This window comes from Pelorhabdus rhamnosifermentans, from assembly GCF_018835585.1.
In the GTDB taxonomy this organism is placed as follows: Bacteria; Bacillota; Negativicutes; order UMGS1260; family UMGS1260; genus Pelorhabdus; species Pelorhabdus rhamnosifermentans.
Genome location: NZ_JAHGVE010000002.1, coordinates 1 through 99564 on the forward strand (window position 1 = coordinate 1; position 99564 = coordinate 99564).

The following is a 99564-nucleotide window of genomic DNA, read 5'->3' on the forward strand; positions in this document are numbered from 1 at the left end:
CGAATACCGTGATGGCACCATCATTGATGTTATTCGTAAGCCCCTGTAAAAAAAGGAGGAAAAAACATGTCGAATCAGCCCATTAAAATTACCGAGACCGTTCTGCGTGACGGTCATCAGTCGCTGCTTGCGACAAGAATGCGCATTAGTCAGATGATTCCCATGCTAGAGCAGTTAGATGCCGTCGGCTATCACTCCATAGAAGCCTGGGGAGGTGCAACTTTTGACAGTTGCCTGCGTTTTCTTGATGAAGATCCCTGGGAAAGATTGCGTACACTCAAAAGCTATTTAAAAAAGACGCCCATTCAAATGCTGCTCAGAGGCCAGAATGTTTTGGGCTACAGCCATTATGCCGATGACTTTGTCAAAGAATTCGTCCACCGTTCCGTAGATAACGGAGTAGGAATCATTCGGATATTTGACGCCTTGAATGATGTGGCCAACATGGAAGTGGCCATGAAAGCCGCCAAACAAGCAGGAGCCCATGTACAAGGCACCATTGTGTACACAATCAGTCCGTATCATAGTCGCGAAACCTTTGTCAAAACAGCCAAAGAACTCGTAGAACTTGGTGCAGACTCCATCTGCATCAAAGACATGGCAGGCCTTCTTGTACCTTACGAAGCAAGTGAACTCGTGAAAATCATGAAAGAACAGATATCCGTGCCGCTAGCTATTCATACCCATTATACAAGTGGTATGGCATCCATGATGTATTTAAAAGCAATAGAGGCAGGCGTAGATATTATTGATTGCGCGTTATCGCCTTTCTCCATGGCTTCCTCTCAGCCTGCAACAGAGGCGATGATTGCCGCCATGGAAGGCCAGGCAAGAGAATGCAAAATCAAGAAAGAGCAGCTTTATCCGATAGCTGATTATTTCAGGCAAGTCAAAAAGGATATTATGGAAGAATTCCATTTGAATCCCAATATCGACATAGATACGAAAGTGCTGTCCTTCCAGATTCCAGGCGGAATGTTGTCGAACCTGATGAATCAGATGAAAGAACAGGGAATGGCCGATAAATTCCCAGAACTGATAAAAGAAATGCCAAAAGTACGTGCTGAGCTGGGTTATCCGCCGCTCGTGACACCGACGAGCCAGATAGTGGGTTCCATGGCTGCGTTTAATGTACTTTTAGGCCGCTATAAGATGGTTCCGAAAGAGGTACGGGACTTGGCCCGAGGAAAATACGGACGGACCCCGGCGCCGGTTGATCCGGAGCTACTGTCAGTGTTAACAGGGGGAGAACCCTTGATTGACCATCGTCCGGCCGATGATATCGCACCGCAGCTGGAAAACTTCCGGAGGGAACTGGCTGAAAAGGGCTATCAGAATGCACCGATGGAAGATGTTTTGTCTTATGGACTGTTTCCTGAAGTGGCGCTAAAATATTTTGAGGCCAAAGGTTTGCTCTAAAAAGTAATTGAATTGGGCTAGGCATTTGAACTCTAGAAATCTTACAATAATTTTTTGTGGACATAGTTATTCAAAGGGCTGTACTTTTTCTGAGCGTTGTCTAAGAGACTTTGCACTTATAGAAAATACAGCCTTTTTTTATCTTATTTATTGTTTAATGGATACTAATAATATGGGAAAGAGAAAATTAGAATGTACTAAAGAATCATGGGTGTCAATTTACATGAAAATGTTCTTAATTATAGATTCTTGTGAAAATATTATGAAAGTTGGGTTGCGTTTATGAAGATTACTAGCGTTCGTACTCGGTTGCTGGTTTTGTTGCTACCTTTTTTCATACTGTTTTTTGCCATATTGTCAGGTGTCAGTTATTATTTTTCCACAGCAGCACTAACTAAAAATGTTAATAAAGCAGCTATAGCCATCAATTCGGATTACTCTCATCAAATTCGTGGAATTATTAATGAACGGGTTATCGAACTTGAAGCTTTGGCTAACAATGGGATTATTCGCAGTAATTCAGATGTTCCGCAAATTGTTAAGCTGTTAGCTGAAACTCATAAACAGACAGGTGCTTTTGACAATATAAACTGCTTAAAGCCCAGCGGGACAGGTGTACGGTTTGACGGTTCTACCACTAATGTTTCAGATCGTGAATATGTAAAAGAAGTGGTCAGTACCAAAAAGATATACATATCTAATCCTGGGCTGACAAGGGGTACTAACAAGCTGGGGATTATTATTGCTGTGCCTGTATTGGACAATGGCCAACTGACGGGTATTATTACTGGGAATGTTTCTTTAGACCGTGTAACCAGCTTGATTAATGATAGTAAGTTTATGGAAAGTGGTTTTGCCTCTATAATTCATAATTCCGGTATCGTGTTGGCTAATCCTAAACAGCCAGAATTAAACGGCAAGCTGAATATTTCGCAAAAGAAAATTGATGCTGAATTAAACACAAAACTTACTGAGGTCGATGAGAATTTTAGCAAGCTGTTTGAACAAGCTAAGGGTGGGAAACAAGTTATTGGGCAATATAAAAATTTTGATGGTGTAAAACATGTTGGCGTTTTGGCCCCAATTGAGTTGCCGGGCGGTCAGCAATGGATTGCCGTGGTTTCAGCTCCGGAAACTGAAGTAACTGCCGAAACAGGCAAGTTGGCCAAGACGATGATCATTATATCCTTACTGTTTATTATTATTGCCGTAGTATTTATTGCATATATTAGTAAAAGTTTTGCCAAACCAATACAGCTTATTCGCGATGAATGTATACTGCTGGCTAATGGTGATTTGCGCGACCAAGCGGCAGAGATACATTCTGACGATGAAATAGGCCAGCTTGCTAAAGGGTTTTGTGATATGAGAGTAAACTTGCGGAATTTGGTCCGGCAAGTACAAGCTCAGTCCGAAAATGTTAGTGCTTCAAGTGAGGAATTGACTGCAGGTGCCCAGCAGTCGGCTGAAGCTTCTAGCCAGGTAGCGTGTTCTATTACACAAATTGCAAATGGTACAGCAGCTACTGCAAGTTCAGCAGCTAAAATTGCAGTGATTGCTGAACGAATGTCAGATAGTACCGAACAGGTGTCGTTTGCCGCTCATCAAGTATCTGAGATTGCCCAAAGTGCCTCGCGACAGGCGGAAGAAGGCCGTAAATCCGTAGAACATGCAGTTGCGCAAATGCAGCAAATTGGTCAAGGTTCGCAGGCGGTGGAAACTGCCATTAATGACTTGGCAAAAGGTTCGCAGGAAATTACTGAAATTGTAAATCTTATTTAGCAAATTGCCGGACAGACCAATCTCTTGGCACTTAATGCGGCAATTGAAGCAGCTCGTGCCGGGGAACACGGCCGTGGTTTTGCCGTAGTAGCGGAAGAAGTAAGAAAATTGGCGGAACAGTCTAATCAAGCGACGCAACAAATTGGGACACTGATTCAAAGAAATCAATTCAATATGGATCACGCGATTGCAGCTACTCAGGATGGTGCCGAAGGTGTTATAACGGGTATTACTGTAGTTAATTCCACAGGTGAAACTTTCAGGAAGATTGTCAACTCTATTGTGCAGCTGTCCCAACAAATTAACGATATTTCCAGTTCTATAAATCAAATGGTTGAAAATAGCAACGTGCTTGTAACATCTATGAAGGAGGTAGAAAAAATCAGCAAAGAAAATGCAGGTGAAACCGAAACTGTTTCAGCTGCTACTCAGGAACAATCAGCATCTATGGAAGAAATTGCTTCTGCAAGCCAAACTTTGGCCAATATGGCTGTGGAATTAAAAGCATCTGTTGAAAAATTTATGGTTTAACCTTAAAATAATTATTTGAGGAGTTCTCCAACATTTGAATGCTGTTGTAATTGATTATAAATTGCGTTAGCCTGACGAGTTGCTCGTCGGGCTTTTGTAATATAAGGAATCTTTGCTATGAATAAAACAAGGCCACCTGCGCTGCTGTAGGTGGTCTTGTTTTATTTTGGTAAACATAAAAGCCAGCAAAAGTATATCAATTTATACGATAAAATGATATACTTTTGCTGACTGATTAGTCACTAGAGGGGATGAGTTACGGTGATATTAAAAAACAAGAAAAGCCTGTCGCTTGTACTCGCCATAGTACTTTTGTTGACAGGGATTATTAGCTATCGAGTTTATGCTAATATAGCAGGGAATAAAAGCCGTGGTGCGGCTCAAGTGAAAAGTGTGGCAGTAGAGGTTTCGAACGTAAGTCGCCATGATATTGCACCACAGATGGAGTTCTCCGCAAGTCTGGAACCCGCTTGGACAGCTGATGTATCAGCTAAGGTGGACGGGCGTATCAATGACCTTCCGGTAAATGAAGGAGATATTGTTAAAGCAGGTAGTGTGCTTGCTTCACTTGATACAAGTGAACTCAATGCTCAGGTCATTCAAGCGCAGGGTAATTTGGTTGCGGCGGAATCATCTTTAGAACAGGCTGATTCCGATTATCAGCGTTATGGCACACTTGCGGCCGCAGGAGCTGTTTCGGCTCAAATGATGGATAGTGCTCGTACGAAGCGCTCACTGGCTCAAGGCCAAGTGCAGGCGGCGCAGGGAGCACTCAATCTTGTTCAAGAAAAACTTAATGCAGGCGCCGTTGTGGCTCCACGCGATGGTGTGATAACGAAACGCTATGTGCAGGCTGGTACTTATACCCACGCCGGTTCAGCCATTGTAACGCTATCTGATGTATCCAGTTTGTTGGCTAAGGCAACAGTTGGCGAAGCTCAGGTATCAAGTTTGTCAGTGGGAGCGCCGGTTAAAGTAAAAGTCGATGCGCTAAATGGTCAGCTATTTGATGGTACTGTAAGTCGGATTTCACCTGCGGCTGCTCTGCCATCGAGAACATTTACTGCTGAAGTCACGATACCAAATACGAATGGTGTACTCAAATCCGGTATGTTTGCGAAGGTGGAAATCCCGACTCAAATTCATCAAGCGGCACTAGCTATTCCGGCAAGTGCACTTGTTATGCGTGACGACCAAAAAACGGTATTTGTTGTTGGTTCAGATAACAAAGTGCAGCAAAAGGTTCTTACGTTGGGCTATGTTGGCAATGGATGGGCTGAAGTTCTTGATGGACTCACAGAAGACGATACAATTGTAGTAGCCGGACAGAATAAAATCAAGGATGGAGTAGTGGTCGAGCCGACTAAGGATGGTGCTAATTAATGGGAGCTATTGCTACGTTTATTAAGCGTCCGATTTTTACGGTTATGCTTGTGCTGCTGCTAGTCGTTTTTGGTTTGCAGTCCTACCCATCTTTGGGGATCGACTTAAATCCGGATGTCGACTTTCCACTTGTTAGCGTCAATGTCACATACACGGGTACTTCACCGGAAGAAATGGAAAGTTTGGTTACTAAGCCCATTGAAGATGCCGTAAGTTCAGTTTCAGGTATCAAAAATTTATCTTCAGTGACTCGAGAAGGCGTATCTCAGACAACGATTGAGTTTGTTTTTGGTACAGATGCCAAACTGGCTGCCAATGAAGTGCGTGAAAAAGTAGCTGCCGTACGCAAACGTTTGCCTGATGGCATTGATGAACCTGTTGTACAGCGCTTTGATGCTAACGCGGCACCGATTATCTATTTCAGTTTATCTTCGGATACTCGCAGTCCAGGCGAAATTCGAAAATTAGCCACGGACGTAGTGCAAGACGCGTTACAGCGTCTGGATGGAGTTGGCGCTGTTTCTGTTTCCGGCGCTTCTGACCGGGAAATTCAAGTACAGATAGATAGTAAGCGCCTTGCAGCGGATAAGTTGTCAATGGCTCAAATATTAGATGCCATTAACAGTCAGAATTTGAATTCTCCTGGTGGACATGTTACTGATCAAGGTATGGATCTTACTGTTCGTACCATTGGAAAATACAAGAGTATAAATGATATTAAAAATGTTATTGTTGCTAATGTAGATGGTCATTTAGTTAAATTGGGTGATGTGGCTAATGTACAGGATACTTGGGCGGAGCAAACGGTTATTGCTCGGACTAACGGTGCTCCGAGTGTGATGCTTTCCGTACAGAAGCAATCTGGCACAAATACCGTGGATGTAGCTGACCGGGTTAAGAAGGCCGTGGAAGATATTAAACCCTTATTGCCGCCTGATGTGAAATTGTCAACAACTCGTGACAGTTCCACTTATATTCGCAGCAGTGTGGATGACGTTATGACCTCGCTGATTTTCGGCGGGCTACTAGCGATCATCATTACCTTCCTATTTCTACAAAACACGCGCGCGACGATGATTGCTGCCATTGCCATTCCAACTTCCGTTATTTCTACTTTCTTTTTAATGAAAGTGATGCATTTTACGCTAAACAATATGTCGCTCATGGGTTTAAGTTTATCTGTGGGTATCCTAATCGATGATGCCATTGTTATCATCGAGAATATTTACCGGCATATACAACAGGGGAAATCAGCTATGGATGCCGCCCGGGATGGTACTTCTGAGATTGCTCTGGCGGTCATGGCTACAACCATGTCGCTCTTAGCGGTGTTTGTACCTGTTGGTAATATGGGTGAGATTATCGGCCAGTACTTTAAGCAATTAGGACTTACGGTGGCATTTGCTGTGGCTTTTTCACTGTTCGTGGCTTTTACCTTGACACCGACACTTTCCGCGTACTGGCTGAAGGTACAGGAAAATGAACCCAAACAGCTGAAAGGGATTCGTTTAGTGCTGCAAAAGGGGCTTGATAAATGGGAACAGGGATTTTTGAATATCCAAAAAAACTATATCTCATTATTAAGCTGGGCGTTAAGCCATCCGAAAAAAATGATTACCATGGCCGTTCTATCTTTAATGTTAAATGGCTTGCTGCTTCCTTTTATCGGTACTGAGTTTCAGCCGACATATGATTCTGGTGAATTCAACGTCGTGATGACGGCTCCATCGGGCACCTCACTTGAAAAAATGGATCAATTGGTCAAACCTATTGAACAGCAGGTCCTGGCGATCCCGGAACGGGACACTTCTTTTGTTAATATTGGCTCAGGTAGTCAGGCTAATAAGGCAACAATTGGTGTGAAACTGACAGATGTCAGCCAGCGTTCGCGTTCATTAAATCAGATAATGGATGCACTTCGTGCAAGTTTTCGTAATGTTGGTGGGCTGAAAATTACAGTACAGAGCAATCAAGGCGTTGGTAAAGGAGATTCTCGTCCAGTTCAGCTTGGACTTCGCGGTCCGGACCTTAATGTCTTGATAAAAACCGCTCAGGATATTGCGGAAAAAATAAAACAAATGCCTGGTACAGCGGATGTGGACATTTCTAGTGAGCAGGCTTCTCCGGAAGTCCAAGTTACGCTTGATTCGGCCCGAATGAGCGATGCTGGACTCGATGCAGCGACGGCTGCGTCAACAGTACAAATGGCTTTTCTTGGTGGTACAACACGCAATATGTACAATGTGGGTGATAACGACTATAATATTCGTTTGCAATTAGAAGCGCAGAGTCGGACAAGTGTCGACGATGTGGCTAACTTACTTGTCGCTACAAAAACGGGCACTTTTGTGCGTTTAGGCGATGTGGCTGAGGTCAAACTGTCATCAGGCCCGGCCGAGATCGACAGGGAAGGCCGCCAACGGGAAGTGATTGTATATTCTAATGCTGTCGGCGTTTCTTCCGGAGAGATTATCAGCAAGGTGCAAGCTTTGGTGGCAGGAATGAATTTACCAACCGGTTATTCTTACAAATTTGTAGGACAAGCCCAGACCATGCAAGATTCCTTTAAAGAAATTGGTTCTGCTTTGGTACTGGCCATTGTTCTGATCTATATGGTACTTGCGGCGGAATTTGAAAGCTTTGTTCATCCGCTTACAATTATGCTGTCATTGCCATTTGCGATTACTGGGGCCGTTATTGGCTTAATGGTTGCCGGTCAGACGTTAAATATTATGTCGCTGATTGGTGTTATCATGTTAATGGGGCTGGTAACTAAAAATGCCATCCTGCTTATTGATTACACCAACCAATTGCGGGCTAAAGGAATGACAGTGACTGAGGCTTTGCTTGAAGCTGGAAGTGTACGGCTTCGCCCGATACTCATGACGACAGCTGCCATGATTTTTGGTATGCTGCCTGTAGCTCTTGGGATTGGTTCTGGTGCCGAACTTAGGCAGTCTATGGGCGTTGTGCTTGTCGGCGGTCTGATTACTTCGACGCTTTTAACGCTCATGATTATTCCGATTGTCTATCTTTTTATTGATAAAGTATGTGTGAATTTCCAGAACCGGAAAAGTCATTAACTGTGTGTGAACACAATAGCCATGTTCTTAGCTATTTCCTTTGACAAAAGCTGTAGTTTAGGATGTTATCCTGGACTATGGCTTTTGTTTAGGTATAAAAATATATTTTTACTTTTATTTCCATGTGACTTAATTTTGAAGGAAATTTATTCGATAATATAATCGGGAGGTGAGAAAAATGAGTGGTTTAATGTCTGATTTGCTTATGGCAAATGCTTTTCACTCACAGGCACAAATGCTTCGAAATGTGCAAACAAATTTTCATAATTCGGAAGGTATCTTGAAAATAGAAATGCAATTAGACGCGGGACGGGGACAATCTATAGTAAAAAAACAAGAACAGTTAAAGGGCATGGGGAAGCAAGAAGGTGTAGCAAACCAATATTTGTCTGACACGACGAGTAAAGAGCAAAAAGAGCTTAGTAAGGCGTCGAAAGACAAGGATGATACGACAGTTAAGAAGGTTATTGTCAATTCTAAGGAGCTTACCGTTTTACAGCAACAGAAACAAACCGTTTCGTCGCAAATTGTCCAGCTTCAAACAGCTGATGCTACAGCAAACAGTCAGCAGATTCAGCAACTTCAACAACAGTTGCAAACAATTCAAGGTACCATTCAACAAGTACAGGCCAGTGCGTCTTCTGGGACTAGCAATAATCAAGATGTTGTGACTGCGTCAAGTGTTCCAGACGTGGGGCCGGCCTATACTTTAGAAGTTTCTCAACAGCCAACAGCTGAGGCGGGTACACCTGTAGCGTAGTAGCTTACTTCAGTTTCTTGGCTAACACAAAAGCCGTTATTATCCTAAACAGGAAATAACGGCTTTTGTGTGTTTTTTTTACAGAAAATGAACAAAAAGATATAGATTAAGAAATAGTCATTGACAAATTGTACAAATTGTATAATAATTAAAGTATACTAATAAATTGGACTAATGGATTAATCCAATTTATTAGTCTTTGGGAGTGGTGATATGATTGTTCAGCGTCTGGGTGTGCCTATTTATCTACAAGTAAAAAATTATATTTTGGACAAATTAAAATCGGGAGATTTCCGGCCTGGTGATAAGTTGCCTACGGAACGAGATTTTGCTAAAACACTGAATATTAGTCGTAACACAGTAAGCGCGGCTTACAAAGAACTTTTACTTGAAGGGGTTTTGGAGGCACGTCAGGGCCGCGGTACTTTTGTGAAAGAACAGACAGATGAGTATCTTGAAGAACAACTTCCAGGCAGTCGTTTGGAAAGAATGATTCGTGTCATGGATAACGCTTTGGAAAAAGCTGTAGAACTGGGGTTTACTGTAGATCAATTTGTTGCTATTGCCAATGTCAGGGCGCATGAAAAAGAGGCGGCTATTGGAACACTTCGTGTTGCTGTTGTAGATGCTACACAAGAATATCTCACACGCTTTCTTCAGCAGATTAGTCAAATCACAACCGCTGTGCTTGAAGGGGTACTTATTTCAGATTTGGCAGATGGTACAACGCGGCATGAACTGCTCGATTCTTGCGATTATGTTGTAACGACTGTGGCGCATCAAGCAGAAGTTCATCGGATCATGGGGACGACAGATAAGCTGATTACGCTTGCTGTGACCCCGAAATTTGAGGCGACATTGAAGTTGGCTCGTATCCCGGCTAAATCAAGTGTAGGTATTGTGGCTAACAGTTCGGGATTTGCGAAGTCTGTACAAGAACTGTTGCGTACCGTCACTATTGGCGGTATTGATGTTTCTGTGGCACTTAATTTTACCGATCAGGCGCTGAAAGAATTTTGCCCAAAACAAGATGTGCTGATTATTGCCGAAGAAGAACAAATGCGACTGGCTGCGTTTACTACTGCTGGACAGCAAATCATTCCGTTTTATTACGAAATTGATCAAGGTTCTTTACATCAGTTAAAGGCGCGCTTAGTAAGTCAACCAAGGTAATTCATTTATTTATATAATGACTAATTAAGAAAAAAGTGAGGTAGTAGTATGCAAAAGGAAAAAATCAAAGTTGTATTAGGCGTTATTGGCGCCGATTGCCATGCTGTTGGTAATAAGATTATTGATTATGCTTTGACTGAAGCGGGATATGAAGTAGTCAATCTTGGCGTACTTGTTAGCCAGGAGGAGTTTGTCAATGCAGCAATTGAAACAAATGCTCAAGCCATTTTAGTTGCTTCTCTGTATGGCCACGGCGAAATTGATTGTCGGGGACTTCGTGAACGTTGTGAAGAAAGTGGAATCGGGAATATTTTACTTTATGTTGGCGGCAATCTTGTTGTGGGGAAGACTGATTTTTCCGGTGTGGAGAAAAAGTTTTTGGCTATGGGATATAATCGAATTTATCAGCCGAGCACACTGCCTGAAGCCATTATTGCTGATTTGAAAACGGATTTTGCATAAAGGAGACGAGTAAGTTGAACGTGTTGCTCATCGATTTTGGCAGTACTTACACAAAAATTACAGCTGTTGATCTTGCGCGAGAAGCGGTTATTGGCACAGCCAAGGGTTTTACAACGGTGGAAACAGATATTACAGAAGGGTTACAACGCGCGCTTGATGATCTTTATACAAGGACGGGAAAACTGGAGTTCTCAAAAGTACTCGGTTGTTCAAGTGCGGCTGGCGGTCTCAAAATGGTTGCCATTGGCTTAGTTCCTGAGCTGACTGCTGAAGCGGCGAAACGGGCCGCACTGGGGGCCGGGGCAAAAGTATTAGGCGTTTTCTGTCATGAATTGAGCGATTATGAGCTAAGTGAAATTAATGCGTTGGAACCTGACATTATCTTGTTAGCGGGTGGTACAGATGGCGGTAATCGGCAGGTGATTCTCCGTAATGCTAGTATGTTGACGAAACTGCAGAAAAATGTACCTGTTGTTGTTGCTGGCAATAAATCAGTGGCACCGGAAGTCGTCCAACTTTTAAAGCAAACTTTATCTGATATTGTTCACACGGAAAATGTGATGCCGAAGCTAGATAAGTTGAATATCGATCCGGCTCGCCAGGTCATCCGACGGATCTTTTTTGATCGGATCGTCAAGGCCAAAGGACTGGATAAAGCCAATCGGATGGTGAATAAACTTGTTATGCCGACTCCGGCTGCCGTACTAAAGGCAGCGGAAATTTTAGGGATGGGTACAGAAAATGAACCCGGTTTGGGCGATATCATGGTTCTCGATATCGGCGGGGCTACAACAGATGTCTATTCTATCGCTAAAGGTGAGCCTACAAAAAGTACAGTACAGCTTAAAGGGTTGGAAGAACCCTTTGCCAAACGTACAGTAGAAGGCGATCTTGGTATGCGTTACAGTGCTACGGCTTTGTTAAAAGCGGCTGGGGCCAAGAAAATAGCTGGTTATGCAGGGCAGTCAGAAGAGGACATTATCCGTTATGTAGAAAAAATTGATAGCGATAAGGATTATTTACCGCAAACAGTTCAGGAGCAACAAATTGAAACAGCCATGGGAAAAGCTTGTACAGCTTTGGCTGCTGGCAGACATGTGGGGCAAATCGAAACGTTTTACTCACCTTGTGGATCGGCTTATGTACAGACTGGCAAGGATTTAATGAATGTCACTACTGTAATTGGCACAGGCGGCGTTATTGTCAATCATACTCAGCCGGAACAAGTAATGGAAGGTATTTTATTTGACAAAAAGGCACCTTATATCTTAAAGCCGCAAGCTCCTGATTACTATGTAGATGGCCAATACATTTTGTCGGCCATGGGGCTGCTTGCTGAAGAATATCCCGATATGGCTGTTCGCATGATGAAAAAATATCTGACTAAAACACTTGGAGGGAAGCATAGTGGAATTAAAAAATAAAAAGTGGTCGCGTGATGAATTCTTTACCATGCGTGAGGAAGTTCTGAAGCAATGGGTTACAGGGAGTGAAGTGGATTTTGAAGAGGCTGTCAAATATCATCACGCTATTCCTATAAAACGTCAATTTGCAAAGCAAATGGTCAAAGCTAAAAAGAATGGGGTCACTCTGACCCAACCACGGGCTGGTGTTGCTTTGCTTGATGAACATATTCAACTGCTCAATTTCCTGAAAGATGAAGGTCTGGCAGATTTACTTCCTACGACAATTGACAGTTATACGCGTCAAAATCAATATAAGGAAGCCCAAAATGGTATTGAGGAAAGTAAGCGGGCAGGACGTTCCCTGTTGAATGGATTTCCTGCTGTCAACCATGGCGTTGTAGGGGTACGCAAACTTGTGGAAAGTGTGGATGCACCTCTTCAAGTACGTCATGGTACGCCTGATGCCAGACTACTTACTGAAATTTGTCTGGCTGGTGGATTTACGTCCTATGAAGGCGGCGGAATTTCTTATAATATTCCTTATGCTAAAAGTGTATCTTTAGAGCAGACCATTTTGGATTGGCAGTATGCCGACCGTCTTGTTGGACTGTATGCGGAACAAGGCGTTGAAATTAATCGTGAGCCTTTTGGACCGCTAACAGGAACACTTGTTCCGCCAAGTGTCTCCCATGCTGTTGCCATTATTGAAGGCATACTAGCTGCTGAACAAGGCGTTAAGAACTTGACACTGGGTTATGGACAATGCGGGAATTTGATCCAGGACGTTGCTGCAATTAAAGCTTTGGAACAGCTTGCTGACGAATATTTCAATAAACATGGTTATAATGATTGTGTTTTAACGACTGTCTTTCATCAATGGATGGGCGGATTCCCACAAGATGAAGCCAAAGCCTTTGGCGTTATTTCCTGGGGTGCTGCTGCTGCTGTACTTTCTGGGGCGACGAAAGTTATTGTCAAGACGCCGCATGAAGCACTGGGTATTCCGACGAAGGAAGCCAATGCCCAAGGACTGAGAACAACAAAACAGGTTGTGAATATGCTGCGTGATCAAGTATTTCCGATTACAGCAGAAGTTGCTGCTGAAATTGATATTATCAAGGCTGAAACACGTTGTATTTTAGACAAGGTATTTGAATTAGGTCAGGGTGATTATGCGATTGGTGCTGTTCGTGCTTTTGCAGCAGGCGTGATTGATGTACCTTTTGCTCCTAGCAGGTATAATCTTAACAAAATTTTGCCTGCGCGAGATAACAAAGGAGCCGTGCGACTATTCGATGTGGGAAATCTCCCCTTTACGCCTGAATTAATTGCTTTCCATCGCGACAAAATGGAGGAACGCGGTAAGTTCGAAGATCGTACACCGAGCTTCCAAATGGTTATTGATGATATTTACGCGATTTCCAGTGGCCGCCTTGTTGGTAGACCACGCTGATTATAATTTACGTGAATGAGAAATAGGACGATAGTGGGTGAGTTTCCTGCGATGATAAGCAGGAAACATCCCTTGAAATTAAGGAGATGTAACAGATGAAAATTATCGATGTTGTTTGTTCAAAAAGTTTAACAGGTTTTTATTTTGATGATCAGCGTGCAATTAAAAATAATGCCGGTCATGATGGATTCACTTATGTTGGCGATCCCATTACACCAGGATTTAAAGCTATTCGTCAGGCTGGCGAAGCGGTGTCTGTGACGATTTTGCTTGAAGATGGTCAAATTGCCTATGGCGATTGTGCTGCTGTGCAGTATAGCGGTGCAGGCGGGCGTGATGCAGTATTTTTAGCGGATGATTTTATTCCCGTTATTGAGCAGCAAATGAAGCCGCTTCTTGTTGGCCGTGAACTGAATTCATTTAAAGAACTTGCCGAAGAAATGGATCATTTAGTTGACAAAAATACAGGAAAACGTATTCATACGGCGCTGCGCTATGGTATTACGCAGGCTCTACTTGATGCTGTTGCCAAAGCCAAACATCAAATGATGTGTGAAGTGATTGCTCATGAATACGGCACGAATGTGAGCGATAAGGAAATTCCGATTTTTACTCAGTCTGGTGATGACCGCTATGATAACGCCGATAAAATGATTATTAAGCAGGCTCAGGTTTTGCCTCATGCTTTAATTAATAATGTAAAAGCAAAATTGGGCGAACATGGTGAATTATTGCTAGAATATGTAACATGGCTGAAAAATCGTGTATTGAAATTGCGTACAAGTGAAAACTATCAACCTGTTCTCCATATTGATGTTTATGGTACCATTGGTTTGGCCTTTAAAGGAAATATTGACCGGATGGTAGAATATTTCAAAAAGTTAGAACAAGCCGCAGCTCCTCTTAAGCTTCGTATTGAAGGACCGATGGATGTAGAAGAAAGAGAAGCGCAAATGAAGGCCCTTACGGAACTTACTGCCAAACTTCATGAACAAAAAATACAGGTTGAAGTTGTTGCTGATGAATGGTGCAACACGTATGATGACATTAAAGATTTTGCTGATAGAAAAGCAGGGGATATGCTGCAAATTAAGACGCCTGATCTTGGCGGTATTAATAATATTATTGAAGCAGTTCTTTATTGCAAGAAAAAAGGTGTGGGAGCTTATCAAGGCGGTACTTGTAATGAAACAGATCGTAGTGCTCAAGTCTGCGTCCATGTCGCAATGGCGACACAGCCCACGCAGATGTTAGCCAAACCGGGCATGGGTGTTGATGAAGGGTTGATGATTGTTTATAATGAAATGCAACGGATTTTGGCTGTGCGTAAAGCTCGCCAAAAGTAAAATCAGGAGGGAATATCCATGAGAAGTTTGATGCTTGGCGACCATTTAATGTATGCCAGTTATTTTGCACCACGCGGCCGTAATCGGCTGTTTGCCCTAGGACAACAGCTGAGTGAAAGATATCTTTCGCCGACAGACGGCTTGATTGGTATCATTGGTGGGCCAGGTGCTGGAAAATCATCCCTTGTGAAGGGGATGTTTCCCGGGCTAGAACTGACAAATGATGATGACGGTGTGAATATTCGGCCGTTACCATTATTAAAAAATATTGATAAGGGATTTTTCAATAGTCATACCTATCATGTCGATATTCGCTTTGAAATGGCATTTACCCAGCTTCATGTATTAGCTGAAGCAGTTTCAAGGGCTTTGGAACATGACAAACGGGTTATTGTTGAACATTTTGATTTGCTTTATCCAGCGTTGAAAACGAATGCAGATGTGCTGTTTGGTGTGGGCGGCGAGGTTATTGCCGTCCGCCCGACTGTTTTTGGTCCTTTTCCTCAAGAATTGCTTGATGTTGTTACTTATACCCTACGGTATCGGAAGATGGCTCACACAGCAGAGGATTTAACAGCCCTCGTTTTGCAACAGGAATATAATACAATTTTAGATTTTAGTCACCGCGATGTGCATCATGGTTTTGTTCTTGATTATCCATTAGATATTGATGCTGATTTGAAACTTGTCGAAAAAAGAGTTCAGCAGATGATTGATGATGGAGTAAAAGTTTGTTACAAAGATGAGGGACATATTAAAATTGGATCCACTGTATGGGCCTGCTCAGGGCCGCGTACACATGTGAAAAACAGCGACGAAATTGAAAATTTCCGTTTAGTTGATCATCTTACTTATGATCCCAAGACAAAAAGTTTTTTAATTATCGGCTTAGTTGGGCCGCAAGACACGGATCTTGATGGCTTTGCAGCCTTAAATTATTCTGTTCGATCTTAAGTTTCGTATATTTTAAGCGAGGTGAAGGAAGATGAGCAATCTTCAAATTGCCCAAGCAGGAACATTAGAATCCAATGATATTCAAATTACTTTATCGCCAGCACCTGCGGGCTCTGGAATTGAGATAGAACTGACAAGTAGTGTGCTTGTTCAATATGGTGAGCAAATTCGCGCGACCATCCATCAAACGATTTTGCAGCACAAAGTAACAGATATAGTAGTAAAAGCGCATGATCGCGGTGCTCTTGACTGTACAGTTCGTGCCAGAACTCTAGCTGCTCTGGGGCGTGCCGGAGTATGTTTGCAGGAGGCGGGAATATGATTGTTTTACGCAGAAGTTTGCTGTTTTTACCAGGCAATAATCCGGGCATGTTACAAAACGGCGGTGTCTTTGGCGCCGATGGTGTTATCCTTGATTTAGAAGATGCCGTTGCACCGACTCAAAAAGATGCAGCGCGTCTACTTGTCACACAAGCACTTCAAACAGTGGATTATGAAAACGTAGAAAAGATTGTTCGCGTCAATCCTTTGGATACGTTTGGTACCGTAGATATTCCGGTTATTGTAGCCTGTCAGCCTGATGCACTTTTGATTCCAAAGGTGGAAAGCGCGGATGATGTGCTAGCTGTTGTAAAACTCATTGAAAAGTCAGAAAAGATACCAGACAGTGTAAAAATCATTGCTCTCTTGGAAACACCGAAAGGCATAGCAGAGGCTTATTCCATAGCTAAGGCGCATCCAAGGTTGGTGGCACTTGCCTTAGGTGCTGAAGATTATACAGCCGGACTGGGATCGAAGCGGACAAAAGAAGGCGGAGAAATCTATTCCGCTCGTATGCAAGTGATTAATTCGGCAGCGGCAGCAGGCATTCAATCTATTGATACACCTTTTACGGATGCCAATGATCCAGTAGGCCTCATGGCGGATACGGAACTTGCCAAAAGTCTGGGATTCAAGGGTAAATTGAGTATCAATCCCCGCCAAATTGATGTGATTCATTCGGTCTTTAATCCGACGGCAACGGATATTGAGTGGGCTACAAGAGTAGTGGCTGCCATTGAAAAGGCGAAAGCCGAAGGTTCTGGTGTGGTTTCCATGAACGGAAAGATGATTGATGCACCGATCGTTAGTCGGGCAGAAACGATTTTGTTACTAGCAGAGCGACTGGGACTTGTTAGGAGGGAAGTACGGTGAGAAATAGTATTGGCAGAGAAGTTCCGGAAAGTGCCCGAGGTTATGGCAAGATTGACTCCTTCAAAGGTGCCTTTGCTACTCCTCCTGATATGAAGCGTTATGCGCCAAAGGTAAAAACGATTTTGCCTTCCGACAATAAATTGTTTGATTGTTTAGAAGCCGTATTTAAAGCTATTCCTGTTACAGATGGCATGACACTCGGCTTTCATCATCATTTGCGCAATGGCGATGGTGTTGTGAATCAAGTGCTTGCTGTTGCTGCTAAACTTGGATTGAAAAATTTAACAGTGGCTTTAAGCTCTGTTTTTCCTGTGCATGAACCGTTGATTGATTATGTGAAACAAGGTGTTGTGAGTCATTTAGATACGAATTATCTGTCTGGCCCTGTAGCACGTGCCGTTTCAGAAGGTTTATTTCCCAATCCTGTTGTTATGCGTACTCATGGCGGGCGGGCACGGGCCATTGAGTGTGGGCAGCTGCATATTGATGTAGCTTTTGTCGCTGCCCCGGCAGCCGATGAATATGGCAATGTCAATGGTGTTTGCGGTCCGGCTGCTTGCGGTTCACTAGGCTATGCTATGCCTGACGGCGAATATGCCGATATCGTAGTGGCTGTTACGGATCATTTAGAACCCTATCCCTTGTCACCTGTGTCCATTTCTCAAACCCGTGTTGATTATGTCGTGAAGATAGAAAGTATTGGTGATCCCAAAGGCATTGTCTCAGGTACAACGAAAGTGACAAAGGACCCTGTAGCACTTAAAATTGCTGAATCAGCAGCCAAGGTTATTGAAGCGCTGGATTTTATTAAAGACGGTTTTTCTTTTCAGACGGGTGCGGGTGGCGCTTCTCTTGCTGCTGCAGCTTTTGTTAAGCAAATGATGGAAGATAAAGGTGTCAAAGGAAGCTTTGCATTAGGTGGCATTACGGGCTTTATGGTCAAGATGCTTGAAGAAGGCTTGTTCCAGAAAATTATTGACGTACAAGGATTTGATTTAGAAGCCGTTCACTCCATTGCAACGAATCCCAATCACCTCGAAATCAGCGCAGGCGGTTATGCCAGTTCTTTTAACAAAGGCTGTGCTGTCAATAAATTGGATGTTGTTATTCTAGGTGCTACGGAAATTGATACAGATTTCAATGTGAATGTTGTCACAGGATCAGATGGAGTAATTATGGGCGGATCAGGCGGGCATAGTGACGCCGCTGCCGGAGCAAAGGTTACAATTATTGTGGCTAATCTTGTACGCGGACGTCTGCCCATTATTGTGGACAAGGTTCTAACAGTCACGACGCCTGGTGAAACGATTGATGTTTTAGTGACAGAACGGGGCCTGGCCGTTAATCCATGTCGTTCGGATTTAAAAGAAATTTTAGTTGCCAAGGGTTTGCCTGTGAAGGAGATTGGAGAACTAAAAGCCAAAGCCGAACAAATCGCAGGCATACCGAAGAAAATCACAACAAATGACAAAATTGTGGCTCTTGTTGAATATCGTGATGGTACGATTATCGATGTCGTCCGTAAAGTTGAGGGGTAACTTATGTGGGATGAGTTTGTTGAACAAACTGTTAATTTAAATCATGCAAAGGAAGTTCAAGCAATACGTACATTTTTACTTCCCTTTGATTTGTCTTTTGATGATAGTAAGGTGGATTATACAGTTGCCTTATATCACAAGGATAATCTTGTAGCGACAGGTTCATTGAGTGGTTGTGTTTTGCGTAATATAGCCATTAATGAATCTTTGCAAGGGGAAGGGTTGACAGGAAAAATTGTCACTCATCTCTTGAATGTTGCGGCTCAGCGGGGTTACTATCATACCTTTTTATTTACGAAGCCGAAGAATGTTCAGTTTTTTACTCAGTTAGGATTTGTGCTTTTGAGTCAAGTGAAGCATGCGGCACTGCTTGAAACAGGTTTGCCATCCATTTCTCATTACCAGCAGGAACTTCGTAATCAAACGGCTTCTTTGCCATCAGGGCAAAGGGCCGTCCTGGTTATGAATTGCAATCCGTTTACAAAAGGTCATCAGGCATTGATTGAAAAGGCGGCACGGGAAAATGATGCTGCTGTTGTCCTTGTTGTCAGTGAAGATCAATCTGCTTTTCCTTTTGCTGTTCGCTATCGTCTGGTGCAACTAGGTACAAAGCACCTTGCCAATGTAAAAGTGCTGCCAAGCGGTTCCTATACGGTATCACAGGCTACTTTTCCCGGATATTTTACTCACGGAATGGATACAATTATTGCACAGACAGAGTTAGATGCTACGCTTTTTGCGCAGCATATTGCATCTGTTTTGGGAGCTTCTGTGCGTTATCTTGGGGAAGAACCTTATAGTCCGACGACACAGGCATATAATGAAGCGCTTCTTCGTATTTTGCCGAAGTATGGTGTGAAAGTGAAAATTATTCCGCGTGTAGCCGTGCAAGAAGAAGTGATTAGCGCTTCGAAAGTTCGCGATTTACTGAGTTCACAATCAATTGAATCTGTTGAACCCTTTGTGCCTGTAGCGACGTATGAATTTTTGCAATCCACCGAGGCACAGCCAATCATCGAGAATATTAAAAAAAATCAAGCAAAATAATTTGCGGTGGGTTGATAGTTGTCCCTGTTTCTACTACAATGTAATAGAGAGTGGTTGATTTTTTAACTACCAATATAATATTCGAGGGGGATATATGATGGATTTAAATGAAGAATCTGTCCAGTTGCACAAAGATCACCAGGGGAAGTTGGCTGTTATTAGTAAAGTGCCTGTTAAGAACCGCCATGACCTTAGTATTGCCTATACACCCGGCGTAGCTGAACCCTGTCGCCGCATTAAAGAAAATAAAGACTTATCTTTTGCTTATACTTGTCGGGGAAATATGGTTGCCGTCATTTCTGATGGTACTCGCGTGCTTGGTTTAGGGGATATTGGTCCGGAAGCAGCACTACCTGTTATGGAAGGAAAATCAGTGCTGTTTAAAACATTTGCTGATATCGATGCAGTGCCTATTTGTCTGGATACAAAAGATCCTGCTAAATTTATTGAAACAGTCAGGTTATTACAGCCGAATTTTTCCGGCATTAATTTAGAAGATATTTCGTCACCAAAGTGTTATGACATTGAAGATGAATTGAAAAAGATTATGGATATTCCTGTTTTCCATGATGATCAGCATGGGACGGCCATTGCTGCTTTGTCTGCACTTATTGGAGCCTTGCGTTTTGTTAAAAAAGATATTAAAAAGGCAAAGATTATTGTCAATGGTGCAGGGGCAGCGGGTTCCGCCATTGCCAGGCTGATTGTTAATGCCGGTGCAGAAAATATGATTGTTGTAGATCGTTTTGGTGCTCTTTATGATGGCATGGAAGGTCTCAACCGTATTCAACAGGGATTGGCAGAAACAACGAACAAGAATAAAGTTCAGGGTTCTTTAGCTGATGTTGCTAAAGGAGCAGACGTACTTATTGGCGTTTCAGCGCCGAATGCTTTTACCAAAGAAATTATTGGAGCCATGAATAAAGGTTCTGTCGTCATTGCCATGGCTAATCCAATTCCGGAAATTAGCTATGATGATGCCAAAGCAGCTGGAGCTACTGTTGCTGGAACGGGTCGTTCCGATGCGCCGAATCAGGTAAATAATGTTACTGTTTTCCCAGGCGTTTTCCGGGGTGCTCTGGATGTTCGTGCACGCCAAATCAACGAGGAAATGAAAGTGGCTGCAGCTTATGCCATTGCCGGACTTGTTGCTGATAGCGAGCTTAAAGAAGATTATGTTTTACCTGACGCTTTTGATCCCCGTGTGGCTCCTGCTGTTGCTGCGGCTGTTGCGAAGGCCGCTATGGAAACTGGTGTAGCAAGAATTTCGGTGGACCCAGAAGTTGTGAGAGCCAATACGGCCAAACGGTTACAACGATAAATTGTTCCAAGGGAGGGGCTTTATGCGTACTGTTGATGTAGCTGATATTACAGCAGCTGTTGCGAAAATGTCGATGGATGCGAACTATTATTTATCTGAAGACATTTTGGTAGCGCTGAAGGCTAGTGAAAAGAAGGAAAGTTCATCACTTGGCAAGGATATATTAGGCAAGCTCATTCAAAATGCAGGCATTGCACGTGATGAACAAATGCCAATCTGTCAGGATACAGGGATGGCTGTTTTTATTGTTGAATTAGGCCAGGATGTTCATATTACGGGTGGTAGTTTTGTCGATGCCATCAACGCAGGAGTAGCTAAGGGGTATACAGAAGGTTATTTGCGTAAATCTGTTGCAAGTGATCCGTTGTTTGAGCGCAAAAACACGCAAGATAATACGCCTGCCATTATACATATTGAACTTGTTCCTGGGGATCAGCTGAAAATTATGTTGTCACCCAAGGGATTTGGCAGTGAAAATAAAAGTGCCCTTAAAATGCTTGTTCCTGCCGATGGTGTTGCGGGAGTAAAAAAGTTCATTCTTGAAACGGTAAAAAAGGCCGGTTCCAATCCGTGTCCGCCCATGGTTGTTGGCGTTGGCATTGGCGGTACTATGGAAAAAGCCGCTTATTTATCCAAGAAGGCCTTGTTCCGCCCTATTACGAGGCATAACAGCGATGAACGTTATGCTAAGCTGGAAGCAGAACTCATGGAGCTTATTCATCAGCTTGGTTTAGGACCGCAAGGACTTGGCGGAGATACGACGGCATTGGCAGTAAACGTCGAGTATTTCCCAACACATATTGCTGGATTGCCTGTGGCTGTCAATATTAGCTGCCATGCTACAAGGCATGCTGAAGTGGTATTATAAGGAGGGCATTATGGCTGAACCCATTCGGATTGTTACACCCTTAACGAAAGAAAAAGCACTGTCCCTGAAAGCAGGGGATAGTGTGCTTATTACAGGAACGATTTTAGCCGCGCGTGATGCGGCACATAAGATTATGATTGAAACACTTGAACGCGGTGAAAAACTACCTGTTGATTTTACGGATCAAATTGTTTATTATGTAGGCCCTTCACCAGCAAAGCCCGGTCACCCCATTGGTTCGGCTGGCCCGACTACAAGTGGTCGTATGGATGCTTATACACCGCAAATGATTGAACAAGGTTTGCGTGGTATGATTGGTAAAGGCTATCGGTCTGATGCAGTTGTGGATGCAATGAAAAAACATGGTGTTGTTTATTTTGCGGCTATTGGCGGTGCGGCAGCACTTGTTGCAAAAACAGTAAAAAAGTATGAAGTCTTAGCTTATGAAGATTTAGGCCCCGAAGCACTAGCGGCCCTTACAGTAGAAGATTTTCCGGCCATTGTTGTTGTGGATAGTCAGGGAAATAACTTCTATGAAATTGGTCAAAAGCCTTATCAAAAACTTGAAATTTAATAGAAAATCTTAAAATAGAGGCATATAGCTTGACAGCTATATGTCTCTGTGCTATAATTTATTTTTGTCAGGACAATTTATCTAGTTAACAATGCAGATTGTTATGTAAAAAGGAATAAAAAAGATCTTGACAAGAACAACTGACTTTGTTATAATTAACAAGTCGTTAAACGGGGCGTGGCTCAGTTTGGTAGAGTACCTGGCTTGGGACCAGGGGGTCGCAGGTTCGAATCCTGCCGCTCCGACCAATAAAAAATTGTGAATAAACCTTTCACAGTCATGTGATGGGTTTATTTTTTACCAGATCCTATTTTTTCTTATAATGTTTTATAAAATACTAGTTGACATTTTAATATTATGAGGTATAATATTATTTGTCGGTGAAATGCAGTGTTCGTTTTAAATGATCAAGATGTGATTTAGTGACTAGTTTAGTTAGTAAGAATTAAATATTTCGTGCGGGTGTAGCTCAATGGTAGAGCGTTAGCCTTCCAAGCTAATCACGAGGGTTCGATTCCCTTCACCCGCTCCATTTGTGTGTTTAGAGCATGTGCTTGTAGCTCAGCTGGATAGAGCAACGGCCTTCTAAGCCGTGGGTCGCTGGTTCGAATCCAGCCAGGCACACCAATAAAAACTCAGTCATAGCAAGGCTTCCGAGGTTTCGGGGTCTTGCTATTTTTATTATATATTGGAATTTGTTGCGCACGGCGAGAAGTGGCATCGTGAACCATGTGGCTGAGGATAGAAAGAGGACTGCTGCTTTGCTAATCAACGGTATTTCGGCAAGAACAACAGGAAAATTCGCATAAAATGTGGGACTATGTTGACTGATCAAGAGAAAGTGGCGGCGGTACTTTGGTACTAATACCCTTTTATTGCGGATAAGCTAAAAGATACTGGAGGTATGAAAATGAGTAATTTTATTAAAATTGGAATAATTGGAGATTTTGATTCGGAACGTCCATCTCATAAGGCGACAAACGAAGCATTAAATCACTGTGCGAATTATTTAGGAATTAATATAGATTTAGAATGGCTACCTACTGAATCATTAGAAATTGATACAAATAAAAGCATCACAAAATTTGATGGACTTTGGTGTGCACCAGGAAGTCCTTATAAGAGCATGAAGGGAGCAATAAATGCAATTCGATTTGCAAGGGAAAAGGACTATCCTTTCATTGGAACGTGTGGCGGTTTTCAACATGCAGTAATAGAGTATGCTCAGAATAAACTAGAATTAAATAATGTACAACATGCAGAGTATAATCCAGATGCTTCAAATTTATTTATTACTGCTTTATCATGTTCTTTGGTTGGAGAAACACGTAAAATTTTTATCAATAAAAACTCTATGATTTTTAAGTTTTATAATAAAACAGAAGTGGAAGAACGCTATAATTGCAATTTTGGAATTAACCCTGATTATCAAAAATTGATAGATGAAAATGGTTTTAAAGTGGTTGGTACAGATGAAAAGGGTGAAGCAAGAATACTTGAATTACCACAAAATAAATTTTTTATAGCTACATTATTCCAACCTCAACTAAGTTCATTACCTACAAATCCTCATAAACTTATTTTGGCATATTTAACTTGCTCGAAAGAATTTCATTTAAAGCGTTAGTATAAAAGATTTTAGACAGAATGATGGCATTTTCTTAATTTGGTCCAGAAAGTTTGCAGTCAAAGATTGAAAAACCTTTATAAGACTTGGAGGAAATAGAGAAAAAGAAATCAGTCATAGCAAGGCTTCCAAGGTTTTGGAAGCCTTGCTTTTTTGCATTATATGGAATTCAGTGTGTTATTGTTGTGTTAATTTATAAATTTAAAGGCTTCTCCTGTACTTTTAAGGAGAAGCCTTTGTTTTATTTTATTTTAAGAATTAATTTTATCAGCAATTAATTTTTTTCGGGTATCGCATGACCATATCACCCTCCTAAATGTCCTAGTTTAACTGTATGGTAATTTATTTTTATATTGGACTGCAAACTTGCTCTTTTTATTTGAATTTACGAAATTTATTGTATTTTATCAAAAAATAAAAAAATTATTTAAAATAAAAAAACTGAAAAATAAAAAAAAGATTGATTAACATACCTGAGTATGCTAATATAAAAAGCAACGATACAGAATTATTACATAATTATGTGATTTATGAATTCTACGGTATGTTATTTTAAAAATGAGGAGGGGAAGGAAACTGACTGATTACTTTTTTTTATTGGTTTCAAAGGGGAGAAAGTTAGCAATTTTGGATGTAAAAGCAAAAGCCAAATGAAGTCTAAATGAAGGGAAGGGAAAGGAAAGATGAAAAAAACGGTATTTTTGCTAATCATTGCTCTAGTTCTGGGAGTTTTGGGAACTGCATTTGCTGCGGAAGCCCCTTTCTCCGATGTACCTGCCAATCATTGGTCCTATAATGCTATTACAAATTTGTCTAAGGCCGGTCTAATAGAGGGGTATAGCGACGGTACTTTTGGCGGTCATAAGATTGTTTCCCGTTACGAAATGGCCATTATCATAGCTAGGATTATGACAAAACTGGATAAAGCAGATGATGATCAAAAAGCTATTGTTGGAAAACTGTCAAAAGAGTTTGCGAATGAATTGAAAAGCCTTAATGTTAACACTAGCTCAATAGAGCCGAGAGTAGCTGCATTAGAGCAAAAGGCCCATGTGTGGTTTGGCGGTGAATCCCGCTTCCGTTTTTTTGGAGATCATCCGGGTCAACCCGGTTATAAGAGTTTAAGAGGGTCAGATCAATATGATTTTCGTCAACGATTTAAATTCTACGGGGATATTAATGAGAATATTACTTGGAATGCTTATCTAGAAACAAATCCAGTAAAATTCGGAAATAAAGAGACCTTAACGGTGGATGTAGCAAATGTTACGATGAAGAACTATTGGGGTTTGGATTCTATTCGATTCGGACGTTCTCCCGTGGATGCCTTTGGGTCCGGATTGTTTGGCAAGCCAACCAATAGTGATGGCGTTATGATTAAAAAGAAAATCGGTACCGCTGATTTTAAAGGTTATGTAGGCAATGTAAAGACAGGAAATAATGCTGATGGATCGACTACAGCAATTTCTACTGCCAATACGGTTACTTCGGGTGAATTGGGCTTTAAGATAGATGACTCACTGACAGTTAAAACTTCGTACTATTGGTCCGACATTTATACGGATCAAGGTGCCATGAATATTGCATCCGGTTCATTTAACCAATCAAATGGGTATGATTTGGCATTTCTCAAAAAAACCGGTAAACTCTTCGTGCTTGGCGAGTACATGGGTACCCAGCTTTCGGGGGCAAAAGGAATACCAAGTAATCCTAAAGGATGGTATTTGCAGATCAGTAATGGGGTTCCAACGTTTTTACTTTATCCTATTGCTAACATAGTAGATGTTAAAAAACCAGGTACTGACGCTTGGGTAGTTTCTTATCGCAGCATTGATCCTGGTACTTTGCCTGCAGGAATAGGTGGTTTTAGTATGATGACATCCCAGTCTTATACTAGTGCAATTTCTGGTAGCGGTTGGGGAAACTACAATATTTATACAAAAGCAACAGATAATGTAAATGCTTGGTATTTTGCTTATCAAAAGGTTTTAGCAAAAAACTTTCTAATCTCCTTTGATTATCAAATAATTAACATTAAAAATAAAGCGGTAACAAGTGGTTTGATTGGAAATGCGTTGGATAAATGTTATCTTATGAAACTGGAATATTTTTATTAATTTAAGCAACCGTTAAAAGCTTGATAGGAAAGGGATCTGTTTGTACCAATTTAAATAATGATGCAAGCAGATCCTAAGTCCTTTGCAGGAACTTTGAAAATGGGGAGAGTGATGGAATTGGATAATCTTACGACGCAGGCGAATGAAGCCACGAAGGCAGACCCCTGGGAAACAATAAGTTATCATCGGGCAATATTTGCATTCGCTTGTATTCTGTTGAGTTATTCAATTTTTTACGTTGACCGGGCACTTGTAACAAATATTATGCCTCGTGTTGCTGGGCAACTTAATGGAATAAATCTTTATTCCTGGGTATTTACTGTTAATATGCTAATTGCAACCTGCATGGCACCAATATGGGGTAAACTTTCCGATACTTACGGGCGCAGAAATATTTTTCTGACAATGTTGGGAATTATTGTTGTTGGGCTAATCCTATGTGCTGCAAGCCCTTCGTTTATTGTGCTTATTGCAGCAAGAGGAATAGTAGGTATTGGTACTGGAGGTTTACAGGCAGTAACTTTTGCAATAATTGCCGACTTATTTGCACCTGCTAAAAGAGGGAAATACAGTGGATTTACTGTTGTAATGACGGCAATTGCTAGTACCTTTATACCGGTTTTGGCTGGTTGGATTACGGATGTATTCGGTTGGCGCTGGAGCTTTATTTTGCCAATACCCTTGGCCCTTTTAGCATTAATTTTGGTTTATGTTGTTGTGCCTAATATATGTAGTGAGAAAAAAGCCAAAATGGACTATTTAGGCTCTTTGCTTCTAGCGGCGGCATCAGTTCCTTTATTATTAGCTTTTTCATGGGCTGGATCATTGTACAAATGGGGTACTCCTGTCAATATTGGCCTGATTGGTTTTTCACTTGTCATGTTTGTAGTTTTTTATCGTCACGAATGCCAGATCCCTTATGCACTTGTTTCCCCACGTTTACTGAAAAACAGGAATTTTATGACAGCGTCAATGGTTTCAACTTTTATGGCATTTGGTCTTATGGCCGGAATTATTTACATTCCCCTATTTACGCAGGCTGTTTTAGGACTCAGCGCTACGATGCATGGCGTGGTAGCAGGGCCGGCGGCTGCAATTCCTGCAGTATCCGGTATTATCGGTGGTTGGTTAATGAGTAAAACCAAACATTATAAATGGCTTTTAATTTTGGGTCCTGCTTCCAGTGTAGTGGCATTACTTATCGTAAGTCAGCTTCAACCGGGAATTAATTTGTTTTTGCTTGCGGCAATTCTGTGTATTCAATGGATATTTGGGGGGTATATGCCGGCAGTAAATCCTATCGCTGCGCTTAATGGCCTTAAACCAGAGGAATCCGGACAAGCAGCCGGAACCTTATATTATTTTGCTTCGTTAGGATTTGCACTTGCCCCTTCTTTACTTGGTTCTGTCATGAACAGTACGTTCACTTCCACTTTCAATGCTAAGCTTACTCCTGTATTGGCGTCGTCTTTGACAGCCACACAGCTTGCAACTCTTCATAATCCCAGAATTTTAGTTGATGCGGCTGCTATGAAGACGTTGGAAAATTCTTTTGCTGCGACTGGTCCACAAGGTCCCGAACTTTTCAAACAAGCAGTTGAGATTGTTCACTCAAGCATGCAGCAAGGACTTCAAAGCGTATTTATTACTGCAGCACTTTTGGTGTGTATTTCTGTTGTTTGTGCTCTTAGTATTAAAGAATTGCCTATGCCGGATAAAATTCCGGGACGAAATCGGTAAAAAGCGATAGGTGTACGGTTATGGACATTATGTAAGAAGAGAGGTTTGTGAAAGGAAGTGATTGAATATGGCAGATTTGGCATCGATCGTTGCTTCAGCGGAAACCTATGCTAAATTGAATATTAATGATTGTAATGTCATAGTTACTGATGCGGAAGCAAGAATTCTCCAATTTATTCCAGCTAAGACATTTGGCTCGAATTTCAAAATAGGTACCATTCTTACCGGGGGAGTAGTTGTCGAATGTCTTGCTACAAAACAACGTGTTTTACGAGTGATTCCAGAGCACGTGTTTGGTATAAAACTTAAAGTAATTGCTGATCCAATTTTTTCGGAAGATAGACAGGTAGTTGGGGCTATTAGTGTTGGTACATCAATGAAATTGCAGGATACGTTACATGGCGTTGCTCAGTCAATTGCTGCAACATCTCAGCAAATTTGTGCGACTATTTCAGGGTTGGATAGGGATGCCAATTCATTGGCGGATAATTTGAATAAGGTAAACAAGGGCGGGGCAACCGTTCTTTCAGAAGTAAAAAAAACAGATGAGATATTAAAATTTGTTAGTGAAGTAGCTGATAATTCAAATCTGTTAGGTCTAAATGCGGCTATTGAGGCTGCTCGTGCAGGAGAAGTTGGTCGGGGATTTGCTGTTGTAGCAGAAGAAATTCGTAAGATGGCAATCAATAGTTCAGAATCTGTTAGGAATATAAAGACTATCATGCAAACAATCCAGAAGGAATCACAGGAAGTTGTTAGAACAATTGTTACTACTGCTGAATTTAGTGAGCAACAGGCAAAGGCTACGGGAGAGATTTCAGCAGTTATGCAACAATTAACTTCAAATGCTGCGGAGTTGGAGAAGATTGCGACTGTTTCATAAATGTTAATCAGATAGTAGAATGGTAACTTGTGCTATTTGTAGGCCTCTCATTTAAGAAAGGGCTGCCTTGAAAGCCAAAAATCAAACCGATGTAATTTAGACATAACTAATAGCCTCGCATATTTTTGCGGGGCTGTCTTTTTTTGTATAGGAAATTTATAGATATTTCAACGGTGTCAAAGAAGCTTCATATCGGTAGAGTGTTTTCGCTTATCCGCAATAAGTAGCGTATTTATTAGGGCATCATAATCTCTTTGGCCTAGTGTAGTGATATCCATATTACCGTCTTTAATACACCATTCAATATATAATCCGAATTTATACCTGATTATGATGTCTGCTAACAGTTCAGCTGGCATATCATTTCTAATATCGCCGGTTGATTGGCCTTCCTCGATTATTTTTATAAGAATATTTTTCTGAACAGCGCTGTCGCCGCCGACGAATTCCTGGTAATGAGAATCAATTTGTACTTTAAATGAGCTTTTCATTTCTTCAAGCGAAGTAATTTTTGGATAATCCAAAAATCTTTTTATAATTTTTTCTAATTTTTGTAAAGGTTTGTCGGCAGAAATTGAATGGTAATATTTTAGTAAAGAATTTTCATTGAATTTGTATTTCATAATTAGAATATCTGATTTTGAATTAAAGTGATGATAAAAGGCCCCTTTAGTAAGACCTATTTGATGACAAATATCGTTTATTGTTACATTATCATACCCTTTTGCATCAAAGAGTGCTAAGGCAGTGGAGAAGATTTTTTGTTCTGTTTCCAAGGATTGGATTTCTCGAAGGTTCATAGAATCACTCACTTTTTCTTTATTATTTTACTATTTTATCACGATCTGAAAATTTTTCCCATTTAAAAATGCGTAAATAGAAAAATATTGACTTACATACTCGGGTATGTTAACATTTAGATACCGGGGTATGTAAGTCAAAAAGCAATCTATTTTTGGAGATATGAATTAAATTAAAGGAGGAGAAAAAATGATTTTAGAACCGGCACAAAATCTTAATGTAGTGGATGAGGCAGATGTAGTAGTAGTAGGCGGTGGACCTGCGGGGGTATCCGCAGCGATTAGCGCAAAACGCAACGGCGCTAAAAAGGTTATCTTATTAGAAAGATATGGCTACTTGGGTGGTATGGCTACCGGTGGTATAGTAGTTTTAATTCCGCATCTAAGTACGGGCCCACAGATTGAACAGGCTGGAATGGTAATGGAATGGCTGGACCGCCTTGCTAAAAAACCCGGTGGTGTTATAGGCACTAATAAGCGGGATGTCGGCAGTAACAACCCAGAACTGATTGAGTCGTGGCGTAACTATTTCTCGTTAGTTTGGGCAAATGTAATTTGTTATGGAGCTTATGCTGATCCGGAAATGCTAAAGATTGTTTTAAACGAGATGGTGGAAGAAGCCGGAGTGGATGTGTATCTGCACAGCTGGGGCTGCCGGGCGCTGGTAGAAGAGGGTACCGTTAAGGGAGTTGTCTTTGAAAGTAAAGAGGGAAGACAAGTCATATTGGGAAAAATTGTTATTGATTGTACCGGTGATGGAGATATTTTTGCTTCAGCAGGGGCGGATTTTGATTTGGATCCCGATAAGTCAATCCGAAATGGTATGATGGCGCTTGTTTATCGGATAGGGAATGTAGATTTTGAAACATTCGCAAAATACAAGGCAGAAAACCCAAAAGAATGGGGTAAAAATGTTGAAAAGCTTCAGGAGATTGCAGGATTTAAATCATTACCGTTTCCGACGCCGAGGAATGATGTTATGTGGGTAAACAATTGGATACCTAATAGAGACTGTTTGAAAGTGAAAGATCTGACTAAAGTAGAGTTTGAGGTTAGAAGAACTGTTTTAGACGTAATTGAGTATTTGAAAAAGGAAGTACCCGGGTTTAATAAAGACAGCTTTTTGCATGATACGGCACCACAGGTTGGCACGCGTGGCAGCCGTAGGGTAAAGGGTATGTACAAAGTTCTGTATGACGATATCAAGCAGTTAAAGAAACATAGTGATGTTATTTCCGCAGTACCGGCTATTGATTTGTCAGTTTCAAAAGCTGCGGCACATATACCCTATCGGGCCTTGGTGCCTAAAAAAATTAATAACTTGTTAGTTGCGGGCAGAAGCTTTTCTTCTGATGTGGAAGCGAATAACTGGACGAACCTTATTCCTCATTGTATAACAATGGGTGAGGCAGCCGGAGCGGCAGCCGTACTAGCTTTGGATTCTAATGTACAGCCAAGGGACATAGATGTGAAGGTTTTGCAAGGAATGTTGAAGAAGCAAGGCGTTTATTTGCCTTAATTAGTCTAACCTGAAGATAAAAAGATACCAAAAAGGGATTAGAGCAAACCGTACATGCAAGTTTGTTTAATTGATAAGCTTGCATGATACACGGTTTCGAATTTATTGGAAGTTATTTGAAGAAGGGAGGGGGATTTATGTATAGAGTACTCGCCGTTAATCCGGGAGCGACATCGACAAAGCTAGCGGTATATGAAGATCAAGAGTCCTTATTTAAAATGACAGTAGAACATCAAGATAAAGAGCTTGAATCGTTTCAATCTATTTTTGATCAATATCCGTATCGATTGGGTCTAATTCGAGACGCCTTACACAACAGAGGAATTGGACTCGACACAATACATGCTATAGTGGGACGGGGCGGACTTTTAAAACCCTTAACGGGTGGTACGTATTTGGTTAATAATTTAATGATAGAAGATCTTAAAAAGGCCGCACGAAGTGAACATGCTTCCAATTTAGGAGCTATTCTGGCATTTAATTTGGCTCAGAATTATAAGGTGCCGGCATATATTGTTGATCCGGTGTGCGTAGACGAAATGGATCCGGTAGCAAAGATATCCGGTTCGCCTGAGTTTGAACGTATTAGTATGTCGCATGCGCTTAACATGAAAGCGGTTTCTCGTAAAGTAGCCCTTGATATGGGAAAAAAATATGAGGACCTTAGATTAGTAGTAGCACATTTAGGTACTGGAGTTACCCTTTCGGTTCATTCTACAGGAAAAATGATTGATATTTGCGATGGTCGTGAAGAGGGTGCCTTTTCACTTGATCGTTGCGGGGGATTGCCAATTAATCAATTAGTGAAACTATGTTATTCTGGAAAATACACCTTCAATGAAATTAAGGAGAGATTGTTTACTTCCGGCGGTGTTTATGCTTATTTAGGTACAAAAGATGTTCGTCAGGTAGAGAAGATGGCTGCTGATGGTAATAAAAAAGCAGACTTACTGCTGGCGGCATTTTCTTATCAGGTTGCAAAAGAAATCGGTGCTTTAGCTACTGTATTAGAGGGAAATGTTGATCGTATTATTTTAACTGGCGGAATTGCTAATTCGGCTAAAATTGTCGGTGAGATTACTAGAAGAGTCGAATTCATAAGCCCTGTTATTGTGATTCCCGGGGAAGAGGAATTAGAATCCCTTGCCAATGGTGCTTTAAGAGTTTTGCGGGGGGAAGAACTCCCCCTGGTATATCAGTAAAAGAGAGGCGAGTAGGGCATGCTTCAAAATTTTAGGGAAGTACTGGAAAAAGCCAGGCAAAAAGGAAGTGTAACTGTAAGCGTAGCAGTTGCACAAGATTTGGAAGTTTTAGCGGCAGTCAAGGCAGCACAGGATGCAGGGCTTATTCGTTCCATCTTGGTGGGAAATGTTGATTTAATAAAGCCAATGTTATCGAAAGTAGGATTACCACTTGACACACCTTTAGTTCATGAAGAGGATGACAGTCAGGCCGCATTGATAGCAGTTTCACTTGTTAAAGAAGGAAAAGCAGATATTTTAATGAAGGGCATGGTAAACAGCGGCACTTTTTTAAAGGCCGTATTGAATAGTGAAGTGGGGCTAAGAACTGGAAGACTGCTTAGTCATCTGGCTGTGTTCGAAATTCCAGGGGAACAAAAATTAGCCTTTCATACTGATGGAGGAATGAATATTGCTCCTACATTGGAAGAAAAAAAGGACATATTGATTAATGCTCTAATTGCGCTAAAGGCGCTCGGAATTGACCATCCTAATGTCGCAATCTTGACGGCAAATGAGATGGTTAATTCTAAAATGCCTGCTACAGTGGATGCTCAAACACTTGTCACATTAAATGAAAAAGAGCATTTTACAGCCGGGATTATTGAAGGACCTATCGCTATGGATGTAGCAGCAAGTAAACAAGCTGCGGAACATAAAGGAATTAAGAGCCAAATTGCTGGCGCAGTCGACCTTTTTGTCGTGCCCAATATTGAGGCGGGAAATCTTGTTGGTAAAACACTCGTTTATTATGCTAAAGCTAAAAATGTGGGTATTGTTGTGGGGGCAACCCATCCTATTGTTATGGCATCGCGATCCGCTACAGCAGAGGAAAAATTAAACGCTATTGCATTAGCTTGTTTGGCGGTACCGCGTTAAATACTGATGTGAAAATGATAAGAACGGGGGAGTGAATATGAAACAATTATTAACAGGAAACGAAGCGGTTGTGCAGGGCGCATATGAAGCAGGTGTAACATACGCTTGTGCTTATCCGGGAACACCCAGTACTGAAATACTGGAAAATATCGCTGCTTATAAAGAGGAAATTACAGCGGAGTGGGCACCAAATGAGAAGACGGCATTAGAAAGTTCTATAGGTGCCTGTTATGCGGGGGCCAGATCCTTGGCAGCGATGAAGATGGTTGGTGTAAATGTCGCGGCAGATCCGTTATTCAGTTTTTCTTATTCGGGTGTAAACGGCGGATTGGTTTTAGTTAGTGCCGATGACCCTGGTATGCATTCGTCACAAAATGAGCAGGATAATCGCTATTATGCTAAGTTTGCCAAATTGGCTATGCTAGAGCCTAGTAATAGCCAGGAATGCCGGGATATGATAAAAGCGGCGTATGAGATTAGTGAAAAATTTAATACACCCATTTTGTTTCGTATGACCACACGGGTATCCCATAGTAAGAGTTTGGTAGAAGCCGGAGAAAGAACCCCAATAGAAAAGAAACCGTATGTAAAGAATTTGCAAAAATATGATTTAGTGCCTGCTGTTTCGCGTGTCCTTCATAGGAAAGTGGAAGAAAGGCTTAAAGATTTAGAACAGTTTTCCAACGAAACCGATATAAATTTTATTGAGTGGAATGATAAAGCTATCGGAATTATTTCCTCCGGTGTGGCCTATGAGTATGCTAGAGAAGTATTTGGCAACAGTGCATCTTATCTTAAGCTGGGCTTTACTTATCCGTTGCCTATGGAAAAAATCCAACAGTTTGCAGCTCAAGTTAAAACTTTGTATGTTATAGAAGAACTGGAACCTTATCTGGAAGAGCAAATAAAAGCTGCCGGGATTGCTTGTATCGGCAAAGAGAAAATTCCGGTATTAGGGGAATTGACTCCTGATATTATTGCAAAGGTATTATTAAATAAAGAAAATTCATTAATTGCTTACGATGACTCTAGCGTTGCCAATAGACCGCCTTCACTTTGTGCCGGATGTCCGCATAGAGGCTTCTTTTATGCACTTGCTAAACGAAAAAATATCATGATAAGCGGCGATATCGGATGCTATGGTTTAGGCGGTGCCGAGCCTTTGTTGGCTAAAGACATGAGCGTATGTATGGGAGCTAGCATCAGTGTCGGGCATGGTGCACAGCAAACATTTACTAAGTTCCAGGATAAATACCGTGTGGTTGCTACGATAGGTGATTCAACCTTTTTCCATACCGGTGTCAATAGTTTGATGCATATAGCATACAATCAGAGCAAAACCGTCACATGTATTTTAGATAACCGTATTACAGGTATGACAGGCCATCAGGAGAATCCTGGGACAGGTTATACATTACAAGGAAAACCAACCAAAATTGTAGACATACCTGAACTTTGCAAAGCCATTGGTATTGAACATATAAGGATAATAAATCCTAATGACTTAACAGAAGTCAATGACGCATTAGATTGGGCATTATCTCTTGATGAGCCATCCGTTATTATTACCAGATGGCCATGCGTTCTGAAAAAGCATTCGACAGAAGATAAGAGTGAATTTGGTGACTACAGGACAAATTGTGACGTAGATCTCAATAAGTGTATTGGATGTAAAGCCTGTATTAAAACAGGCTGTCCTGCACTAAGGTTTGATAAACCAATTAAAAAGGTTAAAATTGATTCAGCTCAATGTATCGGCTGCGGAGTTTGTCAACAAGTGTGCCCTGTAAAGGCAATAGCGAAGGTGGCGAAATAAAATGGCACAAACAAAAAATGTTTTATTAGTTGGTGTTGGTGGACAAGGAACCATTCTTGTCGGAAAAATTCTTTCCTCAGGATTGGTGAATGCCGGATTTGATGTGAAAATGTCCGAAGTCCACGGTATGGCGCAACGCGGAGGTAGCGTAAGTAATCAGGTGCGATATGGGGAAAAAGTATATTCCCCTATTATCTCTAAAGGACAGGCTGATATTCTTGTTGCTTTTGAATCTATGGAGGCTTTAAGATGGTTGGAATACTTAAATCCTAAGGGAAAGGTAGTTGTAAATGACTATCAAATCCCATCTGCTCCGATTCTAATGGGAAAACAGGATTATCCTGAAGGGGTTTTGGACATTTTAAAAGAAAAAGCGGATACTTCGGTAGTTAAAGCTGCTAAACTAGCTCAAGAGTTAGGAAATATAAAATCTATGAATATTGTATTATTTGGAGCTTTGGTCAAAGGAATGCAGCTTACGAATATCAATTGGGAGCAAGTTATCAAAAACAATGTAAAACCAAAGACAGTGGAAGTAAATATAAAGGCATTTAGAGCAGGACTTAATGCAGTTAGCTAATAAAATGACGATTCAGCACACAAGTACGATTGTGTGCTGAAAGCGCCTTTCGGGGATTTTTTTATCACATAATTGGGGAGGGGATAGTATTGGGAAGAAAGTATGGGAATTTATTTGAACCTATGAAAATTGCTCGGTGTGAAATTAAAAACCGTTTTGCTATGGCTCCCATGGGACCAGGAGGGCTTTGCGACGCTCAGGGAGGTTGGACTCAACGAGGAATCCAGTATTACACCGAACGAGCCAAGGGTGGAACTGGATTGATTATTACAGGGGTTACTTTCGTGGAAAACAAAGTGGAACTTCATCCAATGCCGGCTATGTGTTGCCCGACTTATAATCCTGTTCATTTTGCCAGAACATCTAAAGAAATGACGGAAAGAGTCCATGCTTACCATGCCAAGATTTTTCTCCAGCTTTCGGGTGGTTTTGGCCGGGTGACAATTCCGACTAATTTGGGCGATGTTCCGCCGGTAGCGCCGTCTGCTATTCCGCACCGGTGGTTGGATAGTATAATCTGCCGCGAATTAACTGTTGATGAAATCAAATATATTGTAAAGAAATTTGGCGAATCTGCTGCTATTGCTAAACGGGCCGGTTTTGACGGCATTGAAATTCATGCAGTGCACGAAGGGTATCTTATTGATCAGTTTGCTATTTCTCTTTTTAATCACAGAACGGATGAGTATGGTGGCAGTCTTGAAAACCGGCTGCGTTTTGCAATTGAAATATTACAGGAAATAAAAAGAACTTGCGGTCCTGAATACCCGGTAATTTTACGGTATTCTCCCAAAAGCTTCATTAAAGATTTACGAGTTGGAGGATTGCCTGGTGAGACTTTTGTAGAAAAAGGCCGTGATATAGAAGAAGGCATGGAAGCAATAAAAATATTAGAAAAGGCTGGATATGACGCTTTTGATGTAGACGTTGGATCGTATGACGCGTGGTATTGGAGTCATCCTCCAATGTACCAGGATAAAGGTTTGTATCTGAAATACGCCGAAATGTGCAAAAACGCCGTTAGTAAGCCGATTATTACTGCCGGACGAATGGATAACCCAGACTTAGCAAGCAACGCGGTGGCAATGGGCATGACCGATATGGTCAGTTTAGGACGGCCTCTTTTAGCGGATCCTTTTATAGTAGAAAAAATAGCAAAAAACCAAATACAAAAAATTCGTCCATGCCTTTCTTGTCAGGAAGGCTGCATGGGTAGGTTGCAGGAATATTGTTCTTTGAGTTGTGCCGTCAATCCGGCTTGTGGGCGGGAAAATGAAATGCTCGTTGCGTCGGCATCTACTAAAAAGAGGATAGTTGTAGTTGGCGGCGGTATTGCAGGTTGTGAAGCTGCCCGCGTTTTAGCATTGAGAGGGCATGAGGTTTCTCTGTTTGAAAAAAGCCAAGAACTTGGCGGCAATTTAATTCCAGGTGGAGCGCCTGATTTTAAAGAGGACGACCATGCATTAGTAGCTTGGTACAAACAAGAGCTTGAAACGCTGAAGGTTAATATCCAATATAATATAGAAGTTACACCGGAAATGTTAAAGGGTGTTCAAACCGATGCTGTTATTATTGCAACAGGATCGGTACCTAAAGTAATTGATTTAGGTAATCGAAATATTGTGTACACAGCGGAAGAGGTATTACTGGGCAAAAAGGATGCAGGAGAAAAAACGGTTATAATCGGCGGGGGATTAGTAGGCTGTGAACTCGCATTAATGCTTTCACGACGAGGTAAAAAGGTTACGATTATTGAAAGTATGCCTGAAATTCTAAATGCCGGGGCTCCTCTTTGTCATGCAAATAGTAGCATGCTGAAAGACCTTATGCCATTTAATCATATCGAAGTATGCACTATGACAAAAGTTTTAAAAGTAATAGATAAAAAAATCGTCATAACAAAAGAAGGTGTAGAAGAAGAATTGTCGGTTGATTCAGTTATTCTTGCAGTTGGATATAATTCAAACGATTCCTTATATGAACAGATTAAAGACAGTGTCGATAATGTTTATTTATTAGGTGATGCACGGCAAGTTTCCAATATTATGTATGCAATATGGGATGCTTTTGAACTGAGTAGGACACTTTAAAATAAATGGAGTTTAAGAGTAATGTAATCATTAACTATTTTTGTTCTGGCTTTAATAATTAGGGCGAATTTAGCAAAATCTGTTAGCTGAATATAACTACTACTTATTGACTATGTACTAAAAAAATATAGAAACGATTGATAGGGGCTGCATAGTAGCCTCTATGTACTTTAGAAAATAGTATTCAAACACTCATCATAGAATGAGTGGAATAGATACATTGCATGTGAATTATAAGTTTGTAGAACCATTGATTTTACTGGCTCCAGACTTAGATTGGTTGAAAATGTCTGGAGCGAATTTCTAAAGCCGTGGGTCGTGTATTGACGATAATGCTTAGGCTGGAAATCTGCTAGTGAAGTCTTTCTAAACGAAGTGTCGCACTTGACTTGACAATCTACCGCAAACTAAAACAAACTAAAACTAATTAAAATGAAATTACTATTGATTTATGTTGATTTTAGTTAAGTGTAGATTGCTGATCTTTAAAAAATATATTGACTATGGTGTTGTTTTGGTATATATTGTGTGTAAATAGTAATTTACGTAGATACAACGGGGTATCAATTAGCCGTACGTGCGGTTAATTGATTTTTTTTATTTTCTTTTAAATATTCAGTAAAAAAAGCTTGATAGATACCACAAATATCTATCAAGCTTAGTAACGAAAAAATATTTTTCTTCCGGTGGCGCTAGGTTTATTTAGTTTATCCATTTACGGCTTATCGGGGACTGAAAAATTTGGCATATGCCGATATTTTAAGGAGGTGATTCTATCGAGTGGTTTAAGCATAACATGATAAAACTTCATGGGTACCACAAATACCCATGAAGTAGAGGCAAATTTTTATTCCCAGTGGCACTAGGTCTATTCAATTTACCCAATTTATATTATAACAAGTTGGTTGTCTTTTTTCAAGAAAAAAACAGGGAGGAAAATAGTCTTATGGAAGAAGAGGCCTTGCCAGTAGGCAGCCCGGATATGATGAATGGTTACGGATCTGTCGGACATGACGTTATTGCAACTAACAAGGTTATGGCTCCTAAATTAAGCAGTGTTTGTAAAGCGGATTTAATTTCCTTGTCAAATGAAAAAGAAATCAAGAAATCAGAAGCCTTAATTGATGGTTTTCTAAAAGGCGAAATGACGGTGAGTTACTCTCAATGTATGGATTAGCCAGCTGGTGATTGCAGGATTCTCATTGGATAGGTGCTGTTATGTTTATAACAAAAATAAAGGAGTAGATTATGATGATATTGGTTAAAGCCATTGTTCGACCTGAAAAAAAGGATGAACTTCTTGCGGGATTGTCGAATGCTGGATTTCACGCTGCTACTGTCCTTGATGTCGTAGGGCGCGGGAAACAAATGGGAATTAAAGTTGGCGGTGTTGTGTACGATGAAATTCCAAAGTCTTTGATTATGATGGTAGCTTCGGCTGACGATAAAGACAATATTGTGAAAGTCATTCTTAAACATGCCAAAAGCGGTGATACCGGTGCCTTTGGTGATGGAAAGATTTTTATCAGTCCGGTTGAAGCAGTATACACTATTTCTAGTGGCGCTACAGGTTTGTGAGGGGGAAGCGACTATGAAAGAAATCATTGCCGTAGTCAGGATGAATAAAGTGAGCGATACAAAGCGGGCTTTGGTGGAAAGCGGAGTGGCTGGATTTACCGCCACTAAAGTAATGGGACGCGGTAGGCTGGTTCAGGATTTGTCGCTTATTGCCGAACGTCGGAAAACTTTATTGGCCATGACGAACGAGAACGATGCTAAGACTGAAAAATTGGTTACTCAATTTTTGGATGGTACACGATTTTTCCCTCGCCGTATGTTCAATATTTTGGCACATGATGATGAAGTGCCTAAAATTATCGAATCCATTATCAACGCAAACCGGACAGATAATCATGTCGGTGACGGCAAAATATTTGTCTTGCCGGTTTCGGATGCGATTCGTGTCAGAACAGGTGAAACAGGCGACGCGGCCATATGATCGGCAGAATGAATGCGATATAAAGATACCGTTATATGATCTAAATGATCGTAATGATTTAATGTATTTTTGGATGCGATGTAAAAAGAAAGTTATTTTACGTAAAAAGTTATTCACTGTAAATAATTTACGGCCGTAGCGCCGACTGTAAAAAATCTATCAATCAAAGGGGAAAACAGAAATGACAAGAAAAATTGCGATTTATGGAAAAGGCGGAATTGGTAAATCCACTACTCAACAAAATACTGCCGCGGCAATGGTACATTTTTACGATCAAAAAGTATTTATCCACGGCTGTGATCCTAAAGCAGATTCCACTCGCCTTATTCTGGGCGGAATGAATCAAAAGACATTAATGGATATGCTCCGCGATGAGGGCGAAGAAAAAATTACCGTTGAGAAAATTGTAAAATCAGGGTATGGTGGAATTCGCTGCGTGGAGTCCGGCGGTCCGGAACCAGGCGTTGGCTGTGCAGGTCGTGGTGTTATCACAGCCATTGATATGATGGAGAAAAATGGAGCTTATACGGATGATTTGAATTTTGTATTTTTTGATGTACTCGGTGATGTTGTATGCGGCGGATTCGCCATGCCCCTTCGCGACGGTAAAGCCCAAGAAGTGTATATCGTTGCTTCTGGTGAAATGATGGCTATTTATGCAGCAAATAATATTTGCAAGGGCTTGTTGAAATATGCCAAACAAAGTGGTGTGCGTCTCGGTGGGGTCATTTGCAATAGTCGCAAAGTGGACCGTGAACAAGAATTTTTGGAAGAATTTACGGCTGCAATTGGTACTCAAATGATTCATTTTGTACCTCGTGATAATATTGTTCAAAAAGCGGAATTTAACAAAAAAACAGTTGTTGAATATGATGCGGATTGTAATCAGGCGAAAGAATATGGTGAACTGGCTCGCAAAATTATTGAGAATAAGAATTTCGTTATTCCGAAACCGCTTAAGATGGATGAGTTAGAAGCGATGGTTGTTAAATATGGTATTTCCGATTGAAAATCACACCGTCGTCCGATAGGTGAAGGATCATGCTGTTCATTAAAGGAGGAACGAATAAATTATGCCATATCATGAATTTGACTGCAGTAAGTGTATTCCTGAAAGGAAACAGCACGCTGTTGATAAAGAACCCAGCGAAGATTTGACGTCAGCCCTGCCCCTTGGATACCTTAATACTATTCCAGGGTCCATATCGGAACGCGGCTGCGCCTATTGCGGAGCCAAGCATGTCATCGGTACACCTATGAAGGATGTTATCCATATGAGCCATGGACCGATCGGCTGCACTTACGACACGTGGCAGACCAAGCGCTATATCAGCGATAACAATAATTTTCAGCTTCACTATACTTACGCCACAGATATGAAAGAGAAACATGTTATTTTTGGTGCCGAAAAGCTGCTCAAGCAAAATATTATTGAAGCATTTAAGGCATTTCCCGATATTAAACGAATGTCACTTTATCAAACTTGCGCTTCGGCCCTCATCGGGGATGATATTAATGCGATTGCCGAAGAAGTAATGGAGGAAATGCCTGAGGTCGATATTTTCGTTTGCAATTCCCCTGGGTTTGCTGGTCCCAGTCAGTCGGGAGGGCATCACAAAATCAATATTGCGTGGGTCAATGACAAGGTCGGAACATTTGAACCAAAAATCACCAGTGATTACGTCATCAATTATGTGGGTGAGTATAACATTCAGGGCGATCAGGAAGTTATGGTAGATTATTTCAAGCGCATGGGCATTCAGGTTTTGTCCACTTTTACTGGTAACGGATCTTATGATGATCTCCGCGGGATGCATCTCGCTCATCTGAATGTACTGGAATGCGCCCGCTCTGCTGAGTATATCTGCAATGAACTCAGACAAAGATATGGTATTCCGCGAATGGATATCGATGGATGTGGTTTTGAAGCTCTGTCAGTGTCACTGAAGAAGATCGGCTTATTTTTTGGCATCGAAGATCGGGCTCAGGCCATTATCGACGAGGAGACAGCCAGATGGAAACCGGAGCTCGACTGGTACAGGGAAAGACTACGAGGAAAAAAGGTGTGTTTGTGGCCAGGCGGCTCCAAGCTTTGGCATTGGGCGCATGCCATTCACGCCGAAATGGGCGTCGAAGTGGTTTCAGTGTATACGAAATTCGGTCATCAGGGGGATATGGAAAAAGGCATTGCCCGTTGCGAAGTAGGTGCGCTGGCTATTGATGATCCCAATGAGCTTGAAAGCTTGGAAGCTATGGCAAAGTTGCAGCCTGATGTTATCTTTACAGGCAAACGTCCGGGTGAGGTTGGTAAAAAAGTCCGGGTTCCCTATCTCAATGCCCATGCCTATCATAACGGCCCTTATAAAGGATTTGAAGGCTGGGTCCGGTTTGCCCGTGATATTTACAATGCTATTTATTCACCCATTCATCAACTTTCTGGTTTGGATATCAGCAAAGATGAAATACCTACAGATAAGGGGTTTGTCACAAGGAAAATGATTTCCGATGTGAATTTAAGCGAAGAAGTTACTGCTTCAGCGGAGCTGAGAGAATACACGGGTAAATATGACAGTGTTTCCCCGCTGCGTGAAAAGACTTATCCAAATTTCCCATCATCCAGACAGCTTTCTGCGGTGTAATGGAGGTAATGCTAGCTATGGAGGATATGATGAAAGACCAGATTGAACAATTGGTGAATTATATTATGAAGAATTGTCTGTGGCAGTTTAATTCTCGTGCCTGGGACAGAGAAAAACAGAATGAAGGAATACTGACTAAAACTACGCAGTTATTATGCGATGAACCTGCTGAACATGAGACTCCTGTTGACAGGTACTATTGGGCGGAAGCCAAGTGCCTGACAGAAGGTTTCCAAAGCCAGTATTTGTGGCTGGCTGCGCTGGACAAAATGGAGATTAAGGCGCTCATGCAAGGACTTAAAGACCGCATAGACTATTTAACCATTACAGGATCGCTGAATGCTGAGCTTAAGGACCCAAACTATTAAACAGTAAAGCTATGAGCTGGTCAGGACTGCGGACGCTAAGCAAAACCAATTGAAAAAGGAGCCATGTTATGTCTTGTGAAGTGAAAGAAAAGGAACGTGCCGGTATTATCAACCCGATATTTACCTGCCAGCCTGCGGGCGCGCAGTTTGCTAGCATCGGAATCAAAGAGTGTATTGGAATTGTTCATGGCGGACAGGGTTGTGTCATGTTTGTTCGTTTGCTGTTCTCCCAACATTTTAAAGAGAGTTTCGAACTGGCGTCTTCTTCTGTGCATGAGGATGGCGCGGTGTTCGGCGCTGTTCATCGCGTGGAAGAAGCAGTCGATGTCCTTTTGATGCGGTATCCTCATGTAAAAGTGATTCCGATTATTACAACTTGTTCGACCGAGGTTATCGGCGATGATGTCGACGGTGCCGTTATAAAACTCAATGAAGGCCTGCTGCAAGAAAAATATCCCGGCAGGGAAGTCCACCTGATTCCTATTCATACTCCCAGTTTTAAGGGCAGCCAGGTCACTGGCTATGATGTGGCAGTGAAGGATATTGTTAGTTATTTTGCGAAAAAAAGCGAACCCAATGGCAAGCTTAATTTAATTACGGGCTGGGTTAATCCGGGTGACGTAACGGCCCTTAAACATCTCCTGGCGGAAATTCAAGTGGATGCGACGGTACTGTTCGAAATTGAAAGCTTTGATTCTCCCTTGATGCCTGATGGCAGTTCCGTTTCCCATGGCAATACGACCATCGAGGATCTGATAGGGACGGCGAATGCGCTGGGTACAATCGCGCTGAACAGATATGAAGGCGGAAAAGCGGCTCAATATCTTCAAAATGAATTTGACATTCCCACAATCATTGGACCGACTCCCATTGGTATTCGCAACACCGATACATTTTTGCAGAACGTGAAAAAGTTGACAGGCAAGGCCATTCCTGAGTCACTTGTCCGCGAACGCGGCATTGCCATTGATGCTCTGACTGATTTGACGCATATGTTTTTCGCCGAAAAGAAAGTCGCCATTTACGGGAACCCCGATCTTGTAATCGGTTTGGCGGAATTCTGTCTGGATCTGGAAATGAAGCCGATGCTGCTGCTGCTTGGTGATGACAACAAGACCTATCCGGATGATCCGCGTATTAAGGAGCTTCAGAAGAATGTCGATTACGGCATGGAGATTATTACCAATGCCGATTTATGGGAACTGGAAAATCGGATTAAGAACGGGGGGCTTGAACTGGATCTTATTCTGGGACATTCCAAAGGGCGGTTTATTTCCATTGAATATAATATCCCCATGGTACGCGTAGGATTTCCCACTTATGACCGTGCTGGACTGTATCGCCACCCTATTGTTGGTTATGCCGGTGCTACGTGGCTGGCTGAAGAGATGGCGAACACGCTGTTTACCGACATGGAGTATAAGAAGAATAAGGAATGGATTCTGAATGTTTGGTAAGACATATTAATATTCATTAGACTCCAAGTAGTCAAGGATCATAAGATGTGATGGTGATTGATTCGATTCTGCCAGTTCCTGATGATTTTCAGGTTCTGGCAGAATCAATATTAAAAAGAGGATGAAACAATGGATGAAATCGATCTTGAAAGGATAGAAGACTTTGAAGAAGATTACCGGAGTGCGCAGGCGTACCATAACAGGGCCGAGCAGTTTTTAGATGAAGGACAATGTTCCAGTGTAGTGTTCAATGTCGCTTCCGTTGCTCTTGAACGTTATTTGGTTGCCTTATGTGAGTTATACGATACAGAACCGATGAATCACAATTATGTCTGCCTCATGAACGCTGTGGAAGAAATTGTTGATGTTTCTCCGGCGTTAAATGCAGAAATAAGATCACTTGACTTAATATTTGGTATCTGCTCACTGGAAAATTATCATCACGGGATTCCTGAGCCAACGGACTCACATCGGGTTCTCTCAATGTGTCGTGAAATTCGGCAATTATTTGATCCGGTAAAAATTGCATCTGTGAGGGGTGCGTTTCGTTTCTAGAACATGGATGGACAATAGTACGTAAAGGGGTTGAATGAAAAATGGAAAATGCCTGTTCTAAGAATGCCGCATTTCTTATGTCGGAAGAATTAGCAAAAATGACTGCCAGGCATCCCTGCTATTCATTGGATGCCCATCACCAGTTTGCCAGAATGCATTTGCCTGTGGCGCCGGTTTGCAATATTAGCTGTAACTATTGCCATCGAAAATATGACTGTGTGAATGAAAGCCGTCCTGGTGTGACAAGTGAAGTATTGACACCTGAAATAAGTCTGACAAAGTTTATCCGGGTAAAAGAAGAAATGCCTCATTTGAGTGTTGTCGGGATTGCTGGTCCTGGTGATGCCTTGGCGAATTGGGATGTTGTAAAAAGAAGTATCAAGTTAATTAAGGCTGAATCGCCGGATATGATATTTTGCTTATCCACGAATGGTTTGATGCTTCCTCATTATGGCCAGGATATTATTGACTTGGGTATTAAGCATGTAACAGTTACTGTAAACTGTTTGGAACCTGCCATAGGAGCAAAAATCTATCATCATATCCATTATCGGGGTAAGTATTATGTGGGAGAAAATGCGGCTGAAATCTTAATTCACAACCAGATGGAGGGAATTAATATTTTAGTTGATCATGGCATTCTGGTAAAAGTCAATATTGTTATGATTAAGGATATTAATGTTGAACATATACCGGAAGTAGTAAAAAAAGTAAAGAACCTGGGGGCTCTAATGACAAATATTATGCCGCTTATTCCGGCGCCGGGCAGTGTATTCCAGAACTTCCCGCAAACCAGTATGAAAGAAGTGAATGCCCTGCGGGATTTGTGCCAGACAGACATTTCCCAAATGCGTCACTGTCAGCAATGCCGGGCGGATGCCATCGGACTTTTGTCAGAAGATCAATCGTATAAGTTCCGTCATGTCAAAGCGGATACGGTCAAGAAATGTAAATTCCGGGCCAGGTTCTATAAAGTAGCTGTGACCTCCAAACATAAGCAACTAGTGGATCTGCATTATGGTCATGCCGAAGAGTTTCATATTTATGAAACGGATGGCGTGGATATTCGGTTTATTGAGACGCGGGCTACCTCAAAATATTGCCTGGGCAGGGTAAACTGTGATGAGACGGAAGAAATCAAGGATGCTGTGATTCAGGGGATCACAGACTGTGATGCCGTATTGACCATGCGGATTGGTTATGAGGCGCAGCAGCGGTTAAGGGAACAGGGAATCTCTGCTGTAGAATCTTGTGCCAGCGTTGAAGAAGGCTTATTTCATGTTTTTCATCAATTACGTCATGAGGCGGACCCGAGTGCTGCATTAGATGTCATCTAGGGTGTGGTGAGAGGTCGGCAAAAGATGTAGCAGGTTCTTGAGTCATTGAGAAAATGAACAGATTAAAATTAGTTATGAAAGGACAGAAAAAAGAGATGAGACTCCACTATTTACAACATGTTCCATTTGAAAATCCCGGAAGCATTCTAATATGGGCTAGGGAAAACGGTCATGTTATAACACATACGCAATTGTATGAACAGGATACTCTTCCCAAGCAGCAGGATTTCGATTGGCTTGTGGTTATGGGGGGGCCCATGAATATTTATGAGGAAGAAAATTATCCATGGCTTGCCGATGAAAAGGTGTTTATCAGGGAAGCTATTGCAGCTGGTAAAGTTATCATCGGCTTATGTCTCGGTGGTCAATTGATTGCCGATGTGATAGGCGGAAAAGTGACTCAGAATCCTTGTAAGGAAATTGGCTGGTTTCCTGTTCGATTGAGCGAGAAAGTCCGATCAACATCTTTGTTTGCGTTTTTCCCTGAGCAGCCCGTCGTATTCGAGTGGCATGGAGACACGTTCAGTGTTTTGCCCGAAGATGCAGAGTGCATAGCGGAAAACGATGCCTGTAAGCATCAGGCCTTTATTTATAAAAAGAGAGTATTTGGTTTTCAATTTCATCTGGAAAACACATCAGCTATTATTAAAGACCTCGTAGAAAACTGCGGGGAAGAAATGATTCCAGACGCTTATGTGCAGACGTCGGAAGAACTGCTTGCGCATCCTGAATATATCGAACAAAACAATCAATGGATGGAATTGTTTCTTACGCGACTGGAGAAAATGTACAGAGAGGATGTTCTTTGATGAATCAGATTCGTTATACCCAGAGAAACTGCCAGGATCAGGGAAAAATCGAGGCTTTTCTTTTGCGGGCAAGAACGGGTGTGCTTGGTATGGTGAGTGAGGATCTTCCGTATACGCTTCCGGTGAACTATGTATGGCACGGCGGTTCGATCTATTTTCATGGCCTGAGTTCTGGTAAAAAGGAGACGATTCTTTCTCAAAAACCCTCGGTTTGTTTCACCGTATATGAAGAATACGGTACAGTGACTGATCCGGTGCCCTGTCATGCCGATACGTCATACTTGAGCGTCATGCTTTTTGGCGAGGCGGAAAAAGTGGCGGATTCGGAAGAGGCTGCAGCCGTTCTTCAAAAATTGCTTGGTAAATATATGCCGGGTTATTACAGTCAGCCTTTAACAGGCACTTTCATTAATAAGTATCGCTCTTCACTTGATGGCAATGCCGTTTCGGTTTATAGGGTCACGCCGCAGGAAATGACGGCCAAAGAAAACTTGGTGGAATGTGGTAAATTACTAAATTTGGAAACACGGTAAGGTTGAGAAGAAATATGTTCCGGCCATAAAAAAGTCCCAATCCCTTTATTGTTTATGGGATTGGGACTTAATTGCTCTTGACGAATTCTATCCGCTGACGGGGAAATTGAAAAAATGGAATGGTACTTCTAATACTATAAAGTTAAACTATTATATGTATTTAGAAAATAATTTAACTTTATTATTCTTCCCTCCATATCTTTCTTCCAATTTTCAAGTTCATTTAAGCCTATAGGGGTAATCTTATAAATTTTTCTTGCTGGTCCTGAATGAGTTGTATCCCATGAAAATGACACAGCCTTTTCTTCTTCAAGTTGTTTAAGTGTACGATATACAGCAGCAGTATCACAGTGAAAATCAGGAATGTTTTTTATAAGAGAATTATATATAGCACCTCCGTGTGCAGACTTTTGGGCTAAGGTTAAAAGAATAAAAGCTGGCAAATGCCGGTGTTTTTGAGCTTTTTTAATAGGCATAATATAATAGGTCCTTTCTTCTTGATATATGGGTAGAAAAAGAGACAATGATAAAATTCCTAGGTGAAAATTCTAAATTCCTAGGTATATTCACTGCCTTTTTATTAGGTTCTATTGCAGCAGGGCCATTATATGTTGCATTTCCTTTTGTTGGAGTATTAATGAAAAAAGGCAGCAAATTCTCTAATGTATTAATTTTCATAGGGGCATGGTCTGCTACAAAAATACCAATATCACTATTTGAAGCATCCGTTATGGGGTGGAAATTTATGATTGTCCGGTATCTTATTGATGTTCCGGTAATTATACTAATGGCATTTATTGTAGATAAATCAATTTCAACCTCTGAAAAAGAAATGCTTTATGAAAATCCCAAAATATTGTAAAAAGATGTGAGCTCTCAAATGCTGAAGAACAGGACGGGGTGAGTGGAAATTTATAAAGATTAAGAGTGCCCAGGATTAACCAGTTATTACGATGTTTAAAAAGACAACGTCCTTTTCGTTTCATACACGGGATTTGCTTCTGTTTTCGGGTCTCTTTTAATGCAATTGCTAATTGTCTCAAAGATTGAAGTATAGGCTTTCATAACATTGTTAATTTTTACATCATCTGATTCATTGCTACCTTCTAGGCTACTGAGATTGTGATTGTTTATCAGTGCCAGCAAAATTTCTTTTGATATTTCCGCAGCAATTTTGTCCATAATATACCCTTTCCACCTGGGCACTAACTTATTATTCGACAAAATTCATCGTTTTACTACAAAAAGGTGAATTCCATGTTGCACGCTCGGAAAATCGTGCTCATTCCCGTGCAATCACGTAAGCTGCCAGATGCTTCGATGGAGAAATACGGTTGATTATGGGTTGTTTGCGGTAATTGCGTGCTTATTACGAAACGCCACAATCGAGACTTGTTCAGTAGGATCAGAAAATCTCTAAAAAAAGAGGCTGTCCTGAGCGGGACAGCCAGATGTTTAATCCCTTACGGGGGTACTTGCCCTATGGACAGCCTCCAAGGCATGAGATACGACTTCTTCAACCTGACTTTTACTTAATCCCAATGGTTGAACCATTTTTTTGACTTCATTGATAAATCTTTGTTCATTAAACTTAATGATCAAACTATCACCACCTTACAGTTTATTATACGGATTATATTGAGCGGCGGTGACGTTTATGTTAACCGCCAAATGTCTGTTGTGGTATGAATAAGAAGTCATTGATTATAAATAACTAATAGCAGGCTAATACTAGGAGCGACTTGTGTTTAAATATTGTTAGTATGATAAAAAATTACTATAATGTGATACTGATCACATCATAAATTTCATTTAGTAGATAAAATTGAAGTAAGTACAAGGCGGAAAAAATCAGGAGGATGTAAAATGTTACCTAAAGGAGCCAATCTGCAAAAAATCCGAGATGGAAAGCGAACGTATGCTATTACGCCTCATTTGCCAGGTGGATTTATAAAGCCAGAGATGATGGAGAAATATGCACAAGTAGCTCGAAAATATGGCGGGATTTTGAAGTTGACATCGGCGCAGCGTATTATGATTACTGGATTAAAAGCAGAAGATATTGAAAATATCTGGCAGGATTTAGATATGCAGGCAGCATTGGGGTATGCTAATTGTGTTCGTAGTGTCAAAATATGCCCCGGGGTTACTTTTTGTAAACGTGGCAAACAGGATAGTGTGAAGCTAGGATTGGAGCTGGACAGAAGGTATATAAAAAAAGAAATGCCATCAAGAATGAAAATGGGTGTTTCCGGCTGCGCTAATTCATGTTCAGAAGCCATTATCAAAGATATTGGCGTGATAGGCAGTGATGTTGGATGGACTGTTTACGTCGGTGGCAGTGCCGGCTCACACAGAAAGTTATCTGGGAGAATAGTGCCTGGTTGCAGGAATCCAATTGGAAACGAACGGGTGTGGATTGTAGAATAATGAAATCTTTTTACCAAAGATGGTGGGATGGTTTTGTTGCTGGAGCAAATTCAACTTTTTCATTCAGGCAAACCAAGGATATTATAAAAGGCAATGGTGTAAATCGGTATGAAATTATCCATCAATAGTGCTCAATGTGTATAGATTGGCTAGTATTATATTGTAAATAAATGTTTGGTGGAATTAGATATAGGGAGAAGGCGACTTGGTGTTCAAAATTAAAGACTAAAAAAGGGCTAGAACTCATGAAAACACAGAGTTCTAGCCCTTTTACGTCAAATTAACTTATCATTAGCACGAGCTAATGCGTATTACTCAATTGACATCGCTAATTCGCGAAACGTACATCAAAACATTAATGATAGGATTGATGCATATAATGAAAGCAGTTTAGGCTTTGGTTTAGACAAATTATTTATAAGGGGGGGAATTTTTACGTAAAACTATATGTTTACATGAAATGATGGAGGATTTTCAATAAAGACATGGAATATTATACCAAAGTGGTTTTTTAGAAATATTCAGATTACTGTTGATATTCCAGACGGAGTTCATATGATCATGCAGTAATAGAGATTGGGGGGACTTAAAAAAATTGTCAGGAAAGGTGTTGTCAATCTAGTAATCTTAAAGAGAGGTAAAAACTTATTATGTGAGGAGCAAGCATACATATGAAACAAGTAGATTTTATGAGTCACGAAATACAAATACCTGAACTTACTTTTCGGGGAATGCTGCTGGGAATGTTAATTACGATCATTTTTACGGCATCGAATGTTTATTTGGGCTTAAAAGTAGGACTCACGTTCTCGTCGTCTATTCCTGCAGCGGTTATTTCTATGGCAATTTTGAAGATGTTTAAAGATTCCAATGTCTTAGAAAATAATATGGTTCAGACACAGGCATCAGCAGCAGGTACTCTTTCCGCAGTTATATTTATTATTCCTGGGTTACTGATGATTGGTTATTGGCAGGGATTTCCTTTCTGGCAGACTCTGATGATTTGTGCTTGTGGTGGCAGCCTCGGCGTGCTGTTTACTATTCCATTGCGCCGTGCCATGATTGTCAATAGTGATTTGCCTTATCCTGAAGGTCTGGCAGCTGCAGAAATCTTGAAAGTAGGTAGCGGCAATGCTGTCGGAGCCAAAGAGAACGGCATGAAAGATATTATGGCTGGCGGTATCGTTTCAGCTGTTATCGGTTTATGTGCGAATGGTTTTCAAGTTATATCATCGGGAGTGAGTTATTGGTTCACCTCTGGCAAAATTACTTCCCAGCTGCCTATCGGTTTTTCTTCTGCTCTGCTTGGAGCTGGCTACTTAATTGGTATTGCCAGTGGTATGGCAATGTTAGTGGGTACTATTTTGTCATGGGGTGTATTTGTGCCATATCTCACATCTATGCTGTCACCGGCAGCTGGGCAGAGCGCCAGTGCGTTTGCTTCTGCCGTATGGGCACAAAAGGTGAGGCTCATAGGTGCTGGCGCGATTGGTATTGCCGCAATATGGACGCTGATTACGTTAGTAAAACCTATCATAGATGGCATGCGTATTTCTATACAATCCATGAGTCGTTCGGTAGCGGGGAAGAGTTTGCACCGCATGGATACAGATCTGTCTCCTAAAGCGACAGCGATGATTTTGGGTGTTATTGTTATTGGTTTATTGGGAACATTTTATTCCTTTATTGCGGATGCGAGCCTGTCAGCAGGTGTCACATTGATTTTTGTTATTGTAGGCGTTACCATCGCTATCTGCATGGGATTTTTTGTGGCTGCTGCTTGCGGTTATATGGCCGGATTAATCGGTACATCGGCCAGCCCTATTTCAGGGATCGGTATTTTGGGAATTATTATATCATCTCTTGCCGTATTGGGAATCGGTACAGCAGTCAGTCTGTTTGACACGGAAATAGGTAGTAAATTTGCTATTGCCTTAGCTATATTTATGACGAGTGTTATTGTCAGTATTGCTGCTATTTCGAATGATAATATGCAAGATTTAAAGACGGGTTATCTCGTCGGTGCTACGCCATGGAAGCAGCAGGTGTCCCTATTGTTGGGCAGTATTATCGGAGCCTTCGCTATTGCACCCGTGTTAAATTTATTATATGAAGCGTATGGTTTTGCCGGTGCTATGCCACGCTCAGGGATGGATGAAAGTCAAGTTTTGTCTGCACCGCAGGCAACCTTGATGACTACGATAGCCAAAGGAATTTTCAGTCATAATTTGGATTGGAATTATATTCTTTTTGGCATAGGTGTTGGAATTGTGATTATTATTGCAGATTTGTTATTGAAAAGAAACTCAGCAAGCTATTGCCTGCCCCCTTTAGCTGTAGGTATGGGTATTTATTTGCCGCCTACGTTGGAAATGCCGCTTGTCATAGGTGCTGTTATGAGTTACTTTGTGTATCAATATCTGCATAATCGAGCGATGCAGCGGAGTCCAAAAAACATTAAAGAGGATGTCGAAAATTGCAATCGCCATGGTGTACTGTTTGCGTCTGGGCTGATTGTTGGCGAAAGTTTAATGGGGGTTATCATTGCCATCATAATCGTATTTTCAGTAACAAGCGGCGGCAGCGACTCACCGCTGGCAATTGTAGGCAAGGAATTTAGCCCTACGGCCGATTGGCTCGGATTGATTGTATTCATTGCACTGATTACCATCTTTGTTTATCGCGTTATTAGTGCAAAATTCGAAACGAATCAACAATGATTTTTATCTATATGAAGATAAAACGGAGGACTTGGCAATTGGGCCAAGTCCTTTTTTCAATTAAGATTCTATTTTATTTCTTGCTGAACTGGAAAGGCAGCTTGCAATAATTATATGCTGCAGTCAGTTAACGTCATTTGTACCGTTAAGTCACTTATTTATACTAAGATATACTCAGTATTCGATGTTAAGTCTTTGCATTCTCCGATAAAGAGTCGTACGGTTTATTTTTAATATTTCTGCGGCCGCAGTGTAATTTCCGTTGGCATCGTCCAATGCCTTTCTTATTTCTCGGATTAATCGCTCTTCTTTTGGGGAGCGCGCGCGAGCTTTCTGCTGTTTATATTTAAGCATTTTTGTCAATAGCGCTTTGTTTATTACATCTGTTTTAGCTGTTGCGGAAAGCCTTTCCATGAGATTCCGGCACTCGCGAATATTACCAGGCCAGGGATAGTTGTCAAGAAACTGCAATGCATCATGAGTTAGCTTAAAGTTTTTACCGGATGCAGCTGCGAATTCATGCAAAAATACTTTTGCATATAGACGAATATCCATTTTTCGATCTTTGAGCGAAGGAAGTTCTAATCTTAGTACATTCAGGCGGTAATATAAATCATCACGAAATTTCTTCTCCATAACTAACGATTCCAAATCTTTATTTGTAGCTGCGATGAGACGGACATCAACAGGGATAACTCTAAAGCTGCCCAATCGTACAACTGATTTTTCTTGGAGGACGCGCAATAATCTTCCTTGATTGACATAATCCATTTCTGCAAGCTCATCCAAAAAAATTGTACCGCCGTGAGCGACTTCAAAAAGTCCCGGTTTCCCTTCTTTATTAGCTCCGGTGAACGCACCGCCTACATAACCAAATAATTCACTTTCAAGCAGTTGTGCCGGTAGGGAGGCGCAATTTATGGCAACGAAGGGGCCGTTAGAACGCTGGCTAGCATTGTGAATGCTTTGCGCAAATACTTCTTTGCCTGTGCCTGTTTCTCCCAAAATTAATACACTGGAATTAGTTGCTGCAAAATCTTTGGCTGTGGCAATTGTTTCTATGATAGCAGAACTTTTTCCAATAATATCCTGGAAATTAAACTTAGCAATATGGCCGCGGGCGTAAATTTCTTTGCGTATCATTGCTTCCATTTTTTGAATTTGTTTGAATTCATGGAGGGTAATGACAGCACCAAATGATTTACCATTTATCATAATCGGTACACTATTGTACATTACTTTATTGTCATTCACATTAATGATATTGTGAGGAGAAGCTTGTCCTTCCTGAATCGTTCTTTTTAAATCAAATTGTGGGAGGATTTTCTCAATCGCTTGTCCCAAGGCATTAATTTTATTCACTCTCGTGAGCTTTTGGGCGATGGGATTAAAGGCGGTAATATGATGGTTTCGGTCAACCGTTATGATTCCATCATGCGTGTAATCTAAAATGGTACTCAAAAAACCACGTTTTGCTGATTCGATTTCTAAGGCTTCTTGAATTTGCATGGCCTCTTGTGCGGCCTGCAAGAGGCTTTCACTGCCTATTTTTATCAAGGAACAGGGGATATTATGGCGCTTAGCTTCGGTTATAGACAGGGCACCTCCCAGAATTACTTCGGCCCCATCCGCAACAGCCTTTAATATTGACTTTTCATAATCTTGGCCGTGACGCATACTATAATGTCGTATTTGGACGCCGAGTTCTTTGGCAAGAAAATCAATTCCCAAAACCATTTTCGCATGAGCGACAACTGCGATTGTTTTCCCCTGTACTTTAGCTTCATTTATGGCACGAATAATGTCAAAACTGGTGATAGGGATTGTTACAATCGAGATATTTAAATGGGCTTCTTTAAGTACCGTTGCAGTTACAGGGCGGGCTGCAACGATCTCGATTCCTTGGGCGGCGCGTTCCTGGACTAATTTAACTGCTTCACGTGGATTTGTCATGGATACTTCAATATGAGGGTAGTTTGAGGCGAGCGCATCCTGCGCGTAAGGCATCATAGTATCATCGGGAATTAAAAAAAGTATTTTTGACATTTAGCATCACTCCGCAATAAAATGCAACAATATAAAATAAATATTCGCAACAATTGTATCAAAGGATTGATTTACAGTCAAGTTCTCAAATGGTGCGTAAACGCGATTTTAAATAAGAATAGATGTTCTTAAAGTAAAAAGCTTCTGGGGGAAATCCCAGAAGTTTTTTACTTTAAGATACAATTTTATACTGACAGGTCGCTTATATCTGTTGTGGCAATTTAAAACTGGAGTTATTCTTATAATTTGGGATTTAGTTGGTGTTTAATGGTCTGCCATACAAAAAAATTACCCGCTGATATTTAATGATTTGCATCTATATACGACGTTTCGCATCATAATAAGACAAAAAGCAACAATTATTTGCAATTTATATATATATATGATTCCCTGCACTCGTAAAATTATATCTATATTACATTGTATAATACACGAAACTCAATAATGTCAGGGGAAGTCCGATTAAATTAAATTTTTTTAAAAATATAATTAATTATGGCATGAAAATTGCAATAAATAGTGTCGTATTGAAAAACGGCAAGTACAACTACTCGAATAAGTCGATACGATGAGTGTCCTAAATTCATGGTTGTTACATTGTCTTACTATATCCAATATTAAGGAGTGATAGTTATGTCCGGTGCATTAAATGGTATTCGCGTGCTTGATACTTCTACTGTAATAGCAGGACCTTTCGGAGCCGCTTTGCTTGGTGACTTTGGTGCGGATGTTATTAAGGTAGAAATGCCTGGAAAGGGAGATTCTGGCCGTAATATGGGGCCGCTATATGAAGGCAAATCGTTGCGTTGGGCGACATTCGCCAGAAATAAGAAGAGTATTACGCTTGACCTTAGAAAAGAGGAAGGCAAGAATATTTTTCTTAAACTAGTTGAAAAAAGTGATATTATTATTGAAAACTTTCGGACGGGTACTTTCGACAAATGGGGGCTAGATTACGAGACACTAAAAAAGGCAAATCCAAAAATTATTGTTATCCGTGTTACTGGTTATGGTCAAACGGGTCCCAATGCTCACCTAGCTGGATTTGGTACGCCTGCCACCGCTTTTTCCGGTTTAACCTATATGACTGGGTACCCTGACAGGCCTCCTGTAAATCCGCCTATTTCGCTGTGCGATTATCTTGCTGGTCTTTATAGTGCCTATGCTGCTATGGTTTGCATTTATCATCGGGATATGAACAACGGAGCTGGCCAGGAAGTGGATTTAAGCCTCTATGAAAGTATTTTCCGCATGTTGGAAGGGGCCGTTGCCCTTTATGATAAAACAGGCAAAAATACTGAAAGAAGACCAAGTATCAGTGGCTCGGCTAGTCCATCTGGCACATTTAAAAGCAAAGATGGCAAATGGGTGGTGTTGGTGTGCAGTACCGACCGGACTTTTGAATATTTCGCGAAGGGCATTGGCAGAAGTGACTTGCTAGAGGATAACCGCTTTAACACCAATGGAGCCCGTGTTAAAAATAATAAGCTTGTTGAGGAAATCGTCATTGATTGGATGAGCAAGAATGATTATAAGGAAATAAAGTCAATCTTAGATGAAGCTGGAGCACCCGTTAGCTTGGTTTATGGCATGGAGGATATTTTTGAGGATCCGCATTATGCTGCACGTGAAGATATTATTCAAGTGGAACACCCTGATTTTGGCACCTTGAAAATGCCTGGTATCGTTCCTAAACTCAGTGCAACACCAGGCGAGATTAAATGGATTGGGCCGGAGATGGGAGCACATAACCAAGAAATATATCAAGAAATGCTTGGGTTAGATGCGGCTGAAATGGATGCTTTGAAAGAAAAGGGAATCATTTAGCATCTTAAATAATGGCTGAATTTAAGGAGATTTTTGTAATGAAGGGATGGGGCTAACATGGAAAAAGCAAACATGGTATGGCCGGATAAGGTCACTATTTGCGAAGTTGGTTTGCGCGATGGTTTGCAAAATGAAAAAAGAATATTTAGCGTAGAAGAAAAACTGCAACTGCTGAATGCGGCAGTTGAATCGGGTATAAAGGTTATCGAAGTTGGTTCATTTGTTCATCCCAAAGCTGTGCCATCGATGGCAGGTACAGATAAATTGGTACAGGCCATGGAAAAGGTAGATGGCGTTGAATATCGCGTTTTAGTACCTAATCTAAAAGGGGTCGAACGTGCTTTTGTTTCTGGTATCAAGAAGGTAAAACTTACTGTTTCAGCCAGTGAAGCTCATTGTATCAATAATTTCAATAAGAAGCCTTTGGAAATGATGGAAAGCTTCGGTAGCTGTGTTGACTTTGCTACTAAGAATAATATGGAAGTATCGGGTGCAATTTCCACTTCGTTTGGGTGTCCATTCCAAGGTAAGGTTCCAGTGGAACAAGTGGAAAATGTTGTACGTAGCTTTTTAAAATTAGGTATCACTGAATTATCCATGTCGGATACGACTGGTATGGCTAATCCCCGTCAGGTATTTGAATTAGGTAGTTATATGGTAAAAACCTTTCCAAAGGTGAGGTGGGTCATGCATTTCCACAATACTCGTGGCATGGCTTTGGCTAATATTGTCGCGGGCATGCAGGCGGGTATTACAACTTTTGACGGTGCCTTCGCTGGAATGGGCGGCTGTCCGTTTGCTCCAGGTGCGTCCGGAAATGTAGCTACTGAAGATGTGATTCATATGCTCCATGAAATGGGTGTCAACACAGGAATTGATTTAGAAAAAGCCATGGCAACGGCCCGCTTAGCGCAGCAGTTGGTCGGACACCAAACGGAAAGCTGTGTTTTGAAAGCGGGACGCTGTCAGGACTTAGTTAAAGAAAAAGCTAAACATCAGAATAATAAATAAGAATGAACTGACATTCTAAAAAAACATTAGCATGATCTGACAGGTACAGCCAATAGGGTCGAAAGTCAATTGTAGCTTAGTTCAGCCCTAGCGCGACTTACCTGTCTTTGTGAGTCTTGTCTTAATTTTGAGGTAAGATTTCTGTTATTGAGCAGACTGAGAAAAATTATTATGCTGACTATCTTTTGAAATAAAAGATGAAAGGAGGTGAATTTGGATGAGTTTAAAAATTGATGTCCACCGCTGCAAAGGGTGCGGCATTTGTGCAGAGTTTTGTCCGAAAAAGGTGCTAGCAGTAAATGCAATTGAAAAAATAGAAATAGTAAATAAGGATGCGTGCATTGGTTGTAAACAATGTGAATTGAGATGTCCTGATTATGCTATTTTTGTCGAAAAATAAAAGGAGTGAATATCTATGGCAACTGTCCTCATGCAAGGCAATCAGGCCTGCGCTGAAGGAGCCATTGCTGCCGGCGCTCGTTTCTTTGGTGGTTATCCTATTACGCCCTCAACTGAAATTGCCGAGCTTATGGCTAAACGTTTACCTCAAGTAGGCGGTAAATTTATTCAAATGGAAGATGAAATTTCCGGCATCGGTGTTATTATTGGTGCATCTCTCGCAGGTAAAAAAGTACTGACTGCTACAAGCGGTCCTGGTTTTTCCTTAAAACAAGAACTCCTTGGTTATGCGTCTATTGCTGAAGTACCTATCGTCATTGCCAATGTGCAGCGCGTAGGTCCGTCTACCGGTCAGCCAACTTCTCCCTCTCAGGCTGACATTATGCAAGCCCGCTGGGGAACACACGGCGATCATCCCGTCATTGCCCTGACGCCGTCTAGTGTACCCGAAACATTTACCTTAACCATTCGGGCTTATGAACTATCAGAAAAATACCGTGTACCTGTTATTATGCTTATGGACGAAATTGTCGGCCATATGCGTGAAAAAATTGAACTGCCTGATAGCTATGACAGTATCCATCAGCCTATGCGTAAACAACCGACAGAAAAACCGTCGAAGGATTTCAAGGCTTATCGTGCCGACAACGATAAAATTTGTCCTATGCCGCCTTTTGGTACAGGCTACCGTTATCATGTAACCGGACTGATTCATGACGAAAGCGGTTTCCCGAACGGTGCTCCTGCAGCCACTGTTGCCCAGATGGATCGTCTCAACGAAAAACTTTCCGACAATCTTGATGATATTGTCACCTATGAAGAATATCGTCTTGAAGATGCTGAATACGCTGTTGTTGCTTTCGGTGGTACGGCGCGTACAGCTTATGCAGCCGTTGATGAAGCGCGCTCTCAAGGCATCAAAATCGGACTCTTCCGTCCCATTACCATTTGGCCTTTTGCCCAAAAACAAATCGCTGAGCTTGCCACACGCGTCAAAAAGATCCTTGTTGCTGAACTCAACTGCGGTCAATATGTAGGCGAAGTTCAAAAAGCCGTAAACGGGAAAATCCCCGTTGTTTCCTATACGAAATATAACAATGAGGCCATCACTCCCGCTGAGTTACTCACTGGTCTTGTCAAACTCACAGGGGAGGAGAAATAATCATGAATATGGAAGAAATCGTACAAAAATATTATCGCCAGAACCACTTGCCTCATATGTGGTGTCCTGGCTGCGGCAATGGTATTGTCACAAGCGCTGCTGTCAAAGCTATTGACAAACTCCAATTAAGTCAAGATAACACAGCCATTGTATCAGGTATCGGTTGTTCCTCCAGAGCCTCAGGGTACTTGGATTTTGATACTGTTCATACTGCTCATGGCCGGGCCATTCCCTTTGCTACAGGCATCAAACTTGCTAATCCTAAGCTGAACGTTATTGTCATGACAGGAGACGGCGATGCCACAGCTATTGGCGGCAATCATTTCATCCATGCTGCAAGAAGAAATATCAACATCACCGTTGTTTTATTTAACAACTCTATTTACGGCATGACAGGCGGTCAGTATTCACCGCTCACTCCTCTTCACAGCAAAGCAACTACGGCACCTTATGGAACTATTGAACGCAGCTTTGATGTAGTGGAATTGGCCAAAGCAGCCGGAGCTACCTTTGTTGCTCGTGGGACAACCTATCATGCTCAGCAGTTGTCCGATGTTATTGCTGAAGCGATTGCTCATGACGGTTTTTCTCTTGTTGAAGCCATTACAGCTTGCCCCATCGGATTCGGTCGTCAAAACAAACGAGGCTCAGGAGCCAACATGATGAAATGGCAGAAAGAGCATGCCGTAACGGTAGGACAAGCATCGAATATGGCAGCAGAGCAACTGGTTGACAAATTTGTTATTGGTGTGCTGCACAAAGCAGAAGCACCGGAGTATACCAAACAATATGACCTGATTATTGAACAGGCCCAGAAAGGGGCGAAATAAGTATGTTGCAAATGCGTTTATCAGGAACAGGCGGTCAAGGTCTGATTCTTGCCGGAATTATTTTGGCTGAAGCAGCTATTTTGGATGGGAAAAATGCCATTCAGTCTCAGTCTTATGGGCCGGAAGCACGTGGCGGTTCCAGTAAGTCGGAAGTTTTGATTTCCGATAAACCTCTCCATTTTCCTAAAGTAACGAAACCAGACTTAGTGTTGGCCATGAGCCAAGAAGCCTGCGATAAATATACTTCTGATTTAGATGAAGATGGTATTTTGATTGTTGATACAGGTTTTGTCAAGGAAATTCCTCAAAAAGCAAAAAAAATATTTGAATTTCCAATTACCGAAAAAGCTAAGACTGAAGTTGGTAAAACATTGTTTGCTAACATCGTAGCGATTGGCGCTATTGTTGCGTTAACCAAATGTGTCAGTGAAGAATCCATTACGAAAGCCGTATTAAACCGTGTTCCGAAAGGAACGGAAAAGGTTAACACACAGGCATTGAAGATTGGCATGTCTTTGCAATAAAGTAACAGTTCCACTTTTAGCGGGAGAATCTTTCCCCGATTCTCCCACTTTTTTTATATTATAACTAAGAATAATTAGTCCTTAAATGGGGTTCTAACTATGTTAGCATATACAATTCCAATAAATTAAACATATTGTTAAAGATCTGATTTTAAAAGGTTAATAATAGGATAAATTGATGTAAGGCTGCTTTTTTCTGAATCGTTGTCTAAACGAATACAATTTACGGAAAATGCAGTCTTTTATTATATAAGTAATAATATTTAAAAATAATAATATTTTAGAAGGAATTATCAGATTAATAGCGAATAATATGTAATATTAAGTCAAATGATGTCAAAGTTCTGCTAAAAGAAACTAGGACTTATTGTTATCTGAGAAAAATATTTTAAATTTGCTATTTATTAAAATATCATTTTATGTAATGAAAACAAGGCTGTGTTGTATCAGTGAGAATAAGTTCAAAGAAAATTGTAAAGCGTTCAGTCATTATGCAGTGCAAGAAAACTTATAAAGATTAAGTAGTGGGTTTTATGAGTTTTAAAACGAGTGAGATATCATCCTAATTTTGTGAAACGTCGTTTCATAAGATGAAACACAGAGACATCAGGATGGATAAAGTGCTGAAGTTGGCCATTGCAGTCTTACAATTTTAGATAGTTAGATAAAGGGGGTAATTTAAAAAAATAATCAGGTAAATAGTTGTGAAATTGTATTTTTAAGATCGGAGGTTTGCTTATTGAACACTCAAAGCCAACAAAAAAGAAAAACATTTTGTGGATTTACGACTTTGCAAATAGCTGGGCTTACACTAGCGGCTTGTATTTGGTTCATCATGACATATGTAGCTTCTCCTCCTGTAGGTTTGTCTAAAGCTGGATGGGCGGCAACGGAAATTATGTTCATGATGATAGTTATCTGGATAACGGATGCGTTACCAAGTGGACTTTGCGCTTTTTTAATTGTCATTTTACTGGCATTAACGGGTGCTACAGACTGGAGTAGTAAAAATACACCGAATACTCGGATTTTAAGTGCTTTAATAGGATTTTCCGCAAAAGAAACTTGGTTAATTGCTGCTGCATTTGTACTCGGTATGGGGCTGGTAGAATCTGGACTGGGTCGGCGGGTTACGTACAGTATTATGTCAATAAAAATATTTGCGCGTTATGTATAATTGTTTTCTTTACAGCCTTCATCATGGGTTCTAATCGTCATTTTTGGTATGTTTTGGTTTCCGTTAATTGGAATTCCAATTTATAAATAGATACAGAAAGTGATTATACAAAATAATTGAATGGAGAGCGAAATTAAATGAGTCTCGTAAGGCTATTGGCAAAATATGTTGTGAATGAAAAATTTGAAAAATTGCCCCCGGAAGTCATAAAGCAGGCCAAAAAATGTGTACTTGATTGTTGTGGAACAATGATTAGTGGTCGTTATATGACTGAAGGCAAGCAAATGGCCAGATATGCTATTGGTACTATGGGGATTCCAGAATCAACTGTGATTGGCTGTGGGAAGGTACAAAAAGAAGTGGCTGCTTTTTGTAATGCGTTTATGATCCGCGTTTCTGATTTAGATGACGGTCATCGCGAAGCGATGGGACATCCTGCCGGCGTTGTTGTTTCTACAGCTTTGGCAATAGGAGAGCATATTGGTGCCAGTGGTGCCGATGTAATTAATGCCATTGTAGTAGGTTATGAAATATATGCGCGACTCGGTAAGATAATCAATCCATCAGCCTACATCGAGAGGGGATTTGATGCTACTGGCATTTGTGGTGCAATAGGTGCCGCCGCTGCTGCTGCAAAGCTATACAATATGGACGAGGAACAGACTAAAAATGCGTTGGGAATAGCTGCGTTGCATGCTGGCAGCCTTAATGAGTATGTGACAGACGGTACAATGGGAAAGGCACTTTCACCTGCATGGGGAGCTGCGAATGGTGTTAGGGCGGCTGTATTGGCGAAATTTGGTATGACAGGTCCGGAAACAATTCTGGAAGGCAAGAAAGGATTTTTTCAAGCTTTTGCCAAGGAATATGATGAAACGGGCTTTGCAGCTGATTTGGGGAGTAATTATGAGATCTTGCGTAACTATTTCAAAATACATGCTTGTGTAAGAAGACTCCATCCAGCGATTGATGTGCTAGTCGCATGGCGAAAAGAACAGAATCTGACACCTGATAATGTTAAGGAAATTCTCATTCGAGCGGGTAAGTTTGTGAATCAAGCAAATAATCCTCATCCCAAGACTTTGGTAAGCACACAAACGAGTATGCCCTTTTGCCTTGCTGTAGCGTTAAAATATGGTTATATAAGCGAGGGATCGATGCATGAGAGTATGAATAATGAGGAAATTGCAGCAATCGAAGATAAGATTAGAATTGTTTTGGACCAAAAGGTTTTAGATTATGAATTGGCTAACCCTAGTCATTGGGGTGCGGCAGATGTGGAATTAGTGACAAACGATGGTAAAACAATGCGAAAATGGGCTCCTTTGGCTTTAGGCGAATTTGAAATGCCGCTTTCGTGGGAACAATTACAAGCTAAGTTCGATAAATTGGTCGGCGAAACGGAATTAGCCTCTTCAGGGAGTGAAATTTCCCGTAAAATTGCCTACTTTGAAGGATGTAAATCAATCGGCGACTTTATTGCCAGTTTTTCTTTAAATAATAGTTAAAGAAAAATTTATTTAAAAACAATTATCCTAATGTATAATATTTAGCCAATTAATGAAACTTTGTTCCATTGTATAAAACAAAATAAGATTTCCTATTTAATATAGGTGGTTTTCTGCTATTCTCTCTACTGGCAAAACAGTAGAAAAAAACTGGCATCAAGTTTATCCCTCCATTAAGAGCATGCTCTATATAGTGGGTAAACCGGCTTGTTGGGGTGGCAGATTCCAATAAAATGTAAGTTGCTTCACAGATGCAATATCGAAAAAAGGAGGATGATTAGTGTGGGACTAGTGCGCTTGCTAGCAGATTCTGTTGTGGAAACAGAATTTGATAAATTATCGCCTGAAGTAGTGGAGCAAGCGAAAAAATGCTTACTTGATTGTATGGGAAATATGTTGGGAGGCCGATATACGGAGAAAGGCAGGAAAATTGTCCAATATGCTTCACGGTGGAATAATTCACCTGAAGCCACTGTTATCGGCTATGGTAAGGTCTCCCGGGAAACAGCAGCTTTTGCCAATTCGGTGATGTCGCGGGCCATGGATTTAGACGATGGGAATCGTTTTTCTTTTGGGCACCCTGGTAGTGTTCTTGTTCCGGCCGCTTTGGCAATGGGTGAAATTACAGAAGCGAGCGGTCGCGATATTATTAATGCGCTTGTAGTGGGCTATGATGTTTTTGTCCGGCTTGGTACGACTGTTAATCCATCTTCTTACCATGAGCGGGGATTTGATGTTACAGGCATAAGCGGGGCTGTTGCTGTAGCAGCAGTTGCAGCAAAATTATACGGATTAAATGCGGAACAAACAAAAGATGCACTAGGTATTGCATGTTTGCATGCGGGTGGCATTATTGAGTATCAAAATGATGGTTCTGATGGGAAGGTCCTTTGTCCTGGTTGGTCTACATCAACGGGGATTAAGGCAGCAGATTTGGCTCAAATGGGGTTTACGGGACCCGAAAGTATTTTAGAAGGAAATAAGGGCTTTTTTCAGGCTTTTTCGAATCAATATGACATAAATCGCCTAACTGATGGATTGGGAATCAATAGGGGGATCATGCAAACCTATTTCAAAATGCACGCATGTATGAGAGGACTCCATTGTGCGATTGATGCATTATTATCATTACGTTCAGAATATGCATTGAATCCAGCTATAGTAAAAAAAATCACAATTAGAAATTCTACTTTTGTTAATCGCTTAAATAAGTCTCATCCTAAAACAATCGTAGGGGCCCAGTGCAGTCTTCCTTTTGCTATGGCAGTGGCTTTGAAATACGGTTGTGTAGATGAAGTGGTTTTAGAAAAAAGTATCGATGATAGTGAAATTAGTAAGGTTGAAGACCGGATTGAAATGATAGTCGATCAAAAAATTCAAGAATATGTAGTAGAAAATCCGGATAACTGGACTGCTGTAAATGTTGAAGTATTAACAGAAGACGGAAAAAAGGTAAGTCAGTGGGCACCTGTCGCATTAGGTGAACCGGAAAAGCCGCTTTCATGGCAACAGCTTCAGAAAAAATTTACTCAGATGGTTGCTGATACAGCATTTGAACCGACAAGGGAAGCATTCATTCATGTCATTCAGCATTTTGAAGAATGTCAATCAATGAATGAATTTACGGAGCTTCTTTATTCATAAGGCAGTGCGAAGCCAGATGTAATTATAATATGTGCGGAGACAATCAGTTTAGCAGGTGAGCTTGTTTAGGTCATTTACCTATAAAATCTGAATGTAAATACAGGAGGAATAAAATGAACGTACAAGGGAATACCGTTGGCAGTATCATTGAAAAAATATCTTTGAGTCGTACGCATTATCACATATTAATCATAGCGGCACTGGGGTTTCTCTTCGATTCTTTTGATACTTATATTGTGTCATATGCTATGCCCCTTATTCGTCAAGAGTGGCAGATTAATCCGGTCATTAACGGTATGCTGGCTAGTGCTGGTACTTGGGGGATGTTTTTAGGGGCGATGCTCTGGGGACCTATTTCTGACCGCTATGGGCGAAAGATTGGTTTCATAGGAACGATACTTGGATTTGGTCTGATAACAGGATTAACTGCGTTAAGTCAAAGCCCCTTTGAGTTTGGATTGTTTCGTTTCTTTACAGGAATGTGTATAGGTGGTGCCATTCCTGTTACTACAGCCTTAGTATCAGAATATGCAGCTGCACGCTATCGTGGTCGTTTCGTATCCATGTTAACGCTGCTGTGGCCTTTTGGTCTTTTACTTGCGGCATTTGCAAGCTTGCATTTAGTAACAGAACATGGTTGGCGTATATTGTTTATCCTCGGTACAATTCCTGCGTTGCTTGCCATCGTTGCAGGGTTTAAATTACCAGAGTCACCGCGCTGGCTTGCAACACAGGGGCGTGCTTCAGATGCCCGTCGCGTGTTAATCAAGCTGGGTGCCAAAGAGGAGGATGTTAGCAATCTGGCTGACGAAAAACTAGCGGAGAAGGTACCTATTGGGGTTCTTTTAACACCAATGTATAGAAAAAGATTTCTTCTGACGGCTGGTTACTATTTCTTTGGCTATTTTGGCTACTATGGTTTTGCTATGTGGATACCGACTATTTTAGCTACAGTATATGGTTTGAGTTTGGCGAAAACTTTTACATTTGGGTTAATTGGAGCTGCTGGTGCCATTTTAGCAAGGGCGACGGCTTTTTACACTGTTGAAAAATTCGGTAGAAAGCAGTTGTTTTATGTTGGCTATGGGCTGGGTGGCGTAGCAGCCTTGCTATTCGGGTTGCTTAAGGATCCGGCCTACGCTATGGTCGGTGTCTTCGTTATTTTCTATTTGTGCGAACAAGGCGGTGCTGGGACTGTTGTATATACGGCTGAATTATATCCTTCAAAGGTACGTGCGACAGCCACAGCTTGGTCTACTGGTGCCGGGCGCATTAGTTCGGCGACTAGCCCGATCCTGTTTGGCTATTTAATGGCAAACCATATGTATTATGGTGTATTTATCGCCATGGCGCTGTTCATGTGGATTGCCGTCGCACTGGTCTTCTTTCTCGGTGTGGAAACGAAGGGGAAATCTTTAGAAGATGTTGGAGCAGCATAAACGTTAGTGGCCAGTTTTACTGTACGCTATGTTGGACTGAATAGGCGATAGTCTATTCAGTCCTAAAATGCAACACCGAAAAAAGAATTTGAAAATAATGGAAGTGGTTTCAAGTTTTGACAGCTAGTAATCTTAAATCAAGGATAGATTAAGAAATTAGGGGCTGGAAGTGTATGAACTCGGATTATGAATATCTTTTTAGAGAAGGGAAGATCGGAAACCTTGTATTAAAGAATCGTATCATAATGGCGCCAATGGCAACGAATTTTGCTTTGCAGAGTGGTGAAGTATCGCAACGTCTGATTGATTATTATGTTGAGCGTGCTCGAGGCGGAGTAGGGCTTATTATTGTAGAAAATGCCAACGTAGATTATCCAACAGGGCGCAATGGTGCTATCCAATTGCGTATTGACGATGACGGTTATATTCCAAGTTTAGGTGCTCTTTGTCACGCAATACATGAAGCCGCTCCAGAGGTGCGAGTCGCACTTCAATTAAGTCACGCAGGGGCTAGTACAAAAGCCTCGAGAATTGGCGGAAGTCAGATTGTCGGACCGTCTAACATTCCGATAGGTCCCGGTCACGAGGTACCTAGACAATTAGAAGAGGATGAAATTAAAGGCATAACTATTAAATTTGGGTTAGCAGCTCTTAAAGCCAAAAAGGCAGGTTTTGATGCAGTAGAAATTCACGGTGCTAACGCTTACCTTTTGGCAGAATTTATTTCTCCCTGGACTAATAAACGCACAGACATTTATGGTGGGAGTGTAGAAAATCGCTTACGTTTCCCTCTAGAGGTGGTCAAGAGTATTAGGGAAGCGGTCGGCAATGGTTTTCCTATTTCGTTCCGGATGAATGGTAACGAATTTATGCCTGGGGCCTTGACATTAGAAGATGCAATACAAAATGCAAAACTTCTTGAACAAGCGGGCGTGAACTTACTTCATGTTACTGCCGGAAATGGATACACCCACGAAAGACATGTTGAGCCAGCATCTTACCCAGAAGCATGGAAAACAAATTTAGCTCAGGCAATCAAAAGCGTTGTTCAAATTCCAGTTGCGGCAGTGGGAGTTATCCGAAATCCGGTCACAGCCAATGCGACGATTGAAAAAGGGGATGCTGATTTTGTGGCGCTGGGAAGGGGACTTATTGCAGACCCCTATTGGCCAAGAAAGGCTCAATCTGGCCAAGCGGCAGGCATAAGGCGTTGTATTTCTTGTAATACCTGCATATCTAGGCGAGTATCTGATGACTTAGCAATTTGTTGTGCTCTCAACCCTGCCGTAGGACGAGAGGCAGAAATGCGGGTACTCACAAATAAAATCGCCAATAAGAAAAAGATCGCTGTAGTTGGTGGCGGTCCGGCAGGCATGTATGCCTCGTTTCTACTGAAAAAGCTAGGCCATGATGTTAGCTTATATGAATTAGAACAACAACTGGGGGGGCAACTATGTATTGCTTCGGTACCTCCTTATAAAGATAAAATTGGTTGGCTAGTTGAGTTTCTGAAATATGAGATTGACGTGTCTGGTGTAGAACTAAAATTAGGTACTGAGGCAACTGTCGAAATTCTTAAAGAATCCGGGGCAGAGATTGTTATTTTGGCTACGGGAGCAAAACCGTATATACCCCCGATTTCTGGTGTTGCAAATGCCTCTGTTTTGACTGCTCATGAAGTGTTAGCCCAGAAAAAGTCCTTTTCAGGCTTGAATATCGTAGTAGTTGGAGGGGGTTCAGTAGGGTGCGAAACTGCTGAATACCTGGCAAAGACAAATAAAGTTATAATTGTAGAAATGCGTCAGGATGCTGCAGTCGATCTTAAGCCATTAAATCGGGCGGATTTGCTCCGTCGGATGAAAGAAGCTGGAATAGAGATTCAGACTCAAGCATTTGTTGAAAGTATTGAAGAAGGTCAAATTAACTGTTGTGTTACCGAATCTGACGGTTCGAAAGTCAGCAAAGGTTTTAAATCCGATTTAACAGTTCTCGCAGCGGGAAGTGTCTCCGTAAATAATTTGGCAAAAAGGTTTGGACAAGCTGGAGTAAAAGTCGTCAGCATAGGTGACTGTGTTAAACCTGGCAGAATTGCTGATTCCTTACGCCAGGCCATTCTTTTAGCCAAGGACCTAGCATTAGGTATAGATGAACGTTTCCAAAAAAGCGAGTAGTTTTTAGAGAAAAAAATTGTTGCTATTTATTGTTTCATAGTGTCACGGTGATAAAGGGTTAACCACAAGCTAATGGTTGACCCTTATACCGTTTTATTTGCAAGTGGGGGCGAAAAGATGAAAAGTATTCAGACTAAACTTACTGTTACGATTCTTGCTATGTTTCTGGTGGCACTTGGTGTATTGGGGGGACTCAATTACTATAAGGCGCGGGCTATTATAACCGAAAATGTTACTAGCGATATGGGAGAATTCGCTGTGAATTCAGCCAATATCATCGGCGACTGGTTTAAAGTCCGGAAAGCGGAGTTGGAAATGATAGCGTTGGCACCTGCTGTACAAAGTGGCAATGCAGAGACAATTATTCCTTATCTTAACAATGTTGCTCAGGCAAATAAAATCTATGAAAACATTGGATTTGCCGATACGACAGGGGTATTTCGTAATGCACTGGGGAAGAGTGGAACTATCGGTCAACGTGATTATTTTCAACAGGCTATGCTGAAAGGTGAGACGGTTATTTCCGATCCTGTTATTTCGGTAACAACAGGGCATTTTGTCGTTACTGTTTGTACGCCAGTAAAGTTTGACGGCAAGATTATTGGAGCATTATATGGAGGAATCAATATAGAGAGTCTTACCCAAAAATTATTAGAAATAAAAGTAGGACAGACTGGCTACGTTTTTGTCACGCAGGGAAACGGTCTTAGAATTATTCATCCCGATAAAGAAATAGAGATGAAGAGCAACCCTCTTAGTGATTCTAATGCGGATCCCGGGCAGAAGCAGCTTACTGAGCGAATGGTCAAAGGGGAAAAAGGCTTCAGTCGATCTACTTCCTCCCAGGGGGTTGATAAGTACTATGCTTATGCACCGATACCAGGCGTTAATTGGTCATTGGCTTTAGCTGTACCGGTAAAGGAAATGACGGGTGCCGTTTCGACGCTAACGACAATATCATTAGTGACTATTATAGCAGTATTGATTGTTGCAGGTATGTTTATTACTTGGTATGCCCGGCGCATTAGCAAGCCTATCCGCGAAGTAGAGGAAGCAGCTAAGCGTATTGCTGACAGCGATATTTCATTGATTAAGCTTGGCATTGTTTCTAATGATGAAATCGGACGGTTGGGACAGAGTTTTGAACAGATGAGTGGCAATCTGCGAGGTTTTATTCAAAAAATTCAAGGTGCTACCGAACAAGTGGCGGCGGCGGAGGAATTGACTGCAGGTGCTGAACAGTCAGCGCAGGTGTCCAATACAGTAGCGGTATCAATTACCGAAACAGCCCAAGGGACGGCTGAGCAATTACGGGCAGTAGACAGTGCGAAAGCTTTGATGGAAGAAATTGTTGCTGAGATGAAGCGAGGAGCAACGAATATTAAAAATGCTTTGGAGATTACACGTCGGGCAGTAAGTGTGGCGACAATCGGCAATACTACAGTGGATACGGTTATTAAACAGATGGATAATATCCAGGTGACTGTGGAAGATACGGCCAAAGTGGTGGCAGAACTTGGTGAACATTCAACACAAATTGGTAATATCGTAGAAACCATTGCTAATATTTCTAGTCAAACGAATCTATTGGCATTGAATGCCGCCATTGAAGCGGCACGAGCGGGTGAGCATGGACGCGGTTTCGCAGTGGTTGCCGAAGAAGTACGTAAACTGGCCGAGGATTCGCAGCAAGCAGCTAAGCAGATAACCTTACTTATCGGGGAAATTCAACTGAAGACCAATACTGCTGTCACAGCTATGAATACGGGTACGGTTGAAGTCAAGAAGGGAACGGAAGTTGTCGATGATGCTGGAGCATCTTTTCAAGACATTATGTGCCAAGTGAAAGAAGTAGCTGACATCATTCAAGGTGCGGCAAATAGCCAGGAACAGCTTGTAGTTAGTAGCGATAAAGTGCTTCTGGCAGTAGATAAAGTAGAAAATATTAGTACGGAAATCGCCGGTCAAGCGCAAAATATTTCAGCTGCTATTGAAGAACAGTCTGCTTCAGCGGAGGAAATTGCTCATTCTAGTAAGGCATTGTCATGTTTGGCGGAAGAACTGCAAATTGCAGTTCGGAAGTTTACCCTTTAGTAAATGCAATTTTGAAAGGATTCTACTGAAATAATGGAGGGATGAATATTATGAGTAATGTTATTGAAAACATTCTAACAAGAAGAAGTATCAGAAAGTATACCGATCAGCAAATCAGTGATGAGGATTTAAAAATAATTTTAGAAGCAGCAAAGTATGCGCCGAGTGGAGGAAACTCACAGACGTGGCATTTTATGGTGCTTCAAAACAAAGAAAAGCTATTGCAATTAAATGGGTACATAAAATCAGCGTTTGAAAAATTAGAAGTTGATGAAAGCACGTATCGAAGTATTCGGACTGGCAAAGAGGCTTCTAAAAATGATTCCTATAATTTTTATTACCATGCACCAACGTTAATTATCGTATCTAATGAAGCCGATTACGGAAATGCGATGGCAGATAGTGCTTGTGCGATAGAAAATATGTTTTTAGTCTCACATTATTTACAAATAGGTTCTTGCTGGATCAATCAAGTAAGTTGGTTTTGTAATGATAAAAGCGTAAGAACTTTTTTGACAGAGTTAGGGGTCCCGGAAAATCATAAGGTTTGCGGGTCAATTTGCCTGGGGTATCGAGATGGGAACGCACCAGTTGCCAAAGAAAGAAAAGAAAACATTGTAACCATAATAAAATAAGTTCGAATGGCCGGGATTTTGGAGTGAACAAAATGTACAAATAGCTCTTACTGTGCGGATGAATATTTGTTAAGAAAATAGTGATAGATATGTCGTCACATAATTGAATCAGATAAAATAAAATCTCAACTAGGATTCAAAGGAATTTTAGTGTCAGTGGTATAATATATGATAAATGCAAATATTGACGGTGTAGCAGGAGGTTCTTAATGTATAATATTCGTGCGGTAGAAAGAGCATTTAAACTATTGGAATGTTTTTCAAACAAAAAACCACAAATGGGTGTTACTGAACTCTCAGAGTATATAGGATTGTCAAAGGCAACAACTTTTCGTATTGCCGAGACGTTAGAACAATTGGGTTATTTAAATAAAAGCGAATCTACACAAACTTATTCTATTTCATCAAAGGTATTGACACTGGGCCAGGTTTTTTTGGATGATCTAGAATTTCGGACCATATCGCTTCCTTACATGAGAAAAATTCGTGACACATTAGATGAATCGGTCAGCTTATATATTGTTGCACATAATAAGAGAGTATGTGTCGAAAGAATTCAAACTTCTCGTTTGTTGCGAAGGGTAGTTACAGTGGGAGAAGAGGTACCGCTAGATAGGGGTGCCTCGGGCAAGGTATTGTTAGCATTTTCACACTTGAACTATGGCGTAGATGAAGCCGTGCTGGAAAGTATCCGTAAGAATGGTTATGCCTATAGTGAAAATGAAAGGGGAGAGGGCATATCTGCTGTGTCGGTTCCAATTCGAAACTTTAAAGGGAATATTGTAGCAGCATTAACTATTTCAGGACCCTCCTTTAGATACAATGATGAGTCGTTACCACGTTATATAAATTTAATGAAAGAAATGTCTCGAACGATATCTAGTAAACTAGGTTTTAATGCTTAATCGCTTGATGAGGTTTCAAACCATCAGAGCGTTTGCATATCGTTACAGTGAAAATTGTAAATTAATTATTTAAAATGAATTCAAAGAATTTAATAGTTAAGAAGGAATTATCAGATTAATATCGAATACATAAAATATGTGTTTTATTATTATGAAACATTGTTTCATTAGACGGTACAGTACAAAGTAAAGGAGATGATTATATGGAATTTACAGAGCTTGTGCGCGATAGAAGAAGTATTCGTCAATTCCTTCCTGAGCCAATTACGAATAAGGATATTAGAGAGATCATTTCTATTGCCACGAATGCGTGTAACTCAGGAAATAAACAGTTTTGGAATTTTATTGTTATTCAAAATGAATCAATAAAGAATGAAATGGTACGAGTTTGTCGTGATAAAGCCACTCAGTTAAATAATGAAGTAAAAAAAATAAATGCAAATGTACCACCCTATGTTCCACAGGAGTTTTATTTAAACGCACCTGTTGTTATCGGAGTAGTTGCAACAGCTAAATATCGGACGAAACCAGATTTATTAATGCTTGATCTTGGATACAAAGAACAAGAAGTTGACGATTTAAGATGCAGGGGTGATTTACAGACAATAGGCGCAGTCACTCAATTGATATTGTTGGCAGCCTGGGAAAAGGGTTTTGGTAGCTGTTGGATGACGGGACCCTTATTTGCCCGCAAAGAACTGGAAGAAGTACTCGGAATTACTAATGGTAACTCACTAGCTGCTTTAATTCCTATTGGGAAACCGGCAGTTATACCACCTAAAAACAGCCGGAAGCCGTTAGATGAAATAGTGAAGTTTCTAAAATAATCATAGCTGATTTGCAGGGAGTTTATAACTTATATGATATAAATGAAACTTTGTTTCATTTAATGAAACAAAACGAGATTAATGTTAGTTGCTAATTCATTAAACATTTAAAATAGTAGTTGAGAAAGGGGTTTGATTATGGGGCACAATCTGTTTGAAAAAATTATTTCCACTCATTTAGTAAAAGGTGAAATGGCAGCAGGCAAGGAAATAGGGATCAGGATAGATCAGACTTTAACCCAGGAATCGCTTGGAGCAATGGCTTATCTGCAGTTTGAGGCTTTGAAAATTCCAAAGGTAAAAACGAAATTATCTGTGGCGTATTGTGATCATCTTTTATCACAGTATGGGCCGGCCAATGCTGATGTCCATCGGTATCATGAAACAGTAACAGACAAGTATGGCATTGTGTTTTCAAAACCGGGCAATGGTATTTGTCATCAGGTGCATCTTGAACGTTTCAGCTGTCCCGGTCAGACATTGATTGGCGGTGACAGCCATACCGTTACTAGTGGAGCTGCAGGAATGGTAGCAATTGGAGTCGGGGGATTGGACGTGGCTTTGGCAATGGGTGGAAGTCCATTCTTTATGACCTATCCTAAAGTTAAGAAAGTGGTTTTACGTGGAAAGCTTAAGACATGGGTTACTGCCAAGGATGTAATTCTTGAAGTACTAAAAAAACTGACAACTAAGGGGAATGTGGGAACTGTCTTGGAATATGGTGGGGACGGGATTGCGCACCTTACGGTGCCTGAACGTTCTACTATTGCCAATATGGGAGCTGAGACCGGAGTTACTACCTCGATTTTCCCAAGTGATGAAATGACGCGTAAATTTTTCATTGCACAGGATCGCGAAGAACAATGGCAGGAATTATTGCCTGATGCGGACGCTAAGTATGATGAAGTGATTGAAATTGATTTGGCAGCGATCGAACCTAATGTTGCTCTTCCACATTCACCAGATAAAGTGGTAACTGTGAAAGAAGCAGGAGAAGTGGTTGTAGACCAGGTTTTGATTGGCAGCTGTACCAATTCCTCTTATCTTGATTTAATGATGGTTGCAGAGATGTTAAAAGGGCGGAAAGTTCATCCGCATGTAAGTTTTGGGGTTGTACCTGGATCTAGGCAGGTAATGTCGATGATCGCGAAAAATGGTGCTCTAAGCTATATTCTTGAGTCTGGCGCCAGAATTTTAGAAACGGGATGTAATTTTTGTGTAGGACAAGGACAATCACCGCAAACGGCGGGTGTATCGGTGCGTACTAATAACCGTAATTTTGTGGGGAGAAGCGGAACCCAGGATGGAAAAGTGTATTTGACTAGTCCATTAGTTGCAGTTGCAACAGCACTAACTGGTAAATTGACAGATCCGCGCGAATTGGGTATTGAATATCCTGAAATTCATTTACCGGAAAAATATGCCATTGATGATTCGCTTATATTATTTCCGACAGGGAAAAAGGAAATTTATCGGAGTGAGATTATCGGGACTCCACCCTACAATACAGAAATGCCCACTGAACTCAAATCGGAAGTGGCGATTAAAGTCGGCAATATGATCAATACGGATGATATCATTCCCGGTGGGCAGGCAATGAATTATCGTGCCAACGTACCTAAATCCTGTGAATTCATCTTCCAATTTGTGGATTCTAAATTCCCTAAAAATTGTAAAGATATCGTGGCGAAAGGAAAAACACCTGTTATTGTTGGCGGGGAAAGCTACGGACAAGGTTCTTCCCGTGAGCATGCCGCCGTGTGTCCGATGTACATGGGGGTGCGTACTTTGATTGCAATTAGCATCGAACGTATCCACAAGGCGAATTTGATTAATTTCGGTATATTGCCTTTGAAATTCGCTGATGCTGCTGATTACAGCAAAATTGAACAAGGTGATGAATTGGTAATTGATGATATTTACAAATCTATTTATTTGGACAAAATTACTGTGCGTAACATTACAAAAGGAACTAGCTTTACTACAGTGAATGAAACTACGCAAAGGCAACGCGATATTATATTAAAAGGCGGATTGCTTAATTATACAATCGCCCAATAGGGTGAATTCCAGTTTAATTATAGAAAATTGAAAACGACAGGAGATGTCCGAATTGACATTATCTGAAAATTTTGCACGATATATTTGTCAGACAAAACTTACAGAAAATGATCAGGAGACTATAGAAACGGTTAAGTCCAGGATAATTGATTATATTGCTGTAACAAGTGCTGTAACGTATTATTCTGATTTGCCAAGTAAATTAATGAATTATGTTCATAATTTGAGTGTGGATACCGACGCAGAAAAGGGTTCTTATCCGGTAACTACGGCTGGTTTTTTAAATGCGGCTTTTGCACATGGCCTTGATTATGATGATGGGCATCTTTGGGCGGGAATACATGCTGCCGGGCCGGTTATTGGAACGGCATTTGCGTTAGCACCCAAACATAAGCCGAATGGGAAACTGTTTCTTGAAGCAATTACACTAGGATATGAAATAGAATATCGACTGGGAAAAGCATTAGGAAAATCTCATATACAAAAGGGTTTTCATGGTAGCTGTACGTGCGGAGTTATCGGTGCGGCGGTTACCGCTGGCAAGATACTTGGTCTGAATGAAAAGCAAATGACCTATGCCATAGGGCTCGCAGGATTAGGAGCATTTGGCATTCGGCAGCCGCTGACTGAGGGACAAATGTCTAAACCGATTCAAGTTGGGTATGTAGCGGAAAAAGGTATAGAAGCTGCTTTGTTGGCCAGCAATGGGGTAGAGGCTCCTTTACAAATATTTGAGGGCAAGAATGGGTTGTTTTCAATTTTTTCTGATACACCTAAACAGCAGATAGTCGATGCATGCTTAGCCGATTTAGGTAAAAGACATTTAGTGAATGATACCTATACGAAACTATTTCCCTGCTGTCGTTATACTCATGCAGCAATAGAGGCTTCGTTTAAATTAATCAAGGTTGTACCGGATCTGAAAGCGATACAAGAAATAGTTGTAAATACTTTCGATATTGCAATTGAAGCTACAGCTCCTAATCAAAGTCCAAGTACGATTGCACAAGCTAGATTTAGCATGAACTATCTTCTGGCAACGGCGCTACATCAGGGCTTCGTTGGACTGGATGACTTTACTGACGAGGCCATTAAGCGTGAAGATATTCGTGAAACTGCGAAAAAAGTCAAAGCATATTCTACTAAAGAGTGGAATGATAAATATCCTGATATACGCGGTGCAGAAATTGTCATAAATACTAATGACGGTAAAAGTTATTCACAGAAGATTGACAGACTTTCGGGGATGTCCGGAGATCATGAGGAAGTACGACGCAAATTTAGGAATGCTTGTAAAAAAGTCTATTCACCGGAAAGTTTGCAAACGATTATTGACTGGGTTGCGAAAATAGAAAATTGTACCAATGTATCAGAGCTAATGTTATTATGCAATGAAAGAAAATTATAGATATTATATAAGTAATCTTTATAATTTTCAAGGGCAAGTAAAACGCTGTCTTCATTTAATGAAACATAGTTTTGTTGGATGAAACACGAACGACATTAGGAAAAATTTTTAGTACTTAATATAGTACTAAATCTTGCTTGCATTGCAGTTTTATAAAGTCAGATTTAAATATTTAGATAAAGGGGGAATTAGTAAAAAGATAATCAGGTAAAAGGTTGTGAAACAAAACAGATGTTTTTTGAGGATGTAATAGAAAGAATAACAAATATCAAGGAGGAAAAACAAATGGATAGAGAATGGATGCGTGTACCTTGTGCAATTGTTCGTGGAGGAACTAGTAAAGGAATATTCTTTAAAGAACATGAAATTCCAGCGGCAGGTCCGTTGCGTGACAAGTTTATTTTGAGAGTTTTTGGTAGTCCGGATCAACGGCAAATTGATGGTTTAGCAGGGGCGAATTCTTTAACAAGTAAAGTTGCAATTATCGGCCCTTCATCGCGAGAGGATGCAGATGTTGATTATACGTTTGGTCAAGTGTCTTTTGCTGCGCCAGTGATTGACTGGCTAGGCAATTGCGGCAATATTTCTTCAGCAGTGGGATTATATGCGGTAGATGAGGGTTTTGTGAAACCGGTAGAGCCTTTTACAAATGTTCGTATCTATAATACAAACACAGATAAAATGATTTATGCTACAGTACCAGTCAAGGATGGAAAAGGGCAATCAGAAGGTGACTACGAAATTCAGGGAGTTCCAGGGACGGGTGCCCGCATTCTATTGGAATTTGATGATCCAGCTGGATCGGTTACAAAGAAATTATTACCGACAGGAAATGCGAAAGATATTATCGATTTAGGTGAAAAAGGGAAATTTACAGTTTCCGTAGTAGATGCAGCCAATCCAGTTGTCTTTATGAAGGCTGAAGAATTGGGACTTAAAGGCACTGAGTTACCAACAGAAGTGGAAAATATGCCAGAGGTGCTACGGACAATTGAAGAAGTTAGAAGTGTAGTAGCTGAGATGGTGGGCATTGTAGATGATGCTAAGCTTGCTACAAAATTAAGCCCGGCAATTCCAAAAATCGGATTTGTTTCTAAGGCAAGAGATTATAAAAATCCAGATGGTAAAATCATTTCAGGAAAAGATATTGATTTAGTGTCGCGGTTGGCTTCCATGCAAAAAATGCATCGGGCTTATATGGTAACAGGTGGAGTTTGTACAGGTGCGGCCGCCAATATTGAAGGGACAGTAGTAAGGGAATTGCTTGATGAAGAGGCGAAGAAATCGGATACGCTTAGAATCGGACATCCCTACGGTGTAATGGATGTCAAGGTTACACTTGATACTGAGAATCCTGATAAATATATTAAACGCGTAGGCGTAGGCAGAACAGCCAGACGTATTATGGAAGGCTATGCGTATGTTCCTAAAACTGTTTTAAAGTAGTAAATCGGTTTAGCCTGCGATTTTAATAGTAGATTTTACAGTTATATAATTGGCAGAAATTTTATAGGCGGCTTCCATTTGTGTATGAGTGACAGGTGGTTTTTTTGCCGCCTTTCCTGTCAGTTTGTAGGGTACTAGGTACTAACAGGAACTTTTTGATTTTATTTGTAGGATAGATATAATAGATTTTTGTTTTGACCAATCTCGAAAACACGAAAAAATATTCAGAATACTGAATTCATTGTAAATAATTGTAAATATTCTTTCTGCTATAATAATGCAAATTAAATAGTAAGTGTAGGAATAAAGGTGTCCCATTTTCCGAAAAAATAAGGATTGCGCGAGGAGGAAAGTAGAATGTCAACAAATTCTGAGTCATTAGTTTCTAATGGTGGCTTTGATAGAAAAGTAATAATGATTCTAATAGGGTTAGCAGCAATGGTTGCCATCATTATGGCACCGACGCCTGCGGGACTGTCGATGGCTGGACAACGTATACTTGCTATTATGGTGTTTACCATATTTATGTGGATAACTGAGGCGATTCCATACAATGTCAGTGCAATTTCGTTGATTTTTATGAGTATTGCGGGACTGGGATTCGCTCCTGCCAGCGGGACGAGCGGTGCCTTGCTTGGAACAGGAAAAGCTATACCATTAGCTATGAGCGGCTTTTCAAATAGCGGCTGGGTGTTTGTTGCGTCCGGATTATTTATGGCGGCCGCAATAGTCAGCACTGGAATTGAAAGACGCATTGCATATATGATTATTCGTATGGTCGGAACAAAAATAAATGCGATAATGGCAGGAATTATTATTACTTCTTTTGTCTTGACCTTTCTAATTCCATCGGTTATAGCCCGCGGTGCAACGTTAGTTCCTATTTCTCTTGGTCTGATTACAGCATTTGGACTGCCAATAAACAGCCAAATCGGTAAAGCAATGTTATTGTTGGCGGGAATACTTCCCTCTGTGACAGGTAACGCTGTACTTACCGGGGCAGCTCCTAATCCTATTGTTCTCAGCTTTTTAAAGACTGCTGGTCTGCCTGGCATAAGTTATATAGAGTGGATGGAATACCTTTTCCCGTTTACAGTAGTATTTGCAATTGGACTGTATTTCTTAGTGATCAAAATGTTTAAATTTGAATTTTCGGAACTGCCTGGTGGACGGGAATATTTAAACAAATGTCTTGATGATCTTGGTCCCATGTCGGTAAGTGAGAAAAAAATATTAATCATTATGGTTTTAACAATTCTTTTGTGGGCGACAGATAAGTTGCATCATATTGATGCTACTGCAGTTTCCGTATTATCTGTATTATTGATGGTGTCGCCTTATAGCGGCGTGTGTAATTGGAAAGACTTATCTAAAAAGGTTGACTGGAATACAATACTTCTGTTTGGTGCCGGAATTTCAATGGCTGATATGTTTACCAACACGGGTGCTGCTAAATGGGTGGCTAAAGTATTGTTTATTGATTCAGGAGTGGGCAATCTTTCAATTACTTGGTTAGCGATCTCTATCTTTTTGTTAATGTTTATTATCCGATTTTGTTTTACAAGCATTACTTCTTGTATTGCTGCAGTTACGCCGGCAATTATTGGGTTTTTAGTGGAGTTGCATAACCCTGCTCTTCCCATAACTGGAATTATTATGGGAGTGCTTATTGTAGCTCAAAGTACGGCTATTTTACCGGTTACTTCCGCGCCGGCAATGATTGCTTATGGGACCGGCGGTTTTACGACAAAAGACATGGTGAAGTTGGGAATTCCTCTTGCTGTGATTATGTATGTGCTGATACTAGTCTTCATGTTCACCTATTGGCCATTAATTGGCTTATGGCGTTAAAAAAGCTAATAGCTACAAAGGAAATCATTGATTATATCTGAAAATGATAGAATATTGTTTAAAAAAGTGTCGATAAAATAAAGCTCAAGGCAAACAGATAGTTACTTCTGTTTGCCTTGATTGTGCAGTAGATGGAAACATTGCAAAGGTGGTCGTCGGCACCGTTTCTTTGCAACGCATCATTGATTTGCTTAAGACAGTTAAATTAAAAGATACCGGATATGCAAGCATTGTTGACAAATCAGGTATGATTATCGCACATTCTAAAATGCCAGAATTAAATGGTAAATTCAATATTGTTGAAAATAAAACTGATCCGGAATTGAAAAATAAAATATCTGAGGTGGATAAAAATTTTTCCCAGCTATTTAAGGTGGCTAGTAATGGCAAACAGGTCATTGGTTCCTATAACGATATAGATGGTGTAAAACATGTCGGGGTTTTTACGTTACTCAGAATTTCTGATAACCAACAATGGGTGATGATTGTTTCTGCTTCAGAGACAGAGATGACACAAGATTTATCGGTTCTAACTAAAAATATGATAGAAATTTGTTTTCTATTTATCATTTTAACAGTGTTATTTGTTATGTATGTAAGTAAAAAATTCGTTCAACCTTTTATTGGGTTACGGGACGAAGCGTTACTGTTGGCTCAAGGAGATCTACGGTCACGGCCAAGTACGGTTTGCACTGATGATGAAGTGGGGCAATTGGCTATTGCTTTTAAGCAGATGGCAGATAATTTGCGTAGTCTGATTATTAAGACTCAGTCTCAAGCAGAACTTGTTTCAGCATCAAGTGAAGAACTGACTGCCAGTGCTCAACAGTCAGCTGAAGCTTCTAACCAAGTGGCATCATCGATTATGCAAATTGCGCAAGGTTCAGGGCAACAGCTGACAGCGATGACGGGTATGTCGGCCATTGTCGAAGCAATTTCGGCAAGCATTAAACAAGTATCGGCGAACGTTCAGATGATTGTTGATATTGGAAATCAAACAGCACATTCGACTGCAAATGGACGTCAAGCTATTGAGAAAGCAATAGTTCAGATGAAGCAGATCGGTGAGGGCGCAGGCGCTGTTCAATATGCGATTGGGGAACTTGCCAAAGGGTCGAATGAAATTATTAGTCTTATATCTTCGATTGCCGAGCAGACAAATCTTCTTGCTCCTTAATGCTGCTATTGAGGCTGCAAGGCAGGAGAACATGGTAAAGGCTTCGCTGTAGTGGCTGAAGAAGTGAGAAAGCTAGCAGAAGAATCTAACAAAGCAGCCCAGCAGATTGCAAATCTTATTAAGAAGAATGAGCAAAACATGAATGAAGCGATTGTAGCGACCAAAAGCAGCTCAGCGGGAATACAAGCGGGGGTTGAAGTAGTTACATCAGCAGGTAATGCCTTTCAAATTATTGCTGATTCTGTAGTCCAATTATCATCCAAAATTCAAGATATATCAGAATCTATGGGCCAAATGGCTGGAGGTAGCCAAGAACTTGTTGAATCTGTTCACAATATAGATAGGATAAGTAAAGAAAATGCGAGCGAAACGGAAACGGTTTCGGCTGCGACCCAAGAGCAGTCTGCTTCTATGCAGGAAATAGCTACTTCAAGTCATGGATTGGCTAATGCGTCGGGCGAATTAAATACGGCAGTAAGTAATTTTCGTGTATAAATTGTTTGGAAAACATTGCAGTTTAAGTAAATTAAAATTGATGGAATGCCGTGTGAGATAAAAGTCGCTTGGGGATAACATCAAAGCCTTATCTATTGTTATTAATTGAATAGAGGTAAGGTAGAAAAAGAGCCGGTTGGGGTAGTACTTTGCTCCCCTAAAGGTGACAGGTTAAATAATAAAAACCTGTCACCTTTAGGGGAGCATTTTCATGCCCGAAATAAATCAATACTGTTCAGCAGAAATTTAGCCATATTGCAAGAAATTGGGCCAGACACGGTTAGATATTGCTAAAAAATATGATTAGCTTGATACCTTGTTACGCAGTCATAATTTTGTCATATTTCCATGGTATTATTTGCACGAGGATGTAAATATGGTAAAGGTGGGATGTCATATGAAAAACATCATGATTTACTCAATGGTAGATTTCATGCAAGTGGGTCTCAATGCAACGGTTATAGAAGCTTCATCGTTACATTTGGAAAAAACACTCTAATTGGACACTAATAACAGGGAGCCAACAGTGTAATCGACTACTTAATATAGGAGAATCGTATTATGACTAATTCTCACATTCTTCTTATTGAAGAATTAAAAGAACAGCTACTTACTTTAGGCTATTATCCCTTTCAGCTTGAGGAAATTACCAAAGATGCAACAGGTACGACTAATATTGAAAATATTAATTCCGCTCGAGCTAATTATTTAATTTCATCATTAAAATTTTACATTAATTTTTCAAAATGCAGTTTTTCAACAAAAAAGTAAAAAAAAATTGTTCTTTGATATCGCCTATTCCGGTTCAATAGCCGGGGTAGGCGATTTTTTTTTCGATTAACAAGGAAACGCATTATTTTTGCCGTATTTATATTTTAGGAAAGTATAAGTAATAAAAGTTTTCAACAAATTGTACAATACAATATATATTGTATTGTTACGGCATTATGGTTCAAATTCCATTGTACATTGCAATTCAGATTATGATGGAATATTTTGTTATAAAAAAACAAGAAGGTGGTAAGATGAAAAAGGTACTAATTGATGCTATGTTTAAGCACATTCAGTATGGCGGAGTAGCTGTTCGCTACTGGGATGGTGAGGAGGTACATTATGGTGATACCGAGCCGCATTTCAAAATTATTTTTAATAAAAAGCCTCCCCTTATGACTGCGACCATAGAGGATCCTACGATAACATTGGGTGAATTTTACATGGATGAAATTATTGATTATGAAGGAAGTCTGGATGAATTAATTAGCATAATGGAAATGAATAAGCTACTTAATTCGGATACGCAGCACTTGGCGAATAAATGGATGACAGCTGCTAAATCTGGATTAGGGTCGGTGGCGGATAAATTTAAACAAAGACAAAATATTCATGCTCATTATGATCTTGGGAATGATTTTTTCTCACTTTGGCTGGATAAAACGATGTGCTATTCTTGTGCATATTTCAAAAAGCAAGATGATGATTTACATCTGGCACAATTGCAAAAAATTGATCTGATTTTGAAAAAGCTGCGGCTGCAGCCGGGAATGCAATTACTGGATATTGGATGTGGCTGGGGATGGCTTATTTTAAGGGCAGCAAAACAGTATGGAGTCAGAGCGCTAGGAATCACATTAAGCGAGGAACAGTATGCTGGCGCTAGAAAGCGTGTTGAGGAGGCCGGATTGAGTGATCAGGTCACGGTAAAATTAAGTAACTACTTAGAGATTGATCCTGCCCAATATCAATTTGATAGGATTGTCAGTGTGGGGATGTTTGAACATGTTGGACGTGACTATTTTGCGAGTTATATGAAGAAAGTACACGATTTGCTTAATTTTGGTGGTATTTCTATGTTGCACACACTGACTAATTTACGAGAAGTCGAGACCAATGCTTGGGCTAAAAAGTATATTTTCCCAGGAGGATGTATTCCGGCATTGCGGGAAATTATTTCACTATTCCCGGATTATGATTTTAGGGTGTGGCACATGGAAAGTTTACGCAGACATTATGTGAAAACCCTGGAACTTTGGTATGAAAATTTTCACCAGCATATTGATGAAATTTCCGGTATGTTTGATAAGCGCTTTATTCGCATGTGGACTTTATATTTGCAGGGCGCTGCGGCTATTTTGCGAACAGGCAATCTTGACGTTTATCAAATATTATTTTCTAAGGGAGTCAACAATGAACTTCCAATTACTTTAAATGATATATATGTTGATTAAAGTGAAATGCCTGCAATGAAAAAGCCTCCTACTATTTTAGTTTGGAGGCTTTTTTGTCCCATATCCATCATAGCCGATAATATATCTCTCATATCTATTGGAGTCAGCTTGAGGATAACTACGCCGCATAGTAAAATTCTCTTTAGTGTTTTACTATATCTTATGTAAAATAAAGAGTAAGGGTGTATGTGAGAGGTTTTCGTTTTCAGCAGGAATTAGTAGTTAGCGTAATTGCAGTAAAACAATATGAGAATTAAATTGTTTAAAGGCTGAATGAGTAGATAATTCCATTGGAAAAGGCATTTGCCATGAACAGAGCCTCGTTTTCAATCTGATTGAATGTCTTAATACTTTTGGTATAATTTTTATTGAGAAGAGTAATTGCTTCTTCTTTGGTTAGTGCCAAGTGCTTATACCACATTTGTTGCATAGGCTTAACAGACCAATAAGGATTGATTTGGTTTAAAAAACAAACGATATCATCTGCGTTTGCGTACCATCTTTTTTCTGCGTCTGTTGCCGCTTGGCTATTATCAGCTTTTGCAGCCTTGACGAGGTCTCCGGCAATTATGAGATGGTCTTTCAATAGGCGGCTAAATTCAGCTGCTATCTGATTCCCATAAAAATGGCAAAATATTTTTCCGAAATCAGGTGCATTACGTAGAAGACGAGTTGTTGTTGCTTCTAAATCAGGTAAATCGAATAGAATACCTTCGATGACCATTCTTGTCCAATAAATATGTTGTTCCCAAAGTAGGCGAAAACAATCTCTTACATGTATAGCTTTTTCGCTCATCATATATCCGTTACCTATAAAATGAAGATTTTCACCATAATGACGGAACATATAGACCTCCCCTTTTCATTTTTTTTGTTCTGTTACATAATATGCTGGGGGGAGGAAAGGGTGACATAGCTAAGCAGAGTGGACGGTAAAAGGGGGAATGTTTATGACAATAAATATTTGCTTGGTAATTCCAGTGTAATCGGTGTAAAATTTTAATAGCTAACATGAGCATAAGAAGGAGAGTATTAGATGCGCTTAAGTGAACGTGACTTTGCAAATATCCTTGGTGGCGGAGCAGGAAAGAAGCCTAAGGGACTCAAGGAAGTAGATATACAGAATGCTCAACGCGAATATCTGGAATGGAATGGTTGGTTTGTCATACGGCACCAACAAAGCATGGGTAGTCATAAAGGGCTTAGTGATTTGACTGCAATAAAAGATGGTTGGACAGTATATATCGAGGCTAAAACGATTACAGGTATCCTGTCAGAGGATCAGAAGGATTTTCGTGATCATGTCATTAGTCACGGCGGTACTTACATTATTGGGCGATGTGTTGAAGATTTGAAGTTTCTGTGCGAGGACAGTGTTGAGTGTCTTAGAAGGCGTTGGTCAGGCAAGGTTGTTGGGCAAGAATAAAAAAACGTTCTTAGCATAAAGAAAGCTAAGAACGTTTTTTATTAGACTAATCTGGAATTTACTGACCGCTTGACGGAGGTCTGTTGCCAGTGGGCTAAGGCTATCGTTCATTAACTCAAAAGTTTCTGGACAGGGTTAGGGCAGTCGTATTGATTGCTATATTATCTTGGCTTGCAGCAATATCACGATAAGCGTCTAGCGTCGTATTTTTACTAAGGCTTTTATTAAATGTAATCCGGAATCCCTTTGAATGATCATAATACGAATCGACGCAATATGCTGAGACCGCTCCTTGTTTGATATTGCGATAGGAAAGTGATATGTCCATATCATCGCTTTGTTGAGTGCTGTCATATTCCAAGGTAATGAGATAACCGGCAGCCGTAGTTGTTAAGTTTTTGGTTGTTTCGATTATAAGTGAAGTATTATTAGCTAGTTGTTTAGAGGCAGTAATGCCAATGAATGGGCTGTCTTCTTGAAAATAATTCGCTTCTAACATGAAATTTCGGTGCTTTCCTAAATTGTTGAGCATAAAACTTAATGCAAATAAATTTCTATTGTCTTGTCCATAAAAAAAACTAGCTGTGTTATTTGTTGTGGTGAAGTGTGCTTGTATTCCGTTTGTTCCGCTCATACTGGCAATGAGTCCGTTACTTAGTGTATAGTTCTGTTTACCAATTCTGTAATCCGAATTGGCATGATGATAGGCTAAGTAAGCATTATTTATTGTATTTGTAGTCGGTTGGTTATTTGTGCGGTTAGATTCAAAGGTGCCATTAAAAGATAATTGATTAGTTAAATCACAATTTAGATTTATTGTAACATCAGGACTGTATTTTTTCTCTTGTTCAGCTTGTTTGCTATATTCATAGCTTAGTGTGCCTGAAAAGGGTGCGGCGAATGTGATATGTACTTGCATTATAATAATTAAGATAAAAATGTTCAAAAAAAATTTCATTTTTTCTCCTAAGTTAAGACTGAATAATTTCTTGTGTATTATACTTCAAAATTTGAGTTCTAATGGTATTTGTTTTGCAAGTGAGTCAAACGTTGGATCGAATTTTAAATCAATATTATAGTGCCAATACTCAGCTTCAATTACATTCGCGGGAAATGGCATAATAAATTTGCTTAAACTTGTGAGACTTATTTTATTCAGGCCAAATGGAAGCTAAATCGTCTGTTCCATATTTTAAGTTAGCTTGTTCTTTGATTTTCGTTAGTTCGTAGCGTGGTTTCACTGAATCAGACTGAGTGAGTTTCCAGCCATCTTTTGTGGCGCTTAGTGTAAAATTCAATTGGGTTATATTATTGTTATCATACAGAGTCATGGTATTGGTACGTTCACGTGTATAGATGCAAGAACCTGTAATGGTAATGGGGTCAACGAATGAAATTTCAACATAGCGCAGTGTAAAATTGTTGTAATCTGCAATCCAGTCCGTAAATTGTTGTGTAGACAAATTTTTAGCTTGAGTATCAAATTTTTGAAGCTGGCCTAGATCTTTATGATTAAAAGCGTTCATTCTGTTTAATAAAATATAAATGGCTGTGCGTTCAGGCTTAGTGAGAATAGGTGTTAGCTTTTTTATTGTGTTAATTTTAATTGTTGTACCCCAAGTAATGGCGCTAAATAAGTCATCCCGAATTTCTGCGTTGAATTTGACAGCAAGACCATTTTTGCGTAGCTCTTGTGGCAAATTGATGGGTTGATATTTTTTTCCGTCATCCCCAATAATTCCATATAGACCATCTTCTGTGACAACATAACTAATTTCTCCTGTGGCTTGAATTTGGGAATCAGCAGCAAAACCAGATGATTGACTGGATAAGATTAGGATTACAACATATGCAATTATCCACAGTTTATTTAATGACAGCATTATACAGCCTCCTAAAAAAACATATTGATTTTATTTTATTCTTCTATAGTACACTTTGCAAATACTATTTGATTAGATGATGCAAAAAAATGGATGCAAAAAGATATATATTATAATAATCAAAACTATTGCCAAAAGGATATTTCTATGCTATTATTTAAATAGGCACCATCCTTATAGCGACTAATTGTTAAATGAATTTGCGAAATGCAAGGAATTGAAATTCCCCGTTATTGCAAAATGATTTACGAGTCTACAAGGGTTGTGTTTTTCTGTATATCTATTTTATTCTTTGGAATATTGTAAGCGGGTCCTGTTTAGCAAGTATTTCTCTCCAGTGTATAAATTGTCAGTATAGCGCTAATAAGGATGGTTGCTTTATGAAGAAGAGGAAGGGATGGCCCTTCCTCTTTTGCGTTGAAAAACAAGGAATGAATCGAAACAAAGTGTCCGTGTCACATGAAAGTGATACGGACACTTTGTTAATTTTGAGGGTCTATAATGGCAATGTCGCCTTCTTCACCGGTGCGGATACGAATGGCATTGTCTAATGTGTAAACAAAAATTTTTCCATCGCCAACTTCACCTGTGTGACAAACACGTTTAGCTGTTTCAAGAACAAGCTCAACAGGTATCTCGCATACGACTGTTTCTATCTTAATTTTTGGTAATAAATTAATCGTATATTCTCGGCCACGGTAAACCTCTTTATGGCCTTTGGTTAGTCCACAACCATACACTTGACTGACAGTCATACCATTTACACCGATAGCATTTAAGGCGTTTTTTAATTCATCAAGTTTATTGGGACGAGTGATGATTTCAATTTTAGTCAGCTTGCGCATGATGGGGCACTCTCCTTCTGATTTCAGTTTAAGGTCCATATGAATACACGGAAGTGTTAATGATTCCTTGAGTATAGTTTAACGCAACGGTGCTTTCCTGACAATCAGTTCTTTTGGTATGAGGAAGAGTTTTCGCAATAATAAGCGATGCTATTTATTGAATATTGACGATACCAGTATAAGAAAACAGACTGTTCTCAGTAATGAGGACAGTCTGTTTATCATTCATGAGATACAGTGCCTAGTACTCAATGGAATATTTTTTAGTAATCGTTTGGATATTGGCTAAGGCAGTTTTAAGTTCGACATGAGCATATTCAAATATAAGAGATGCGTCAGGGCAACTGGTTTGAAGGGCAGTAAATAGAGACTGCCAGGGGATAATGCCTAAGCCGATCGGCAGATGAGCGTCTGTTTGGCCATGATTATCGTGAAGGTGGCATGCTTTGAGGCGTGGTCCAAGGTCATAGATAACCCGTGGCATTTGCCAGCCATTGATGTGGGCGTGGCCTGTATCTAACAGAGCGCCCACAGTAGGGAATGCTTGGATGAGATCCCAATAGTCATTCCAATCAAAAAGTAGTGTGTTCTTATTGCAAAGACCGACATTTTCAATGACTAATTGAACGGGATAATTGTTAGCAAGGGCCACGAGCTCGGTGATACGATCCTTGACGAGGTTTTGGGTGGAGCGTTTATCACCTGTAAATGCTTCGTTTGTATGGACGACAATGAAGTTTGCCTGCCATTTTGCTGCAAAATCTAATGCTTGTTTATATTGTACAAGATAATGATTGTCATTAGGATCAGCCAAGTTTGTTGCGATACAGGGACCATGAAGACTGAGTGAATGAGGGGCATGATCAGAAAATAACTGTTTTAATAACGTATGCCAATACAAATCATTACCAAATTCATAAAAAATTTCTAGTCCCAGATCTTTAGGGAGGTTGATCAGTTGATTACTTTCAAAACCAATGAAAGATAGGTTGCTTAGTGCGAGTTGCATGGATTCGCCTCTATTCTATAAATTAACAACGCAGGGATTAGCCGTAGGTGTGCCAATATTTGTTCCAGTTTGATTATCAAATACATTGAAATGTTCCCAATCAAAGGAGAAATGGAGTGTGCCACTTGGAAGGGATTGTTCTGCCGGAATCATGCACAAAATACGCTGGTCGTCGGCTAAATTGACATGAATGCAATGCTGACTGCCGAGGTGCTCAACAAGGACAATCTGACCACTTAAAAAGAGCTTATCACTTAACTGGCAATGCTCGGGGCGGATGCCTATTGTTAGAGTGTTATGGGGTGCGAGGAGTGATTGCCACTTGGCAGGCGTTTGAATGCGACTTCCTGCAATCCAGAGCGCTCCATCATGAAATTGTCCTGTAATAAGATTCATGGGTGGCGAACCAATAAAGGAGGCTACAAAGGTATTAGCGGGGTGCTGGTAGATGTTATCCGGTGTATCAATTTGCTGGAGAATGCCTTGATTCATAATGGCAATTCGTTGTCCTACTGTCATGGCTTCTATTTGATCATGTGTTACGTAAATCAGGGTAGGTCTATACATTTCATGGATTTTGACAAGTTCTGTTCGTGCTTGTAGGCGAAGCTGGGCATCAAGATTTGATAAGGGTTCATCAAGAAGAAAATAGGGAGCTTGTTTTACCAGAGCTCGTCCTAAGGCTACACGTTGTTTTTGCCCGCCAGACAGTTCTTTTGGTTTACGCTCCTCATAGCCTGAGAGGTTTAAAATATGAAGGGCATGATCAACGCGGGTTTTGATTTCTTGTTTGGACATGTGCTGTAGCGACAGGCCAAAGGTGATATTTTCCCAAACTGTCATATGGGGATAAAGCGCATAGTTTTGAAATACCATGGCAACATTACGTTTACCTGGTTCGACGTCATTCATGATTGTACCGCCCATGCGCAAGATTCCTGAAGTAATATCTTCTAATCCGGCGATCATGCGCAGTGTGGTTGTTTTCCCACAACCAGAGGGGCCGAGCAAAATGAGTCGTTCGCCTTCCTGGACGATGAGATCTAAGTCTTTAACAACCTGATTTTTACCATAGAATTTACAAATATTTTCGAATACGATACCTTCCATAATATCTATCCTTTCACTCCGGATTGCATAAAAGTATTCATAATAAAACGCTGACAGACCAGATATAGCACTAATGGAGGGAGCGAAGTCAGCATGGCTACTGCCATGGCGACTCCCCATTCACTGCCACCTTCGGCACTGATAAACATCTGTAGTGCCAAAGGGAGGGTAAAGGAGGATTTGTCATGAAGAACCAGTAAAGGCCAGAAATATTCATTCCAAGAATTGATAAAAAAGACGATGGCGAGGGCGAATAGTGAAGGTTTTATCAGGGGGACGACAATTTTTGTTAGTACCGTCCAAGCATTCGCGTTTTCAAGCTTTGCTGCTTCAAATAGCGTATTTGGAATACTTCGCATGGTCTGTCGCATGAGAAAGATACCCATTCCATCGGCAAGTTCAGGGAGTATGACGCCCCAGGGGGTATTTAATAAATGAAGTTTCGAGATAATCAAGTAGTTTGGCATAATGAGTACTGTAACGGGAATGAAAAATGTGAGCAGTAGAGCATTGAAAATTTTTTCTTTATGAGGAAACGAATAGTAAACAAAGGCGAAACCTGCGAGTACACTTGTGATGATTTTGGCAAGGGTAATGCCACCGGCAATGACGAGGGTATTTAAAATGTAATGAGCAAGCGGTAGCGTTTCCAGAACATGACGATAATTATCAAGCACAGGTATGGCAGGAATGGGATTAAGTGTGGATTGGAAAATCTGATCCATTGTTTTAAATGAAGTCGATATCATGAATAGCAGTGGCCATAGTTGGATCAATAGAGCAATCCAAAGCAAAAGGTGCCATGGCCAGTTGCGCGGGTTAATTTTCATAATGCACCTTCTTGTCGAGAACGGCTTTTAGCAAGAGAAAGCCTGAATAGAAGAAGATTGTCAGGACGGCAAAAGCGGCTGCTTTACCAGTTTGGAAGAAGATAAAACCATATTGATAAATAATATAGACGAGGTTTGTACTGCCTTGATCCGGCCCGCCTTGTGTAAGCATATTGACAGGAACAAGTACGTATTGTAAGCCGAAGACAACGGTGATAACGAAGACATATAAAGCAGTTGGTGAAGTTAGGGGCAAGATAATGTGACGAAATATTTGCCATTTTGATGCATTTTCTAACTTAGCGGCTTCAAGAAGATCTTGGGGAACAGCGACCATGGCTGCCAGCATGACGATTAAATTATAGCCGAAGACTTTCCAGCCAATAATCATACCAATCGCGGCGATGGCAAATCCTGATTCTTTGAACCAGCGCGGTGATTCAAGACCGATTTCAGATAATATAATATGAAGTGGTCCGGCCAGTGGATTTAAAATCCATAGAAAAATGATACTGGCTACAGCAAGTGATAGGGTACTGGGAATGAACAAGGCAGAACGGTAAAAGAAATTGCAAGATGTCATGCCATGAGCCATGATAAAAGACAATAGATAAGGTAGAATGAAATTTAATATAATCAAAATGAAAACGTACAGCAAGGTATTGAATAATACCTTGCTGAGTTCTGTACCCGAACATAACTGCTGGTAATTTTGCAGACCGACGAACTTCATTGTAGGGCTGACCATATTCCAGGTATGGAAGCTGAGCCACACATCTTGTATTAGCGGCAAATATGAGAAGACGAGTAAGCAGATAGCAGCAGGAGCCAAAAATAAGGCAGCGTACCAATGATTACGTTTCATAGGTTTGATCCTTTCTTAGCGGGTTTTTCTCGATAGTTTTGCATGGCTTGTATTACAGCAAAGCATTTACTTTTTCAGCGGCTGCTTTTAAGGCACTAGCTGCTGTTTCTTTGCCGCTGAGGATAATATCACGTACATCGATCAAGGCCTGTTCGGCCTGCAAGCCATTGGCGCCCGGAAAACTAGCCCAGTTTACAATATAAGGCATCTGTGACATGGCAGATTGCATATTCTTGTTTTCTTCTGTAAATTGTTTTAATCCATTGGGATCTTCTGTTACGCCTTTGCGTGGGGGTAAATAACCCGTTCCCTTGGTCCACGTTGCGAGGGACTCAGGTGATTCTAAGAATTTGATAAATCTCCAAGCTGCTTTTTGTTTCTGGGCATCTTTAGAAAAGACCATAAGGAAATTGCCGCCAGCAGGCACTTTTTTTGTTTTTCCTGCAAAACTAGGAAATTGTGTGGACTCAACAGTAAATTTAGCGCTTTTTTCAAAGTTTTCCCGTTTGCCGATCGTTGTGCATACCATTCCGAGTTTGCCACTTAAAAATGCCTGAAATCCTTCTTCATTTGTTGCATGGAGTCCGCTGCCGTCTTTTACCATATCGGCAAGCAGTTGATAGGCCTCTGCGGCTTCTGGTGAATCAAAGCCAGCGACTGTTTTACCGTCTTTTTGCGTTAAGACCTGACCGCCATTGGATTCAATTAATGCTTGTTGCGCCCAGTTATCGGCGTATTCTTGCATGAAGAAACCCACATTGCCTGTTTTATCTTTAATTGTTTTGGCAGCTTTTACAACTTCCTGCCATGTTTGAGGCGGACGGTCTGGATCTAAGCCGGCTTGTTTAAAGATTTCAGGATTGTAATACAATACAGGTACGCTCATTGAATACGGTATACCGATTTGTTTACCATCGCTTGTTTTTGCTAAGGCAAGTACATTGGGTAAAAAATTATCTTGTAAGAATGTTTTATCTTCAGGTGACTGCTTAGCGATTAATTCTTCAATATTATCGTACTTTAAATTTTCAGCGGCATAATTAAGGTAACTGTAGCCCATTTGTACAACATCCGGATTATTTCCTGAAGCCATGGCTGCTTGTAAATTTTGCGTCAATCCTTTATACATGTCAGGATTGTATTTTTCTACGACCTCAATATCGGGGTTTTCTTTGTTGAACTGTTCAACAAGGCTTTTTACGGTTGCGCCACCGAAACTTTCGGCAGCCACATGCCAATATTCTATTTTTGTTTTTTCTGAGGAACTTTGTGTCGTTGTGGAAGCCCCTCCGCAGCCAGCAGCCCCAATGGTTAAGGTGCCAATAAAAAATAAGACCAGTGCTTTTTGTAACTTGTTCAATGGTGTATCCTCCTTATGTGGTATGTACAACAGTATAGGCTTTGAGGGAGAAAATTTTGTTAAGAATGTATGAAAAATTATGAAGAGCAAAAGAAATTTTGGTTAACTTTACTTGATTAGGATCTGAATTCACCCGAAAAAGAAAGAATATTCATAATTAACATAAGTCACTTTCTTTTCGTATCGTGTATTTTGTATCTATTAACGCAGAGGGATATGTGATAAAATGAACTTGTTTGAATAGGTATCCATAAAAAATGAAAAGCACATGGTGGATAAATTCAGTAATGCATTGCAATTTATTTGCAGGAATTTATCATATTTTATCAAATCACTTAATTATAATGGTTGCTGTTTTAGCCACCAAAACTGCGCAGAAAGAAGGATGTTTTTGTGAAAAAGATGAAAACTATGGATGGAAATACCGCTGCAGCGCATATTTCGTACGCTTTTACCGACGTTGCCGCAATCTATCCCATCACTCCATCGTCTCCAATGGCTGAACATGTAGATGAATGGGTCGCTCAGGGGCGTAAAAATCTTTTTGGTCAAAAAGTAAAAGTAATGGAAATGCAGTCTGAAGCGGGTGCTGCTGGCGCCGTACATGGCTCATTGCAAGCTGGCGCTTTGACAACGACTTACACCGCATCTCAAGGCTTGTTACTTATGATTCCGAACATGTACAAGATTGCTGGTGAAATGTTACCATCCGTATTTCATGTAAGTGCTAGAGCACTTGCCGCTAACTCCTTGAATATTTTCGGTGATCATCAAGACGTTATGGCTGCTAGACAAACTGGTTTTGCTATGCTTGCTGAAAGCAGTGTACAGCAGGTTATGGATTTAAGTGCTGTAGCTCATTTGGCAGCCCTTAAAGGTCGCGTACCTTTTATGAACTTCTTTGATGGTTTCAGAACGTCTCATGAAATTCAGAAGATCGAAGTTCTTGATTATGCAGACTTGGATAAACTTCTTGACAGAGAAGCTGTGAGCGCATTCAGAAGAAGAGCGTTAAATCCTGATCATCCAGTTGTTCGTGGTACTGCACAAAATCCTGATATTTACTTCCAAGAACGCGAAGTATCCAATAAGGCTTATGAAGCCCTTCCTGAAATCGTAGAACAATATATGGCCGAAATGAGTAAATTAACAGGCAGAGAATATCACCTGTTTAACTACTATGGTGCCGAAGATGCTGATAGATTAATTATTGCTATGGGTTCTGCCTGTGATGCAATTGAAGAAACTGTTGATTATCTCAATGGCAAAGGCGAAAAAGTCGGTCTGTTGACTGTTCATTTATATCGTCCTTTCTCACTGGAGCATTTCTTTAAATATATTCCTAAGACAGTAAAGAAAATTGCTGTTCTTGATAGAACCAAAGAACCGGGTTGTTTAGCTGAACCACTTTATCTTGATGTCAAGAGTGCCTTCTATGGTAAAAAATTCCAGCCGATTATTATTGGCGGTCGTTATGGTCTCGGCTCTAAAGAAGTAGTTCCTGCCGACATTGCTGCTGTATATGCGAACCTCAAAGCAGTTACTCCAAAAGACGGCTTTACCATTGGTATCAATGATGATGTAACGTTTAAATCACTTCCTGTTGTTGAAGATATTGATGCAACGATTCCTGGTACGAAAGCTTGCAAATTCTGGGGCTTAGGTTCAGACGGAACAGTTGGCGCAAACAAGAGCGCAATTAAAATTATTGGTGACCATACGGAAATGTATGCTCAGGGCTATTTTGCTTATGACTCAAAAAAATCCGGTGGTATTACTGTATCTCATTTGCGTTTTGGCAAAAAACCAATCAAATCGCCTTATCTTGTAGATAAAGCTGATTTTGTTGCTGTACATAATCAGTCTTATGTGGACAAGTACAATGTTCTTGCAGGGCTTAAGAAAAACGGTAATTTCCTTCTGAACTGTATTTGGGATGCTAAAGATTTGGAAGAAAAATTGCCTAATTTCATGAAACGCTATATTGCCAACAACAATATTAACTTCTACACCTTAGACGCAGTGAAAATTGCTCAGGAAATTGGTCTTGGCGGCAGAATTAACATGATTATGCAGTCGGCTTTCTTCAAAATTGCTGACATTATTCCTGTTGAAGATGCAGTGAAATACCTGAAAGAAGCTGTTGTTACTTCTTATGGTAAAAAAGGTCAAAAAGTTGTTGATATGAATAATGCAGCCATTGATCGTGGTACTGAATCTATCGTGAAAATCGCTGTTCCTGAAAGCTGGAAAACGATTAAAGATACAAAAGCTACCAAAACGAAGGAAGTTCCTGCCTTTGTAAAAGATATTCTTATTCCTATGAACAGACAAGAGGGTGACTCACTTCCTGTCAGCGCTTTTGTCGGTGACATGGAAGATGGTACTTTCCCTGTAGGGACTGCTGCTTATGAAAAACGCGGCATTGCTATTAATGCTCCAGAATGGCAACTAGATAAATGTATCCAATGTAACCAATGTGCTTTTGTTTGTCCTCATGCAGTGATTCGTCCGGTACTTGCAAATGCTGACGAGATGGCCAAAGCCCCTGAAGGCTTTACTGCCAAGAAAGCGCTTGGTACGAAAGATGACTTAAGCTTTAGAATTGCAATTTCTCCGCTTGACTGCTCCGGTTGCGGCAACTGCGCACAGGTTTGCCCGGCTAAGGAAAAAGCATTAGTCATGAAACCGCTTGCTTCACAGCTTCATCAAGATGAACTGTGGAATTATGCGCAGTCCTTAACTCCAAAAGACAATCCGATGAATAAGAGCACTGTAAAAGGCAGTCAGTTCGAACAGCCTTTACTTGAGTTCTCCGGTGCTTGCGCAGGTTGTGGAGAAACACCTTATGCCAAACTCGTTACGCAGCTCTTTGGTGACCGCATGATGATTGCCAATGCTACAGGTTGCTCCTCTATCTGGGGTGCAAGTGCACCAGCTATGCCTTATACAACGAACCATAAAGGCCATGGTCCTTCTTGGGCAAATTCGCTCTTTGAAGACAATGCTGAATATGGTTTAGGTATGTATTTAGGTGTAAAACAAGTAAGAGAAAAAATTGCTCTCGATATGCAGACAGCTAGTGAAGGTTCCATCAGTGCTGAACTGAAAGCTGCTTTTTCTGATTGGACTGCAAATGAAGGCAATGCTGCGGGTACACGTGAAAGAGCAGAAAAGCTTATTTCTTTACTTGCAGCTGAAAAGGGCAATAATCCATTGCTTAATGAAATTTATGATAACAAAGACTTCTTCATCAAGAGATCTCATTGGATCTTTGGTGGTGACGGTTGGGCTTATGACATTGGTTATGGCGGACTTGACCATGTTCTTGCTTCAGGTGAAGATGTCAATGTACTTGTATTTGATACGGAAGTATATTCCAACACAGGTGGTCAGTCTTCAAAATCAACTCCTGCTGCAGCCATTGCCAAATTTGCTGCTAGCGGTAAATTGACGAAGAAGAAAGATCTCGGCATGATGGCTATGAGTTATGGTTATGTCTATGTAGCTCAGATTTCCATGGGCGCTGATAAAAATCAGACATTAAAGGCTATTGCTGAAGCTGAAGCTTATCCAGGACCTTCCCTGATTATTGCTTATGCTCCTTGTATCAATCATGGTATTAAAGGCGGCATGGGTGTAAGTCAATTGGAAGCTAAGAAAGCTGTTGAATCAGGTTACTGGGCTATGTACAGATTTAACCCTGAACTCAAAGATCAAGGTAAAAATCCATTTAGCTTAGATTCTAAAGAGCCTACAAGCGACTTTAAGGAATTCCTGCTTGGTGAAGTTCGTTATGCTTCTTTGAAGAAAGAACATCCAGATACTGCTGACAAACTCTTTGCTAAGACTGCCAAAGATGCAGCAGAAAGATTAGCTGGTTACAAGAAATTAGCTGCTGAATAATTGTTGTGACAACAAAATAGTATTAATCAATAAGAAAAAAGTCATTGCTGTGGGCAATGGCTTTTTTCTTATAGCCGAAAAGCAGGATGAGACAAAGGTTTTGCCGAAAATAAGCAGCATAAAGCGGAAAATGAGAGGGGAATTCATCCATGCTCGATGCGTATGATCAAAAAGTATTGCAACAAGTCGCTAAGCATATTGTCGAGCCTGGAGCCCTTGTAAAATTAGCGAAACTTTGGGGGCGACCATCGGAGAATATCTTAGTAAGAGGGCGTTTTTCTAAAAATATTCTCTTCCAAAAAGTTCAATCAATTATTACGTCAGGAATTGCTGATGGCGTAAAAACAATGTTGAAGACAGCAGGTCAGTTGGCAAATGATAAGCAAATTTTGCGCCAATATCATCGTAAGCAAATTTATATTCGAACGTTGTCGGATATTAAAGATTTGCGCCTAGAACACATTGATGCGGTTGCAGATAGCTATACTATGGATAATGTGCTATGCGTTGGCACGGAGGGTGTTGTCCTGGGGGGGGCTGCGACATTTGCCTCGGGAACAGTTTTGGGAGTTGTCACTGTCCCTGCTATTGTAGTGGCAGATGCATCTCTGTCCTTTGGAATATTATCACGCAATGTTTGCCAAATTGGTGCTACCTATGGGTATTCCGTGGAGAATCCTTTGAATATGCCGCATTTTATGGCAGCTCTTTCACCTCATCAGGATTTAGCTGATGAAAGTTATTTCATGGGGAAATCTATGGCTGTGGAGGCTATTTATCAGTCTAAACAGTTTCTGCTGTCTCATACAGGGCGTCTTTTTGATGAACGCCTACTGAAAAGTGAGGCTCCACAGCTGTTAAGGCTTCTTTATTATGTTCTGCAGCGACTAGGTATGGTCATTACTGAAAAGGAACTGGCAATGTTGTTACCGATAGCTGGGGCTGTTTTAAATGGTGGTGTAAATGTGGTTTTTCAGAAAATGGGGCAACAAGTTGCGAAAGATTATTTTCGCATGCTTTTTCTGGAAGATAAGTATGATCAAGAAACAATTCGAAATTTTTTGCAGGTTGAAGTAAGCCGCTTGCGTTCGTGAAATAAGGTTTTGTTAAAGACAGTCCATGATTCGCTTTTAATTAAGTAGTAAAAGGAGTATACTGATTTACGGACTGGGTATTTGGTCTAAAATTGAATGGATTAGTGGAGTGAAAATATGAAGGAACGCTTTATTCAGTTGCTGAAGCAAATAGATCGGGATGGCATTGAGGAATTTATTGCTTTTCTTGAACAAGATACGGACTTCTTTTCGGCACCCGCCAGTGCCTATCATCATGGAAATTATCTGGGAGGCCTAGTGGACCATTCATTAGGTGTCTATGATAATCTGGTTAAAATTATCGATACATTTGGATTGAGTGATCGTTATTCTAATGAAACAATTCTCATTACGGCATTACTTCACGATCTTTGCAAAGCAAATTTTTATCGGAAAGTATTGCGTAATCGGAAAAATGAAAAAAGCGGACAATGGGAAAAGGTGGAGATATATGAAATTAACGATCAGTTTCCTATTGGTCATGGTGAAAAATCCGTTATTTTACTTGGACGTTATTTGGCCTTAACAGATGAAGAAATGTTGGCTATTCGCTGGCATATGGGTGGTTTTGATGATGCAGCTCGTGCTTATACAGGTGGGCAAAGTCTATCGAAGGCTATGAAATCATCGCCCCTTGTGGCTGCACTCCATATGGCAGACATGGCTACTTGTTATTTTGAAGGCATTTAAATGTTATAGGACTCGTTGTTAAAACTTACTGGGTGGTGAATTTGTGATCCAGCTGATTGAAAATGGGGAAAAGACAGGTAAGCTTACAAAAGAAGAACTGGCTATTTTGCTGAAATCGAGCGATTGGGATGCTGAATTATTCCAGGCGGCCGATCGGGTTCGACAGCACTATATGGGGAATGCAGTTCATTTGCGTGGACTTATTGAATTTTCAAATATTTGTCGCCAAAACTGCTGTTATTGTGGTTTGCGGCGTGATAATACTGTGATTGAACGTTATCGTCTAGCGCCGGAAACAATTCTTGATTTTGCACGTAAGGCAAAATCTTATGGTTATCAGACAGTTGTATTACAGTCTGGTGAAGATTTGTATTATACAGTAGATAAGCTTGTTTCCGTGATCCGCGAGATAAAAAAACTCGATTTAGCAATTACACTGAGTATTGGTGAAAAAAGCCGTGAAGAATATGCTGCGTATAAAAAAGCAGGGGCTGATCGATATTTGTTGCGAATCGAAACAACAGACAAGGAGCTTTATAGGCGTCTTGATCCGGGGATGAATTGGGAACATCGTGCTAGGTGTTTGATGGATCTGAAAAGCTTAGGTTATGAACTTGGCAGTGGGTCACTTGTGGGCCTGCCTGGTCAGACTATTGAATCACTAGCTGATGATATTCTGTTTTTTAAAGAGATTGATGCAGATATGATAGGAATTGGTCCCTTTATACCGAATGGTGATACACCGCTAAAATATGAGGCAGGTGGCACATTTAACTTAAGTGTTAAGGTGATGGCGCTTGTACGGCTATTGTTGCGCAATATTAATATTCCGGCCACAACAGCCATGGAGACGCTTCATCCGCAAGGGCGTATCTTAGCTTTGCAAAGAGGTGCTAATGTGGTCATGCCTAATGTAACGGAAGGAGATTACCGTCGTTTGTATGCCCTGTATCCGGGGAAGATCTGTATTAATGATACGCCAGCTCATTGTCGCGGCTGTATTACTGGAAAAATTGTGGGGATTGGGCGATTTGTTTCTACAGATTATGGATTCCGTCCTAAGAGCGAATAAATAATAAAAAATGAACTGCTTACAGTAATATTTAGAGTAGTGGAGAATTCGTCCCTACTCTTTTGATTCATATTTTTAGTTTGAGCAGCTTATAAAATAAAATAAAATCTATTGACAAACATGGTGATAGGCCTTATAATAATCAAGTACTAACCGATGAGGTAGACATAATTAAATAT

Annotated in this window: 85 protein-coding genes and 3 tRNA genes; 74 read left to right on the plus strand and 14 right to left on the minus strand. The window is 40.7% G+C overall.

Annotation, left to right across the window (positions count from 1 at the left end; genetic code table 11):
- The first annotated feature begins 66 nt into the window (after window positions 1–66).
- From Ga0466249_RS03230 to Ga0466249_RS26995, 26 genes are all read left to right on the plus strand, one after another.
- Entirely contained in the window at window positions 67–1419 is a 1353-nt protein-coding gene (locus Ga0466249_RS03230) for a pyruvate carboxylase subunit B (RefSeq protein WP_215828014.1), read from the plus strand.
- Between the two features lie 282 nt (window positions 1420–1701).
- Window positions 1702–3201 (plus strand): methyl-accepting chemotaxis protein, encoded by a 1500-nt coding sequence (locus Ga0466249_RS03235; protein ID WP_246588412.1) that lies wholly within the window; start codon window positions 1702–1704, stop codon window positions 3199–3201.
- Window positions 3202–3204: 3 nt separating this feature from the next.
- Entirely contained in the window at window positions 3205–3732 is a 528-nt protein-coding gene (locus Ga0466249_RS26460; protein WP_312889710.1) for a methyl-accepting chemotaxis protein, read from the plus strand.
- A 261-nt stretch (window positions 3733–3993) separates the two neighbouring features.
- A complete protein-coding gene (locus Ga0466249_RS03240) occupies window positions 3994–5115 on the plus strand; it encodes an efflux RND transporter periplasmic adaptor subunit (RefSeq protein WP_312889699.1) in 1122 nt (373 codons plus the stop codon).
- Window positions 5115–8198, plus strand: a complete 3084-nt coding sequence (locus tag Ga0466249_RS03245) for an efflux RND transporter permease subunit (protein WP_215828015.1) — start codon at window positions 5115–5117, stop codon at window positions 8196–8198. Before Ga0466249_RS03240 ends, Ga0466249_RS03245 begins: the two co-directional genes overlap by 1 nt.
- Window positions 8199–8376: 178 nt before the next feature.
- Entirely contained in the window at window positions 8377–8958 is a 582-nt protein-coding gene (locus Ga0466249_RS03250) for a hypothetical protein (protein ID WP_215828016.1), read from the plus strand.
- A gap of 213 nt (window positions 8959–9171) precedes the next feature.
- Window positions 9172–10131 carry a GntR family transcriptional regulator gene (locus Ga0466249_RS03255; RefSeq protein ID WP_215828017.1) on the plus strand — a complete coding sequence of 320 codons (960 nt, stop codon included), beginning with the start codon at window positions 9172–9174 and terminating at the stop codon, window positions 10129–10131.
- A 48-nt stretch (window positions 10132–10179) separates the two neighbouring features.
- Window positions 10180–10593, plus strand: coding sequence for a methylaspartate mutase subunit S (glmS, locus tag Ga0466249_RS03260; RefSeq protein ID WP_215828018.1), 414 nt, complete (start codon window positions 10180–10182; stop codon window positions 10591–10593).
- 20 nt (window positions 10594–10613) lie between these two features.
- Window positions 10614–12017 (plus strand): methylaspartate mutase accessory protein GlmL, encoded by a 1404-nt coding sequence (gene glmL / locus Ga0466249_RS03265; RefSeq protein ID WP_312889711.1) that lies wholly within the window; start codon window positions 10614–10616, stop codon window positions 12015–12017.
- Window positions 12001–13452, plus strand: a complete 1452-nt coding sequence (locus tag Ga0466249_RS03270) for a methylaspartate mutase subunit E (RefSeq protein ID WP_215828020.1) — start codon at window positions 12001–12003, stop codon at window positions 13450–13452. The genes glmL and Ga0466249_RS03270 overlap by 17 nt, the downstream gene beginning before the upstream one ends.
- A 95-nt stretch (window positions 13453–13547) precedes the next feature.
- Window positions 13548–14798: a methylaspartate ammonia-lyase gene (locus Ga0466249_RS03275; protein ID WP_215828021.1), complete on the plus strand. Its 1251-nt coding sequence runs from the start codon at window positions 13548–13550 to the stop codon at window positions 14796–14798.
- Window positions 14799–14816: 18 nt separating this feature from the next.
- Window positions 14817–15752 (plus strand): alanine-tRNA synthetase second additional domain-containing protein, encoded by a 936-nt coding sequence (locus tag Ga0466249_RS03280; protein ID WP_246588416.1) that lies wholly within the window; start codon window positions 14817–14819, stop codon window positions 15750–15752.
- A gap of 31 nt (window positions 15753–15783) precedes the next feature.
- Window positions 15784–16074, plus strand: coding sequence for a citrate lyase acyl carrier protein (citD, locus tag Ga0466249_RS03285; protein WP_215828022.1), 291 nt, complete (start codon window positions 15784–15786; stop codon window positions 16072–16074).
- On the plus strand, window positions 16071–16946 hold the full coding sequence (locus Ga0466249_RS03290) for an HpcH/HpaI aldolase/citrate lyase family protein (protein WP_246588417.1): 876 nt from the start codon (window positions 16071–16073) through the stop codon (window positions 16944–16946). Before citD ends, Ga0466249_RS03290 begins: the two co-directional genes overlap by 4 nt.
- Window positions 16943–18484, plus strand: coding sequence for a citrate lyase subunit alpha (gene citF / locus Ga0466249_RS03295; protein ID WP_215828023.1), 1542 nt, complete (start codon window positions 16943–16945; stop codon window positions 18482–18484). Before Ga0466249_RS03290 ends, citF begins: the two co-directional genes overlap by 4 nt.
- Window positions 18485–18487: 3 nt before the next feature.
- Entirely contained in the window at window positions 18488–19531 is a 1044-nt protein-coding gene (citC, locus tag Ga0466249_RS03300) for a [citrate (pro-3S)-lyase] ligase (RefSeq protein ID WP_215828024.1), read from the plus strand.
- Window positions 19532–19628: 97 nt separating this feature from the next.
- Window positions 19629–20852, plus strand: coding sequence for an NAD(P)-dependent malic enzyme (locus tag Ga0466249_RS03305; protein ID WP_215828292.1), 1224 nt, complete (start codon window positions 19629–19631; stop codon window positions 20850–20852).
- Window positions 20853–20874: 22 nt separating this feature from the next.
- Complete coding sequence (locus Ga0466249_RS03310; RefSeq protein ID WP_215828025.1) at window positions 20875–21720, plus strand: fumarate hydratase; 846 nt, start codon at window positions 20875–20877, stop codon at window positions 21718–21720.
- A gap of 10 nt (window positions 21721–21730) precedes the next feature.
- Window positions 21731–22294 (plus strand): Fe-S-containing hydro-lyase, encoded by a 564-nt coding sequence (locus Ga0466249_RS03315; protein ID WP_215828026.1) that lies wholly within the window; start codon window positions 21731–21733, stop codon window positions 22292–22294.
- A 171-nt stretch (window positions 22295–22465) separates the two neighbouring features.
- Window positions 22466–22542 (plus strand) — tRNA-Pro (locus Ga0466249_RS03320).
- Between the two features lie 210 nt (window positions 22543–22752).
- Window positions 22753–22826: transfer RNA gene (locus tag Ga0466249_RS03325), tRNA-Gly, on the plus strand.
- An 18-nt stretch (window positions 22827–22844) separates the two neighbouring features.
- Window positions 22845–22921: transfer RNA gene (locus Ga0466249_RS03330), tRNA-Arg, on the plus strand.
- Window positions 22922–23204: 283 nt separating this feature from the next.
- Window positions 23205–23921, plus strand: a complete 717-nt coding sequence (locus Ga0466249_RS03335) for a CTP synthase C-terminal region-related (seleno)protein (RefSeq protein WP_215828027.1) — start codon at window positions 23205–23207, stop codon at window positions 23919–23921.
- 683 nt (window positions 23922–24604) lie between these two features.
- Entirely contained in the window at window positions 24605–26038 is a 1434-nt protein-coding gene (locus Ga0466249_RS03340) for an S-layer homology domain-containing protein (protein ID WP_215828028.1), read from the plus strand.
- 99 nt (window positions 26039–26137) lie between these two features.
- Window positions 26138–27778: an MFS transporter gene (locus Ga0466249_RS03345; RefSeq protein ID WP_215828029.1), complete on the plus strand. Its 1641-nt coding sequence runs from the start codon at window positions 26138–26140 to the stop codon at window positions 27776–27778.
- Between the two features lie 67 nt (window positions 27779–27845).
- A complete protein-coding gene (locus Ga0466249_RS26995) occupies window positions 27846–28661 on the plus strand; it encodes a methyl-accepting chemotaxis protein (protein WP_215828030.1) in 816 nt (271 codons plus the stop codon).
- Between the two features lie 176 nt (window positions 28662–28837).
- On the opposite strand, the gene Ga0466249_RS03355 is transcribed toward Ga0466249_RS26995, so the two are convergent.
- The gene (locus Ga0466249_RS03355) at window positions 28838–29461 is read right to left on the minus strand and encodes a TetR/AcrR family transcriptional regulator (protein WP_215828031.1); all 624 of its coding nucleotides are present in this window, start codon (window positions 29459–29461) and stop codon (window positions 28838–28840) included.
- Between the two features lie 190 nt (window positions 29462–29651).
- Here Ga0466249_RS03355 and Ga0466249_RS03360 point away from each other — a divergent pair, with 190 nt between their 5' ends.
- From Ga0466249_RS03360 to Ga0466249_RS03440, 17 genes are all read left to right on the plus strand, one after another.
- The gene (locus Ga0466249_RS03360; RefSeq protein WP_215828032.1) at window positions 29652–30980 is read left to right on the plus strand and encodes an FAD-dependent oxidoreductase; all 1329 of its coding nucleotides are present in this window, start codon (window positions 29652–29654) and stop codon (window positions 30978–30980) included.
- A gap of 137 nt (window positions 30981–31117) precedes the next feature.
- The gene (buk, locus tag Ga0466249_RS03365) at window positions 31118–32182 is read left to right on the plus strand and encodes a butyrate kinase (RefSeq protein ID WP_215828033.1); all 1065 of its coding nucleotides are present in this window, start codon (window positions 31118–31120) and stop codon (window positions 32180–32182) included.
- Between the two features lie 18 nt (window positions 32183–32200).
- Window positions 32201–33100 carry a phosphate acyltransferase gene (locus Ga0466249_RS03370; protein WP_215828034.1) on the plus strand — a complete coding sequence of 300 codons (900 nt, stop codon included), beginning with the start codon at window positions 32201–32203 and terminating at the stop codon, window positions 33098–33100.
- A 37-nt stretch (window positions 33101–33137) separates the two neighbouring features.
- Window positions 33138–34916: an indolepyruvate ferredoxin oxidoreductase subunit alpha gene (gene iorA / locus Ga0466249_RS03375; protein ID WP_215828035.1), complete on the plus strand. Its 1779-nt coding sequence runs from the start codon at window positions 33138–33140 to the stop codon at window positions 34914–34916.
- Between the two features lies 1 nt (window position 34917).
- Complete coding sequence (locus Ga0466249_RS03380; protein WP_215828036.1) at window positions 34918–35496, plus strand: indolepyruvate oxidoreductase subunit beta; 579 nt, start codon at window positions 34918–34920, stop codon at window positions 35494–35496.
- Window positions 35497–35585: 89 nt separating this feature from the next.
- Window positions 35586–37586, plus strand: a complete 2001-nt coding sequence (locus Ga0466249_RS03385) for an oxidoreductase (protein WP_246588419.1) — start codon at window positions 35586–35588, stop codon at window positions 37584–37586.
- 946 nt (window positions 37587–38532) lie between these two features.
- Window positions 38533–38763: a hypothetical protein gene (locus tag Ga0466249_RS03390; RefSeq protein ID WP_215828037.1), complete on the plus strand. Its 231-nt coding sequence runs from the start codon at window positions 38533–38535 to the stop codon at window positions 38761–38763.
- Window positions 38764–38837: 74 nt separating this feature from the next.
- On the plus strand, window positions 38838–39164 hold the full coding sequence (locus Ga0466249_RS03395; RefSeq protein ID WP_215828294.1) for a P-II family nitrogen regulator: 327 nt from the start codon (window positions 38838–38840) through the stop codon (window positions 39162–39164).
- 13 nt (window positions 39165–39177) lie between these two features.
- Window positions 39178–39585: a P-II family nitrogen regulator gene (locus Ga0466249_RS03400; RefSeq protein ID WP_215828038.1), complete on the plus strand. Its 408-nt coding sequence runs from the start codon at window positions 39178–39180 to the stop codon at window positions 39583–39585.
- A 181-nt stretch (window positions 39586–39766) separates the two neighbouring features.
- Window positions 39767–40594, plus strand: a complete 828-nt coding sequence (nifH, locus tag Ga0466249_RS03405) for a nitrogenase iron protein (RefSeq protein ID WP_215828039.1) — start codon at window positions 39767–39769, stop codon at window positions 40592–40594.
- Between the two features lie 64 nt (window positions 40595–40658).
- Entirely contained in the window at window positions 40659–42224 is a 1566-nt protein-coding gene (anfD, locus tag Ga0466249_RS03410; protein ID WP_215828040.1) for a nitrogenase iron-iron protein, alpha chain, read from the plus strand.
- A 17-nt stretch (window positions 42225–42241) separates the two neighbouring features.
- Window positions 42242–42592, plus strand: coding sequence for a Fe-only nitrogenase subunit delta (gene anfG / locus Ga0466249_RS03415; RefSeq protein WP_215828041.1), 351 nt, complete (start codon window positions 42242–42244; stop codon window positions 42590–42592).
- Window positions 42593–42660: 68 nt separating this feature from the next.
- Window positions 42661–44049, plus strand: a complete 1389-nt coding sequence (anfK, locus tag Ga0466249_RS03420; protein ID WP_215828042.1) for a Fe-only nitrogenase subunit beta — start codon at window positions 42661–42663, stop codon at window positions 44047–44049.
- A gap of 129 nt (window positions 44050–44178) precedes the next feature.
- Window positions 44179–44604 (plus strand): hypothetical protein, encoded by a 426-nt coding sequence (locus tag Ga0466249_RS03425; protein ID WP_215828043.1) that lies wholly within the window; start codon window positions 44179–44181, stop codon window positions 44602–44604.
- A 41-nt stretch (window positions 44605–44645) separates the two neighbouring features.
- Window positions 44646–45941 (plus strand): nitrogenase cofactor biosynthesis protein NifB, encoded by a 1296-nt coding sequence (gene nifB, locus Ga0466249_RS03430; protein ID WP_246588421.1) that lies wholly within the window; start codon window positions 44646–44648, stop codon window positions 45939–45941.
- 53 nt (window positions 45942–45994) lie between these two features.
- The gene (locus Ga0466249_RS03435) at window positions 45995–46750 is read left to right on the plus strand and encodes a type 1 glutamine amidotransferase (RefSeq protein ID WP_246588422.1); all 756 of its coding nucleotides are present in this window, start codon (window positions 45995–45997) and stop codon (window positions 46748–46750) included.
- Window positions 46750–47283 (plus strand): pyridoxamine 5'-phosphate oxidase family protein, encoded by a 534-nt coding sequence (locus Ga0466249_RS03440; RefSeq protein ID WP_215828044.1) that lies wholly within the window; start codon window positions 46750–46752, stop codon window positions 47281–47283. Before Ga0466249_RS03435 ends, Ga0466249_RS03440 begins: the two co-directional genes overlap by 1 nt.
- Window positions 47284–47417: 134 nt before the next feature.
- On the opposite strand, the gene Ga0466249_RS03445 is transcribed toward Ga0466249_RS03440, so the two are convergent.
- Window positions 47418–47759, minus strand: coding sequence for a PadR family transcriptional regulator (locus Ga0466249_RS03445; RefSeq protein ID WP_215828045.1), 342 nt, complete (start codon window positions 47757–47759; stop codon window positions 47418–47420).
- A gap of 26 nt (window positions 47760–47785) precedes the next feature.
- On the opposite strand from Ga0466249_RS03445, the gene Ga0466249_RS03450 reads away from it, so the two are divergent.
- A complete protein-coding gene (locus Ga0466249_RS03450) occupies window positions 47786–48145 on the plus strand; it encodes a permease (protein ID WP_312889712.1) in 360 nt (119 codons plus the stop codon).
- A gap of 95 nt (window positions 48146–48240) precedes the next feature.
- On the opposite strand, the gene Ga0466249_RS03455 is transcribed toward Ga0466249_RS03450, so the two are convergent.
- Window positions 48241–48465 carry a hypothetical protein gene (locus tag Ga0466249_RS03455; RefSeq protein ID WP_215828047.1) on the minus strand — a complete coding sequence of 75 codons (225 nt, stop codon included), beginning with the start codon at window positions 48463–48465 and terminating at the stop codon, window positions 48241–48243.
- Window positions 48466–48738: 273 nt separating this feature from the next.
- Window positions 48739–48885 (minus strand): hypothetical protein, encoded by a 147-nt coding sequence (locus tag Ga0466249_RS03460; protein WP_215828048.1) that lies wholly within the window; start codon window positions 48883–48885, stop codon window positions 48739–48741.
- Window positions 48886–49149: 264 nt separating this feature from the next.
- Between Ga0466249_RS03460 and Ga0466249_RS03465 the strand changes: the two genes are divergently transcribed.
- The gene (locus Ga0466249_RS03465) at window positions 49150–49713 is read left to right on the plus strand and encodes a ferredoxin-like domain-containing protein (protein ID WP_246588423.1); all 564 of its coding nucleotides are present in this window, start codon (window positions 49150–49152) and stop codon (window positions 49711–49713) included.
- Window positions 49714–50384: 671 nt separating this feature from the next.
- Window positions 50385–52433: an OPT family oligopeptide transporter gene (locus tag Ga0466249_RS03470; protein WP_215828049.1), complete on the plus strand. Its 2049-nt coding sequence runs from the start codon at window positions 50385–50387 to the stop codon at window positions 52431–52433.
- Window positions 52434–52607: 174 nt separating this feature from the next.
- Here the strand turns inward: Ga0466249_RS03470 and Ga0466249_RS03475 are convergent, their stop codons facing one another.
- Entirely contained in the window at window positions 52608–54479 is a 1872-nt protein-coding gene (locus tag Ga0466249_RS03475) for a sigma 54-interacting transcriptional regulator (protein WP_215828050.1), read from the minus strand.
- Window positions 54480–55112: 633 nt separating this feature from the next.
- Between Ga0466249_RS03475 and Ga0466249_RS03480 the strand changes: the two genes are divergently transcribed.
- The 23 genes from Ga0466249_RS03480 to Ga0466249_RS03590 all read left to right on the plus strand — a co-directional run bounded on the left by Ga0466249_RS03480 (window position 55113) and on the right by Ga0466249_RS03590 (window position 83295).
- Complete coding sequence (locus tag Ga0466249_RS03480; RefSeq protein WP_215828051.1) at window positions 55113–56306, plus strand: CaiB/BaiF CoA transferase family protein; 1194 nt, start codon at window positions 55113–55115, stop codon at window positions 56304–56306.
- 57 nt (window positions 56307–56363) lie between these two features.
- Window positions 56364–57317 carry a hydroxymethylglutaryl-CoA lyase gene (locus Ga0466249_RS03485; protein WP_246588424.1) on the plus strand — a complete coding sequence of 318 codons (954 nt, stop codon included), beginning with the start codon at window positions 56364–56366 and terminating at the stop codon, window positions 57315–57317.
- 217 nt (window positions 57318–57534) lie between these two features.
- A complete protein-coding gene (locus Ga0466249_RS03490; protein WP_215828052.1) occupies window positions 57535–57717 on the plus strand; it encodes a 4Fe-4S binding protein in 183 nt (60 codons plus the stop codon).
- Between the two features lie 15 nt (window positions 57718–57732).
- The gene (locus Ga0466249_RS03495) at window positions 57733–58878 is read left to right on the plus strand and encodes a 2-oxoacid:acceptor oxidoreductase subunit alpha (RefSeq protein ID WP_215828053.1); all 1146 of its coding nucleotides are present in this window, start codon (window positions 57733–57735) and stop codon (window positions 58876–58878) included.
- Between the two features lie 8 nt (window positions 58879–58886).
- Window positions 58887–59708: a 2-oxoacid:ferredoxin oxidoreductase subunit beta gene (locus tag Ga0466249_RS03500; protein WP_215828298.1), complete on the plus strand. Its 822-nt coding sequence runs from the start codon at window positions 58887–58889 to the stop codon at window positions 59706–59708.
- A 2-nt stretch (window positions 59709–59710) separates the two neighbouring features.
- Window positions 59711–60232 carry a 2-oxoacid:acceptor oxidoreductase family protein gene (locus Ga0466249_RS03505; protein WP_215828054.1) on the plus strand — a complete coding sequence of 174 codons (522 nt, stop codon included), beginning with the start codon at window positions 59711–59713 and terminating at the stop codon, window positions 60230–60232.
- 739 nt (window positions 60233–60971) lie between these two features.
- Window positions 60972–61409 carry an anion permease gene (locus tag Ga0466249_RS03510; protein WP_215828055.1) on the plus strand — a complete coding sequence of 146 codons (438 nt, stop codon included), beginning with the start codon at window positions 60972–60974 and terminating at the stop codon, window positions 61407–61409.
- A gap of 137 nt (window positions 61410–61546) precedes the next feature.
- Window positions 61547–62917 carry an MmgE/PrpD family protein gene (locus Ga0466249_RS03515; protein WP_215828056.1) on the plus strand — a complete coding sequence of 457 codons (1371 nt, stop codon included), beginning with the start codon at window positions 61547–61549 and terminating at the stop codon, window positions 62915–62917.
- Window positions 62918–63199: 282 nt separating this feature from the next.
- Window positions 63200–64561 (plus strand): MmgE/PrpD family protein, encoded by a 1362-nt coding sequence (locus Ga0466249_RS03520; protein WP_215828057.1) that lies wholly within the window; start codon window positions 63200–63202, stop codon window positions 64559–64561.
- Window positions 64562–64674: 113 nt separating this feature from the next.
- On the plus strand, window positions 64675–66000 hold the full coding sequence (locus Ga0466249_RS03525; RefSeq protein WP_215828058.1) for an MFS transporter: 1326 nt from the start codon (window positions 64675–64677) through the stop codon (window positions 65998–66000).
- Between the two features lie 173 nt (window positions 66001–66173).
- Window positions 66174–68171 carry an oxidoreductase gene (locus Ga0466249_RS03530; protein WP_215828059.1) on the plus strand — a complete coding sequence of 666 codons (1998 nt, stop codon included), beginning with the start codon at window positions 66174–66176 and terminating at the stop codon, window positions 68169–68171.
- A gap of 117 nt (window positions 68172–68288) precedes the next feature.
- A complete protein-coding gene (locus tag Ga0466249_RS03535) occupies window positions 68289–70265 on the plus strand; it encodes a methyl-accepting chemotaxis protein (protein WP_215828060.1) in 1977 nt (658 codons plus the stop codon).
- A gap of 50 nt (window positions 70266–70315) precedes the next feature.
- Complete coding sequence (locus Ga0466249_RS03540) at window positions 70316–70900, plus strand: nitroreductase family protein (RefSeq protein WP_215828061.1); 585 nt, start codon at window positions 70316–70318, stop codon at window positions 70898–70900.
- Window positions 70901–71109: 209 nt separating this feature from the next.
- A complete protein-coding gene (locus Ga0466249_RS03545; protein ID WP_215828062.1) occupies window positions 71110–71805 on the plus strand; it encodes an IclR family transcriptional regulator in 696 nt (231 codons plus the stop codon).
- Between the two features lie 203 nt (window positions 71806–72008).
- Window positions 72009–72632: a nitroreductase family protein gene (locus Ga0466249_RS03550; protein WP_215828063.1), complete on the plus strand. Its 624-nt coding sequence runs from the start codon at window positions 72009–72011 to the stop codon at window positions 72630–72632.
- A 138-nt stretch (window positions 72633–72770) separates the two neighbouring features.
- Window positions 72771–74693 carry an aconitate hydratase gene (locus tag Ga0466249_RS03555; RefSeq protein ID WP_215828064.1) on the plus strand — a complete coding sequence of 641 codons (1923 nt, stop codon included), beginning with the start codon at window positions 72771–72773 and terminating at the stop codon, window positions 74691–74693.
- Between the two features lie 52 nt (window positions 74694–74745).
- Window positions 74746–76101, plus strand: a complete 1356-nt coding sequence (locus tag Ga0466249_RS03560) for an MmgE/PrpD family protein (RefSeq protein WP_215828065.1) — start codon at window positions 74746–74748, stop codon at window positions 76099–76101.
- A 285-nt stretch (window positions 76102–76386) separates the two neighbouring features.
- A complete protein-coding gene (locus Ga0466249_RS03565) occupies window positions 76387–77547 on the plus strand; it encodes a 2-methylaconitate cis-trans isomerase PrpF family protein (protein WP_246588426.1) in 1161 nt (386 codons plus the stop codon).
- 357 nt (window positions 77548–77904) lie between these two features.
- Window positions 77905–79398: an SLC13 family permease gene (locus tag Ga0466249_RS03570; RefSeq protein WP_215828066.1), complete on the plus strand. Its 1494-nt coding sequence runs from the start codon at window positions 77905–77907 to the stop codon at window positions 79396–79398.
- Between the two features lie 148 nt (window positions 79399–79546).
- On the plus strand, window positions 79547–80575 hold the full coding sequence (locus Ga0466249_RS27460; RefSeq protein WP_215828067.1) for a methyl-accepting chemotaxis protein: 1029 nt from the start codon (window positions 79547–79549) through the stop codon (window positions 80573–80575).
- Window positions 80576–80638: 63 nt separating this feature from the next.
- Window positions 80639–81070, plus strand: a complete 432-nt coding sequence (locus Ga0466249_RS03580; protein ID WP_446686540.1) for a methyl-accepting chemotaxis protein — start codon at window positions 80639–80641, stop codon at window positions 81068–81070.
- Window positions 81071–81631: 561 nt separating this feature from the next.
- A complete protein-coding gene (locus Ga0466249_RS03585; protein ID WP_215828069.1) occupies window positions 81632–81841 on the plus strand; it encodes a hypothetical protein in 210 nt (69 codons plus the stop codon).
- 254 nt (window positions 81842–82095) lie between these two features.
- Entirely contained in the window at window positions 82096–83295 is a 1200-nt protein-coding gene (locus tag Ga0466249_RS03590) for an SAM-dependent methyltransferase (protein ID WP_215828070.1), read from the plus strand.
- Window positions 83296–83557: 262 nt separating this feature from the next.
- Here the strand turns inward: Ga0466249_RS03590 and Ga0466249_RS03595 are convergent, their stop codons facing one another.
- Window positions 83558–84142 (minus strand): hypothetical protein, encoded by a 585-nt coding sequence (locus Ga0466249_RS03595; RefSeq protein WP_246588427.1) that lies wholly within the window; start codon window positions 84140–84142, stop codon window positions 83558–83560.
- 189 nt (window positions 84143–84331) lie between these two features.
- Between Ga0466249_RS03595 and Ga0466249_RS03600 the strand changes: the two genes are divergently transcribed.
- Complete coding sequence (locus tag Ga0466249_RS03600) at window positions 84332–84721, plus strand: hypothetical protein (RefSeq protein ID WP_215828071.1); 390 nt, start codon at window positions 84332–84334, stop codon at window positions 84719–84721.
- A 115-nt stretch (window positions 84722–84836) separates the two neighbouring features.
- Here Ga0466249_RS03600 and Ga0466249_RS03605 read toward each other — a convergent pair whose 3' ends face one another.
- From Ga0466249_RS03605 to Ga0466249_RS03640, 8 genes are all read right to left on the minus strand, one after another.
- Window positions 84837–85679, minus strand: a complete 843-nt coding sequence (locus Ga0466249_RS03605) for a hypothetical protein (protein ID WP_215828072.1) — start codon at window positions 85677–85679, stop codon at window positions 84837–84839.
- A 193-nt stretch (window positions 85680–85872) separates the two neighbouring features.
- Window positions 85873–86604 (minus strand): hypothetical protein, encoded by a 732-nt coding sequence (locus Ga0466249_RS03610; protein ID WP_215828073.1) that lies wholly within the window; start codon window positions 86602–86604, stop codon window positions 85873–85875.
- 482 nt (window positions 86605–87086) lie between these two features.
- Window positions 87087–87449 (minus strand): P-II family nitrogen regulator, encoded by a 363-nt coding sequence (locus tag Ga0466249_RS03615; protein WP_215828074.1) that lies wholly within the window; start codon window positions 87447–87449, stop codon window positions 87087–87089.
- A gap of 241 nt (window positions 87450–87690) precedes the next feature.
- Entirely contained in the window at window positions 87691–88458 is a 768-nt protein-coding gene (locus Ga0466249_RS03620) for a sugar phosphate isomerase/epimerase family protein (protein ID WP_215828075.1), read from the minus strand.
- A gap of 15 nt (window positions 88459–88473) precedes the next feature.
- Window positions 88474–89568: an ABC transporter ATP-binding protein gene (locus tag Ga0466249_RS03625; RefSeq protein ID WP_215828076.1), complete on the minus strand. Its 1095-nt coding sequence runs from the start codon at window positions 89566–89568 to the stop codon at window positions 88474–88476.
- 5 nt (window positions 89569–89573) lie between these two features.
- Entirely contained in the window at window positions 89574–90398 is an 825-nt protein-coding gene (locus Ga0466249_RS03630; RefSeq protein ID WP_215828077.1) for a carbohydrate ABC transporter permease, read from the minus strand.
- A complete protein-coding gene (locus Ga0466249_RS03635) occupies window positions 90388–91263 on the minus strand; it encodes a carbohydrate ABC transporter permease (RefSeq protein WP_215828078.1) in 876 nt (291 codons plus the stop codon). Before Ga0466249_RS03635 ends, Ga0466249_RS03630 begins: the two co-directional genes overlap by 11 nt.
- A 52-nt stretch (window positions 91264–91315) precedes the next feature.
- Window positions 91316–92623 carry an ABC transporter substrate-binding protein gene (locus Ga0466249_RS03640; protein ID WP_215828079.1) on the minus strand — a complete coding sequence of 436 codons (1308 nt, stop codon included), beginning with the start codon at window positions 92621–92623 and terminating at the stop codon, window positions 91316–91318.
- A gap of 402 nt (window positions 92624–93025) precedes the next feature.
- Between Ga0466249_RS03640 and nifJ the strand changes: the two genes are divergently transcribed.
- The 4 genes from nifJ to hydE all read left to right on the plus strand — a co-directional run bounded on the left by nifJ (window position 93026) and on the right by hydE (window position 99385).
- Complete coding sequence (nifJ, locus tag Ga0466249_RS03645) at window positions 93026–96529, plus strand: pyruvate:ferredoxin (flavodoxin) oxidoreductase (RefSeq protein WP_246588456.1); 3504 nt, start codon at window positions 93026–93028, stop codon at window positions 96527–96529.
- Window positions 96530–96678: 149 nt separating this feature from the next.
- Window positions 96679–97623 (plus strand): EcsC family protein, encoded by a 945-nt coding sequence (locus Ga0466249_RS03650; protein WP_215828081.1) that lies wholly within the window; start codon window positions 96679–96681, stop codon window positions 97621–97623.
- Window positions 97624–97740: 117 nt separating this feature from the next.
- Window positions 97741–98313, plus strand: a complete 573-nt coding sequence (locus Ga0466249_RS03655; protein WP_215828082.1) for an HD domain-containing protein — start codon at window positions 97741–97743, stop codon at window positions 98311–98313.
- Window positions 98314–98356: 43 nt separating this feature from the next.
- Window positions 98357–99385 carry a [FeFe] hydrogenase H-cluster radical SAM maturase HydE gene (hydE, locus tag Ga0466249_RS03660; RefSeq protein WP_215828083.1) on the plus strand — a complete coding sequence of 343 codons (1029 nt, stop codon included), beginning with the start codon at window positions 98357–98359 and terminating at the stop codon, window positions 99383–99385.
- Window positions 99386–99564: the final 179 nt, after the last annotated feature.

Coding starts and splice junctions, on each gene's coding strand:
- Ga0466249_RS03230 (WP_215828014.1), top strand. CDS start 67: ATGTCGAATCAGCCCATTAAAATTACCGAGACCGTTCTGCGTGACGGT.
- Ga0466249_RS03235 (WP_246588412.1), top strand. CDS start 1,702: ATGAAGATTACTAGCGTTCGTACTCGGTTGCTGGTTTTGTTGCTACCT.
- Ga0466249_RS03245 (WP_215828015.1), top strand. CDS start 5,115: ATGGGAGCTATTGCTACGTTTATTAAGCGTCCGATTTTTACGGTTATG.
- Ga0466249_RS03250 (WP_215828016.1), top strand. CDS start 8,377: ATGAGTGGTTTAATGTCTGATTTGCTTATGGCAAATGCTTTTCACTCA.
- Ga0466249_RS03255 (WP_215828017.1), top strand. CDS start 9,172: ATGATTGTTCAGCGTCTGGGTGTGCCTATTTATCTACAAGTAAAAAAT.
- glmS (WP_215828018.1), top strand. CDS start 10,180: ATGCAAAAGGAAAAAATCAAAGTTGTATTAGGCGTTATTGGCGCCGAT.
- Ga0466249_RS03275 (WP_215828021.1), top strand. CDS start 13,548: ATGAAAATTATCGATGTTGTTTGTTCAAAAAGTTTAACAGGTTTTTAT.
- Ga0466249_RS03280 (WP_246588416.1), top strand. CDS start 14,817: ATGAGAAGTTTGATGCTTGGCGACCATTTAATGTATGCCAGTTATTTT.
- citD (WP_215828022.1), top strand. CDS start 15,784: ATGAGCAATCTTCAAATTGCCCAAGCAGGAACATTAGAATCCAATGAT.
- Ga0466249_RS03290 (WP_246588417.1), top strand. CDS start 16,071: ATGATTGTTTTACGCAGAAGTTTGCTGTTTTTACCAGGCAATAATCCG.
- citC (WP_215828024.1), top strand. CDS start 18,488: ATGTGGGATGAGTTTGTTGAACAAACTGTTAATTTAAATCATGCAAAG.
- Ga0466249_RS03305 (WP_215828292.1), top strand. CDS start 19,629: ATGGATTTAAATGAAGAATCTGTCCAGTTGCACAAAGATCACCAGGGG.
- Ga0466249_RS03310 (WP_215828025.1), top strand. CDS start 20,875: ATGCGTACTGTTGATGTAGCTGATATTACAGCAGCTGTTGCGAAAATG.
- Ga0466249_RS03315 (WP_215828026.1), top strand. CDS start 21,731: ATGGCTGAACCCATTCGGATTGTTACACCCTTAACGAAAGAAAAAGCA.
- Ga0466249_RS03335 (WP_215828027.1), top strand. CDS start 23,205: ATGAGTAATTTTATTAAAATTGGAATAATTGGAGATTTTGATTCGGAA.
- Ga0466249_RS03340 (WP_215828028.1), top strand. CDS start 24,605: ATGAAAAAAACGGTATTTTTGCTAATCATTGCTCTAGTTCTGGGAGTT.
- Ga0466249_RS03345 (WP_215828029.1), top strand. CDS start 26,138: ATGGGGAGAGTGATGGAATTGGATAATCTTACGACGCAGGCGAATGAA.
- Ga0466249_RS26995 (WP_215828030.1), top strand. CDS start 27,846: ATGGCAGATTTGGCATCGATCGTTGCTTCAGCGGAAACCTATGCTAAA.
- Ga0466249_RS03355 (WP_215828031.1), bottom strand. CDS start 29,461: ATGAACCTTCGAGAAATCCAATCCTTGGAAACAGAACAAAAAATCTTC.
- Ga0466249_RS03360 (WP_215828032.1), top strand. CDS start 29,652: ATGATTTTAGAACCGGCACAAAATCTTAATGTAGTGGATGAGGCAGAT.
- buk (WP_215828033.1), top strand. CDS start 31,118: ATGTATAGAGTACTCGCCGTTAATCCGGGAGCGACATCGACAAAGCTA.
- Ga0466249_RS03370 (WP_215828034.1), top strand. CDS start 32,201: ATGCTTCAAAATTTTAGGGAAGTACTGGAAAAAGCCAGGCAAAAAGGA.
- iorA (WP_215828035.1), top strand. CDS start 33,138: ATGAAACAATTATTAACAGGAAACGAAGCGGTTGTGCAGGGCGCATAT.
- Ga0466249_RS03380 (WP_215828036.1), top strand. CDS start 34,918: ATGGCACAAACAAAAAATGTTTTATTAGTTGGTGTTGGTGGACAAGGA.
- Ga0466249_RS03390 (WP_215828037.1), top strand. CDS start 38,533: ATGGAAGAAGAGGCCTTGCCAGTAGGCAGCCCGGATATGATGAATGGT.
- Ga0466249_RS03395 (WP_215828294.1), top strand. CDS start 38,838: ATGATATTGGTTAAAGCCATTGTTCGACCTGAAAAAAAGGATGAACTT.
- Ga0466249_RS03400 (WP_215828038.1), top strand. CDS start 39,178: ATGAAAGAAATCATTGCCGTAGTCAGGATGAATAAAGTGAGCGATACA.
- nifH (WP_215828039.1), top strand. CDS start 39,767: ATGACAAGAAAAATTGCGATTTATGGAAAAGGCGGAATTGGTAAATCC.
- anfD (WP_215828040.1), top strand. CDS start 40,659: ATGCCATATCATGAATTTGACTGCAGTAAGTGTATTCCTGAAAGGAAA.
- anfG (WP_215828041.1), top strand. CDS start 42,242: ATGGAGGATATGATGAAAGACCAGATTGAACAATTGGTGAATTATATT.
- anfK (WP_215828042.1), top strand. CDS start 42,661: ATGTCTTGTGAAGTGAAAGAAAAGGAACGTGCCGGTATTATCAACCCG.
- Ga0466249_RS03425 (WP_215828043.1), top strand. CDS start 44,179: ATGGATGAAATCGATCTTGAAAGGATAGAAGACTTTGAAGAAGATTAC.
- nifB (WP_246588421.1), top strand. CDS start 44,646: ATGGAAAATGCCTGTTCTAAGAATGCCGCATTTCTTATGTCGGAAGAA.
- Ga0466249_RS03435 (WP_246588422.1), top strand. CDS start 45,995: ATGAACAGATTAAAATTAGTTATGAAAGGACAGAAAAAAGAGATGAGA.
- Ga0466249_RS03440 (WP_215828044.1), top strand. CDS start 46,750: ATGAATCAGATTCGTTATACCCAGAGAAACTGCCAGGATCAGGGAAAA.
- Ga0466249_RS03445 (WP_215828045.1), bottom strand. CDS start 47,759: ATGCCTATTAAAAAAGCTCAAAAACACCGGCATTTGCCAGCTTTTATT.
- Ga0466249_RS03455 (WP_215828047.1), bottom strand. CDS start 48,465: ATGGACAAAATTGCTGCGGAAATATCAAAAGAAATTTTGCTGGCACTG.
- Ga0466249_RS03465 (WP_246588423.1), top strand. CDS start 49,150: ATGTTACCTAAAGGAGCCAATCTGCAAAAAATCCGAGATGGAAAGCGA.
- Ga0466249_RS03470 (WP_215828049.1), top strand. CDS start 50,385: ATGAAACAAGTAGATTTTATGAGTCACGAAATACAAATACCTGAACTT.
- Ga0466249_RS03475 (WP_215828050.1), bottom strand. CDS start 54,479: ATGTCAAAAATACTTTTTTTAATTCCCGATGATACTATGATGCCTTAC.
- Ga0466249_RS03480 (WP_215828051.1), top strand. CDS start 55,113: ATGTCCGGTGCATTAAATGGTATTCGCGTGCTTGATACTTCTACTGTA.
- Ga0466249_RS03485 (WP_246588424.1), top strand. CDS start 56,364: ATGGAAAAAGCAAACATGGTATGGCCGGATAAGGTCACTATTTGCGAA.
- Ga0466249_RS03490 (WP_215828052.1), top strand. CDS start 57,535: ATGAGTTTAAAAATTGATGTCCACCGCTGCAAAGGGTGCGGCATTTGT.
- Ga0466249_RS03495 (WP_215828053.1), top strand. CDS start 57,733: ATGGCAACTGTCCTCATGCAAGGCAATCAGGCCTGCGCTGAAGGAGCC.
- Ga0466249_RS03500 (WP_215828298.1), top strand. CDS start 58,887: ATGGAAGAAATCGTACAAAAATATTATCGCCAGAACCACTTGCCTCAT.
- Ga0466249_RS03505 (WP_215828054.1), top strand. CDS start 59,711: ATGTTGCAAATGCGTTTATCAGGAACAGGCGGTCAAGGTCTGATTCTT.
- Ga0466249_RS03515 (WP_215828056.1), top strand. CDS start 61,547: ATGAGTCTCGTAAGGCTATTGGCAAAATATGTTGTGAATGAAAAATTT.
- Ga0466249_RS03525 (WP_215828058.1), top strand. CDS start 64,675: ATGAACGTACAAGGGAATACCGTTGGCAGTATCATTGAAAAAATATCT.
- Ga0466249_RS03530 (WP_215828059.1), top strand. CDS start 66,174: ATGAACTCGGATTATGAATATCTTTTTAGAGAAGGGAAGATCGGAAAC.
- Ga0466249_RS03535 (WP_215828060.1), top strand. CDS start 68,289: ATGAAAAGTATTCAGACTAAACTTACTGTTACGATTCTTGCTATGTTT.
- Ga0466249_RS03540 (WP_215828061.1), top strand. CDS start 70,316: ATGAGTAATGTTATTGAAAACATTCTAACAAGAAGAAGTATCAGAAAG.
- Ga0466249_RS03545 (WP_215828062.1), top strand. CDS start 71,110: ATGTATAATATTCGTGCGGTAGAAAGAGCATTTAAACTATTGGAATGT.
- Ga0466249_RS03550 (WP_215828063.1), top strand. CDS start 72,009: ATGGAATTTACAGAGCTTGTGCGCGATAGAAGAAGTATTCGTCAATTC.
- Ga0466249_RS03555 (WP_215828064.1), top strand. CDS start 72,771: ATGGGGCACAATCTGTTTGAAAAAATTATTTCCACTCATTTAGTAAAA.
- Ga0466249_RS03565 (WP_246588426.1), top strand. CDS start 76,387: ATGGATAGAGAATGGATGCGTGTACCTTGTGCAATTGTTCGTGGAGGA.
- Ga0466249_RS03570 (WP_215828066.1), top strand. CDS start 77,905: ATGTCAACAAATTCTGAGTCATTAGTTTCTAATGGTGGCTTTGATAGA.
- Ga0466249_RS03585 (WP_215828069.1), top strand. CDS start 81,632: ATGACTAATTCTCACATTCTTCTTATTGAAGAATTAAAAGAACAGCTA.
- Ga0466249_RS03590 (WP_215828070.1), top strand. CDS start 82,096: ATGAAAAAGGTACTAATTGATGCTATGTTTAAGCACATTCAGTATGGC.
- Ga0466249_RS03595 (WP_246588427.1), bottom strand. CDS start 84,142: ATGTTCCGTCATTATGGTGAAAATCTTCATTTTATAGGTAACGGATAT.
- Ga0466249_RS03600 (WP_215828071.1), top strand. CDS start 84,332: ATGCGCTTAAGTGAACGTGACTTTGCAAATATCCTTGGTGGCGGAGCA.
- Ga0466249_RS03605 (WP_215828072.1), bottom strand. CDS start 85,679: ATGAAATTTTTTTTGAACATTTTTATCTTAATTATTATAATGCAAGTA.
- Ga0466249_RS03610 (WP_215828073.1), bottom strand. CDS start 86,604: ATGCTGTCATTAAATAAACTGTGGATAATTGCATATGTTGTAATCCTA.
- Ga0466249_RS03615 (WP_215828074.1), bottom strand. CDS start 87,449: ATGCGCAAGCTGACTAAAATTGAAATCATCACTCGTCCCAATAAACTT.
- Ga0466249_RS03620 (WP_215828075.1), bottom strand. CDS start 88,458: ATGCAACTCGCACTAAGCAACCTATCTTTCATTGGTTTTGAAAGTAAT.
- Ga0466249_RS03625 (WP_215828076.1), bottom strand. CDS start 89,568: ATGGAAGGTATCGTATTCGAAAATATTTGTAAATTCTATGGTAAAAAT.
- Ga0466249_RS03630 (WP_215828077.1), bottom strand. CDS start 90,398: ATGAAAATTAACCCGCGCAACTGGCCATGGCACCTTTTGCTTTGGATT.
- Ga0466249_RS03635 (WP_215828078.1), bottom strand. CDS start 91,263: ATGAAACGTAATCATTGGTACGCTGCCTTATTTTTGGCTCCTGCTGCT.
- nifJ (WP_246588456.1), top strand. CDS start 93,026: ATGAAAACTATGGATGGAAATACCGCTGCAGCGCATATTTCGTACGCT.
- Ga0466249_RS03650 (WP_215828081.1), top strand. CDS start 96,679: ATGCTCGATGCGTATGATCAAAAAGTATTGCAACAAGTCGCTAAGCAT.
- Ga0466249_RS03655 (WP_215828082.1), top strand. CDS start 97,741: ATGAAGGAACGCTTTATTCAGTTGCTGAAGCAAATAGATCGGGATGGC.